This is a genomic window from Enterovibrio norvegicus DSM 15893 (assembly GCF_900115495.1).
Lineage (GTDB): Bacteria > Pseudomonadota > Gammaproteobacteria > Enterobacterales > Vibrionaceae > Enterovibrio > Enterovibrio norvegicus.
Genome location: NZ_FOWR01000007.1, coordinates 1 through 94,799, shown reverse-complemented (window position 1 = coordinate 94,799; position 94,799 = coordinate 1). Strand labels below are relative to the sequence as shown.

Here is a 94,799-nt window from a genome sequence, read left to right as displayed (position 1 = left end):
CTCCGGCTTGAGTCCCGGGCGAGCGCGCCCCCGGCCGTTCCGCCAACACAAGGAAGCCTCGATTGCTCATTCTAGAAAAGAGCGCGGGGCTTTTTTATATCTATTGAATTTGGATTTTGACTCTCACGAGCCTTCGGCTTGAGTCCCGGACGTGCGCGCCCCCGGCTCCGACAAGCCAACTTCAGCCTATTTGAAGTCTGTCTTCATAAATACGTGATCAATGCGTGAGTAGTGAAATCTCGCTGACCTGCGTTTCTGTCTGATCCTAGAATTACAGTAAACAGCATTTTCATCTTTATTGCTTAGAGGTTCATATGACACCTAACCATCTCAAGTTGCTAGCGGAAACCCTTGCGATGCAGGAAAGTTGGCAAGTCGGGAAGGTGCTGGACCGAAAATTCACGTTAACAAAAGCGCTGAGCTCAAAGCCCGTTCCGAATGCGTACTTGGCGACAGAGATTGAAACCGGTGACGCTGTGGTGTTGCGCAGGTGTTCACCTGGTTCTGAGAGGTCGAGTTTAGAGCGAGAATGGGAGGCTTTATCTGCATGCAAAGGTGAAGGTGTCCAACAGGCTCTTGCGCTTTATCCTGCAACAAGGTTTATCTCGGTGGAATACCATCCCGACATGGTCCCATTGATTGAACTGAGTCCGCATCAGGCTGAGACGTTTACCGTCTTGCTGCCAGCGTTACTGAAAGCGGTGCGACACTGTCATCAGGCCGGGTGGATACATGGAGACATTAAACCTTCGAATGTGCTTTGGGATCCGGCGGACAACCGAGTGTGTTTGATTGACTTTGGTGCGGCATTGCCGATTGGATTATCGCGCAAAAACCTGACGTCGTGGCACATGAGCAAAGGTTTTTCCCCAGATAGGCAGGCTAAAGGAGAAGGCACTGTACAAGCATCTGATGATTGGTTTGCGTTGATGCGTTGGTTAAGGCAAATGGACAAAGCAGCACTGTCCGATACAGGCCAGCAGCGAATTGATAAGACCATGGATTGGTTAAGGAAACAGCCATAACCTGTTTAGTGCAGAGATGTATACGTTGTTAAATATAAAGATTATCCGCACAACGTACTCTTCGCTTGAACTTTGAACTGTTTTCATTGCTAGCGCCCACATAAGGTGATCAATTTGGTTGTGGCATCGGTATGTATGTGAGAAGTGTTGAAAATCTACCCCGAGTGTTCACTTGGTAACTCTCTGATGTAAATCACTATCGATACCTGTCACAACGCGTATTTCGAGGAAAGGATCGAAAACTGTCGTTAAGGGGTAAATAGTCTGATTGAGATGCAAAAACGAGACTTTTAGAAATAACAGGTATTCACATTGCAAGAAGGTGGCAAGAGCGACGGTTTCTCTATAAGTTACGGCTATTGAACTGAAGGACATGAACCATGCTGAATGCGCTAAACTGCGGACATCTCACCATTGTTGAGAACTACATTCGAGCCAAGGACAAAAATGAACCTGCTTTGATGTCTACTGCGTTTGCAGAAGATGCGACGCTGGAGATGATCCTTAAAACCGAGAACATGTCGTTCCCTGCTATTACCGATGGACTCGATGCCATCACAGATATCCTTGTTCGTCACTTTAATGATGCGTATGAAAACGTTCATACGTTCTGCCTTGCAGACAAGTCAGATTCAACCGAATCTGAATTGTCGTGTAAGTGGATGGTGTGCATGACAGAACGTAAAAGCGGTGGCGTTCGTATGGGTACGGGCAATTATCGTTGGACGTTTGACCGAGAAACCGATTCCCGCGCCGTAAAACTGGTGATCACCATTGAACAAATTGCGATGTTGTCTTCCGATGTATCAGAAGAAATAGTGAGTTGGGCACAAGGGCTACCTTATCCTTGGTGTTACTCCGATACCATTCGTCAAACCATGCCTGATATCGAGCAGCTCAGCGCGCTGCGAAGAAGTATTGCCTAGGGGCTTTGCTACTTAGCTACTTAGTTACTTAGTTACTTAGTTACTTAGTTACTAGAGGTTTAGAGGCTTTTTATATTGCTTGCTGATTTTTTCAGCACATATCACGGTTCGGCTGTTTGGCGACGCTTGTCCAGCATTTGTACGATTAATCCACTCTGCACTTTCCCTTAATCTGTTTAAGATCACCTGAGTGAATGAAATGGAGAAATAGGAATAGTATGTGATCTTCCTTCACTGAAAGTCATAATTAAAAATGCTGGAATAAATTACTATTCACTATTCATGGCTTGCTCCTTTTATTACTATTTAAAATATATATTGCTGGCTAGGGTTATTTAACTCTCTGTCGGTTTTTACGTATTTAAAATAAATGAATAATTTTATTTTCCCTATTTTAATTTTTCTTTTAAGTGTGAGATCGTGATCTTGAAAGGGTAATAAAATATTTAAAATATCGTTTTGAGAGTTTCGTCAATTGAACATTATTAAAATGTGTTCATAGTGTCGCTCATTGAATAATGCATTCAAATGCATATTTAAAAACCTCACCAATGAACATGTAGTAAGGACTCTTAATGGTCACGAATAAATATAAAAAACTTGCGGTGCTCACGCTGGCTGCGCTAACTGCACCCACAGCCATTGCTGCAGAAAAAAATCAGCTCACTATCGTGTCTGATTTTTATCCAACGATGATACGTAACTTCAACCCGTACCTAGCGACAAACTTGCGTACAACGACGGATTTTATTTATGAGCCATTGGTGATCTTCAACCAAATGCACGGCAACAAGCCGGTGATGCGTTTGGCGAAGGACTACTACATGTCTGAAGACCTGACCCAAGTGACTTTCGTTATCCGCGAAGGTGTGAAATGGTCAGACGGCACGCCATTCACTGCGGAAGACGTGGTTTACTCGTTCAAACTGATTCATGAAAAACCTGAGCTTGACCCGAAAGGCATGGACCGTTGGATCAAGAGCATAGAGCGTGATGGTGACAAGGTTATCTTTAACCTGACAGAAGCAAACTCGAACCTGCCTTACGAAATTTCGACCATTCCAATCGTGCCAAAACACATTTGGGAAAAGGTTGAACAACCTGAAATGTTTACCAATGAAAACCCAGTGGGCTCGGGTCCGTTTACTGAAATTGATACCTTTACACCGCAACTCTATGTGCAGTGTCGTAACCCAAATTATTGGGACAATGACAACCTAGAAGTGGATTGTTTACGCGTTCCTCAAATCGCAAACAATGACCAACTGTTGGGTAAAATCATTAAATCTGAATTGGATTGGACGGCAGCGTTTATCCCAGACATCGATAGCACCTACGCTGCGCGTAACCCTAACCACAAATATTGGTATCCAGCAGCGAGTGCACAAGCATTCATGCTGAACTTCAAAACACCACACCCTGGTAACAATGAAGCCATCAACAACGTCGATTTCCGTCGTGCGTTCTCCATGTCGATTGACCGCCAAAAGATCATCGATATCGCGTTTTACGGTAACGGTGTGGTGAATGACTACGCATCTGGCCTAGGTAAAGTCTTTGAATTCTGGGCTGACAAAGACGTTTATAACAAATACAAAGGCTTCAACACATACAGTGTTGAGAATGCGAAAGCGATGTTGAAATCGGCGGGCTTCGTCGATATCGACGGTGACGGCTTTATTGAAACGCCAACCGGTAAAAAAATCGAGCTAGAGCTTCAATCACCAACAGGTTGGACTGACTTCAACAACACGGTTCAGTTGGGTGTTGAGCAGCTCCAAAACGTCGGCATCAACGCTAAAGCGCGCACTGCAGATTTCGCGGTATACAACAAAGCCATGGTAACGGGCACGTATGACGTGGCTTACACCAACTACTTCAACGGCGCGGATCCACATCGCTACTGGAACAGCGCGTACCACTCTCGTTATCAAGAGGGCGCGAGCATGCCACGCTTCGCGATGCATTTCTTCAAGAATGAAGAGCTAGATACGCTGCTTGATAGCTTCTACAAAACGGGCAATCAAGAAGAGCAAATGGTCATCGCGCATAAAATCCAGAAAATCATTGCTGAAAACCAAGTGACGATTCCTGTGATGTCCGGTGTTGATGTATACCAATTTAATGAAAGCCGCTTCACGGGTTGGTGGAGTGAAGAGAACCCGAAAGGTCGTCCTCTATCTTGGGCGGGTGTTCCTGAGCGTTTGTTACACGTATTGGATCTAAAACCAAAAGCGTAAATATACCCTGCGGCCAATCCTTGTATTGGCCGCTTTTTCCTTTTTCTGAATAATCTAATCCATTTCTGGGTTTAACATTTATTTAAAGAATTATTTTATTAGTGTTTAAGTAGGGCGGAACTATGGGTTTCTTCATGCGGCGCTTATCTTTTTATTTTGTCGCCTTGTTATTTGCAGCAACATTGAATTTTATATTGCCTCGTGCAATGCCGGGTGATCCTGTCACCATGATGTTTGCAAACGCAATGGCTCATGTGAGTCCTGAGCGTATTGCTGCGATGCAAAAACTGTTAGGTTTTGTTGATGCGCCTTTATATCAACAATACTTTACATATCTTGCCAATATATTCACTGGTAACTGGGGTATTTCAATTAAGTTCTACCCGCTGTCTGTTAATGAATTGTTGGGCGGCGCGGTTGGTTGGTCGTTATTTCTAACGGGTACCGCCGTTATTCTCTCTTTCTGTATTGGTTCAGTACTGGGTATCTTCGCCGCGTGGCGTCGTGGTAGCTATTACGATGCATTTATCTCTCCAAGTATGCTGGTCGTGCAAGCTGTCCCTTCCGTGGTTGTCGCCATGCTGGTGCTCTATACCTTTGCGATTGGCTTGGAGTGGTTCCCTTCAGGCAATGCATATACGTCAGGTACGTTGCCAGATTGGGGTAGCTGGGCGTTCTATAAAGACGTCGCATATCACGCAGCATTGCCGTTAGCCTGTGCGACCGTCAGCCAAATTGGTGGCTTCTTGATCAGCATGCGTAACAACATGATTAACCTGCTGAACGAAGACTTCATCACCATGGCACGCGCAAAAGGGTTGAGCGAAAACCGCGTTATCTTTAACTACGCAGCCCGTAACTCCATGCTACCAAGTGTGACTGCACTTTCTATGGCACTGGGTACCGCCATCAGTGGCCAGTTAATTGTTGAAATGATTTTCAACTATCCAGGCCTTGGCACCGTACTTTTGAACGCCATTCATGCGCGTGATTACCAAGTATTGCAGGGTCAGTTGCTTCTTATGACCATGTTTATGCTGTTTTTTAACTTTATGGCCGACCTTCTGATCGTGGTGCTCGACCCTCGCCTTCGTAAGGGAGAAAAATAATTATGAAGGGGTTATTTAAACTGCTTGCAGGCAACCTCAAGTCATTGGCTGGATTGTGTATTCTTGCCCTTTTTGTGTTGGCTGCAATTTTTGCTCCTCAAATCACAACGCATGACCCTGAGAAGGGAACGGGCAATCCTCACGAATATCCAGCGTTTGTTGTAAAAGCAGCGCAAAACAACCCAGATGGTTGGATTGCGACCACGCTCGCCACCAACAAACGTACATTGATGATGTCAGAAAAAGCGGAACACGTTTTAGGCACATCGCGTATGGGTCGTGATATTTGGTCACAGCTTGTTTACGGCGCACGCACTTCCATTTCAGTCGGCCTAGGTGCCGGTCTCATGGTGTGTTTCTTGGCGACCGCGATTGGTGTTTCTGCAGGTTACTTCGGTGGCAAAGTGGATGACTATTTGTCAGCGGCCATGAACATCATGCTGGTGGTGCCGCAGCTTCCGTTGCTCTTCATCATCGCCGCATTTATTGGTCAGGCAGGGCCAATGACGATCGCCATTGTGATTGCGATAACATCATGGGCATGGGGGGCGCGGGTAGTGCGAGCGCAAACCTTGTCGGTGCGTGAAAAAGAGTTTGTGCGTGCGGCTGAGGTATTGGGTGAATCGCCGTTCCGTATTATTGCGGTCGAAATCCTACCAAACTTGATGTCGATTCTAGGCGCAAGCTTCATTGGCTGTGTGATGTTGGCCATCATGACGGAAGCGAGTTTGTCCTTCCTTGGTTTGGGCGATCCAAACTCGATCAGTTGGGGCGTGATGCTTTACAACGTGCAGACGTCTTCGTCGATGTTGGTTGGCGCGTGGTGGGAAATTCTTCCTCCGTGTTTGGCTCTGACCTTTATTGCGATTGGCTTGTCACTGCTTAACTTCGCCGTGGATGAAATCGCGAACCCGCAATTGCGCTCTCACAAGGGTATGCGCCGCTGGACTGCGCGCAACAAAATGGCGAAAAGTGCTGCCGCTCAAGGAGAAACTGCACCTCAACACGTACTTGAAGAGGGGGCGAAATAATGACAAACCCTCAAATTTCCATTCGTAACCTGTGTGTTGATTACATCACGGATGCAGGTGATGTACGTGCGGTAAACAATGTCAGTTTTGACATTGGTAAAGGCGAAGTGTTCGGTCTTGCAGGCGAGTCTGGCTGTGGGAAGTCGACCGTTGCATTCTCGCTGATGCGTTTGCACAAACCACCTGCATTTATCTCTGGTGGTGAAGTCATCTTTGACGGTCATGGAGACATCTTTAAGAAGTCTGACAGTCAAATGTCGCACTTCCGTTGGAGCGAAATCTCTATGGTGTTCCAGAGTGCGATGAACGCCCTGAACCCAGTGCTTACGATGGAAGAACAGTTCTGTGACGTGATCATGCGTCACACCAACTTCACGCGCGAGCAAGCGGTTCGTCGTGCTGAAGGACTGCTAGAAATCGTGGATATTCACCCAAGTCGTTTGCGTGATTTTCCGCATCAGTTTTCAGGTGGCATGCGTCAGCGTCTAGTGATCGCCATTGTGCTCGCACTGAATCCGAAAATGATCATCATGGATGAGCCAACTACCGCTCTGGATGTGGTGGTTCAACGCGAAATCCTGCAAAAGATCTACGCACTAAAAGAAGAGTTTGGTTTTTCAATTCTGTTCATCACTCACGACATCTCCTTGATGGTCGAGTTTTCTGATCGCATTGGCATCATGTATTCCGGTGAGTTAATTGAGGTAGCGCCATCTAAGCAAATCCTCGAAAACCCGTTCCATCCTTATACCGAAGGGTTGGGGAGCTCATTTCCACCACTCACGGGCCCGAAAACACGATTGACGGGGATCCCTGGGAACCCGCTTAACTTGCTTGAAATCCCACAGGGCTGTCGCTTCCAAGCGCGTTGTAGCAAAACGCAACCATCGTGCTTTAGCCAGTCAACCACGCTGAGCGAGATTCAACCGGGTCGCCTATCTAACTGCCACCTATTTACGCAAAAGCTAGGTTAAGACGTGATTAATACCATACACCCTGATGGTTCAGGGTGTATGTAGGAGATGTTATGAGTAAGCCACTAGGAACACCGATCGTTGAAGGCAAAAACCTGATTAAAGACTTTGCCGTCAACAGTAATTCTTTGAAGAAATCGAAGATGCGTGCCATCAACGATGTGTCATTCAAAATGTATAAAAGCCGCGGCCTCGCTGTGGTGGGTGAATCAGGTTCTGGGAAGTCGACCACCGCTAAAATGATCGCCAAGATGTACCCGCCATCGGGCGGCAGCATTGAATACTACGGCCGAGATATTCAAACCATCACCAAAGGCGATGACTTGATGAAATACCGTCAAGGCGTGCAAATGGTATGGCAAGACCCGTTTGGCTCGTTGAACCCAACCCACACTATTTTTCACCACATCGCGCGTCCGTTGATCATTCATAACAAAGTGACGTCGAGCAATAAAAAAGAACTCGAGGAAACGGTTTACCACCTGCTTGAGCAAGTGGGGCTTACGCCTGCAAAAGAAACCGCGGCGAAATTCCCTCATCAGCTTTCTGGCGGACAACGCCAGCGTGTGAACTTAGCGCGAAACATCGCTGTGGGCGCTGAAGTAGTACTGGCGGATGAGCCAACTTCCATGCTGGATGTGTCTATCCGCGCCGGCGTGCTCAACTTGATGGAAGAGATGAAGTTTGAGCGTGAAATGGCGCTGCTGTACATCACTCATGACATTGCTACTGCACGATACATCGCCGAAGACATCGCCGTGATGTATGTCGGGCACATGGTGGAATGGGGGGATGTGGAAGAAATTATTCACGATCCGCAACACCCATATACGCAGCTTCTGGTCTCAGCAGTGCCGGATCCTCGCAAATCGATTCACGAGAAGCTGAAAGGCAACCGTGGTGAAATCCCATTGTGGACGCCAGACAGTGTGGGTTGCCCGTTCGCGGGTCGCTGCACGCATGCGACACCAAAGTGCCGTGAACAATTGCCAGCTGTGACACAACTGTCTGAGAACCACTTTGTGCGTTGTTATCTCTACGAGCAATAACCTCGCTCGCGAGTGTTGTGAGTGAATAACAAAACCCGATTATCTATCAAAGCAAACACTCATCACGAGATGAGGAGAAAAGGACAACGATGCTACAGATTGAATTTACCCGCATTGACGCAGAAAACTGCGACTCGGTAAGAACACTTCACATCAAAATGGGCGAGGGCAAATCACTTGAGCTTAACCAAGATGTAGAAGGCTTTAACGGCGAAATCAGCAAGAACACTTATAGCGTGGCAGATGCACAAGACATCGGCTTCATGCTGGCATCGACCTTTAAAAAAGCGCAAACCTTGCAACTTCACATCGACGCAGAAGCAGCGTCATTGTTTGCTGTCGAAGCATGGGTGAAGTGGGTGTCTTTCGGCATGGCGCTGTCGACATACAGCTACAAGCACACTGAGAGCCCGACGCTTCAACCTGTCATCAGCCAGTTTGAGCTGAACAGTGACCAAGCGTCGCTAAACACAGCGTTTGAACAAGGCCAAATCCTTGCAAAGAGCCAGTTGATCTCCCGTGAATTGATGAACAAGCCGGGTAATGTGATTTATCCCGTTTCCTTTGTTCAAGCGGTGCAAGAGTTGGCCATCGACAAGATTGCATTGTCGTACCTTGATGACAAAGCCATGTTGGATCTTGGCTTTGGCGGCTTGATGGGCATCGCACAGGGCAGTGATCGTGAAGCGCGTTTGTTGTGCATGGATTACCACCCAGAGCACGCTGAGAAAACAATCGTCTTGGTGGGTAAAGGCGTGACCTTCGATTCCGGCGGTATCAGCATTAAGCAGCCGCGTTTCATGAGCACCATGAAAGTTGACATGGGCGGTGCAGCAGCAGTCACAGGGGCAATGAATGCCATTGCAAACCTGAGCGTGCCAGTACGCGTTATCGGCCTGTGTGGTTTGGTGGAAAACATGCCGTCAGGCAGCGCGGTGAAGCCGGGTGATGTTGTCACCATGGCGTCGGGCAAAAGCGTTGAAATCATCACCACAGATGCCGAAGGCCGAATGGTATTGGCGGATGTGCTCCACTATGCACAGCAAACTTACAACCCAGATTACCTGATCGACATTGCTACCCTGACAGGCGCAACAGGCATTTCGTTGGGCAAAGCCTATGCATCGTTGATGGGTAACGACGAAAGCTTAATGACAAGCGCACAAGAAGCGGGTCTGGCATGTTCTGAGCCACTTTGGGCAATGCCAACGGGCCACGATTTGTTTGAAGCATCGCTGAAAAGTGATTTTGCAGATTTGCGTCATGGCAGTGAAGAGCCAGATGGCAGCGCATGTGTGGCAGCAACATTCCTGCGTCACTTTGTCTCGCCAGAACAAAAATGGATTCACATTGATTCTGCCGCCATGTCACTGGGCATGAACCATCGCAAAATTTATGGCAAAGCGGCGTCAGGTTACGGCGCATTGCTGTTAACCGAGCTGTGCCAACACCTTGTCTCTACAGAACAAAAGAATAAATAACGAGGAAACACCATGATCTTATTAGCAAACTCAGAAGCTTACCCAGGTATTGAAGAGTCGGCACGCCGACTACAAGAGGGTGAAGACGGTTTAACCTCGTTGATTGAAGGCATTAAATTGGTTGAGCTAGACCCGCGTGTACGTACTGTGGGTTACGGCGGTTGGCCAAATGTGTTGGGTGAAATGGAGCTTGATGGCTCAGTCATGGATGGTGATAGCCTACGCACGGGCGCGGTAGGCGCACTAAAAGGCTTCATGCACCCAGTGGACGTTGCACACCGCGTCATGACAGACCTCAACCACGAGATCCTTGTCGGTGAAGGCGCAGCAATTTTTGTCAAAGAAATTGGTGCTGTCGCGGGGAATAACCTGATTGAAGATTCCAAGCAAGTTTGGTGGGAAAAGCTTGAACAAGCGATGACACCAGAAGAACAAGCAGCCTTCCCGAACGTGCCTTTGGCGCCGTTATCAAACAACGCGACCGATCCAGAGCGCGTGCGTGATACCACGGTATTTTTGAGCAGCGATATCAACAAGAAAATCAGCGTTGCCACGTCTACATCCGGTTGGGCATGGAAATACCCAGGTCGTTTAGGCGATAGCCCAATCATTGGCGCAGGCTCATACGCGGATAGCCGCTACGGTGCGTGTGCGTGTACACACACAGGGGAAATGGCAATCCGTTGTTCAACCTCTCACGCTGTCGTGCTTTACATGAAAATGGGCATGAGCCTTGATGACGCAGTTTATGAAGCCATCAAAGATCTGGATTACCTCAAAGACGGCTACACCGAAGGCGTGACCATTCATGCAATTGACCGTTTTAATAACCACAAAGTGGTTAGCCTAAACTGTCCGGGTAACATTACGTACTGGTTCTGGGAAACGGGCATGGACAAGCCAGAAGAACGCCAAGCTGAAGTGATCATGACGAAGTAATTCGTTTCACGCTGAGTATTTTTTTATAAAGCCGAGCTGACAATGCTCGGCTTTTTCGTTTTCGAACACACTTTTAAAAGAGGTGCGGAGCATGTTAGAACGTATAAAGCACCTTATGATAAAGGAAGTTCAACGTGGTGAGAGAATGCTAGAAATCAGAACCGCACAAGAAAGCGATTTAGAACGCTTAACCGAGCTACACCGTCAAATCAGTCAGTTTCATTTTGAGCAAGCACCGAGAGTGTTTAATGCGCCCTCGGAGAAAGACAAAGCGTTTCTTCATCGGGTATTGAATGATGATCACCGTTGGTTCGCTGTAGCCGTTGAACACGATAAAGTGGTCGGTTTTATTACAGCTAAAATCGATATCAATGAAACCGTGTCTTTCATGAGCTTTGAGCCTATTTGCCGCATCAATACCGTGGTTGTGGATGAAGCACATCGGTCAAAAGGCATTGGTGGTGCATTGTTAAAAGCATGCCGCGAATGGTCGGAAGGGCAAGGTGCGGTGGAAACAAGACTTGAAGTCATGGCATTCAATCCCGCCGCGAAAAAGCTCTATGAGCGTCATGGCTTTCGCGTGCAATCGCATACCATGTCGTGTTTTCATGATAAGTAAGCGCGGAATTTATATATTTTCATGTTCTTATCGACCCTGTGTTTTTAAACGGATGGGCTGATCGTGGGTTTTCTTTTATTGTTGTCACTGGTGCTATTGGTTGATGACAGGCCTCTGTTTTTTATCATGCTTTTACTGTCGATATTGAGCATGGTTTCACTGATCTATCTTCTTACAGCAACGATTTTAGGAAGCGCTGGGTCAGTGCGAAAGCGGTTTGTTTATCTCTCGCATGTTGGATTGCTAGTAACTGCGTTTGGCTTTTTGATATTGCTCATTAACGGGAATGAATTTAAAAATCACATGTGACCATGAAGTAAGGATCTGCAGAGACAGACGCTACACTGTTGTTGGACGATACTTTATTAGCGTCTGTCCCTGCACAAATCTGCCTAAATGACACTTTGCCCGAACGCACTGAGTATCAACGAGACGGCACGTTCTGCTGAGATGTTTCCTTTGTCCAAGAACGGATTCAGCTCAACCAAGTCGAGTGATGTTATCAGATTTGTTTCGGCGCATTTCTCTAACAACAGGTGCGCCTCTCGGTAGGTCACACCACCTGGAACCAATGTGCCAGAGCCAGGGATGACTTCAGGATCGCAACCATCAACATCGAAACTGACATGAAAGCCCACGGTATCTTTCGTCACGATGTTGATGATTTCATCGCTGACTTTGTTCATGCCCATTTCATCGATGTCGCGCATGCTAAACAGATGGACGCCTGACTCTCGAATCAGTTCTTTTTCTTTATCATCAATATCTCTGACACCGACTAATGCCACGTTTTCTGGTTTTATCTTAGGGTTTGCACTCAAAATGCCGGTGAAATCTTTATCGCCATAACCCATCAAGTGTGAAAGCGGCATACCGTGAACATTTCCTGATGGGGAAATACCGGGAATATTCATGTCTGCATGGGCGTCAAACCAAACTAACCCAATGTTCTGGTTTTGTTGTTGGTAGTAGTCAGCAATGCCAGAAATTGACCCCATGGCAATGGAGTGATCACCACCAACAATCAAAGGAACATGCCCCTTGGTAAGGGCATCTCGAGTAACCAATGCCAAATCACGACATACCTGCAAAATTTCACTTCTAAATCGCATGGTGCTGCCTGTTTCTGTCGGTCTGGATTCCATTGATGGAACCGTGACATCAACTTCCTGAGATATGCGATACCCCATCTTTTTAAGTTGTTCACCTAAACCTGCAATACGCACAGCAGAAGGACCACCATCGGTTCCTCTTCGTGATGCCCCGAGGTCTAACGGCACGCCTATGATTTGAATGGATTTCGCTACGCCTTGTTGTTCCATTGGGTGACCCTCAAAAGTTTGCTTAACCAAGATGAGTCTTCCACAGTTTGTTTTTCAAAAACGTGCATCGGCAACATATTTTTAACATGCAGGTTGTGAAAAAGAAGGGGGGATCAAATATACGAAACTTGCGGAATCGGTGAGCGCCAAACGCACATGTTTGAAACGCACCGAAAGGAGGGGGTAAGCCTTAAGCCTTTATTGCCAATACAACACCACAAGTCGCTAGAATACCGCCGGAGACTTTGTTGATGCGTGCTTTGGCTTTTTGCCCATTGAAAACGCGGGTGGCTTTGTCACCAAGGATCGCATAGCCACTCAAAACACCGCCGACGGCCACAGTTGAAAGAATCAAAACGCCCAAAATCCCCGACGCTGACAGGGTTTGCACATTAATGAAGGCAGGGAAGAAGCCCATGTAAAACAAAATAGCTTTCGGGTTAGAAAGCGTGATCACCAAGCCCATGATAAAGCTGGAAGACCCTCTGGCTTTCGACGCTTTTTGAGTGGTGAGTTCGCTATTTGTCGTTGGTGATGTCCAACTTTTGTAAGCCAGCCAAATCAAGTAAACCGCGCCTGCGTATTTGAGAAAAATAGAAAACTCGCCCATGGCAGTTGCAACAGCTGACAAGCCAGAAAGCGCCAAACAGATGAAAATGTAATCAGCCACAACCACGCCGAAAGCAACCAATAAACCTTGTTTCATGCCAAAGGAAAGCGACCGCGAAACCACCGCCATCACGCTAGGCCCAGGAATAATGACGGATAAAAGCAGGGCGAGAAACAGCGCGGAGCCGGAAAATAACGACATGGTTCTTCCTTGATATCATGCAGTGGATGAATAGAAAGTGAGGGTACGGCTTAATCGGTGTTTCTGATTATGCGCACTGCTTAACCACCGATCAAGACGGTGGGTATTGTGCCTTTAATCGCAAGATTGTTTGCGGGACGGGTCAAACTCTTCTGCAACTTTCATGAGATAAAATTAACTTCCGCGGTTTAACGGGTTGTTTTTAAAAGAAACCGTGAGGAAGAGAAGGATATTTGACCGTCTTGTTGCGCAAATAAGAGCTTGTCAGGGCAAATATGATTTGGATACACTCCGCGCCCGGTTAGAGAGGCTACTTTTCATGAACGAAAAGTAGATTCAGCCAGCTTTCAATCGGCTGCAAAATGGATACTTGCCCCACGGAACTGGGCCCAGCGTAACTGTGAGCATTTACGGGCCTTATTATTCACCGTGATGGTAAAGCACACCACTTTGCATTCCTGCCAGTAGTGTTGTCTTCGCACGCGTGTGGATTTGAGCGCCCGCCTAAATCCAGATACTAAAGCAAGGTAACATAATGCAAATCATCTTCAGTTTGGCCGGTATATTGGCTCTCCTAGCGTGCGCGTGCTTATTGTCAGAAAGTCGTCGCGATATCAAATGGCGCACCGTTCTCGGTGCATTCGGCCTTCAAGCCGGTTTTGCTGCTCTCGTTTTATATATTCCTTTTGGGCAAACCGCTCTGGGTGCACTTAGCAACGGCGTTTCTTCCGTCCTTTCTTTTGCGGACCAAGGCATCGGTTTTGTTTTTGGTAGCCTCGCCAGTGGCGATTTCATCTTCGCAATCCGTGTTCTTCCTCTCATCATCTTCATCTCTGCGTTAGTCTCACTGCTTTACTACCTTGGCATCATGCAATGGTTGATCAATGTATTGGGCGGCGGTATTCACCGCTTATTGGGCACCAGCAAAATTGAGTCTGTCGCCGCCACGGGTAACATCTTCCTGTCGATGAGTGAAGCGTCGCTGGTGGTTCGCCCATTCTTAAAAACCATGACGCGCTCAGAATTGTTCGCTGTGATGGTTGGCGGCATGGCGTCAGTAGCTGGTTCTGTGCTTGGTGGTTACGCGGCGATGGGCGTTGAGCTTAAGCACTTGATTGCAGCCAGCTTTATGGCGGCACCAGGTGGCTTATTAATGGCGAAAATGTTAGTGCCAGAACGCCAACAAACTATTGATCAATCTGACTTTCAACTTGAAAAAAGTGAAGATGCTAACGCGATTGATGCATTGGCATCCGGTGCGATGAACGGCGTAAAAGTGGCGGTTGCCGTGGGTGCCATGCTAGTGGCGTTCATCAGTGTGATTGCTATGATCAACGCAGGCTTTGAAATCGTGGGCAACTGGTTTGGCTACGAAGGCGTTACATTGCAAAGTATTTTCGGCTTCTTGTTTGCACCCTTGGCACTGGTGATTGGTATTCCAATGAGTGAAGTGCTGACAGTGGGTTCGTTGATTGGTCAGAAAACCATCATGAACGAATTCGTTGCATTCCTTGATTTCGAAAGCGTTAAATCAGTGATTTCGTCACACAGCCAAGTGATTGTGACCTTTGCTTTGTGTGGCTTTGCCAACATTGGTTCGATTGCGATTCAGCTAGGCTCCATCGGTGCAATGGCACCTGAGCGCCGTCATGATGTGGCTACGCTGGGTTTCCGAGCTGTTGGTGCTGCAACGTTAGCTAACTTAATGAGTGCAGCATTGGCTGGCTTGTTTATATCGCTATAAGCGGCGATTAAGCAAAGACACATCATTTCCTTAAAAGGGCTGCGATATTCGCAGCCCTTTTTATTGGAGCGATTTTGCTATTCTTTTCTAGCTTCTAGCTTCTAGCTTCTAGCTTCTAGCTTCTAGCTTCTAGCTTCTAGCTTCTAGCTTCTAGTTTCTAGCTCACTGACCTCGGCCTGTTAACATCACCCAGATGGTTTTAAACATGATATAGCAGTCCATCTTAAACCATGTTTTTAGCGACGTGAGAGACAGCGCGTAAGAGTGGTCGAAGCCCACTTTAGAACGCACATCTGCAATGCACGTATCGTAACCTTGGTTGACTTGAGCAAGACCCGTGATGCCGGGTGTTACCCCGTAGGTGCGTTCTGCAAAGTACGGGATAGCTGTTTCAAGTTTTTGATAAAACCCTGGGCGCTCTGGGCGAGGGCCAATCAATGACATGTCACCTACCAATACATTGAAGAACTGTGGAATTTCATCCAAACGGGTTTTACGCAAAAAGCGACCAACACGGGTAATGCGGGGATCGCCATCCGTCGCCCACGTTGCGCCAGTTTTGCTTTCCGCATCAGTGCGCATGGTGCGGAATTTCACCATGTGGAAAATCAGACTGAGTTCTGGTGTTGAACGGCCAATACGCATTTGGCGGAAAAACACGGGTCCCGGGCTGTCGAGTTTGATCGCAATTGCAATCAAAGGAAACAGAGGGAGCGTTAATGTAAGGCCAATCAGAGTGAGAACAACATCAAACACACGCTTAGACCTTGCCGTGATTGGGTCAATATCACTGTGGTTATTCATAGTCACCATATTCATTCTTCTTCGCGTGTTAGATAAAAATGATGCGATGCTGCTTTCTGGCTTTGCCACTTGCGTCGTCATAGTTTTACCCTCAATAGATTCAGATTCGGTTAAACGCGCTGCCAGCGGCCCGATTCAAGACCGACAATATACCGAAGTGTGCCAATCATGTTGGCGGTGTGGCCTGACACCAGATAGCAAAGTGTCGCAAGCATTGGATTCTTTAGGGTGATCTTCAGGAATTTGATAAACGCGACGAGTGCGTAAACGGCAACCTGAGCGGCTGCACCCATCAAAAAGAATACGTGAAATTGTGCCAACCACAGCCAGCCAATCAGCGCGATGAGCATAAGGAAAGGCATCACCACGCGCAGTGCTTTGCCTGATGCAAAGGTGAATGCTACACCGCGATATTTTGGGTTTAGCAAGGCCGCCAAGCGTACCATTTGTTGGTAGTTACCGGCTCCAATGCGAAGACGGCGTTTGAAATCTTGGTCTGCATTTGTGGGCTCAAGCTCGACAGCGCAGATCGTGTCATCGACTGTGCCGCGATAGCCTTGTGCAACAATGCTCATTGGCAGCACAAAATCATCATTGATCGTATCTGCAGCGAGGGGGGTGAACAGCTCGCGACGCATTAAGTAGAGTGCGCCATGTGCGCCTAAGGTTGCGCCCATTTTGGCTTCACGATGCTGAAGCGTGGACTGGTAATCCCAGTATTTCTTCTCGCCTTCGGTAGGTTCAAGCAGGTGATAGCGGCTGTTTACGACACCAATTTTAGGGTCAGCGAAGTGCATGGCGGCAATCAATAATGCATCAATCGAAATGAGGGACGAGATATCGCTCATTGCCACAATGTCTTCGTCGATCAGCGCCATCGATTTATTGATGACCGCCACTTTCCCTTCATTCACTGCATATTCGATGACCGTCAAATCCAAGTGCTGACACGCGGTTTCGTTTAACGCTTCGCGAGCAATGTTGGCGGTGTCATCTGAGCAACCGTCACACGCGAGTACGATGCGCAATTTGTTGTTTGGATAATCTAAGGTCGCGAGATTACGAATTTTGTCTGCGATCCATTGTGCTTCATTAAATGCCGGCATCAGAATCGCCACAGTAGGTAACGCGTCATCGGCTTTTGAACTGTTGTAACCACGCGTCATCGGTGTTGATGACAGCGATGAAGGAATACAGCGCACCAGCACTTTTAGCAAGAGGGGGTAGCCGAGGTGATGGTAAAGCACCAAAAACGTACTGATGGCTGTAAGCCATACAATCCATGTACTCATAGCGATTTCCCCTCAGCCAATGCGTCGTAAGCACTTGCCATAGTACGTATGTCGGCGCTGTTTGTGACAAATTCACGAGGGCTAGCGATGAGGCGCTCATAAAGGAAAGGAAGCATTTTTTCCGCCATGTCTTTCGCGTCGCCTGCTTTCAAAATCACACCTGTTTGAGGACATAGCGTTTCGACAGCCCCACCGACATTGGTGACAGCGGCGGGAATACCGCAGGCTTGTGCTTCAAGAGGAGCCAGCGGGAAGCCTTCATTGAATGAAGGTAAGCAAAACAAATCGAGTGCTTGGTAAAAACGCGGCATGTCATCGACATACCCAAGAAAATGGACGCGTTCTTCTACATTGAGCGATTTTGCTAATTCACGAAGTTCGTTTTCTAGCGTACCGATCCCTGCAATGGTCAAGTGCGTGTTTTCTGGCAAGGTTGCCATCGCTTCAATCAATACTCGGTGACCTTTTACATCTTCCAGGCGGCCACTAGCACCAATCAGTTTTACATCTTTCGGAAGGTTGAAAAATTTACGCGCAAACTGCTTATTGCCAGGCGAGTATTTATCGACATCAATGCCGTTTTTAATGACTTGAACACCTGCCATGCCTGGCATGGTGTTCAGAGCTTTAGCGACGACATCAGCATCTGCGACCAAGGTGGGGTTCGCGACAAGACGTACGATTTTTTGAAGCAATTGATGGCGCTTATTGCTGTAGTGCCAAGCATCATGTTCGGTGTGAATCAGTGAAATGCCAGCAAGGCGTGATGCTATGCCTGCGTAGAAGTAAGGGCCAATATGATGAGTGTGAACCACGTCTGCATCCAACTCGATCAGCAAAAGCTTCAATTGCTGAATCAGCGTCAATGAAAAACCTTCTGGCTTGTTAAGAAAAATCAGTTGGTCTTTGCATGCTTCAAGGCGGGGCCAAGCTTTAATCGCTGATTCTTTATCGCCTTCCAAGCTAACAATCTTCATGCGTTTTCCGTGGCTGGAAAAACGCATAAATTCGAGCGCTATTACTTCCAGTCCGCCGGGTCTTAAATGCTGTACGACTTGAATGATTGTTTTCATGGTTGCCTCAGTTTTTTACATTTAGACACTTAAAGCGACTAATGCATGAGGTGTGCCAGAAAAAATATGTTGTAAAATCCTTATTATTCAATGACTCAATAATTCACACTGCATCAGGCTGCTCGAATTTTTTATTATGAGAATCGGTATGAGAAATTCGTCAGTGTTAGCGTGCTAATTCAGTAATTTGTTGCCGCCATGTGTTCAGTTGCTGCGGGGTAATGCCTGGCACATCTTCCCACTCATCAGGAATGGTGCGTTGTAGTGTCGAAAGTAACGCGCTGGCTTGTTTGTCGGTTTGTGCCTTCTGTTCTAGCCAAAGCATCCAACGGTAATCGACGATACCTTCCATGATTTCATAGAGATCACGGTGAATATCCGGCTCTTCGGGGCACGGGTTCTCTGTGGGGTATAAGAACTGCACATCAAACTCTCTGCCATCTGTTGGGTCAAAAGGGTCTGCCGTTGGCATGCGTCCATGCCATTTCAAAAAGCCATCTGCTTGGGTTTGCCAGAGATAAAAACCTGACGATGCACGGGGGTTTGGAAGGTTGTATAACCAGACTTCTCTTTCGTCTGCTTGAGCCTCTTCAATGTCCTCCTTGTCGGCACCAAAGCCATCGTTGATCAGCACCAAATCAAACATAGGAAGGTAGGCCTTATCTTTATCGTGATTAAGGTGACCTGCCAGTTTGGCGGTGGGGGCAAACATGGCGAAATGCCGTTGCATGTCTTCAAACAAATCAACATTGCCAGGGTTGCTGGGTTCATCGGCAATCGACCAAAAGGGCGAAGGCTGTAAGCGCTTTTTATACGAGGATTCAAGCTGCGCCACCACATTGGCGGCATTTCCCGTGCCGATGGCTTGGCTAAGGCGTTTAGCGGGGGTGTAGGCCATGGATGCGGTATATCCCATTTTATTCAGCGAGACAGACAGCTTTTCAAACGCCAGTTGTTCATCTTCGTTATAAGGAGTAGGAAAGGGTGGGGAAATGCCTGTTAATCCAAGGGTGCGCAGATAGGAGAGGTCACACATCATGGCCTGATCACCTAAATGCGCGATGTCTTTGAACCAGCCATAATGCACGGGCTTTTCGAGATAAATGCCCACTGGTTTGCTTAATGCGGGCAGCGACGCCTTTATCACACTGACGGTTAACGGCTGTTTAAGGGATTTACCCTGCATCATGACGTGCAGTTCACCAGAGTATTTGCCCGCAGGCGTGCCTTTGGGTACATCGATACGCAATACCAGTTTGCGTGGCATGGCGACGCCTTCATTAATGGGCATGAGCCCGTGGCGTAAGAAACTATCGTTGGCATTGAGTAATGTCGACGAAAGGTGTGTGCGGGTTAAGCTCCATTGGCTCCAATGCCAACTGACATTCAACGCCGTTTCGCCGAGCGTGGGTTTACTGATCATCACCATTGGCGCGCCGGGAACGTTGCCCTGTTCGAAGTTAAATTCAATCAATGCTGATGTATCAGGTGCTGCGTTCACGATGCTGCCAGTGTTATTGCTTGTGTCTTTTTGGGTTGGCTTTAAATGCGCACTGCCTGTTGGCCAAGCTTTCCAATCTGAAACAGGCCAGTTCTTCTCCCACCAAGCTTGTCGTTGTCGCGTGAGCATGTCCAAAATCATCGGATTGTCAGCAGGAACGGCCAGAATGCCGCTCACAAATTGCGCGTCAGTGGAGTCGCCATAAAGCCTAATGATGACAGGTTCGCCATTGCTGGTGACATTAAACGTGACGCGGTCACTTTCTCGTTTGCCGTAAAGATCCCAACTGTTGCTGTTGGGGGTAACGGCAATGTCGCGTCGTTTGAGATAAACCTGCTCAATCCATTCTCTCGGTGAACGGTTCTGGCGATACACAGTGTTTCCATTTACGCGGATTTCTCGCTGTAAAGGGTGGGGTAAATATTCCCATTCCCCTGCATCACGTAGCCAGAAGGTGATTTGCCATTTCCCTGCTGGCAGCGGCAACGCTGCAGTATCAATGCCACGAATACCGTCAATGGTTAAGCTGTCTGCAGCTTGCATGCGGGCGCTGCGGTCAATGGGGTTTAACCCTTGCCCCGATAAAAGCCCAGACTTAATCGTGAGCGGTTGGAATCCTGGCCAAATGGCACTGCCGACAGGGCCAAGATCCCATGCATACACGTTCTCACCCAATGGTTTAGGCGTTTCCACGTTGGCAGACATCAACGCAAAACCACGTTTTTTCTCGCCAGGGAAGATAATGATTTTTTCGAGGGCATTGAGGTTGAGTTGTCGACCTCCGGGGGTGCGCATGCTGGCGAAAGGTACTTGGAGTTCAAACTCGCCTTTGGTTAGCACACGTTCGATATTGGCACGGTCTGCATAGCCGGGGTTCACGGTATCATCAGCTCGGATCACCAAAATGACCTCACTGTCTGAGAGATTCATGCCCTTGATGATGAGCAAACTGGTTTCTGACACCGTGTGCAATGATGATTTTTCGATGCGAAGTTCTGCACTAACAGGTGCAGCAATTATCGCCAATAAATACAATAACCAAGCTTTCATACCAGAGAACCTTCCTTGTTGACTGAGTGTGTTGGCTTTGCAAGCGTGTCGTCTGACACGCTATTCGTTACTTTGATTCAATGACTTTGGCTTCACCCGCAATTAATTTACTCCCTTCTTTGGGGGGAATAATATCGTCGCTCAATTCAGGAATACGGGTTAGCACCGGTGCGCCGGTGATTTCTTCTAACATGGCGATGCGGCGAACGGAGGTATCGGTCAACTCCAGCAACACAGCCATACCACAACCAAGGAAAACGCCACCCACCATGCCTGCAATGGTGAAAACAAAGAAAGGAAGATTACTCGGCACGCCGGGAGAGTAGGGGCGGTCAATGATCTTGATACGTTTGTCCTGTTCGAACACACCCAGTGAGCTGGTTAAACGTGCCATTTCGTAGCGTTCTAGGAGCTCATGGAAAAGATCGCGCTTCACTTCGAGGTCGCGTTCGAGTTTTTTGATTTGCTGTTCTTTTTCCCCTGATTTGCTGGTTTTGATTTCAAGCTCGGTGATCATTGAGCGAAGACTTGATGTCTCTTCTTCCAGCATCTCTACTTTGCTGCGGGCGAGCTGCAGGTTTTCTAGTTGGGAGATCAGGAGAGGTTGAGAATCGCCGTCGGTTTCCATGTTTGCGCTACTGGCGATATCCCAGAGCTGGCTTGCATCCACGGTTTCAGAAGTGTTCGATAAAAGTTGGGTGCGTTGTTCTTCCAAGCGACGAAGGCTTCGTGTTGCCCCTTGAACCAGACTGTGTTGGTCGGTGTAGCGTGCTTTCAATAGCGCGAGTTCACTGCGAATTTTAACGATTTGGTCTTCAATCTTTCCGATGACGGGGTTGGTGCTTGATAGCTGTTGATCGAGCCCACCCAAGCCGCGTTGCGCACCCGCCATCTCCGCTTCTTTTTCGGAAAGCCGCTGCTTGAGTGCTTCAATGCGTGAAAGGTTTGCGAGCTGCAATGCCGGCAAGCCGTCAGAGTGTTCGGTTTTAAATTCTGTCAGGGCAGCTTCGGCTTTATCGAGTTCTTGGCGGCGAAACTTGATGTGCTCGGAGAGGAAGAAGCTGGAATCTTTCATTGAAGAACGCTCTGGTGCGAGCAGCTCTTCGATGACATGTTGACTCACGATTTCCAGTGTTTCTTTCATGCCATCGGGGTTGCCCGCGCGGTAATCGATGCGGATAACGTCTTTGCCTATGGTGGTCATCGACAAGCCGCCGGATAAGGTCGCAATGGTTTCATCGACAAGTGCCGGGTCAGAATCTTCTGTAATCAGCTCTTGTTCAATCGCCACCTTGCCAAGAATGTGTCGGCTGTGGAGCAAGGTTTGAAGTCCACTAAAGCGCTCTTTCATTTTTGCGGAAACCGCTAAGTCTTCAAGAAACGGGTTCATCTTTGAGGTTTCTTGAATCAACATGCTGGTGTGAGAGTTGTACTTTTTCGGACTCATTAACCCAATAGCAGTGCCCATGAGCGGCAAAATGATAATGGGCATCATGATGACGTAACGACGTCGCCATGCCCCATCAAGCAGAATCAGAAATTTGTACGTTAGCGTGTTCATAGCGCGTCCAACCATCTCTCAAGTTCTTCTGCGCGAGCCTCCCAAGTGTGAGGCTTCACTGCGGCCTGTTGCTGCTCATTTCTTAGCTGGAATTGCGCTTCTTCTAAGGCTCGAATCATCTCTTTGTCCGTCGTGACCACTGACACGTATGCCGAGTAGCTCGATAAAGCCGGAAACGGCGTACTTACAACCGGCGTGCCTGTGGCCAAATATTCGCGAAGCTTTAACGGGTTACAGGCATGGATTTGCGCATTGTCAGCAAATGGCAGCAAACTCGCTGTCCAGTGTTGGCTGTAGCATGGCAACAGGTGATGTGGGCGCGGGCCAAGTAATCTCACGTTGCTGTGTTTGCTGTGTTTGCTGTGTTTGCTGAGTGCTTGAGCGCGTTCACATGCCTGACCGATGAACACAAAGTCCCATTCGGGCAACGCAGAAATCACGGCATCTAACAAATCATAGTCAAGCCATTCAGACAATGAGCCATAAAACCCAGCAATGGGACGTCGGGTGTAAGGCATATCGTCAGCACGTGGCGCAGGCGTGGAAAATAATGAGTAATCAACACCATGTGGCAGGAATTGTGTGCGCTGCTCAGGAAAGCGATGCACCAAGGTCTCGCTAGAGGCGAGGATCAGATCAGCTTTGTTGATGAGTTCTTTTTCGCGCTCTGACACGGTGTCGTGATCGACACCTGCAAGGGAAGAGAAATCATCACCGCAGTAATACACCAGTGATTCAGCGCCAAGTTTGTCTGCGACGTCCACTGCGGTTGGCAGTGACGTCCACAAGATAGGGTCATGCAGGTTATGTTTTTTGATGATTGGAAGCAGCTGCTTCTTCAACCAATTGGCGGCAAGTTTGCGGCTAAATTCTGTACGTGGAGCCGGCAATGTAGTTGGGTTCACTATCGTGATGTTGTCAGGCGTTTCAATTGATATGGCTGCGGCACTGCCGACTTTCTTTGCCGTCAATTTTTTCCATGCGCGTCTCATGTCGTTCAGCGAGAGACGAGGCTGACGTAAACCAATGGAATTTACCCAAATCACTTTGCGTTGCAATGCAAGAAGACGAATGAGGTGCTGTGTACTGGATGGCAACCCGCCCCAGTCTTCGCCGAAAACGATCAAATCTCTGTTCATTTTTTCATCTCCTCAGCGGTGAGTGGACGAAGTACTTTTGCAGGCACACCTCCGGCAACAACAAATGGCGGTAAATCTGAGGTAACAACACTTCCTGCGGCAACAATGGTGCCTTCGCCAATGGTAACGCCAGCCATCACGGAAACCCCCGTGGCGAGCCAGACATCACGCTCTAATATGATGTCGCCGACTTGGCTATCTAGTTCGGGTAAGCCGGCAGCACGATCTTCTGCATTTATTGGATGGCCTGGGTATCCGGCTAAAAATGCGCGTCCTGCAATGCGTACGTTGTCGCTAATCACCACTTTGGTACCCACCGCAATCGTGGTTTGCCAGCCGATGTCTACATTGCTTCCAACGGTCAGTGACGGTGTTACGCTACCCACCGTTCGGCCTGAAAACGTGGTTTGGCCGGAAACGCGGCACTGGTTGCCGAAATCTAACGTGACTGGGCCGCTCACGAAGGGCATTCCACCGTATAGATAGAACCCTTTACCCACGCTCCGCGCTCGGCCCTTGAAGGTGGGCGTCCAACAAAACGTGCGGGTAAAATTTGCCCATAAGCTCATGATAGTTTTAGTGAAAAAATACAAGGGTGCAGAAATCAATTTTGGTGCGGGTACGCTCATTTGCATCATGGCTTTTAGCACGGTGAACAGACCACGAGCGACGGGGTTTGGGCTGTGTTTTATCCACTGACGTGTTGATTGCATGTTCATGGCGATCACTCCTCAGCCACTGATAGGGAGAAGTGACAAGACCGGCTAAGGTGGCCGCCATGTAAGCAAAAGCTGAAGATTGACGTCGAGGGTATTGAAGATTCAGATACTGCAGCAAACACCCAACACATAAACTTCTCCTTTTTATTATTCGTTCGAACGTTAGATTGTTCGTTGAATAAAGGAAAAGCACAAAGTAGGCCAACTTTAAATTAAATAAAAATCATAACGTTAAACGTGCTCGATGATTTAGTGCATGGCATTTTCTCATTCTGATTGTCAAAAAGACGAAATCAGACACAAGGAGATGATGTGTCTTTTTAAATTTGCAAAATTGCCTACTATTGCGGCAATGAAAGGCGAAGTTAGCTCGCCACCTTTCGTTTCGACAGTCGGATTCTTAGACGCCGCGCCTCAAAGCATGATGCTTCAAAAAAACACGCTTCAAAAAATCCGAGCCATCAAAACTGTCGGTGGCGGATCGTACCCTGACTGCGGTAGCGGGTTATGCTGCCAGCATGGGCTCATTAGATGGCGCAGACTTACGTCTAGCCATCACGATCAAGCCTGCAAACATCATGAGTCCAACAAGGCTTTGTGCCATTGGGGGCATAGGCGCTGTTGCTATGTTTGACCCACCAAATGCATCTGCTGGGTCACTGTAGACCATGAAAATTGCGTCATTGAAGTCTTCATCAGATCGAATCCCCCAATCGTTAGAACTGGGGTTCACACGATTAAGGTCTTCAAAGCCCATGATGACTTGTTCTTCGTTGCTGTCTGCAAACAACATAGCAACGTGACGAGACGACGGGCTTGCACTGTCCAATTCATAGGTAAGATCGGCCTCGGGATTGAGGAAATCTAGGCCATAGAAAGTTTGGTCAGCACCTGTCAATACGCCATCAGACACGGTATCGCCGTTGGTGTAAGCATTTTGCGAGAGGAAAAAGCTCACGTTCTTTCCTGCCGCGATGGTGGAATCTGTTACTTGTACCGTGTCACCCACGTTCAGACTACCGCCGCTGCCAGATTTCGAAAGGTTGGAATACAAAAATCCGTAGTCCACGCCTTCCACTGCGCCGAGTTCCGCGAGTGACACAACCCCTGAGCTGTCAGTGTCTATCGAGCTCTTGCTCAGACCGCTAAAGGTATTGTCATCAAACGTGAAGTAACCGAGGCTGTTTCTGTACCCTGCGCCTTCATCAAGAAAGCTGACGTATACATTACCTTCTTGGTTCATCGAGAGGTAAGGGCTGTAATCCGTGTTAAGAAACTCGGTATTTACAGCTCTCGCTTCTGGAAGCACAGTATCAGCAAGGTTCATCAATGATTCGTCGACAGGGTTGTTTACAATGTCGGGTGAATTGGCATCTAACGCATGTGCGGTCGATGCAGCGAGTATTGCGATCGTTCCTAGTAGTGTATTTATCGCGTGCTTCATAGGATACCCCCTTTGAGCGCGATGTGGTTGAACGGAAGTTGGTCTGCTCTTGCGCATCGTTCAGGGTGCGCGATAGCAAGGGCTGGACCCGGGTAGAACACGGTGTGTGCGCCAACTTTTCGAGCAACAGCATGCAGCGTTGTCTTGAGCCAGAACACGGTGCGAGGGAACTCGTTGTAAAGCGTCCCATCGAACAAAAATTGTGTGCGGTACTGGCTTTTTTCCGCCAGTGTTTGCCATAGCCCGGCAAATTCGTCGCCATCAGGCATCACCAACATGGCGAGATAGCCTTCACAGCTTGGTACGGACACTTGAAGACCCTTAATGCCAGCATCTTGCGTAAAGTGCACCGATTTCATGTCGAACAAGCCTTGAGATCGGAAAAACCGCACCAGTTGTTTTTCTGCCGACCCTTCCTGATAGAGGCTTTGGTTGTATCTCTGCTGACCTTGATGGCTATATGCAGCATTGGATACGTCGCTATTTAGTGTGTTTGACGCGATCACCGCATCTGTCCGCAAATAGACGCCACTGGCAACCATCGCCACCGCAAGGGACATGCTTACCCAATCAATGAGTGTGTTCCGTTTTTGCATAACGGATCCCCCAGAAAATGATTGAAAGCGTGAGTGCTGCGGAAAGGAAAAGATACGTATCCTCCCCAGTGGGTGAATGCCACCAGGTGTGCCATTCCATCGTAAGGCCCATGCTGAATAACCGCAGTACGTTGAGTAACAAGGCACTGACAAGCAGTAATGCAACAATGGTCACCTCACGGAACGAAAACACCACTTGATGCCAGCGCGCAATGGCGAACCAGCATGTGAGGGCGCTTATCATGGCTGGCAGAGAGGAGCAGTTTCTCAGCATCAATACCTGATGGTCTGAAGGGCCAAAGTAAACATTTCCGACCGCATAGCCCGTGCCTGTGACAAGCTGCAATACTGACGCGACCATGTTGGCATCCAGTGCAAGCACGGGCTCGGTAAACCATTTCAATGCGCACAACACAGTGAGCGCTTGAAGCGCACATACCATTAGGATGAGTGCGCTGTTTTTAATCGTTAGATGTTGGTTAGCCAGGGGTCTTGTCGAGGTTAGGCTGCTTTCATGTGATGCTTGGACAGAAGATAGAGCACGGATCCCAATCCAAAGACCAACAAAGAAAAGCACAATTAGCGCACCTTGGAAGCTTGGAATGGCGAGCAACAGCGCGAGAACAGTGGCAACAACATGGTCGCCTGTGCGTGGTGTTATCGCGGGACTTTGAACGAGCAAAATCAGCCCTAGGCCTAAACACAACATGGCGGGAATGGCATCGAACTCCGACACGGTGGGCGCGTTCACCGAGAAAAACGGCAGGGCGAGAGACACACAAATACCGAGCAATAAGACCACCACAAGACGCTGAACGCTGGGCGTAGAAGCCCAGCGCATTACTTTCACTGATACGGTGAGGGTGCTTGTGAGTCCTTGATTCATGCTACTTGCCCTCGCAATCTCTGTAACGAAAGGGGAGGGACGATGCCAAGTTTGTGCGCCAACATGAATACACTCATCGGCGCCAAGGCCGTTAAGACAATACGGGTGAACAATGACCATTCAAATTGGCTGATCGACAGCCAAACAAGGCTAAACGTGAGCATCACGAGTAATGAGAAAACAGGGTAGGGCAAATAGTAAAGGTGCTGACTGACGCAGAAGAACATTATCATGCGTAAGCCTTGGGTGAATGCGAGTGCTGCCAAAATACCGAAGACACCATATTCTGCGCCCCATAGCCACAGAGTCGCAAAGGCTACAACAGCAGATATGGCATTGATAGCGAGTTGCGCGTAAGAGGTTTCACCTGCATAGCTCCCCAAATTAATCAGTTCTGCGATTTCTTTAAATAATGCAGCGGCAATCAAGAGTGCCGTGAATTGGGCCGCCATCATGTAGCTTTCTGGCAATAGAAATTGAATTGCGACGGGAGCGGAGAAGGCGACGATAACCGCGATGATCATGCCGAGCGTAAGTCCATAGTTGGTAAAACGCGTGGCGTTTTCTCGGCCATTCTGACCGTACAAAATATCGAAGCGTTTTGGCATCCACCACATGCCAAAGGGTTGCAGCAACAGTACAACCGCCAAGGCGAACTTAGCCGCCACGCCAAATTGCGCGACATCTTCCAACGACGCGACGTCTGCCAATACCCAACGGTCGAGACCATTGAGAGAAAAAGCCATGAGGCCGCTCGCCATGATAGGCAGGCTATAAATAAGAGATTGTTTGGCGACATCTTTTGAGAAACCAAAACCTGTGTCTTTGAGTTGCAGAGCAGTAAGGATAATGGCTTGCATGACGGCAGCAATCACGCCAGCTTCAAGCACGCCATCAATGCCGCGTCCCATTAACAACATCACCACCGTGAGCCCTGCATGGAAAAGCGCGCGCCCAACGGCAACCGTGAAAAAGGCCGTCGCGCGGTTTTGCATTCGTAACCAGCCCAGTGGAACAGCAATGCAGCCTTCTAGAGCAAGCATCAGCAACACTAACCGCAATTGATACGTGCTTAGACCGCCCGGGACGTACGCATCTAACCACGCTGCAAGCATCCAACCAGCCGGCACCACAAATGCGCCAACAATCAGTGTGAGTGTGAAAATACGCGCGGCCATGCGTTTGCGCTCGTTAGCGTCGTTTTGCCCTCCGACAAAGCGATACAGAGCGTCTTCCAACCCCAATCCGACCAAGATGCTGCCGAGGGCCGCAATACTGCTGACAATCTCGAGTTTCCCGAATTCCGCTTGTGGCAAATGATGGGTGATGAAAGGCAGCATCAATAAAGAAATGCCTTTCATCAATGCAATGCTGCTTCCGTACAACAGTGTTTGCTTCATCATTGGCGTCATGGTTTTCATCCTTGCCATTACGTGTATGTGTTGTTTTATTGCTCTTTTGAAACCAGCTCTGGCATAACGTGGCGCGATTTACTCACCAGACTTTCGCAGATCGCAGCGAAGCAAAGGTCAGCGCGATATTGAAGAGCAATATTGCTGGCTGCTTGACCCATTCTCTTGACCTGTCGCATGTTTTGCTCCGCGGTTTGGATTGCTTCAATCAGGCTGTCTACATCGTCAGGTTGATACTTCAGGCAATTTTCATTGGCGGTTAACTGGCGATCCCAAAAGGCGTCGTCAGAGGGAATGATCACACACATGCCAGCAGCCATTGCCTCGAGAATCGACAGGCCAAAAGGCTCTTTGGTGCTGGTGGAAACAAAGATGTTTGCACTGGCACGGATCTCATCAAGGTTGTCCGGCGCATGGTGCCAGAAGACTTTGCTCAAGGTTTGTGGCGCTTCGCTGGTGGGCAAATTGTTTTGTTTCGGACGGATATAACAGACGTGTGATTCTGGACGCTCAGCGGGGCTCAATTGGCTCAACGCCGCCGTGAACGTATCAAGGCCTTTCCATTTCAATAGCGATGCTGCCCAGAACATGACGGCATAGTCATACTGGCATTGGCTCGGCCAGGACTGCTTAGGCAGGCCGTTTTTAAACGGTTGAATCTGAGGGTATGAAGCAATGTCTGGCGAGTGTCCCGCTGCTTCCAACGCCGTGGATAAGGAGGTTTGCGTGGCGTCGAGATAGAACACACTGTCGGCGGCGGCGAGACAGCGACCAATGGTGCGTGATTTCGCCACTGGGCCGTGAATCATTTGGATTAAACGGTAACCAAGCACCGCTTTTACCAAATACAGACCCAGATCAACCCCCGGGCCTGATGCGCCTAACGCTGTGTGTATTTGTCCCAAGAACAGACGAAGCCAGAGCAGTTGAATTGCGATCAGAATGTGACGTGCAAAGTAACCTAAGCCTTGTTCTGCTGTTTCTAAACGCTTAGGCATATGCAGCTTGGCGACATAGGCTTGTGATGATGCCCATGTCTCCTTGTCTGCGGTGAGAATGGTCACGCGCGCTTCTTGGCTCTCAAGCTGACTCAGCACATGCTTGGTAGAGACTTTCGATCCGCCAGCAAAGGCAATGGGATCAAGGATAACGATGTGCGTTAATCGGCTCATAGCGCCTCCTTCGCAAAAAGATCGTTGGCAGGTTGTGCCGTTGCTTTGCGATTTTTTACAAACTTCAATGACGCTTGAATCGGTGGAAGCATCTGCCAGTGGCTGTGCCATTTCAATGGCATGCCTGGGTCGGTTAGCAAGGTGTTGTAAAGCGCTTCGAACTTCGCGGTATGAGACGAAATCGTGAATTTTTCCATCACGCGTTTGTAGCCGTTTTGACCGAGCAACAAACGTTGTTCTTGGTTGATGTAAAGGTGGAACATGGCTTGCGCAATGGCATGTGCATCTTCTTCTGGCACCAAAATGCCTGTTTCGTGGTGCGACACAACGCTAGGAATGCCCCCCACATTGGGCGCGACAACCGGCAAACCGCTGAGGCCCGCCTCGGCGAGTGTCAGTCCGAATACTTCTTCTCGTGCGCCAGAAACGACCATGTCAGCCCCGCCGCGCAATAGGCCAACCACATTGTGTTGTTCCCCAATCAAATGCACGTAATCTTCAAGGCCAGCTTCATGAATTTGGTTTTCGAGGTTTTGGCGTTCTGCGCCTTCACCAATCACTACCAAATGAATGGGAAGGTACATTTCACGCAGTTGTTTGCAAGCTTCAATCAACAAATCAACACCTTTGCGGGTGATCAGTGAACAGATGCTAACGGCGATGAATGCATCGCTTGGCAATGACAGTTTCCTGCGAAGGTTGGTAACGGGCTGAGCAAGCAAGGCGTCGGTATCAATGCCATTTGGAATGACTTGGCAGCGTTCTTCTTTGCCACCGTCATTCAGCAATTGATCAACCACAGGTTGGCTCACGCCTACCGCCATGCTGGCGTGGTGAAGCCCAAGTGTGATGCGGTCTCGCAATGGGTAACGCGAATGAAGATGTAACACCAGAGGTAGCTTTCGAGCGCGAGAGACAACATTCAGCCATTGGCTTGGTGCACCGCTGTTTGCGTGGAGCAGGTCGATATTGTGGTTATCGACAATCTCGATGCCTTGACTGATGAGTTGTCTGTAGCCGCGGAAATTGCATTTCGGCGTGGTTTCGCCGAACAGGAGCGGAAATTCGCTAACGTACACGTCGATATTGAGCTTGCGCGCTTCATCAGCCAGTAATTCACTGTTACACCATAAAACTGGCGTAAATGCGTCCTTGTCGATGTGCGTGAGTAAATCAAGTAAGCAGCGTTCACTTCCACGAATCCAGTTATCACCGTAATGTACAAACAAGACATTGCGCGATGTTGAGAGAGTTTGAGTGGTTGAATACATACTCTCTTCCTCCAGTTAGCTCAGTGGCTCGTCACATCCTGTGCTTAACGTGTCTGTGGCGAGATAGTCATATTGACGATCGGCTTTCTTGTTGTACGACATTGCCAATGGTCATCCCTGTCATGTCTAAAATGTCTGCAAGGAGTAGGCCATATTTCTAACATGTTGAATGTAAAGAAAAACGCCGCGTGAGCCTGTAAGGAAAACAGAGTCGGCGCGACGCCAATTCGTCATTCTGATAAAGGAATTTGGTCATTTTGCGAAAGTGGCATAATCCGCAAGTAATTTTGGTACGACGGCTTCCGTTGAAAAGCGCTGTTTGACCGTGGCGATGGCTTCTTTGCTCCACTGCGCTTTTTGTACGCTATCTGACTGTCGCCAATCTTGAATGGCAGAGATCATGCCTTCCATATCCCCTTGTTTTACCAGCCAACCGTTTTCATTTGGCCTGACGAGTTGATCCAGTGAGCCAACATTAAACGCGACCACTGGAATGCCGCGCGCCATGGCTTCAAGCGCTGCCATCGGAAGGCCTTCTGCGCGTGAAGGGATCACCAACAAGCCAATACGTGGCCACACATCGTGCATTTCTTTTTGTACACCATGAAATTCAAGGTTATCTGGGGCTTTTTGTTCAAGTTCTGATCGTAATGGTCCATCGCCGTAAACATGGAAGTCGAGGTGTGGGAAGCGCTTTGACAGCACGCTAAAACGATCTGGCGCTTTCTCTTTACAGAGTCGACCTACAAACGCGATCTCTGTACCGAAAGATGGGGTGATTTTGCTGGTGTCTACGAAATTATCTGCCAATTTTGCAGAACACGGTAACGTAGACAGTATTGGGCTGCTCACGGCGTAAACATGGTTAGCGAGGAAAGCCGTATGACGATCAAACCAGTCATACCATTGGAGTTTGCCTTCTTTCTTTTCACCACTGTGAAAGGTGCTGGCACAAGGTACTTTCATTAATCGCGCGATAGGGCGCACCAAAATGCCGGCTTTGTAACCGTGGGTATGAATCACATCGGGTTTTTCTTTTTTTAGCGCTTGCCACAAAGAAGCAATGCGTCCATCAAGCATGATGCAATCTAATCCTGAGAACATGAGTCTGCGTTGAAGAGGGTGTTCGCCGTAATTTTGAAGAAACACGATGCTGACTTGATTGTTGGCGGCTTTCAGGCCAAGCGCGAGTTGTTCAACATGGGATTCAATGCCACCAAAGCCGCGGCTGTCTAAAACGATCCATATGTTATTTGTTCTCTTTTTCATGTCGCCCTCCACGTTTACCGTCAGCGCGAGCAAAAAGGTCTTTATTCGAAAAGGCTCGCGAGAACGATGTAAATTGCAAAGTTAATGCCAGTTCGGCATATGGAGAGAGTGAATATCGGTCAGCCGTTGTTCTCAGAAGACTTAGCGGTCTTTTGATGTCGAAAAGCCAGTCACATACACAATGGATGCGTATAGCTGCACCCGAAAATTCTCATTTTGATGAAAAGAGAGCGTCATTTTGCGAAAAACATGTTTTGTAGGCATTCAAACCGCAAGTCAGATTGAGCAAACAAAGGGTGAACCTTGTGAGCAACAGACGGTGATTCCGTGTTTTTTGTCTTCCAACGATGAACATTAAGAATTAAATGCATCTGAGTGCGTATGGCATAAAACCTAGGCCAAATGCTTTTGGACAATAAAAAATAATGGGGCATGAAGTAACTTGGCAAACACTTTGCATCGATCGAGTCAGCTCACTCTTTTTTTGCAGAGGCAGATATGGCAAGTTACCTAGTTACAGGCGGTTGCGGTTTTATTGGTTCACATTTGGTCGAATCTCTCCTCGCAGATGGTCACCACGTTCGCGTTGTCGACAACCTTTCCACGGGTTCCCGTGACAATGTACCCCGCCACTGTGAATTGCGGGTGGCCGACATTTCTGTTCCTGATGTACTCGATGATGCAATGGAAGGCGTTGATGGCTGTTTTCATTTGGCAGCGGTCTCGTCTGTTCAACGTTCTAATCAAGAGTGGATCGAGACTCACAATATCAATCTAACGAGTTCAATCCGCGTGTTTGATGCTGCCAGGGCGGCCAAGACCCCAGTTGTTTATGCATCGTCGGCTGCGGTTTATGGCGACAATGCAGAATTGCCCTTATCCGAGCGTTCGACAGTTCGCCCGCTCACAGCTTATGGGGCGGATAAACTAGGCTCTGAATTGCACGCAAGAGTGGCATCTTTAGTGCACGGCGTGCCGACGACGGGCATGCGCTTTTTCAACGTGTTCGGTCCGCGCCAAGACCCCAAATCCCCTTACTCCGGTGTCATTTCTATTTTTGCAGACAAAGTGTTGGATGGGCATTCACTCACCATTTTTGGTGACGGTGAACAGACGCGAGATTTTATTTACGTGGGTGATGTGGTGCGGTTCCTTCGTGCGGCAATGACAAATGTGTCTGTGTCTCCTGACGTTTTTAATGTCTGTCGCGGAGAGGCCATGTCAGTGAATCAATTAGCGACAATCCTTATGTCTATCACGGGCTCACGCGTGGCCATTGAACATATGCCGGCACTACGTGGTGATATTCGAACGTCTACCGGGAGTCCGTCACGCGCCACAAAGGAATTAGGGTTAGTGGCAAAAACCAGTGTGACGCAAGGTTTGAGACAGTTGCTGAATCATTTGACTGACAGCGATAAATCGAGATTATCTGTGGGGTAAATACTGTGGACTGTACAAACAAAAAACGCCGCGACAAATGAAGCGGCGTTTTTTTGTTTTGTGTAAAGCAGTTGTTGAAACATGTTTTGAACGATGTTCTCTAGTACTAGGCGTTATCTGTGTCGGTTTCCCAAGCTTGTTTCTTGCGATATAGCGTAGAGGGGCTGACTTTCAACAACACTGCAGCTTTCAGAACATTTCCGCCACAAAATTCGATGGCTTGTTGTATTGCTTCCCGTTCCACATCTTCCAATGGCCGAATGTCTGAGCTTTCCACGGGCGCGGCATGCGCGGTGGATTCAGACGCATCTGGCGTGGGTTCAACAAAGGTTGTGGGTGCCAAAGAACGGATTTCTTGATCGCTGAGCGTTTCATTCAGTGGTGGTGGCAGTTGCTTGATAGACACTGCATCACCGTCATGAAGAACAACCACATTCCGAATAACATTTTGCAACTGCCTTACGTTACCCGGCCAAGGGTAGTGACGAAGTACCACCTCTGCTTCCGGTGAAAATTGTGTGAAGGATTTTCCTTCTTCATTGGCATAGGTGCGTAAGAATTTCGTGGCGATGGTAAGAATGTCATCACCACGCTCTCTAAGCGGCGGCAAGGCAAGGGGAACGACATGCAATCGGTAGTACAAATCTTCTCTGAATTTACCCGCAGCCACTTCATGCAAGGGATCTTTGTTGGTGGCACAGAGAAAACGAATATCTACGCTTTCCTCTTTACTGCCCCCGACCTTTTGATAGCGCCCAGTTTGGATAAAACGCAGCAGTTTTTTTTGTAGGTCCAAATCCATTTCGCAGATTTCATCAAGGAGCAATGTGCCACCATCGGCTTGCGCGGCTGCCCCTTTTCGCTCGCTGCTTGCACCTGTAAATGCACCTTTAACGTGGCCGAAAATTTCGCTTTCCATGAGGTCGTGGGGAATAGCACCACAGTTGAGGGCGATGAACGGTGCTTTTGTGCGAGGGCTTTGGGCATGAATGGCTTCAGCGCAGACTTCTTTACCCGTGCCGCTTTCGCCGGTAATAAACACAGTCGCTTTGCTGGGAGCTGCGGCATCAATAATACGATACACGTTCTGCATAGGAAGACTTGCACCGATAAAACCTTGATACGTATTGCGTTCGAAGCTGGTTTTGATGTCGTCGACGAGATGCTGCAAACGTACGTGCTCTAGTTGGTTTTTCAACGTGGTTTTAAGGCGTTCAGCACTCACTGGTTTTTCTAAAAAATCATCCGCCCCTTGCTGCATCAGCTCTACAGCGGTGTTTACAGATCCGTGGCTTGTAACAACGATGACGGAGCAGGGAAGGGCTTGTTTTTTTATCCAACTAAGCACTTCCTGTCCGGACATGTCTGGCAATTTAAGATCAAGCATGATGAGGTGAGGCGTGGATTTTTCGAGGTAATCCAGAGCCTGTTGACCCGTCTCTAGGCAGACCAAATCGATAGGTTCACCCGATAAATACTGGATATACAGGTTAGCTAACGGCTTTGAATCTTCAATGAGTAGTACTCGGTATTTTGACTTCATGGTGCATGCGTCCCTTGAGATGTCTACCTACGCCGACCCCATTGCTCGAGGGTTAGGGTATTCTGTTTGATTAAATCATATGCAAGTAAGTGTACGACAGTTTGGTCAAAAACCAAGTGTGTCAGCATAAGAATCACGCTTTTAAATCAACTGGTTACTTCATCGTTAAACCGCGTTGTAATCGCTTATCCAGAGCGTCGAATGATGCATCCGCCGTGGCGGCAAGTTGTGTTGCTGTGTCGAGCGCCTTATCAAAGGATTGCTCTAGGCAAAAGGCTTCAATGCTTCGGCAAAGTTTGCACAAGGCAGCATTGCCATGCGCCGCAGCGCTGCTGCCCAAGGTGTGAGCCTCAAATTCTAGGGTGTAAAAATCTTCACTTTCTGCTGCTTCAACCAATTTGAGCACACGTATTTTTGCATCTTCTATATAAAAGGTGATCAGATTTGGGGCGGCTTCTGCGGATGTGTCAGACACCAATTGCTGTAACGTGGGCTCATCAACCAATTTATTCTGTGGAGGGCAGTCTGTTGCGCTGCCAGAACCATTATTAGTGTCACCCTGCCCACGAGCCGAAGAGGTTTGGTGTTTAATGATGTCTCGTTGATTGCCCGCTTTTGAAGCATGATCTTGCCAGCGCCCTAAACAATCGAGAATGGATTGGCGCGTGACGGGTTTTGACACAAAATCATCCATCCCTTGGTTTAAAAAGTGTTCTTTATCGCCACGAATAGCATGTGCGGTTAATGCGACGATGATGACGTCTTTGGTGGGTGAATCCATTTGTCGGATCCGTTGTGTGGCTTCAACGCCATCCATTTCGGGCATCGAAATGTCCATAAAAATGATGTCGTAAGGAATTTTGCTGACAGCGTCCACCGCCTCTTGTCCATTGCTGACAATATCAGCAGAAAGCCCGGAAAATTCGAGCATAGTGCGGAGCACCACTTGGTTGGCGGGGTTGTCTTCTGCCAATAATATTCGTATTGAACTGCTGATTTCTGCTGTGCTGCCAAGGGTGGGGTTTGATGTGCTAAGGGGGGCACAATCTTCTTTTTCAGCGAGTTTGAGTTCCAATGTAAGGGTAAACGTTGAGCCAACGTCTTTTTGGCTATCAACCTCGATTTTACCCTTCATGAGATTCACGAGTTGCTTACAGATCGCCAGTCCAAGACCGCTGCCTTCATGGCGTCTGTCATAGGTATTTTCCGCCATAGTGAACTCATCGAACAAGTCGGTAATGTGCCCTTGGTCAATGCCTTGCCCTGTGTCGGAAACATCAATTTGAAGCTGACAAGCATCGGTATACAAGCGTGCACATTTGATAGAGACAGTGATGCTGCCTTCTTGCGTGTATTTGATGGCATTCGACATTAAATTAAGCACGATTTGACGAATGCGGTCTCCGTCCCCAATGAGATACTGAGGCGTGTTATCAGCAAAAATAACATTCAGTTTTAAGTTTTTGTTCGCCGCTTGAGGGCGCAGAATGTCTAAGGTCTGTTGGAGTAATTCAACAATATCAAACGGGTTTTTCTCTAGCGTTAATTTACCTGCTTCCATCTTAGAGAAATCCAAGACATCGTTGATGATCGCAAGCAACAGCTCGCCGGATTCTCGTGCCGTTTGAACCAACCCCAACTGCTTGACGTTCAGCGGCGTTTCTTTCAATAACCCGAGCACACCCAACACACTGTTCATGGGGGTGCGAATTTCATGACTCATGGTAGCCAAGAAACGGCTTTTCGATTCGTTCGCGCTTTCCGCTTCATGCTGGGCGGTACGAAGAATACGTTCATTGTGCTTTTGTTCGGTTAAGTCGAAGAAGTGCGCCACATAGTGGGTGAGGGTGTCGTCTTCATCACGCACTGCAGTCATGCTCATTCGAACGGGAAGCTCGTTACCATCCCGGTGACGGAGCGAAATCTCACCGTTCCATCGTCCTGAGTCGATCAAGGTTCGCCAAATTTGCTTGTGGAACTGAATGTCTTCTGGATTGGCAGAAAGCGTGCGCGGCTTTTCCCCTTCGACTTCAGCACTTTCAAATCCCGTGATGGAGGTGAAAGCAGGGTTGGTGCGAATGATGTGTCCTTTTGCATCAGAAATGAACATGGCTTCTGACGATTCGAAGGCGTGTGCCGCGATTTTGAGCTCGGTTTGGTCTTTCAGTCGCTGCGTAATATCGCGCATATAAGAAACGAAAATAAACCCCTGCTTTGTTTTTGCTGGGGAGATTGACACTTCAATCGGGAATTCACGGCCACTTTTTCGAACGGCTGGTAACTCGATACGTTGATTGAGAACTGGGCCATCGCCTGATTCGAGGAAGTGCTGCATGCCTTTAATATGGGATTCACGCAGAGCAGGGGGAATGAGGGTGTCAGCAAGGCGTCGACCCACTATTTCGTCTCTGTCCCAACCGAACAGTTGCTCGGCAATAGCGTTGAACTCGATGATGATGTCTTGGTCGTTCGCCACCACAATCGCATCCAATGACGCGTTGTAGATCGCCACGTTCTTTTCTTCGATTTGCTGTGCTTCTACATAAGAATACTTTTGGTCTCGAATGGAATTCTGGAGCTGCTGGTAGCTCTTATCGAGCTTTTTCTGCATGGAACTTACCATGTCTACCGTGGCTTCAATTTCATCTTGGAAGAACATATTGAAAGACGAAGGATCGCTATCCTTTTGACTGAGTTTTTGCAGTTTTCTTAGTGGGCGCGTGACCGCGAGCATCATGATGTACATGGTAGCGATGGCAAGCAAACCGATGCCTGAAGAACTCCAAATCAAAAATTGGGCGATAGGCGACGCGACGGCATCAGAATGATGATTTCTGAATCCGATGATAACGTCACCAGACTTATCATCAGGTGACCCAATGGGGTATTTGGCAATCGTGACATCATTCATCTGCGTGTCAGAACGCTGAGTATGCGCGAGCACACGTCCATTTCGCTCGATGGTAAGGAATGCGAGGTCTGAATGCTGAATAAAGCGCTCAGCCTGTTGGTGTAGGGTATTGAGATCGTTTTCTTCCATCGGTACTTCGACGGCAAAGGCAACAAGTTCTGCCACTTCGTTCGAGCGATAAGCCAGCTCAGCTTCTCTTGCTTGTGACAAGTATTGAAATGCATAGCTGATGAACAAAACGAGCACCACAGTAAAAATGATCATCGTGGCAAAAACGGCTTTTAGCCTTATATTCAAATCACACCCACCTGGCAAAGTAAAAAAAATGAGACGAAAGCACCATAAATGAGAGCTTTTATGACTTTGAGTTTAGTACAGATATTTCGGTGAAGATGAATGACGCTATGATCTCGATCCGAGGTGTTTCGGGGATGTGATAAAAAACACATGGCACCCTATGTGCCATGGTGATTTCACGTTCTTTTATTGGTTGTCAGCACGTTGTAATAACACCAACGTTGTGTCGTCTTTGTTTTGTTCTCCTATGTCATCAAACACGCGCATCACTTCCTCCGCCGCTTCGTTTGACGGCAGTGAAAGCGTGTTGTACAACGCCTTAATAACCTTATTTTCTAGTATTTTACGTGCTTCATCATCTTCCGCAGATTCAAACAATCCGTCGGTATAGAGGGCAAGTCGTTCGGAGTGATGGAGGGTGATGGACACGGTGTCATAACTCGCGCCATATAACACACCCGGGAGAATACCTCCGACGCTGACTTCTTTCGTTCCAGTGGGCGAAATGAGAAATGGCGCAGGGTGCCCCGCAGAGGCGATATCAATTCTACCGCCGTTCGACATGGCAACGGAGCAGCAGGTTAAGATCACCTGAGACAATAAACCATCCTCAAGAGCGCTGTCTGACAAGCGGCTTAACAGCGTGGCACAAGGATCATCTTGGTCGTCGATGTGATACATCAAACCGCGCAGGTAACCGCCAAACGCATAAGAGAAAAACTTGGCCGCAACGTCATGGCCCATCACATCAACCATATTGAGCATGAGGTGTTTGTCGGTATCGCGGTGTAACACTAAATCACCGCCGCCAATGCCTGTATTACGGCTGACGACCGCCATTTCCCAGCCGTGTGCTTTGCGCGGTAATGATGGGGTTAACGCGTCAGTGATACGTTTGTTTACGCGGTCTGTTAGCTGGCGATAAATTTGGTCTGAGCGGTTGAGCACCCGTTTCACGCTTTGCATGAGTGAAGATTTGCTGACCGGTTTCACCATGTAGTCATCAATCCCTAAACCTAGTGCGCTTTCCCGCGTTTCAGGATTGTCGGCATAGGTGAGAAAAATAAAGGGTGTGAGTAGGGTGTTGGTTTGTTGGTGAAGGGCTCTTTTGAGGCTTAAACCATCCATGCCAGGCATGCGAATATCGGAAATGACGAGGTCAACATCCTGCTTCAACAGCATTTCGAGTGCCATTTCACCGCTTTCAGCTTCGATGACTTGGTAACTCTCGGACAAATAAGCGCTGTAGAGGCGACGCTGGCAGATATCATCATCCACGATCAAAATGCTGGGTTTGGATATCTTCTTCTCGATGTGCCATGTCAACGATAGGGTGTTGGTGTCAAACATCTCTCTGACTTTGTACGCCATGTCATCGGTCAAGCTATGAATGAGCGCGAGACCGCGACCACCCACTTTTTCTTCAAAGGTATCGAGCGTTTGTACGCGATTGACGAGAGTAGGGTTCCAACTTTGTCCGTCATCGCTTAAATGCAATTCCCACCCAGAATCAGTGCATTTCAACTCGACCAAGATAAAGGTGGGCTGCGGGCTGGTATGGTTGACGAGATTTGCTCCGGCTTCGGACAAACAAAGCTGTATCTTGTTTGACAGGTGGTCAGACACGCCGCGCTGTCTCAAGGTGTCAGCTACCAGCTTTCTTGCTTGGCTCACGGATTTCAGTGAGGCTGGACGGCATTCGTGGTGGACGACAGATACCATGCATTAAATCTCCAAAGACAAAAGGTGGCTACTTAACACCATTTTTCTGAGTTTTCCTGCGAGCTTGGGTAAGCGTTTTTTGAGGCGACCAATTTCGCGAAGAATTTCGACCTTCAATGAGGGATTGTTTTTATCATTGATCACGCTGCCTAGGATGTGTGCGCCTGCATCGTTGAGCTTTTTAACCGACTCGGCTGCCATCGCGGTGGTTGTTTGCCCTGCCATTACCACAAAGATTGTACCATCGGCCGCAGCCGCAACACGTTCTGGTGGAATGTTGTTGGCATTCAAACGCGACATCGGGGAAGTATCAAAAATGACGAGGTCATAGTCTTTATGCCATTCCTCCAAATAGGCTTCTAGCGAACCTGGGCGGCGTAATTCCATGATGGTCTCGCGTTTCGATGGTGCAATGATGCCGGTGAAGTAAGCGTGTTCACCTGCTACGCCGACTAACTCGGGATTGGGTAGCAAACCTCGCTCACTTTGTACGGTTGTCATCCCCTGACTTTCAAGGCTGGGGTGATAAAGGTTGAGGTCGACCACCAAGGTCGATTTTCCCGCAAGCAAAGAACGTTGAGCGATGGCTGTTGCGAGAGATGTGACGCCTTCCCTTGATTCTGTCGAAGCGAAAGCAAGGGTTTTATAGTCGTTACGGATAACCTGAAAATAGATGCGTTCGACTTCAAGGTTGAGCGGAGGAATATTCATTAGAGTATACCTACAAGTGCTGCGATACCTGCGATCTGGAAGATATCGGTGATCCCTTGGCGAATTTTCTCCGCCGTGCTTTCTTCTTTCGTTGGGACGTAAACTGTGTCGCCTACTCTCAGTACTGGAAGGTCTTGGAATCGCGCGGTACGGCTGAATTCTGACAAATCAAACGTGCGGGCTTGGTCACGACAGCAAGACATGTTCACGACCGTGATTTTCTCGATGTAGGCGTTGGCACTTGGGCCGCCAGCTTCTGCAAGCAAATCGAGGATCGTCATGTGGTCGTCAAAGGTGTAGCGCCCTGGTCGATTGATTGCGCCAAGGACACGGATGGTTTCTTCTTTTGGTCTATCGAGCCAGTTGCGGTTTTTCTCTGGAATATAAATGGTGTCACCCATTTTGACGTCAGGAAGCAAGGTGGAATCACCGGTTTCAAAGAACATAGCAAGATTAAGTCTGCTGACACGAGCGTGTTTGCCGTCTAAATGGGTCACACGGATATTGTGCAAGTCGGCATTCGCCGTAGGGCCGTCTGCAGCAGAAAGAATATCGAGAAAGTGCATTTCATTGGTGAAACGGTAACGTCCTGGGGCGCCCACTTGACCGAACACGTAAATGGAGCTTTCTGAGCTTTGGCGGATCCATTTGGATTTGTTATCGACAGGATCATCCGGTAAATCATGAACGCGCACGGTTGTGCCGGCCCTGACTGGCGGAAGGTCTGAGTCTGGGCGACCTTCTTTGAGGAATACATCAAGGTTGAACGTATAAGATTTCGATTTGTTTGCTGATACTGGGGTAACCACTTCAATCTGGCTGGTGTCAGCACGGCTTGTTGGGCCACCAACGTGCGCGAGCAAATCCAGCAATGACATTTCATCAGACCACTCTATACGGCTAGGGCGGAGCACTTCACCGATAATGCGCACCGCACGGTCAGGTTGGACTTTAAGCCAAGACTTTTCGTTCAAATCGAGTTTCTCAGGTACAAATATCGCATCACCGGGCTCAATGTTTGGTGGGCCACCCACCATCTTTCCTTCGGTGAAAAGATTCAGGTCAAAAGGGACTGTCGTTCCATCGGCTTTGATTACGCGAATTTGACGGCTTTCGGCAAAACGGGTTGGGCCCCCAGCATTCGCAAGAATATCGATAAAGGTAGCGTCATCTTTCCCTTCATAAGCACCGGGTTTGGCAACTTCCCCCATCACATAGACGGTGTTTGAGCCTGTTTTGATTTCTTCTTCTTGTTTGGGGACGAAGATGGTTGAGCCTTCAACGATGTTCGGTAACAAGGATTCATCACCGCTGTCGAGGTACTGCTTTAGGTTAAAGGTGCGTGGCTCGTTGGAAGAGATAACGCGGATTTGTTCAACCGAAGCATAGCGGGTCACACCGCCCGCGCGCATCAATAAATCCACAAGGTTGTTCTCTTCTTTGGCGGAGAAACTGCCGGGACGAATCACTTCACCAAAGACTTTAATGGCTTTTCTGTCTTCCGCAGCATCACCAGAATCAGCTAACGCCGCAGGGTCGAAGTTTTGCTCTACGTTCCCGATCATGGGGGAGGCTGGAATGAAAAGGGTATCTAGCGAGTTTAATGTTGGCAGTAAAGAGTCATCGCCAGTATCAAGGAATTTTTTGTAGTCGAAAGTGAGCACTTCACCATTTCTGCGCAACTGAAATCGGTCAAGTTGTGCGCCCGTACGAAGGCCGCCTGCAGCGTAAAGTGCCATTTGGATTGACGCATTTTGTTTTAAGGTGAATTCACCCGGATCTTCAACATAGCCTTGGATCGTCACAAGCAGCTGGCGCTTGCTGACAAACACCTGCAAAGAGGAAAGGTCGCGAAAGACAGTTGACAAGGTTTCTTTTACAGCCTCAGCCAGTTCTGGTTCGGTCTTTCCCAGTGCTTGTACCATACCGACCTCGGGGAGTGTTAAACGTCCCTGACGATCGATTTGGAATTCTTTGTTAAGGGTGACCTCGCCCGGCAACATGATGGCGATTTGATCGCCGATCTGTGCCCGATATTCATCGGCGCTCGCAGTGAGGGAAAAGCCCAATGCGTGTGTGACGAGGATGAGGAGTAAGATGATCTTTTTCATCATAGACCTCCAGCATGCATTTTTCTCTTAACGTCCGCTTCGACCAACTCGATGGAAACACGACGGTTGGTGAGACGGACTTCGGGTTGGTTGCCTTCAAAGAGTGGGTCTGTTGCGCCAACGGCGTCCACAGTCAGCCGCGAAGGTGCAATACCAAAAATCTGCAAATAACGCTTCACTTGATTTGCACGCGCTAGAGACAGGGCTTTATTTTGGGGGCCATTACCGACGGAATCCGCATGACCAGTAATGTGTAAATCGTATTGGGTAACATCGCGCAGTAGGGTAGCGGCTTCCGCTAAACGCCCCATGTATTTTGGGTTCACTTCAGAGGAGTTAAAGGAAAACTGATTGTCGGCATTAAGCAAACCGTATATCTGGGCGGCGAGTTCCGCTGCAGATTGGAAGCCAATAGACCCCGGTGGGATACAGGCTTTACTTCCGCGAACGGCATCAAGTTGCTTTTCGAGTCGTTCGAGAGTTGTTCGTTGAATAATGAGGTCATTGGCGGCGTCAAATTCTAGACCACCTTGAAGCTCACGAACAATGCGGTTTTGCATGCGTCTTGCTTGAACCACAGTGGCGGGAAAGCAAAGCTCTGCACCTTCTAAGATGAGGATGTCGAGATGTCGTGACGTGAGTTCCCATTCGAAACGCAGGCCGTGTTCTGGCCCTAAAGGTTCGTCTGCCATCACGGGGGTTAGTGATGAATAGTTGTGTTCTGCCATGCCACCTTGGCCATGGTCAGGAAATGCCGAGCAACCAGAAAGAACGACAATGGGCAGAATCAGAGAAAATAGCGTACGCATGCCTCGCCTCCTTCTTGCGTTGAAAAATCCGTCTATTTTCTGTTTGCTTTAAGGCAAGATAGAAGACGGGGACAACGAATTAGCTAACGGTTGAAGCCGGTTTAACTGAGATCGCGCTGTTGATGCGAAGCAGCTGGATAATTTCCATCGGCTGACCATGCACCTGTATGAGCGAAAGTGCTTTGCCTTTAGCTTTTAATCGTTTGAAGAGGAAAACAATGGCACCGATACCAGAACTGTCGAGAAAGTCGACATTGTGGAGGTCGAGTGTAATGTCTTTCGGGGTTTCATCGTTCACGAGTTGGTCTAGCTCTGGTTGGATTTCACTGCAACCTTGTGCATCCATGTCGCCACAAATAACGAGAGTGAGTGTGTCGTCGGGTTGTTGAATATGTTCAATTTGCATGATTTCCTACCTCCCCTGTATAGATATATGTCTTAAGCGAAAACTATGCCAAGAATTTCATATTGAATAAGATCAGAGGCTTATGGCTATGCATTGCATTGGGAGCTAGCAATTTTGCAATCTGACAACGATTTTGGGAAAGTGGAACTGACATCTTTATCGCCTTAATTTGTAGCCATTGGTTTTTTGTAAAACCGTTTTTATTGTTATCTTGTTCTTGCAGGGTCATGTGATCCTGCAAGAACGATAGCCTCGACTACAAACTGGGGCTCTTGAAGACCAGCATTTTATCTCTGGTCATTTCATGCATTGAATATTGAATGCCGCCTAGGCCAATGCCTGATGCATCGCGTCCACCAAATGGCATCCAATCGACGCGAAACGCTGTGTGGTCATTGACCATCACAGCAGTGGCATTTAATTGCTGCGTAAGCGATAGTGCATCTTCCAAATCATTCGTGAAAACGGATGCTTGGAATGCATAAGGGAGCGCATTTGCACGTCTTACCGCATCGCTTTTCTCGACATAGGAATACACACAGATCACAGGGCCAAAGATTTCGTTTTGTGAAACGCGGACATCGTCAGGCGGATTAAGCAGCACCGTTGGTGCGTAACAGCTGTCAGACAACCGTTTACCGCCACTGATCAACTCAGCACCCGCAGCGACCGCTTCATTCACCCATTCTTCGACGCGATCGACTTCTCGAGGCAGAATGAGGGGGCCAACTTCTGTTGAAGGGTCAAGCGGATCGCCCACCTTCATTTGATCCCCAACTGCTGCAATGCGCACGGCCAATTCACGGCAGAATCCCTGCTGCGCATACACGCGTTGTACTGACACACACACTTGGCCCGCATGGTAGAATCCGCCTTTGGCGAGGCTAGGTACAACCTCATCAAGATTGGCGCTGTTATCGACAATAACGGGCGCAGCGCCACCATGCTCTAGGGCGCAGCGTGTACCTGGTGCGAGCTGCGAGCGCAACATCCATCCGACATTGGCTGAGCCAATAAAGGAAAGGAAGTTAATGCGTGGGTCTGACACCAGTTGGCTGGCTGCGTCGTTGTCCGTGACTAACGCCTGACACCAACCTTTCGGTAACCCGGCTTCGTGCAAAATTTCCACAAGGCGTAGACACGACAGGGGCGTTGTCATCGCGGGTTTAATCAACACCGGACACCCAACCGCAATGGCTGGAATGACTTGGTGAATGATCAGATTAAGTGGATGGTTAAAGGCGCTAATGGAAGACACAACGCCAATAGGTTCACGTATCGTAAAGGCGAGGCGATTTACTGATGCGGCAGTTTGCCCCATCGGAATTTGCTCGCCTTTGATTTGCGCCATGTGTTCAATAGCAAGCTTGACACCGTTTATGGCGCGAAGTACTTCGACTTTTGAATCGATGTAAGGTTTCCCGCCTTCTTTGGCAGCTAAAAGTGTTAGCGCTTCAACCTGATCAGACATGATGCTGATGGTTTTTTCTAGAATATCGATACGCTGGTGGGCAGGCAACCAAGCCTGCCGATCCAAGAATAATGCATGAGCGTTGGCGATTGCCGTATCGACATCGCTGGCGCTTTGCATTGGGATGGTCTTTATCAGCCCGCTATCAAACGGGCGATAGACACTCAGTTCCGTCATGGTCATTTCCTTTCTATTTAATGCCCTCACTTTCCTTAATCAATACGTTAAGAATGGAGTGGTTAAGTGAGTAATCGACTGGGAGATCAATCAAGTGAACGCCTTTTGAATTCAGTGCATGTTTTAAGATGGACTGAAATTCATCATGGCTGTCAGGTCGATGACCGATTGCGCCAAAGCTATTGGCATATTTGACGAGGTCGGGGTTATTGAAGTCGAGGCCATAATCCTCAAAGTTCATGCCTTCTTGCTTCCACTTGATCATGCCGTAGGCACTGTCATTTAAAATGATAACCACCAAGTCCAGACCCATGCGCACAGCGGTTTCAAGTTCCTGCGAGTTCATCAAGAAGCCGCCATCACCGTTAACGGACACCACTTTTTTGGTTGGGTTGAGTTGTTTTGCTGCCATTGCTGACGGCAAACCCGCGCCCATAGTGGCGAGTGCGTTATCAAGAAGCAGGGTGTTGTTGGTGTAGCACTGATAATTGCGGGCGAACCAAATTTTGTAGACCCCGTTATCCAGCGTCACAATGTCTTCATCGTCGAGTTGGTCACGAAGAATTTTCACCAAACGCTGAGGCAACATAGGGAAGCGGCGATCTTCAAAATATTTGGTGGTGCGCTGATCGACATTCTCTTTTACGCGTTGGAAGAAGCTAAGGTCTTGGTTCAGTTTGCCCACTTTTTCCGTAAGGCGGTTCACTGAAGAACAGATATCACCCACGACATTCAATTGCGGGAAATACACTTCATCGGTTCTCGCCGCGAAGAAGTTCACATGAATGACTTTCGTGCCGCCTTTTTCCATAAAGAAAGGCGGTTTCTCGATCACATCGTGACCCACGTTGATGATGAGGTCTGCTTTTTCGATGGCGCAGTGCAAGAAATCGTGGCTTGAAAGCGCGGCAGTACCAATGAAGCGTTCATGGCGCTCATCCACAACCCCTTTGCCCATTTGCGTGTTAAAGAAGTAGATGCCGGTTTTATCGATGAAATCTTTGAGCGCTTGACTTGAACGTTTCCGGTTTGCACCTGCACCAATCAGTAGCAGCGGCATTGTGGCATTTTTGATCATATCCGCAGCTTGCTCGAGGCTTTGCATGTTCGCATCGGGGCGGCGATGGTGAACGGTATCAAAAATGGTCGCGGCTGAATCTTCGTCAGCAATGTCTTCAGGCAGTTCTAAATATCCTGCTCCTGGACGTTCTTCTGAACACAAGCGGAAACACTCGCGCACCATGGCGGGCACATTGTTTCCGTCCACGACTTGTTCGGAATATTTGGTGATGGGTTTCATTAGATTGACGACATCGACGATCTGGAATCGACCTTGCTTACTCTTGCGAATAGGCTTTTGGCCACCCAGCATCACCATGGGCATCGCGCCCAATTGCGCATACGCTGCAGCGGTGACAAAGTTCGTTGCGCCGGGGCCGAGGGTCGACAAACATACACCCGGCTTGCCCGTTAGCCTGCCGTAGGTGGCAGCCATAAAACCTGCGGCCTGTTCGTGCCGAGTGAGGATAAGTTCGATTGGGGAATCTTTCAGCGAGTTGAGAAAATCGAGGTTTTCTTCACCCGGGATACCATAGATGTATTCAACACCTTCATTTTCGAGCGCTTTTACAAACAAATCTGAAGTTTTCATTATGGTTCTCTCGTCGTCTCTCATTACAAACCCACGCTCACATCCATTCGGGGGTAATGCAAAGACTCGGTAAAACGCATTAAACGTTGCACCTTTGAGAATCTCATCCCTAATGAATTCAAAACGCAATTTACCTGTTAATAACACAAGGCTTTTTTCGAAAGTGTAGTATCTGAGACAGAAAAAGGAGCAATTAACGACTAGCTTGCGCCGGACGGAGCACAAAATGAGCGTGCTAGTGCAGTCGGATCGAGTTGGAGGGGCAGAATTGGTGTTAACTGTTCAAAAACTCCGCACTTAATGCATTTTGATGAAATTAACCCTTTACAGCACGCCATCAGCCCATTATTATGCGCACCACTTACGGAGAGATGGCTGAGTGGTTGAAAGCACCGGTCTTGAAAACCGGCGTGCGTTTATAGCGCACCTAGGGTTCAAATCCCTATCTCTCCGCCACATTCGAAATAGCCCGCCTGCTCTTAGAACAAAGAGCGCGCGGGCTTTTTCATTTCTGCTGCTTGTAAACAAGACGCAGCTGGCGACACGTTTCCAATCATTCGATTCAACGTAACATGAATACTAAAGAAGCTAAGTGCTTTGCGTATGTCATGTTTTTCGAAGTTGGAAATAGCAATGCTATCTCGCCAGAAATATTAGATATTTTACAGAGAATCGAATTTATGGGTTTCACCTCGTTAGGTCTATCTGCACCAATCCTCAAAGCCATTGAAGAACAGGGTTATGACACACCGTCGCCGATCCAAGCTCAAGCGATCCCTGCTGTTCTTGAAGGACAAGATGTAATGGCTGCAGCCCAAACGGGGACAGGGAAAACAGCTGGTTTTACGCTGCCAATTCTTGAGCGTTTAAGTGCTGGGCCGCGTGCTAAAAGCAACCACGTTCGTGCGCTTATTTTGACGCCGACTCGTGAGCTTGCCGCTCAGATTAATGACAACGTTGTTAAATACAGCCGTCACTTGAACGTGAGTTCTTACGTTGTGTTTGGTGGTGTGAAAATCAACCCTCAGCTTTTACGTCTTCGTAAAGGGTGCGACATTCTGGTGGCAACACCGGGTCGTTTGATTGATTTGTACAACCAAAACGCAGTGAAATTTTCACAGCTTGAAGTGCTTGTATTGGATGAAGCTGACCGCATGCTGGACATGGGTTTCATTCGCGACATCCGCAAAGTACTTGCTCTGTTGCCAAAACAACGCCAAAACCTGCTGTTCTCCGCGACATTCTCTGATGAGATCCGTGAGCTCGCGAAAGGGTTGGTGAACAATCCTGTTGAGATTTCAGTGACGCCACGTAACTCAACAGCGCAAACCGTTGAACAAAGCATTTATCCTGTCGACAAGCGCCAAAAAGCGCCAATGTTGGTTCGCCTGATCAAAGAAGGCGATTGGCGTCAGGTCTTGGTATTTAGTCGTACTAAGCACGGTGCAAACAAACTGGCACATTACCTGAACGATCAAGGCATTACTGCGGCACCGATTCACGGCAATAAAAGCCAAGGCGCACGCACTAAAGCACTGGCAGATTTCAAATCAGGCGAAGTACGCGTATTGGTAGCAACGGATATTGCAGCGCGTGGTATTGATATTCCACAGCTTCCTCAAGTGGTTAACTTTGACTTGCCAAATGTGGCTGAAGATTATGTTCACCGTATTGGTCGTACAGGCCGCGCAGGTGAAACAGGCAAAGCTATTTCGCTAGTATGTGCAGACGAAACGATTGATTTGTTTGGTATTGAGCGTTTAATTCAACAAGTATTGCCACGTGTTGAAATGGACGGCTTTAAACCTACCAATCCGATCCCTGAGTCTCGTTTGGATAGACGTCCAATGAAGAAACCGAAGAAGCCTAAGACGGGTCATTCTGACGGCCAACGCTCTGGTGAGAATGCACGTGGTCATAAACCATCAGGCAAGAACCCACGTCACTTCGGTGGACAAAACAAAGAGGGTGGCGCACAAGGCGAAGGCCAACGTCGTCGTCCTGCACAAGGTCAAAGCCAAGGGCAAGGTCAATCAGAAGGTGGCCAACCCGCGCGCGGTAACAGTAGTCACCGTAACAACGGTTCTAACCGAGCCAACAGTACAACGCGCAGTGGCGGCAATGGACGTTCAGGTGGTGGTAACGCGAAACCTGCACAGCGTCGTCAACAACGCCCAGCACCAACAGGCAATGCGTAATCGCTAACGCTTAAATGTGAAGAAAGCCGCGGTATTTCGTTCTTTGGAGCGGATTGCCGCGGCTTTTTTGTTTTTAGTGATCCGTGAGTTTAGCGAGCATAGCTTTTAGCGAGCATAGCACTTAGCGATCGTAGCTTTAGCGAACAAAGCAATAGCACTTAGCGATGAAACGTAGAGGGGGCTTTCTCAAGCAGAAAGTCTACCAAGGCACGGGTTTTAGCCGGGATAAACTCCCGTTCAGGGTAAACCACATAGGTCGGGAGGCCACCCACCGCCTGATACTCTTCAAGTAATGGCACGAGTTTTCCCTCTTCGATGGTGTTCCCTAACAAACCTCTGTCGAGCAACAGCACACCGATATGGTCCAATGCCGCTGAGACTAGCACGCCGGGGTCATTGACGGAAAAGGGCCCTGACACAGTGACGTCTTCTTCTCGGTTGTTCCCGATAAACGACCAGGTGTTCATGGTGACTTTCGTGCTGCGGTAATAGAGACAAGGATGATTGAGCAAGTCTGATGGTTTTTTTAACGGTGGTGCGGTTTCCAAATACGTTGGGCTGGCGCAAAGCACCCAAGACACATCCCCAAGCTTCCGCGCGATCAAAGTTGAATCTGGCAAATACCCCACACGAATCGACACATCGATGTTTTCGGCAACCATATCGACGAAACGGTCTTCTAACTGCAAGTTAATGGATACATCCGGATAACGTTTTAGGAACTCAGTCATCAACGGCGTAATGTGTATTCGTCCTTGTGCCGCAGGGCAAGAGACCTTCAGTTCCCCCGCCACCACAGACCGAGAGTCTTCGCTGATGTGCTCTATGCGCTGGAGCGCTAACTCGACATTGTGCGCTTCTTGCAGCACTTTTCGTCCGACGTCTGTGAGCATGATCTTGCGGGTCGTTCGGTTGAAGAGTCGCGAACCAATTTTCTTTTCTAGCGCCGCGAGCTGTTTACTGACCGATGACCGGCTGATCCCTAATAGTTGTGCTGCTGCCGATAAACTTCCCTGCCGGTTTATATGAGAAAAGAGAATCAATTCCTGCATATTTTCATTTTTTAATGCCATATTTGCACCAATTGTTTCCAATGTGTAAACAATATAGTGATGGTTTCGTGTCTAATCAAGCGGGTAAAGAAAGGATACGATTTGCTCACATTGATACTCAACAGCGCTTGGTTGTTTGGGTATGTAAACAAACCCAAAGGAGAAGCATGATGAGCAATGTAATGAAAGCAGTACAGATAAGTGATTTTGGCGGTCAGAACGTGCTTGCGTTAAACACGGTTGATATTCCAACACCCAAGGTCGACGAAGTGTTAATCAAAGTACGTGCTGCATCAGTAAACCCTGTTGATTGGAAAATCCGTGAAGGTTACTTACAACCATTGCTCAATCACTCACTGCCTTTAACCCTTGGCTGGGATGTGGCTGGTGAAGTGGTCGCGACGGGCAACAATGTAACAAGTCTTGCTATCGGTGATGCGGTTTATAGCCGCCCAGAGATCGCAAATAACGGCAGCTATGCAGAGTACATTGCTGTTTCTGCAGACGAGGTTGCCATCAAACCGGCGTCACTAAGCTGGCAAGAGGCTGCTGGTGTACCGCTTGCAGCGTTGACTGCATGGCAAGCTTTGAATGAATACGTGCAACTCAAACAGGGGGAGCGTGTACTCATCCATGGCGGTTCTGGAGCGGTAGGTCAGTTTGCTATTCAATTGGCCAAACTTCGCGGCGCAACGGTGTACACCACGACGTCTTCACGCAACACTGAACTTGTGTTGGGGCTTGGCGCTGACCATGTGATTGACTACCGTGAAAAAGATTTCTCAACACTTGAAGATTTGGATGTTGTGTTTGACACCATTGGCGGTGAAACGCAGGACAACAGCTTTAAAACGCTGAAAAAAGGCGGTCGCTTGGTCTCGATTGCGAAGACACCTGAAGAAGACAAAGCGGCGGCGTTCGGTGTGAATGCATCATTTTGCTTTGTTTTGCCGAACCGCGCACAGTTGGAAAAATTGGCAGTGCTTGCTGATGCAGGCCAGTTGACGGTCACTATCGATAGCGAATTTGCCTTAAACCAAGTTGCAGACGCCCACGCTCGCAGTGAGACAGGTCGAGCACAAGGTAAGATCATTATTAATGTTTCTGCATAAAGTTGAAGAGGGGATTTTGTTTCTCCGTTTAACGATGTGCTTATAAGGATATTTGGATATGTTGAAAAAGTTATTTGGCCTTGCCCCTAAGCGTGAATCTGATGGGTCTTACTCACCGTCGAAGCTTGCATTGAAACTTGCTACGTCTGATAAAACAGATTACGAGAGCGTGACGTATCGTCAGTACGAAGGCAATCGCTCAAAAGTGTTGGTGATTTTTACTGAACAAAAATACATGGAAATGCAAAATGGGAAACAATTCTCGACAGGAAATCATCCTGTAGAAGCTTTGCTGCCGATGCTGCACTTAACAAATGCGGGCTTTGATTTCGATATTGTCACACCGACGGGCAAGCCTGTGATATTCGAAATGTGGGCGTTTCCCAACAAAGATGACAAAGTCATCGCATTCTTTAACGAATACAAATCACGCTTTGAGCAACCAGGATCGCTCGGAGACTTCGTGAACACGTCGCTCAGTGAGAGCGATGCGTATGCGGCAGTTTTCATTCCGGGTGGGCATGGTGCCATGCTGGGCATTCCGGAAGACATTAACGTAGGTAAAGCACTGCGTTGGGCGAACGACAATGGCTTGTTCACTATCACGCTTTGTCATGGTCCGGCTGCATTGCTTGCAACGTCGTTAGAGGGAAATGAATTCCTTTATGCTGGTTACAAGATGGCCGTGTTCCCTGATTCCGTGGATGATGTCACGCCGAAAGTGGGTTACCTGCCAGGAAAAATGCCTTGGGGCTTGAGCAAAAAACTCGAAAGTCTTGGCGTTACGCTAATGAATACTAAGTCAGATAAGACGGTGTGTCTTGACCGACAGCTGATCACGGGTGCAAGCCCAATGGCGGCAGATGCACTAGGTAAATTAGCGGCAAATACCCTGCTGGATTCACTGAAGTAACGCGAGCCGATCCACTTTGCTCGCTCGGTGAGTTCACTCTATTTTGTCATTCGGCGAGTGTGTTCCATTGAAACACACTCGCGCCTCGTTTTACGCCTACATCGCCATTCCCATTCCAGCATTGGCTTTCTTACCCAAGCGATAAAACCAAATAGATAACGGTATAAAGATCAGATTCATGATTGTTGTGGTGTTCCAACCAAATCCATCTTGGATAAGAGGCCGCAAATTCTGAGATTGCGTAGCGATATCCAGCCCGTTAAAAACCGCGTCTACGCACAGACCAGTAAAGAGGATTGAAAGGAACAGCAAGCCGACAATCCATTTGGTGGGCCGTGTGCCGTAGTATTTTTGGTAGACGCGTATCATGGGGATTGTCAGCACATCCGCAAGAATAAAGCCAATGACCCCGCCGAAGGAGATGCCTCCATGCCACAGAGCTGCAGCCAACAACAGATTTCCGACTGAGCATACGTAGGCAATCATGGCGACGAAAATACCAATAACAACATCGAGCAATGAATGCAGCCAAGTGGGAAGTCCAACACTGTCGCTGATGAACAATAGGCGCCACCCCTCGAGGGGAACAAGGCTGATCAAGAGAGATGATACAAGGACGCCAATGGCGATCTCTTTGCCGATCATGGCAAGATCCATGTGGAAGAAACTGGCCGAAGACGTGATCTTCTTCATCGTGGCGGAAGGGAATATCTCTGCTGGGCCTTTTTCGTCGTTATGCTTCTTGGAAGACATATCCATGCCGCAATCGCTGTCTCCATGCTTCATAGAAGACATGTCCATGCCGCAGTCACTGTCTTCATGCTTTATGGAAGACATGTCCATGCCGCAGTCACTGTCTTCATGCTTTATTGATGACATGTCCATACCGCAGTCACGGTCTTCATGCTTCATGGAAGACATGTCCATGCCGCAGTCACTGTCTTCGTGCTTCATGGAAGACATGTCCATGCCGCAATCACTGTCTTTTACATTGTTCTGTGATTGTTCCGCATCGAGTTTGTCACGCAATGAGCGTTCGACATCTTTGGGGTAGAAGCGATGGAACATGATCGCCACCGTCATGATCAGAATAAGCCCTCCGAGTACCTCTCCCCATAAAAAGGTCCAGCCCAACAATGCGACGAGGACGATGAACATCTCAAGAATTAAATTGGTGCTCGAGACGAGAAAGGCGATGGCATTGGCAAGCGTCGCTTTTTTGGTCAACAGGGTGTGAGAAAGGGAAGCTGCAGCGTAAGAACATGATGAAGACATGACACCCAAGAGTGTGGCGAAGGTTAGGCTTTTAATATTGGTTTGGCCTAAGTGTTTTGCGACGGTGCTGACAGGCAACAAGTGCCGCACGAATGAAGACAGCATTAAACCAAATGCCAACGGCCAATAGATCTGCCATATCATATTGGCTAGAACATCAAAAAAGTGGAACAGGATATTCTCTTGTTCTTCTCTCATCGTCATACCTATCACGCCAATAAAACTGGAGTAAGCATCGTCGCCTCCAAGCCTTTAATTTTGCGGTATAGCATCTAGTTGTCTTCGTTGTCATAAATCAGAGAAAAGCCCGACAGGCACGGGCTTGGGTCAACAGTTATCTGGAGAACGACGATATTGCGGTAATAAAGTTAGATAAGAGGCAGTATTGCGTGCCCCATAAAGCGGAAATTACTCATCGTCTTCTTCGTCAGAGCCCATCACAATGGTAACGGGACCGTAGTAGTGATGATGATGGTGTGTTGTTCGATGATGGTGATGCGTACCTTTGTGTGAATTAACGCCACCATGTAGATGGTGTCCATGACTCGGTTCATGTTCGCGATATTCCAGGTGATCTTTATCGTGTTTGTGCTCGACGTCATCACCATATTTGTGCGTCATGGATTCATGGGTTGATACTTTGGTTTTTTGTGTTGCCATTGGTAGCCTCCTATCGTGAGTCCGAGTAATTGTAGTTATCTCCCCGAGAAACCCCTTCTCAATGTCTAAAAAAGCGTATTTATATTCAGTGTGGTCAACGTAAGTTCTAAATACCTGTTCTTATGTCTCATGTTGAGGCTAGGTGTGGGGGAGTATTTTACAGATGAGCATGAAGTAGGGCTTGTAGGCCATTTCTTGTTGGTCTTATAACGTTGTTATAGCTTTGCCATTCATGCCACATACCAAACACAGTGTGACTATATTTTTAGATCTTTTTGGTGTGTGTTGATTAATGCCTTCCTTCATTTTCAGATTGTTATCTTAGTATGGTGGCTCGGAGTGGCTTCAAATACGTAGTCGCTCCACTTAATAACTGATGTGCATTAACCTTGAAGTGTGACATTTGTTCCATTTATCGATCTACTGAAAATATTGATAAATAAAAATTAATAAAAGTATTAATTGGCGTGTACTTTTATTTCTGAGGCGATTTTAATTGTGGTTTTACTAATATCGTCTCACAAATAATAAAATATAAATCACTTTATTTTTTTGTCTTAAAAATGATGCGTGATTTTTCTTGAAATAAATATAAAGAGGTTGAGCTATGGATGGTTTATTTAAAGTTGCAGTTGTTTCTGTATTCACTTTTGGTGCTACAAACGTACTGGCTGTGAGTGATACGTTTAATGCGACGTTAGAAATAAAGCAGGCGATATCAATGACAAAAACAGCGGATCTAGACTTTGGTTTGATTACCTCAGATCAAGCGACAGATGTTGTTGTAGCCAAGTCAGATAGTGGTGCAGCTGCATTCACTATCAATGGTGGAACAGGTGCAGTTGTTGATGTTGCGATTTCAAACACCAATTTAGTTAATGGGGCAAATACGATTCCAGCAGAGTTCAGTTTCGATTCCAACCTGACATTAACAGGTGGAACCGCTGAATTAAAAATTGGTGGTACTGCAAAGACAGCCGGCGCAACATTAGTTGCGGGTACGTATTCGGCTAACGTGCCTGTTGATGTTACTTATCAATAGTGAATCAAGTGGCATATAGTATTTGATAACAATGGCGATATTACTTGAATATAAAATTTACAGTTTTAGGTTATATCGCCATATAAATGCTCTGTTCCTTAGAAGTGTTATTGTTTTTATTTTATCACTCATTTCCTTTCCCTGTTTTTCACTTTGTATTGTTCCCGAAAGAATGAAGCTTGAGTTCTCAGGCATGTATGTAACAGGGCTCAATCAAAAAGCAAAATCAACGCCGTTTTCTAATCGTGTTGATGTGGCGCGATTCTATGTTGAAGGAAAGCCTGGCGAACATGTTGTTGTTACCGTCCCTCACCGTCAATTCATTTACAAAGAGAGAGGAAGGGAGCGACTGAAAGTTAACCGGTTCATCTATGGGTGTGGATTGTCGAAAAGAGGAATCGTGAGGATCAGATCCAACGGAAGAACACCATTGTTGTGTATTGGTGCGGTCGTGAAAATCCACGCAAAAAATTCTGCGGGTAGGTATTCCAGTGCTATTCGCTTTGAGGTGAATTATAAATGAAGTGTGTCCTGCTGGCCTTGTTCAGTTTCATTGTCTCTTTTCCCGCAACGTGCCAATTGCTGATTGCACCCACGCGGTTTGTGTTAGATGCAGAACGTTCAGTCACTGAAAAGATCGTTGTTGAGAATACCTCAGATCAGCCGCTTCGATTGGACATTAAGGCAGTCTATCGGCCCATTACGTCTCAAGGCGTGCGCCGATTGCGTGATGATATTGAAAGGGAGGAAGATATTTCTGACTTTCTGCAAATTTCCCCGCCCATCATTCGGAAACTTAACCCCAATCAGCGACGCACCATAAGACTGCGCCTAAAAGCGTTACCGTCAGACAAAGCCAATGGAGAGTACCGTGCGTATATCCACTTTTCTCCGACGGCGAATGTGGCGTCGACAGAGGAAGGCAAAACCTCTTCTGCCTTCGCACTGAACTTCAAAGTTAACAGCTATATCCCTGTTTATGTTCAAAAAGGCCAACCCGATCAAGATGTTTCTGTTCTGTGTGATGCACATGGCATCCGTATTCAGAACAAAAGCAATTATCAATTCAACGCAATGTTGAAGTACGGGGATTGGACGCAAAATCTGGTTGTTGTGAGAAACGCTGAACTGAACAAACCCCTCCCGATCACCACGACGGAAGCGCAATTGATTCAACATGAGCAAGTCCTTCAGAGGTGTTCGTTCTAAACACGCAAATTTAAGGCAGAATGAAGTACAGCAGTATCTGTTTATTTTTATTATTTTCTCTCTTGTTGATTATTTCTGGCTATTTACATGCCTCAGATGAATTTGACGATGATCTGTTCGACGCTCACATTGAAGTGCATGTCGGGCAGGCGGGAGACAATTTCTATCGTGTGAGAATGGATGAGGATGAGCAGCCTTATCTTTCTTTTGATGAGGCGATCTTTTCACTTATCGATATGGCTAGCGAATGTTCAGCGGGTGTCTGTGAGGCTTATCTGCCGCAAGACATACGTCGAGAATCGCCACCTTTTGTGATTGATACAAACAACGCCCGATGCTATCGAGGCGATGCTGAGCAACAGAACGTGACACTGAGAGATCACAGCGGTGACGTACTCATCCATTGGAAAAGCATGGCGGCGTGTTTTCCTACTAAGGTCATGTGGTCCATTGATGACTATCGGTTAAACATTGAGCCTTTGTTTACCTCATCTGCCGAGCTTCGTAAGAAAGCGAAATTACTCAAAGAAACGACACGGCAAGAAGCCAAAGCGATAGCACTTCAAACACGAAAACCTGCAATCAATCCCGAAAACGGCGTTGGATTATCGAGCCGTTTTGCTATGACGTCTGCTTACCATTCACGTACCCATCAGGACGTTTTCGTTCTGTCCGACTCGCTCATCAGTACGCAACATTCCTATTCAAGGTTATCTATCGATTCACGTGCTGATGACCCCATCGTGTATTACAACGTTGAAGTTCATGACGATAAACACGAAACGTCTCTTCAATTGGGGCACGTATTGCTTGATGGCGGGATTTTCTCGAGACCTCAAACGCTAGACAACGGTGTTTACTACACAAATCGAAAACAGATAGTTGAGTTCGGCAATCTTCAGTTAGAGCGGACGACAGATCCGAACATCAACATTGATGTATTGGTAAATGGCATTTATCAAAACGCTTATCAATCCGACGATTTTGGACGTTTCGTTGTTGAAGAGAACAACATTGCCCCTGGTGATGTTTTAACGTTCCGTTACTACTTAGACAGCGGTAATTGGATGGATGAGCAAGTTGTTGTAGCAGGGCTAGACGAAGCCTTTCTAATGAAGAATCAATGGGGCGTTGACGTCGTCGCAAATGGTGGTGGTAACCATGAAACGGCGGCTGTTGTTGAATACGGTATTGACAGTTACTTGACCGCCGGAGGTACAGCGTTTACATCTGAAAACGAAGACATTTTCGCGCTGCAAATGCGTTACCTTCCTGCACATTGGCTTGCAGGGTATATAGGCTTTGTGCCGTCTACGCATCGCTTTCCCGTAGAGTTGGAAATACTGTTCGATACGCATCAATCATTGTCTATTGAGTGGAATAAATCCGATGTTTTTGAGTCCAGCGAAGACACTTACGATAGCGTTAAGTATTACTGGTCGCTCGACGGTGTGAGCGTTAATGCCAATTTGACGCGTGAGGAAGACTTTTACCGAGCGGTATCTCGCATCAATACAAAAGTGGCTAAGAGCCTATTTTTGGCTGTGGAGTCCGATTACACAGCGTCTCGATACACGCAGAGCCATACGTCCTTATTCAGTATTGAGTTAACGAAAAGCGGGTTTTCTGATGCATCATGGCGTGTGAAAACACAATGTGACGATCATGGTCAATTTCAGCAAACAGATGCGTCACTTCGGTACAGCTGCAAAGGTTGCCAATTGGGCGGTTTCCTTAAAACAGACACTGTAATTACAAACATCTCCTCCCGCTACCGCGACGATAACGTTGACGTGCACGGATCCATTGAAGCGCGGTTTAATTCCAACCTGTTGATCAAGCTTTATGGTTCGTCAGAAGATGTCGGTATTGAGGTGACGGCTCAATTTGGGGCTAAGACGTATGTTCATGGTCGTTCTATCGAAGAGGCCGACACCTTTCTCCCACCCATGGACATTGAATACACCGATTGGGACAAGTATGACGCAGCAAAGCTCAAAGGGAGGGTAATTGACGCGAATGGCAATGGCGTTGCCGATGTGGGGCTGAAGGTGATGAACCAACGCACAAAAACTGAGGAAGATGGTCAGTTTGAATTTCTTGATGTACCCGTACGAGATCACTTGCCCGTTTTTATTGATGAAGGCTCGTTGGATTTAAATCTCATGCCAGAACAAAACCCCGTCTATGTGAATACGCGGAGAGTTGCGGTGACAAAACCTACCATTTCTTTGGTGTCTTCGTTTGGTATCGATGGATACCTTCATGGTGATTTTCCGCCTGATGGGTATCTTCATTTCTTGCACATTGAAAGCCAGTTGGAGTATTCCAGTGAGATTGAAAGGGACGGATTTTTCATGGCCGAAGGGTTAACCGCGGGACGTTACATGGTGACATTAGACGTTGATGGTAAAGAGAAGGTTATGGAGACCTCATTTGATGGAGATTTCTGGATTGGAGGGCTTATCTATACGGTGTCTGATTTTCAATGATGATCTTCTTTATCCATGTGTCTGTTCTGGTCGCGAGGCCGCGCCTGAGACATTGATGTGAAATAATGCACAGTCTTTAGCTTATTGTTCAATAAACGGTTTATCGCTTGGTGAGAGGGGTTACACTCTTCTGACTGTAAATGAAACGGTGGCGACGCAAAGCGTTTTCGGCCACGAGCGATAAAGGACATCGTCTTGACTAAACCGAGTAAAACCAAAACCAGCTTCTATCGCCGATTATTAGTGGCATACCTCATTGACCAAGGGGTGAACACTGTTCCTTCGTTGATGCAAGAAACGGGGATGCCAAGACGCACGGCGCAAGACACCATTGATGCATTGTCTGAGTTGGATGTGCGCGTAGAGTTTGTTGGTGCAAACAAAAATGGCGGGTATGAAGTCAAAGAGTGGGGCGCGATCAACCGTACCTGGGTGAAAAAGCATGCTGCTGAATTACGTGAAGTCTTAGGCTATCCCAATAGCCAATAGCCAATAGCCAATAGCCAATAGCCAATAGCCAAATTAGGCTAAATCTCTCTCGAATAGACGAACAAAACGCAGATTGTATGGGTGATCAATCTGCGTATATGGGAAGGTATACGATTAAGGTCGTAACGCTTTTAATGCATCTAAACTGATTTCTGTTTGGTAATCCACGTCATCAAAACCAAAGCCATTGAGTTGCAAAAATTCTTGATACAACCCATCAAAATCCCCCAATTCACGAAAGTTATCCGGATTCAACAAAGGCAGAATGTCATTAACGGCATGTTGCACCTCGTCGCTTAACTCCCAATCATCAACGCGGATCAAACCATCTTCATCTCTGTCGTCAGTGTTTGGCCATTTTTGATAGAAAAGACGCACCATTTGCTCGATGCATTGCTCATGCAAACCTTGCGCTTTCATGGCTTTATAAAGCACTAACAAATACGGCGTTAAGCCGGGAATGAACACGCTGGCTTTCGTTACTAACGCTTTGCACACCGCAACATCTGCGTGGCCATTGAGTGGCGCGAGCAGCGTATTAATGGCCGCGCGTGTTTGATGGAGGTCAATCTTGGCTTTGCCTAAGGTGCCGTCATGATAAATGTCATGAGTGTGCTCTGGGCCAATATAAGAGTAAGACACTGTAGAACAGCCTTCCGCGAGCAAAGCGTTTTCAGACAAAAACGACATCCAATGCAGCCAGTCTTCACCGCCCATGACCTTGATGGTTTCATCCATGTCTTGCTCTGTTGCAGGAGGGAGTGTCATCAGCGAGAGTGATTGCTTTTCGAGGTCTATCGAATATCCGGATACCGTTTTGCCAATGGGTTTGATGGCAGACCGCCAGAACTCACCCGTTTTAGGGTTAGGTCTCACGCCCGTTGCCAGTGAATACACCACCATGTCGACCTTTCCGCCAAATTGACGATGAATGGTGTCGGTAACACGTTGGCGAACATCCTCTGAAAATGCATCGCCAATGATGTTGCTAGTGGTCAGGCCCGACGCGTCAGCTTCCTCTTTAACAAATACATTGTTGTACCAACCCGCGCTGCCAACTCCTTTTTCAGAAGGGCCACGTTCGAAAGACACACCAATGGTGGATGCCGCCGCAGGGCCAAACATCAACGCGATGCGAGATGCCAGCCCAAACCCAGACGATGCCCCCAATATAAGTACACGTTTGGGTGTGCTTTCTTTGGCGGCTAGCGCATTTGATTGAACGAGTGCACGTACGGTTTTAATGTGATCTTTTACCGCTGCCTGGCAGCCGTAAGGATGGCAATTACGTGCAACAACGCCCTGGATTTGAGGCTGGATGATCATCAGTGCAGACGCTCAGCGAGGTAGGCATCGTAGTCCGGGATTTCCGTATCCACCTCTTCGCTCATCATCGGCGAGCTAATCATGAAACGTGCTGATGCACGGTTGATGGCAACAGGAATGTTCCATACTGCCGCGATGCGGAGCAGAGCTTTGACATCAGGGTCGTGCGGAACGGCACTGAGTGGGTCCCAGAAGAACACCAACATGTCGATTTTCTTCTCACAAATCAGCGAACCGAGTTGCTGGTCACCGCCCATCGGGCCGCTCATTAAGGATGTTATGACTAACCCTGTTTCTTTAGAAATGATGTTTCCAGTGGTGCCAGTGGCATAAAGGATGTGCTGTGCGAGCATGTCTTTGTTTTCTTTAACCCAACGCAACAGCTCAGATTTACAGTGGTCGTGCGCAACGAGCGCGATGTGTTTTTGTTTTTTGACGCTACGAGTCGTTGACTTCATGTCTGTATTCTTTCTTCTAGTGTGTTATTGAACGGTATTGTGATCACTTTGACTGGTTTGAGCGACAGATGAATCTTCATTTCCTGACATTGATCGTCTATTAACAAGCTACATTATTAACTGTATGGCATGTTTTAACGATGAAGGCGGAAAAACGTGATGTGGGTGAATGATGAAACGCTATTCACCGTGATTCGCGTCTTTTTTACCGTAGCCAAGGTAACGTGCTTGATCGGTCGCCGTGTTGAGCCAGTGTTTAATAAAACCTGCAACCGCTTCGTGACTATTGATATCGATTTGTAGGATATCGTTTGAAACAGGAAGTGGGTATGCACTGTCAGTGGCTATCGCGATGATGTCGTCATCATGTTCACATAACAAGGGTTTTTCATGGCTTGGTCGATGAACTTCAATTTTTGTCAGGCTTGTATCACGAAACCCTTCGACTAAAACGATGTCCAATTTATTGAGATCAAGTTGGGCGAGGCATTCTTTTAGCTCTGGCTCGCGGTCATTGTTGTCATGGTATTCAAAGAACAGCATATGGCGAGAAGAGGTGGCAAGCAGTAGCTGGTCGGATCCAGCATACCGAAGGCGATAGCTGTCTTTCTTTGGCGAGTCTGGTTCGATGTTGTGGTGGCTGTGTTTTAACAGCCCAACGCGCAATCCAGATTGCTTGAGTAGAGGAATGACACCTTCTAGCAAGGTGGTTTTGCCTGAGCCGCTGTATCCGGCGAAGCCAATAACAGGTTTGAGTCCGTTGGTGTGCATGTTCTGTGTTGCCTTAAATGAAAGCGGTTATTCCAAAAAGTGATAAACGCCGAATTTATGGTGGCTCCTAACAAAGTTAAGACGGTCACCTTGGTAAAGAATCGCTACATTTAGCAGTAGTCGTACCGTTGTTGCATATGGTTATGCCTGAAAGAGGACAGGTGCGGACAACTTGAAGAGAACATGACAGGGCAGCTAACGGATGGTTTCCGTTGTCATTTCTTGGTTGGTTCCGCTGTAGCCTCAGGCGTCTCTTGAATACACTAGATTATCACGGAGCGATAATATGTGGGTTACTCTCGATTTTGAAGCGTCGGGATTGTCAGACGCTTCCTATCCGATAGAAGTGGGTTATTGCTTACCCGATGGAAACAGTATCAGTTTGATCATTAACCCGGATTCATCCCCTGAGGGATGGCAGTACTGGGATGAGTTTGCGGAAAAGGAAATCCACGGTATAAGCCGCCAGCAATTGGTCACGCAAGGCGTCTCGGTGTTAGATGTGTGCACGCATTTGAACAATGCATTGTGTTATTACGATGATGTGCTTTGCGACAGCCAATGGGATTTGTTTTGGCTTGGGCGGTTATACAAGGCCGCACATATGCGGCCTACCTTCACGTTAACAGAAGTGGGGCATTGGCTGCGTGATAAAGAAGGCGTTTGCCGGGAAGATTTCTTGTCAGCGTTGGACGCACTTGGGCCCGCGCCACACCGAGCGGAGCCTGATGCGCAATATATTCGTCGCGCGCTTTCTTCGATATTGAAGGAAAAAGTACACGTTTCTTCGTAGGCCATTGTCTGCTGAAGTATGATGCATGATGCTCGCTTGGCAGCAGGTCTTTGGCTGTAAGGTCATCGCCTCCAAGGTGATAGGGCAAATGACCATGAAAAGTGACAAGGAGACATGCCTTGTCCACAGTGAATACGCTACTATCAGCGTATTCACTCTTTTTGGTGGCTTTCATTTACATGTCTTCTTCAGATTCTTCTTTTCACACATTGCCTTCTGACGCTAAACCTAACGGCGCAACCTCTTGCCGCTTTGCAACGTTCAATGTTGCCATGTCTGCAGACAACGCGGGTGACATGTTTGAAGCGCTGAAAAGTGCAGATGACCCTCGCATTTCAGCGCGATTTAACAACCTCGCAGCCATCATTCAACGTGTTCGTCCTGACGTGCTTTTGTTGTGTGAATTTGACCACCTTGGTGAAGGTGGCGATGACGGCATGTTGGCGTACTTTCTTGAGCATTTCCTTGGTAAATCCCAGCAGGGCGAATCACCGCTACATTACCCCTATCGCTACTTACCCCCAACAAACACAGGGCTCGCTATTCAGCAAGGTACAGATGTGTCCATAGTGCCTCAAAAAGCACACGGTTTTGGGCGTCATCATGGGCAATATGGTTTCGTGGTGCTGAGTCGGTATCCGATTGATGCTGATAACATTCGGTGTTGGCAATCGCTGCGATGGGCTGACATGCCGAACCATCGCATGCCGAAAAACTTCTTCGACAAAGAGACGGAATCCGCCCTGCGTTTGTCTTCAAAGAACCATGTCGTTGTGCCTATTAACGTGGGCGAAAAAACGATCCATCTGATTGCCTGTCACCCGACACCACCGGTTTTCGATGGCAAAGAACGCCGAAACCTTCGCAGAAATGCGGATGAGCTTCGCTTGATCAGCGACATCATTGAAAATGCGGCATATTTGGTGGATGACGCGGGACAATCTGGCGGGCTTGGCGCGAACGATACTTTTGTTGTGATGGGGGATCTCAATGCGGACCCCACCAATGGCGACGGCGATAAGAAAGTGATTCAAGGTCTGCTTACCCACCCAAGAATTAAGCCTTCATCCATGCAGACCGCGTTACCTGAAAACAATCATTTACCGCGACACATTCCAACCAGTGACGGAGCGATTGAGTCGCTTTCCGGTTCACGAACCAAACACAAATCAAGAGCAACACACGCAAGAGGATTACGACTCGATTATGTGTTGCCATCGAACGATCTTAATGTGGTTGACGGTGGGGTGTTCTGGCCACGCTCATCATCCGAGGCATATGATTTCATTGCTGACGAAAGTGGGCGAGTCGTTTCCTCTGTATCTTCCGATCATCGGTTAGTTTGGCTGGATCTTGCTATAAATCGTGGTGAAACACGCTGATTTATAGCGATTTGCATACGGCAAATGCTTTGGGTGTGTGAATACGTTCAAGATTTCATCTATTGAGACGCGATATACAGTGCTCGAAATGTAACTTAAATGTTAATGTTAACAATTCGGTGAAATATTGGACCTCTTTTGACGGAGTAGCAAGGATGAAAGCAATCACCTCATTAGCCGCAGCAGTTGCGCTTGGCATCGTGTCAGCATCTGCACATGCAGCAGCATTTAAGCCCTCAGTCGTTTTTGACATGGGTGGCAAGTTCGATAAATCATTCAACCAAGCCGCGTATACTGGCGCAGAGGCCTTCAAAAAAGAAACGGGCGTCAGCTATGGCGAGTTTGAAATCACGAACGAAGCACAGCGCGAACAAGCAATGCTGCGTATGGCACAACGCGGTTTTAGCCCGATTGTTGCCGTGGGTTTCCAACAAGCGCCGATCGTAGAGAAAGTCGCGAAGCAATTCCCGAAAACGCAATTCGTCATCATTGATGCCGTGGTTGACCTGCCAAACGTACGTTCAGTGGTGTTTAAAGAGCATGAAGGGTCGTTCCTTGTCGGTGCGCTTGCTGTCATGAAAAGTGAATCTGACAAAGTCGGTTTCGTTGGCGGCATGGATATTCCTCTGATCCGCAAATTTGCATGTGGTTATGAGCAAGGTGCCAAATTCCAAAGTGCAGACGCTGATGTTGTACAGAACATGACAGGCTCAACACCTGCTGCATGGAACAACCCAACCAAAGGTGCAGAGCTGGCAAAATCTCAGTTCGATAAAGGCGTTGATGTGGTGTATGCCGCAGCGGGTGGTACAGGCGTCGGTGTTTACCAAGCTGCTGTTGATGAAAGCAAATATGCCATTGGTGTGGATTCAAACCAAAACTACCTGCATCCAGGCGTGATGCTGACGTCTATGGTTAAGCGCGTTGATGTTGCGGTTCAAGATGCGTTCAACGATGCGAAAGCTGGCGAGTTCACTCCGGGTCTTCAAGCGCTAGGTTTGAAAGAAGGCGGTGTTGATTGGGCGCTGGATGATTACAACAAATCACTCGTGACACCAGAAATGGAAGCGCGCGTGAAACAAATCCGAGATGACATCATCGCTGGTAAGATCGTGGTTCACGATTACTTCAGCACGGATTCTTGTGAGTATTAATCGCTAAAAGTTCGCCCCCTGAACATGCTTAATTGCTTGTCAGGGGGCGATTTGCTTTGTGCCGTTAACTCGGTGGGGCAATGCGCGAAATGCGTCGGATAAACCCGTGTTCGTGCTCACTATGGAAACGTATCGTTCTATTGCTTCGCCTTGATGTCCCATTTTAATGCCAAGGAGTAGGCATGACTCATCCCGCAATTCAACTGCGTGGAATCAACAAACGGTTTGGCGCGGTTCACGCAAATAAAGACATCGATTTATCGGTCATGCCCGGCACCATTCACGGCATTGTCGGGGAAAACGGTGCAGGGAAATCGACATTAATGTCGATCCTCTATGGTTTCTATCAAGCCGACACTGGCACCATCGAAGTCGATGGCGAAACCGTCAATATCCGCAATTCACAAGATGCAATTTCTCATGGTATAGGTATGGTGCATCAGCATTTCATGTTGGTGGAAACCTTCTCTGTATTAGAAAACGTGATGCTGGGTGCTGAAGGGCACAGCATGCTTAACGTGGCGACAAAAACCGCACGCTCTGCGTTGGAAAAAATCGAGGAAGATTATGGCCTAACGGTCGATCTCGATGCCATTGTGGGCGAGTTGGCGGTTGGCCTTCAACAACGGGTCGAAATTCTCAAAGCCTTCTATCGCGGTGCACGCATTCTTATTCTTGATGAACCTACAGGGGTTCTGACACCGCAAGAAACAGAACAATTCTTCGATATTCTTAACACCCTCAAAGCGCAGGGTGTCACCATCATTCTTATCACGCACAAATTAAAAGAAATCATGGCGATCACGGATTCTGTGTCCGTGATGCGTCAAGGCACCATGGTCGCGCACCGTGAAACGGCGAACACCAACGTGGATGAACTCGCTGAACTAATGGTGGGGCGCAAAGTGCTCTTAAGTGTGGATAAAAGCGAGGCCAAACCGGGCGATACGCGCTTATCTGTGCAAGATGTGTCATGGAAAGACAGCCGTGGTGTTGAGCGACTGAAATCCCTTCATTTTGAATTGCGAGCTGGCGAGATCTTGGGTGTTGCCGGTGTGTCTGGCAATGGTCAATCCGAACTCTTGTCGGTGCTTTCTGGTGTCATGACCCCGCAGCAAGGCGAGTTTTCTGTTTCGACCAGCAAAGGGAAAACGCTATTTACCTCAACGGTTAAACGTGATGCTGCAAACATGCGTGCACTGGGTGTGGGCCATATTCCGGAAGACCGAATTCGGCAGGGTATGGTGAAATCCATGCCTGCGTCTGAAAGTGCGATATTAGGGTTCCAGCACGATATTGCATACGGCAAAGGGTTATTTAACCCTGTTGCGATTGAAGATGCGACAAGGCACATGATGACGCAATACGATGTTCGCCCTGTGGATCCGCATTTGAAATCTGCCAACTTTTCCGGCGGCAACCAACAAAAACTCATCATCGCCCGTGAAATGCTGCGTGAACCTGACGTGCTTTTGGTGGGGCAACCGACACGCGGTGTGGACATTGGCGCCATTGAATTTATTCACCGTAACTTGATTGAAGCGAGAGACAAAGGCGCGGCAATTTTGCTGGTTTCTACCGAGTTGGAAGAAATCATGTCGCTGTCTGATCGCATCATTGTGCTGGTGGATGGTGAGATCACTGGCGACGTAATTGCGAAAAACATTGATGAACGAGACCTTGGTAAATTGATGGCGAATGCGGCACAGCAGGAGGGCGAGGAATGAGCCAACCACAAGAAGGTGCCCCAACGTGGGTGAAAATATTTTTAGTCCCACTGATTCAGCTTACTGTTGCACTCGTGATTTCCAGCTTAGTGGTGTTGCTGGTTAGGGAAAGCCCGACGGCAGCCTTTAGCGTGATGATCCAAGGGGCGACCAACCTTGAATACGGTGGCCTGAACAATACCTTATATTATGCCACCAATTTTGTGTTTACTGGCCTTGCTGTGGCCGTCGCTTTTCATGCCGGTTTGTTCAATATCGGTGGTGAAGGGCAGGCTTACATTGCAGGTTTAGGCATCGGCATTCTGATGCTGGTGTTGGATGATACGTTCTCTGTGTGGTTGATGGCACCCCTCGCGATCATTGTTTCTGCGGCATTTGGTGCGCTTTGGGGGGCGATACCGGGTTACTTGCAGGCTAAACGTGGCTCGCACATCGTGGTGACGACCATTATGTTTAACTTCATTGCATTCTCTGTCATGGGGTATGCATTGGTCGAGCACATTGCCAAATACGGCGGTAACTCAACAGATTCCCGTTATTTCAACCCAGAAGCGGTGTTTCCTAAGCTCTATGAACTGGCAAGCAGTTGGGGCTATGAACTGCCATTTTCTCTGCTGAACCCCTCCATTATTCTCGCGTTAATCGTCGCTTATCTTGTTTGGGTGATGCTGTTTAGAACCCGCCTTGGTTATGCCATTCGCGTGGTGGGTCAAAATGCTGATGCAGCGGAATATGCCGGTATCGACGCCAAGAAGATCATCATCATTGCGATGACGATTTCTGGTGCCTTAGCGGGCTTAATGGCCGTTAACGAAGTCTTTGGGGCGCAAAATCGCTTGATACTGAACTTCACAGGTGGCTTTGGCTTCATTGGTATTGCGGTGGCATTAATGGGGCGAAATCACCCTTTCGGCATCATCGTTGCTGCATTGCTTTTTGGTGCGCTTTACCAAGGGGGGACGGAACTGCAATTCGAGATGCCAAGTTTGAACCCAGAGCTGATCATGGTGATTCAAGGCCTTGTGATTTTCTTCACGGGCGCGTTGGACAGAATGATCCGTAAACCGGTAGAAGGCTTCTTCTCTCGCCGTCGTTCGAACGATAAGGAGGCAGCAAATGGAACTGTTTAACTGGCTACTTTCCTCTGCTGATTCCACGTTACGTCTCGCCGTACCGCTAATCTTTGCGGCAATGGCAGGGATCTTCTCTGAACGTGCTGGGGTCGTAGATATCGGTCTTGAAGGCAAGATGCTGTTTTCAGCGTTTGTCGCGGCGGCAGTGTCTTATGTCACAGGGAATCCTTGGCTTGGATTGTTCGCTGCCATCTTGGGGTCGATGTTACTGTCGTTGATTCATGGCTATGCGTCGATCACTCAAAAGGGCGACCAAATTATCTCCGGGCTGGCAGTTAATTTCTTTGCCTCTGGAATGACAATTACCCTTGGTCACGCGTGGTTTGAGCGCGGCGGTCAAACGCCATCGTTGCACAGTGACCAACGTTTTCTGCCCTCCGAATTGCCAGGTGCGGAATGGTTGGGTGAAACCGTGCCTTATTTAGGCCCTTTGTACCGTGATGTCATTTCAGGGCATAACGTTCTTGTCTATTTGGCGTTTGTTGCTGCAGTTGTAACCTGGTGGGTGCTGTTCCGTACGCGCTTTGGATTACGTTTACGTGCGGTGGGTGAAGAGCCAAATGCGATTGATACGGCAGGTATCTCTGTTGTTTGGCTGCGTTACCGTGCGGTACTGATTGCGGGTTTACTTTGTGGGCTTGCTGGGGCGTATTTATCAACCGCGCAAAACGCCGCGTTTGGTAAAGAGATGACCGCAGGGCAAGGTTACATTGCGTTGGCTGCGGTTATCTTTGGTAAGTGGCAGCCGCGTAACGCGTTGTTAGCATGTTTGCTATTTGGCTTCCTCTCTGCACTAGAAACACGGATGCAGGGCGTCGATATACCGCTGATTGGTGTGCTTCCAACACAAGTGTTCTCTGCATTGCCTTACGTGTTAACCGTGGTATTGCTGGCAGGCTTTATCGGTAAAGCCGTTGCTCCGAAAGCCATCGGGCGACCTTATGAGAAAGAACGTTAAATATCCTGAGTGGATAGCAGACATAAAAAAACGAGGGCAGATGCCCTCGTTTCTTTTTGGTGGTTTGTTAATGGTCGAGCTTTCTCGAAAACTTCTGACCAATGACAAAGCCACAGCCAAAAATGGCAGCAAAGACCAATACTGACAAAACATACGCCAGCATTTCTGGTACACCAAGGCCCCAAGCAAAGGTGAATGCGACACCCATAAAAGCATCATTCAACCATTCTGAGTAAGGTGCATTGTTGGTTTGACCCATCAAGGCGATAAACGCAAGTAGAAGAATTAACCCTACTTTAATGCCAACCAGTGTTGAAGTGCGCATACACAGCTCCGAATTTCATTTGGCAGCAGTATACGCCAGCGCAACATTGTTAGAGAAACAGCTTTTCAATTAATTGCGCGCGCTTTCGCTCGCTGAGTGCCTACTCGTTATGAAAGCCAAGGCGCGGCAATCTCATTGTCCTAAAGGTTGCGATCGTATTAGGTTACAAGCACTGCGCGAGCGCGCCTTTTTTAGTAGCGGCCATGACACACCCACGTGCGCTGTCGTCAGCTGCCTTACATTGGCTCATGAGTTCACCCGCACTTGGTGCCATGGCACCCAGCACTTTCTGTGCATGTTTCACTACCTCACCGCATTTACTCTCGGGCACGGGATCGTGACCGGAACATGCGATAAGGCCGAAAGAAAGGAGAGACGTACAAAGGATTTTCGTTGCGGTCTTAGCGAGTTGCATATCGTTTTCCTCGTTGGGTCGATTTCTACTAGCTAAGCGTAGGAGAGGAATTCCTTTGTTGCGACATCTGTGCTTTTTGAGAAACAAAAAAGAGGTGCTTAACGCACCTCTTTTGAAGGGAGGACACATTTTTGGCTAGTCGCCAATAAACCCACCCGTTTGATGCTGCCAGAGCTGGGCATAAATACCGCCACTGGCAATCAATTCTTGGTGTGTGCCTTCTTCAGCGATCTCGCCGTTATCAAGCACGATCAAACGGTCCATTGCTGCAATCGTCGATAAACGGTGCGCAATGGCAATCACGGTTTTGCCTTCCATGAGCTGATACAAGCTTTCTTGAATCGCGGCTTCCACTTCTGAATCTAACGCGGAGGTGGCTTCATCCAAGAGGAGAATTGGCGCATCTTTCAACAATACGCGAGAAATCGCTACACGTTGACGCTGACCGCCTGACAATTTCACGCCGCGCTCACCGACTTGAGAATCATAGCCGGTGTTGCCGTGTGGGTCAGACAAGGTTTCAATGAAGTCATGGGCCTGCGCACGTCGGCTGGCCTCATGCATTGCATCTTCGCCCGCATCGGGATTGCCATACAGAATGTTATCGCGGATTGAGCGGTGCAATAACGATGTATCTTGCGTCACCATGCCGATGTTGGCGCGCAGCGAGTCCTGAGTGACTTCTGAAATATTTTGGCCATCAATGCGAATCATGCCGCCTTCAACATCGTGAAAACGCATCAGCAGATTCACAAGGGTGGACTTACCTGCACCTGAACGGCCCACTAACCCCACTTTCTCGCCTGGCTTGATGTTGAGGTTGAGTTTCTCAATCACACCTTTGCCTTCGCCATAATGGAAGCGCACATTGTCAAACGAGATTTCGCCTTTGGGTACATTCAAGGCAGCTGCGTTGTCTTTGTCGCTTACTTCCACGGGGTTCGATAGTGTGGTCATGCCATCAACAACTGTGCCGATGTTTTCGAACAACGAGCCGATTTCCCACATGATCCATTTTGACATGCCGTTAATGCGGAGCGCCAAACTGACTGCAATAGCTATTGCGCCAACGCTGATGGCAGAATCTAGCCATAACCAGATTGAGATAGCAGCAATAGAGAACACCAAGGTGTAGTTGATGATTTCTACCGCGATGTTAAAGCCCGTTGCGAGTCGCATTTGGCGGTGCACGGTATCAAGGAAGGTATTCATGCCTTCTTCTGCGTATTCTGTTTCACGGTCAGTGTGCGAGAACAGCTTCACGGTAGCGATGTTGGTGTAGCTGTCGACAATACGTCCCGTCATGAGTGAGCGTGCGTCAGCTTGTTCTGTCGATACCGCTTTCAGGCGAGGAACGAAGTACATTTGGATGCAAATATAAGCAAGCAGCCAAATCAGGAGCGGGATCATTAACCGAATGTCAGCTTGTCCAACCATGATTAACATGGCCGTGAAGTAGACGCTGATGTACACCGCGACATCCAACAACTTCATGACGGTTTCGCGTATAGACAACGCGGTTTGCATTACCTTGGTGGCAATGCGTCCTGCAAAATCGTTTTGGTAGAAGCTAATGCTTTGCTTGAGCAAATAGCGGTGCGCTAACCAACGAATTGACATGGGATAGTTGCCAAGCAGCGATTGGTGCAACACAAGAGAATGCACGGTGACAAGCAATGGCATACCGACAAGAACCAATAAACCCATGCCGATCAGCGTTGAGCCTTCTTGCTCTAGAAAGGTGTCTGGGTTTTGGCTGGTTAGCCAATCAACCATTTGCCCCATAAAACCGAACAGAGACACTTCCGCCACTGCAATCAATGCAGTAAGGATCGACATCGCGATGAGTGGACGTTCAAACCCTTTTGTGTAGTGACGACAAAACGCCAGCAAACTGTTGGGTGGTTGTTCCGTTTGAGATTGAGGGAACGCGGCGGTGACCCGTTCAAAAAGTTTATAAATCATGGAACCTTCATGAAAAGAAGAAAGAAGAAACAACATGTTGTTGCTAGTAGATCTGTGCCTATGATACGACGCAACGGAACAAAAGAGCAGCGCGTTTGTATGAAAAATCTTACTGCATAGGATCAATATCCCTAAAGTGTTTTCGGGTGTCAGGATATTTAATGACAGTGTATTAAGTACTGCTAATTGCTAGAAATCAGAAGCCTTCTTTTCTGCGGATCAACTAGGGTAACGACACAATGTGAGGCAGATGAACTGAATCACAGTAACCGTGAGGAAGTGACCTATGTATGCGAGTTGTCACAAATGCGGGGGAGAGCCAGCGTTGACGAACGGCTTTTCTCTTGCCTCTCGAGGTGCCCGAAGCGCGATGTTAGAAAGACAGCGTCACGCCCTTGGTCCTCTGCACGCTGCTGTTCCTCAGCACACTAATGTTCCTCTGAATAAACAGCATGAAAGCGACTTACCAACCGCTGCGTGTTCTCAGTCGGTGTTGGGCCGGCGGGAAATTGAAACGTCGCCGATTCGTATTCAAATGATCAGTAAAGAGACGTTCAATTCGGAGAGTGCAGAACGGGAAGCAGACTCCGTGGCGGAGCAAGTCATACGTTCGCCAGCGGCACCCCCTTGCCTTGTTTGTCAGAAGAAGCTCATTGACGCTTCGCCTTCTCGACATACAGTTCGCTTGTCGAGGCCGCAAATCCCGAGAAACCTTCAAAGCATTATCCCCAGTGGCGGGACGCCCTTAGATGCGCCCCTTAAACAAGACATGGAACAACGCTTTGGTTATGACTTCTCGCATGTTCGTCTTCATACCGACTCTCGAGCCGCGAGCAAGGCGTCTGGTTTAAATGCAAGAGCGTACACCGTGGGAAGCAACATTGTGTTTAATCGCGGGGAATTCCAGCCAGATCATGCTTCGGGACGCAAGACACTGGCGCATGAACTCACGCATGTGGTGCAACAATCACAAGCGGGGCGCTCTACAACGCAGTTTTTAAGTGAAGCGGACTGCTCACAAAACTGCTCAATAAAAGACGGCAATACCACGGAAACAGGCAAATTTTCTATCACGGCGTTTGCTGATAAAGAAGGGCCATTTCTGCTGTTACCCGCCACACAAAAGGTGGGTCATGCGTGGGTAAGGTTACAAGATGACAAAGGCAACTTGTGGACCTATGGTTTTTGGCCAAAAGAGGGATACTACGCGAATGACATGAAAGCCGATGTGGACGGCTGTGTGCATCATCCAGACATCACAAGTCACAATAAAAACAACCCCGCGAGACAAACGTTTGAGCTAACAGCTGAGCAGTTTAATGCTGCATTCAAGTTCGCTGTAACCACGTGTAAAAATCGTCCTAAATACAACCTGTTTGGGCTGCAATGTACAGAGTTTGTGAAACAGATGCTTGATGCCTCAGGTCAAGGCAGTGCGGGTGGGTTTGGGCTGATATGGGAAAGCCCAAATGCGTTGGCGTCATGGATAAAGACCAATGCGTTGGTGCTCGGTATGAATACAACAGGCACAACCTCTGCCGACGATCAAGCTGGCCAAGGGTCGGTGGGTTTCGATTTACGCTACCGTCATCAGTTCTATTCGTTGTTAGGCAATAAATTACGGTTGTATGGCATGGGACGTGCCGAAATCAGTAAACCTGTTAAAGCAGGCGCTGCGGGGTTTGGCTTAGAACTCAACACGCAAAAAGTATGGCTTCCCGAGCTGTACTTAGAAACGGGTGCGACCATTGGGGATTTGAATCCGACAGCAGGGAAAAACGCGTTGGGTGCTGGGATAATGGGCAGTGCGGGATTGCGTTATAGCATCGATGAGTTGGCGTTTGTTGGTATTGAATACAATGTTGTAAAAGACATTGTGAATAAAGATCCTGAACTGCACCGTTTGATGTTTAGCATCGGTTTGCGCCTGTTCTAACGAAAAAAGCCAACTCATGAAGAGTTGGCTTTGATTTACTTTTTCTAGCTTCTAGCTTCTAGCTTCTAGCTTCTAGCTTCTAGCTTCTAGCTTCTAGCTTCTAGCTTCTAGCTTCTAGCTTCTAGCTTCTAGCTTCTAGCTTCTGTTAGCCACACACGACAGACCAGCTGCCATCGCTTCCTGGAACAGACGATGTCCACCAGTTCGCTTTGTACACTTTGCCTTCATGAACGATTTGGTCACCTGTACCCGCGTGGGTAGGGGTGCCTTGCCAATCGGCTTGTGGCCAGTTTGGATATACATTCAAGCCAGTGGTGTCACAGGTACCTGGGTTTGGATTGTCAGGGTTACCTGGATCTGTCGGTGTTGACAGGTCAGCCAGTGGCAAATCGCTGTACTCAAACGCGAACGCATAATCTACGCCGTTAATGTTAACTGTGTAGTTCGCTGGGCCTGAGATTGGGAGGTAGTAAACCATATCCAATTCATAGCTTTCGCCTGCTGGTAGTGATTTCCAAGCCGGTAGCGAGAAAGCTGCACGGTGCATAACACCTTCCAAGCCGCCGATGTTGTCAGCTCTCGTGTGACCAGAAGCAATCACTTTCAAGCCACCACCACTTTGGTCCTTCGCGTTATCTGGTGCTGAGGTTGGAATATCGAATTGGAATTCCGTGCCACCAGGTAAGTCAGTACCTGTGTTGTTAGTGAAGATGACTTTCGGGTTGATTGGGTAGTTTTGGTCACCCACTTTGAAGCCACCAACGCTAACGGCAATGTCTACTGCTTGTTCAGGCATTGCTGTTTCAGATAGCTTGTTACCATATGGCGCTGCCGCGGCGAACTTCTCGTAGATCGCGTTGGTCATGCTGTTACCCATGTGGAACTCACCGTTACCGGTTTGACAAGCCACTTCGGTTTTATCAATGGTGGTTGAACGGTTGCCGTTTGCATCAAACACATAACAGTTGTAGTCGCCCGCAAGCTCCCAGAACATGATGCCGCCGATGCCTTTATCGACAATATAGTCAGATTTAACAGAAACAGAGTCGACATCTTCTGTAGACAGGAAGACTTTCTTCTCTGCGTTCCACAACCAAGGAGCGACTGCCACTGCGTCGTAGTTGCGGGCATAAGAACCTGTCAGTGCGTCAGATGGGTCGTTCGCTGGATCTAGCTGATAAGCCGTTGCATACGAACCGAAGACACCGTTTTCAAGGTTCTTCGCGTGCCACATTGGGTTAGAACCTGCACCCATCTCTTCGCCGAGTGAGTTCTTGTCGTGCCACATGTTATCGATACCGATAGCACCGTTACCACAGTTGTTCTTCTCACCTTCGCCTGTACCAGCAGCACATTCAGCTTGGTTAGGCAGTGCAGCTTTACCCCACAGACCGTTTTCACCGCCTGTTACGCCTTGCCAACCGCGGGTGTAGTAAGGAACACCAATGTTGATACGGCCTGCTGGCATAGAGCCACGGAAGTAATGGTAAGCCCAGTCAGTGTTGAGGTAGCCCATGCCGCCATATTGGCTAGTGCCATAAACGTTCCATGCTGCTAGCTCGGAGTCTTTACCTGTATCGAACAACGCAGCGTTATGACCAACGTGGTCATTCCACGCACCATGTAAGTCGTAAGACATGATGTTGACGTAATCAAGGTACTTAGTGACATCGAACGTTTCCATACCACGGAGTAAGTAGCCCGAAGATGGTGACGCGATGGTCAGCATGTAGTGAATACCGTCTTGTTCAGACGCAATGTCGATCTTCTCTCGAAGTACGCGCATCAGTTCTTGGTAAGACGCCCATAGGTATGGACGAAGCGGTTCCATTACTGCTTTGTCATCTGGGTTACCCGCGCCTGCCATCGAGGTTGGGTATTCGTAGTCGATGTCGATACCGTCAAACTTGTAGGTACGAATCATTTCAACGGCAGAGGCCGCGAATTTCTCGATACCCGCATGGTTGATTGAACCGTCAGAGTTTGTGGTCATCGAGTAGAAGCCACCATCGGCGATACGGTCGCCGTTTTCAGCAAAGTGACCACCTGTTTCCGCCCAGCCACCGATAGAAATCAGTGTCTTAACGTCATGTTTTTGCTTGTACGTCGCAAGTGCACCGAAGTGACCTTTGAAGCCTAATGCAGGATCAACCTCAACGCCTGGCCATTCTTTGCCCGTTGCTGCGTTGTTTGGATCGTTAACGTTACCCACGTTCACTTTACCGTCAGAGCCAATGCTCACGAAGGCGTAGTTAATGTGTGTGAGTTGTTCCCAAGGAATGTCATCAACAAGGTACTGGGCTTGCGGGTCATCACCTGAACGCCAGCTTGTGAAGTAACCGATGATACGGCGAGGGTGGTCTGCACCCATGTCTTCACGGCCTTCCGCATCGTAAATCGTACAGTAAGGCACGTTTACGCCAGGTGTTTGGTAAAGACCTTCTGGGCGACAGTTAGAGACGGTTGGTGTACCAGTGACTGTGACAGAAACTGTGCTTGAATCGGTTGATGCGCCTTTGTCATCTGTTGCTTTTGCATACAGTGCGATAGTGCCCGCTTTGTTAGCAACCCAATCCAAAGTAAACGGTGCAGCGTTTGCAGAACCAATCAACTGACCAGCGGCGTAAAAATCAACGCTTGCTACAGAACCGTCAGAGTCAGCAGCATCGGCGCTTAGCGTAACAGTTGCACCTTGGTCTACAGCACTAGAAGAGACGGCCAATGAAACGGTTGGCGCCACGTTTCCAGGGTCAATAACGCCCTTTTCAACAACCAGAGATACTGGGGCCGTTTGAGCGACAGCACCTTCATTGTCTACCACTTTGGCAACGATAGCGACCGTACCCTCTTGGGTTGGGGTGTATGTAGCGCTGTAAGGAGAAGACGTATCTTTGCCAACGGACATGCCATCAACAAAGAACTCAACACTCGCGACTGATCCATCAGCATCGGCAGCAGAGGCGGTCAGTGTGACGACGTCATCGACTTTCACGACGTCAGCGTCGGTCGGCGAGTCTAAAGAAACGGTTGGGACAAGGTTATCGACTGGCGTGTCGGTTTCACAGACATCGATATTTTTCCATTCTTTGTAATCGCCTGAGTGCGTTTCAGGGCTATTGCCCATGCTCCACCAGCCCGATTTATACACCTTGTCATTTTGCTGCACAGTTGAACCGCCAGCATAAGCTTTATCAGCTTTCCATACTTCAATATTCGTACAGTCGGTTGCAGCCTGCGCGTTGAAAGCAAACATACACGCGACGGCAACTGCCGATAGCGTGAGCTCTTTGCTCTTGCGTGATACATCCATTGTTCTATCCCTCGAAAAATTAAACTACTTATTGATTAGTATTTAAAAAGCGCCACTTAAATCGCGCTTCTAATAAAGTAGAGAAGTTTCAAGAATGAGACATGTAAAAAATGACCGGATTTAGATCTCTACTCGGTATCTGGAGGGAAAAGCTTCACTGTCTTGGTAGCGATTCACAGTTTCACTTGCTGTTTGAAAGAAGAATTCATCAATTATGTGCGTTCAAATAACGCGCGAATGTTAATGCGATGTAGACTAATGTCTAACGATGTTGTCGACAATATTGTTTGTAAATCCGTAAATATCGATCAATAATTGCTCTATGTCGCCATATTGTCGACAAAATGCATTTCAATGCGACGCAGTGTTAACAAAACGTGTCGACATGAAGAGGGTTGCAGATTGAAAGATGTCACCAAGTCAGAAGGGATAACGGAGTGGCTCATCGAAGCCATCGTGCTCGGCAAATTCGCGTCTGGAATGAAAATTTCGGAACCTGAATTATCTCGCGAGTTGGGCGTTAGCCGTGGTCCCTTACGTGAAGCCATGATGCGACTGGAAAGCATGGGGTTGGTTGAACGTGTGCCGCATGTTGGTGCACGGGTTGTCACCATCAGTGCTGCTCAACTTGCGGAAATCTATGCGGTACGAGAAGCGTTAGAAGGTATGGCAATTCGCCAAGCGTGCGCCAACATCACGCAAACTGAGATTGAATCACTTCGACAGTTGCTTAAACGACACGAACAGCATATCGACCATGTTGATGGGGCAACGTATTTTCATCAGCAAGGTGACTTTGATTTCCATTACCTCATTATCCAAGCGAGTCGTAACAGCAAACTGATTGGTTTGTTATGTGATGAGCTTTATCACCTTGTGCGCATGTATCGCACGCAATCTACGCGCACTGCGTCTCGTCCTGAGAACGCGTTAAACGAGCACCTTCAGATCTTAGATGCGTTAGAAGAGCGTGATGCGGAGCTGGCAGAAATGCTGATGCGACGCCACATCCGTCGCAGTGGGCAGCTTGCTGCCAAACATCTTGAAGCTGAACAAATTCATCGTCGACAACAATAATCGACACTCATTCATGCCACGAAAGGGAAAGCATCATGAGCTCAGGGAAAAAGTTTCGTGATGCGGTTGTATCTAATCAACCGCTTCAAGTTATGGGAACCATCAATGCTTACTGTGCGATGTTGGCAGAGCAGGTTGGGCATCAAGCCATTTACCTTTCTGGCGGCGGCGTCGCCAATGCCTCATTTGGTTTGCCCGATCTGGGTGTGACCACGCTAAACGATGTGCTTGAAGATGCCAGACGCATTACTGATGCCTCTTCACTGCCGCTGCTGGTGGACATCGATACGGGGTTTGGGGGCGCATTTAGTATTGCGCGTACCATTCGAGAAATGGAACGCGCAGGCGTGGCGGCGGTTCATATTGAAGATCAGGTGGCACAAAAACGCTGCGGTCATCGCCCTAACAAAGCCATTGTGAGCCAGCAAGAAATGGTCGATCGCGTGAAGGCGGCTGTTGATGCGAGACACGATGAAAACTTTGTCGTGATGGCGCGCACCGATGCACTTGCTGTTGATGGCATGGAAGCTGCGCTTGAAAGGGCACAGGCGTTTGTTGAAGCAGGCGCAGACATGATCTTCCCCGAAGCGGTTAACACGCTTGAACAGTACCAGTGCTTTACGGAAGCGTTAAACGTGCCTGTGCTTGCCAATATCACCGAATTTGGCCAAACCCCGCTGTTTTCAAAACAAGAGCTTGCCGACGTGGGCGTGGAATTGGTGCTTTACCCGCTCTCGGCTTTTCGCGCCATGAACCAAGCTGCGCTCAATGTGTATCAACATGTTTTGGCTGATGGTCATCAACGTAATGTTGTCGATGTCATGCAAACACGCGAAGCGCTCTATGACTATTTGGGATATCACGACTACGAGCAGAAACTCGATACGTTGTTCTCAAGCAAACAAACACGCTAGATCGATGCAATAAGCGCGAGGCGCTCATTTAGACATTAGTAACGAGCATAAATGGAAAGGCAGTGACGTAGACAAACACTAACGACAAGGAGAGGACAATGGTGGACAAAAATAAACCGTTGGGTGGTGAAGGACTGCGAGGTCAAAGTGCCGGGATGACGGCCTTGTGCACCGTTGGAAAAACGGGCACAGGATTAACGTATCGCGGCTATGACATCAGCGATCTGGCTAAACACGCTGAATTCGAAGAAGTGGCGTATTTGCTGCTGAAAGGTAAGTTGCCGAATGCCCAAGAACTCCGTGGTTATAAAAACGCACTCAATGCCATGCGCGGTTTACCTGCACCTCTCTGCCGTGTGCTTGAACAGATCCCGGCAGATGCACACCCTATGGATGTAATGCGCACGGGGTGCTCCATGCTTGGTAACCTCGATATGGAAACGGATTTTTCACAACAAAGTGAAAAAGCGGACACCATTTTGGCGCACCTTCCCGCCATCATTTGTTACTGGTATCGCTTCCACCAGGATGGGACGCGCATTGACACAGCATCCAGCACCCAAGAAAGCTTGGGCGGGTATTTTCTGGAAATGCTGACGGGAAAAGCGCCTTCCGAATTGCACACACAAGTGATGCACTGTTCTTTGGTGCTTTACGCCGAGCATGAATTCAATGCATCCACTTTCGCTGCCCGCGTGTGTGCGTCAACGCTTTCAGATCTTCACTCTTGTGTGACGGCAGCCATTGGTACGCTCCGAGGGCCACTACACGGTGGCGCAAACGAAGCGGCGATGGCAATGATCGAGGATTGGCAAACCCCAGACGACGCTGAATCTCAATTGATGCAGATGCTAGCAAAAAAAGAGAAAGTCATGGGATTTGGTCATGCCATCTATCGTGAATCTGATCCCCGCAATGCGCTGATTAAGTCATGGTCGAAGGAATTGTCGGCATCAGCATCAGACGCGAAACTCTATGACATTTCAGAGCGTGTTGAGCAGGTAATGAAGCGAGAGAAAGATTTGTTCGCCAATGCGGATTTCTTTCACGCGTCGGCTTATCACTTCATGGGCATTCCCACCGAATTGTTTACCCCAATTTTTGTTATGAGTCGAGTGACGGGCTGGTGTGCACATGTCTTTGAACAGCGTGACCACAACCGAATTATTCGTCCTAGTGCGGACTATGTTGGCCCTGATCATCAAGACTGGTTACCTATCGAACAACGCTAATTTTTCTATCCAACTTCATAAGGAAGGAACCTAATTCATGTCACAGAATGTTGATATTAACCAACGTCCAGAGCCGGATGCATTGCTCCAAACCATCGCAGACTATGTGTGTGAGACCGATATTGATTCTGCTGAAGCGTATAACACAGCCAGAAACTGCCTGATGGATACGCTGGGTTGTGGACTTCTGGCATTGCGTTTTCCTGAATGTACCAAACACATGGGGCCTTTAGTGCCTGGCACAACGGTTCGACACGGTGCACGTGTGCCGGGCACATCCCATGAACTTGACCCGATCACCGCTGCGTTCAACATCGGTTGCATGATCCGTTGGCTTGATTTCAATGACACTTGGCTTGCCGCTGAGTGGGGACACCCGTCAGACAACTTGGGCGGTATTTTGGCGACGGCTGATTATCTCAGTCGCGTTGCAATCGCGGAAGGGAATGCGCCGCTGACCATGCGTGATGTGTTGACCGCCATGATCAAAGCACATGAAATCCAAGGTGTCATGGCGTTGGAAAACAGCTACAACCGCGTCGGGTTAGACCATGTGTTATTAGTGCGCGTGGCATCAACCGCGGTAGTGACGCGCATGTTGGGCGGTAATCGTGACCAAGTGATCGATGCGCTTTCGCAAGCATGGGTTGATGGTTGCTCATTGCGCACGTATCGCCACGCGCCGAATGCAGGTTCACGCAAGTCATGGGCGGCGGGCGATGCAACATCACGTGCTGTTCGTCTGGCAATGATCACCATGAAAGGGGAGATGGGGTTACCGTCTGTGCTGACGGCGGACAAGTGGGGCTTCTATGATGTGTTGTTCAAAGGCGAAGCCTTCCGTGTGAATCAGCCGTTCAACAGTTACGTGATGGAGAACGTGCTGTTTAAGATTTCGTTTCCTGCAGAATTTCATGCGCAAACGGCGGTGGAGTGTGCCGTTACCTTGCACCCGCAAATCAAAGATCGATTGGATGAGATTGACCGCATTGAAGTCACCACGCATGAATCTGCGATTCGTATTATTTCTAAAGTGGGCGACTTGGCGAACCCTGCTGACCGCGATCACTGCCTGCAATACATGCTGGCTGTGCCGCTGATTCATGGTGATTTGATTGCAGAGCACTATGAAGATGATTTCCACCGCAATGACCCGCGTATCGATGCCCTTCGCGACAAGATGGTGATCCAAGAAGATACCCGCTACAGCGAGGAGTATCTTGACCCAGAAAAACGTTCCATTGCGAACGCAGTTCAGGTGTTTTTCACTGACGGCTCTTCAACCGAACGTGTAGAAGTGGAATACCCTATTGGTCACCGCCGTCGCCGTGAAGAAGGGATCCCAGTGTTGGAAGCCAAATTCAAACGCAACCTTCAAACGCGCTTCCCTTCAGCGCAAACCGAAAAAATCTACGCGCTGTGCTGTGATCAGGACACTTTGATGACAACACCAGTGACTACCTTTATGGAAATGTTCTCTATCAACTGATACGTATCTCGCTAGCCAATGTGTTAGCGACGTGGCGGTGACTTAGCGGTAAGACGTGACATTATCTTGCCGCTAAGGTGATTTCCTCATGGTCATCGTGGGGGAGTAAACCCGCGTTCACCTAGAGGCAAGAAACATGACGACGTCCGCCTATCAACACGCTTTTCAGCAAGCCACTGACACTCCTGACTCTTTTTGGCTGCAACAAGCCAAACAAATCCACTGGTTTAAACCGCCAAACGTTGCGTTTGAAAAAGATGCCAACGGCATTGAGCGATGGTTTCCTGACGGTGAACTGAACACGGCGTATTTGGCGTTGGATTATCATGTTGAGAATGGGCGCGGCGATCAAACTGCACTGATTTATGATTCGCCCGTTACAGGAAAGAAAGCTCAATACAGCTATTCGGTTTTGCGCGATCAAGTCGCGAAGTGTGCAGGCATGTTGGCTGCGCTTGGGGTAGAAAAGGGCGATCGTGTGGTCATTTATATGCCGATGATCCCCCAAGCGGCGATAGCGATGTTGGCGTGTGCACGTTTAGGGGCAATTCACTCCGTCGTTTTTGGTGGTTTTGCGCCTAATGAATTGGCCGTGCGCCTTGAAGATGCTGAACCTAAAGTGCTTCTGACCGCATCGTGCGGGATTGAAGTTAGCAACGTGATTCCTTACAAACCTTTGGTTGATCGCGCTGTGATGGATAGCCGCTGGAAACCTGAACATGTGGTGGTGTTCCAGCGACAAGAATTCCCCGCGAATTTGGATAACGCGCGCGATGCTGACTGGTCAACCTTGATTGAAAAGGCGGCACCTCATGACTGTGTGCCAGTGAATGCCACCGACCCGCTTTATATCCTCTACACATCAGGCACCACAGGGAAGCCGAAAGGCGTGGTGCGTGATAACGGCGGTCATGCTGTCGCCATGAAATACAGCATGTCTGCCATCTATGATGTAAAGCCCGGTGAAACGTATTGGGCGGCGTCGGACGTTGGCTGGGTTGTCGGTCATTCCTACATTGTGTACGCGCCTTTGATTCATGGCTGTACAACTATCATGTTCGAAGGGAAGCCTGTGAGAACGCCGGACCCCGGTGCATTTTGGCGAGTGTGCGATGATTACAATGTCGCTGTGCTGTTTTCTGCACCGACAGCATTTCGTGCCATCAAGAAAGAAGACCCTGATGGTGTTCATGTTCCGCAGTATCCGATGTCTGCATTGCGCCATATTTTTATGGCGGGTGAGCGTCTGGATCCGCCCACGCTTGAATGGGTGGAAGAAAAAACAGGGCGCCCTGTGGTTGACCACTGGTGGCAAACTGAAACGGGCTGGGCGATAAGCGCTAACCCGATCGGGCTGGAAACCTTTGCGATTAAGCCTGGTTCGTCCACTAAACCGACACCGGGTTTTCATGTCGAGATTTTGGATGAGTCAGGCCAACGTCAATCCGTCAATACGCAAGGTTTTATCGCGATTAAACGCCCCTTACCGCCAAGTTGTTTGAGCACGGTCTGGCGAAACCATGATCGGTTTGAATCTGGCTATTTGCAGCAATTTCCCGGCTATTACGTGTCCGGTGACGGTGGCTACATGGACGAAGAAGGCTATCTTTTCGTGATGGGTCGAATCGATGATGTGATCAACGTGTCGGGTCACCGTTTATCGACAGGGGAAATGGAAGAAATCGTTGGGGCACATGAAGCCGTTGCCGAGTGTGCCGTGGTGGGCGTGTATGACGACTTAAAAGGGCAGGTTCCATTAGGTTTAGTGGTGCTAAAAGACGGTTATGTGTCAGTCAGTGGTGATATTGAAGCCGCGCTGGTAGCAAAGGTGCGAAATGAAATTGGACCTGTGGCTTGTTTCCAACGTGCGATTGTTGTCGACAGGCTACCAAAAACACGCTCGGGTAAAATCCTCCGACGCATCATTCGACAAATTGCCGACGGCGAGAGTTACACTGTCCCATCGACCATTGATGATCCTGCAAGTCTCGAAGATATTCGTCAGTTTTTGAGTTAGCGGGCTAAGTTTTGTATTCAAATTCATGTGGTGGGTTGTTGGTTCCTCTCGCCAACACCCCCTTCTAGACTTGTCCTTGGAAGGGGGATGAGTAAAGGCCCGTCGCGGACGATGTTGAAACTAGATAGAGCAGTGCTTAATCATCAATAAATCGATAATCACTTCGCCCTCAAACTCTGTTGAAACGGCACCCTCTGCAAACGCAAAACCTTGTTTTGTATAAAACCTTATCGCTGCGTCATTATTGTCTAAGACATAGAGTGTTATCTGATGAACATGATGGGATGCCACTTCCTTTTCCAAATAGTTCATCAGCAAACTGCCAACGCCTTTTCCATAAGCGCTAGGACAAAGGTATAGCTTGCTCAGTTCGATGGCATTCTCATGTGTTTGGCTGATCTTGAAAGAGAGGAAACCTATCACTCTGCCGCCAGACTCCGCGACAACCACGGTTTCTGCATTATTCGTAAGTAATTGATGCCATTCGGTCACTCGGCGTGGCAGGGTATAACTCTCGATATAGTTGTGGGGCATACGGCCCGTAAATGCTGCCTTCCACGAGTCAACATGTATTGAAGCGATCTCATCAACATCGTCTCGTTGTGCTTTTCGGAGTGTAACGGCCACTTTGTCGTCCTTGAGCTCGAATGCCTTTGGCAGTGCAGGCGTGATGGAAATACAAGGGATAATGCCATAGCTGAGTGAAGGAATGGTTAACGGTTTCTTTAGGTGAGAGTGAGGTCGAAGCGGGGAATGTCAGTGTTATTGCTAGGTCGTGTGTAGTGGCCTAGGTTGGGTGATTTTACACGGTGAGTTTTTGAGTTGCTTATTTCCTTGGTGACTAAATATAAAACCTAAGTAAGAGGCCAAAACCTCTTACTTAGATTGAGTGATTATGTATTCTAAGCGCTCTTTGCCACGTCGCATGTTAATGACTCGAGTGCCACTGGCGGCGATATGTATCCAAAGTAGCCATCAATGTTGGTGTTAGATAAATGGTTAAGTTGTTGTTTATATTCAACCGCAGAGGCGATGACCTCGATACCAAGACTGGATGCCATTTTTATCATTGGTGTTAGCAACAAGTGGTTATTGTCTTCCTCTCCATTTTGTAGAAAAGAGTGGTCTAGTTTTACGAAGGTTGGTTTCAAGGCTCTGAGATAGGACACAGAGGAGAGATGTTGTCCAAATCGGTCAATACCGAATTTTATACCTGCCTCTCTAAAGCGCTGGCAGGTTACTTCGCAATCCTCTGGGCTGAGGCAAACCACGGCTTCAGCAAACTCAAAAAGCAAACGCTCTTGGAGCTGGTTCTTTTTCACTGTTTTGATGAGCCATTTTACAAACTCAGGATTTTTGACGCTATTTGCCGTGATGTTTACGGAGACAGGTTTAAACGTCATATCGCTTTTCAGAACATCAATAATTTGATTGACAACCGATTGATCAAACTTGTTGGACAATGAAAGCCTAGAGAGGTCTGAAACAAGGTTTTTTGCGGGCACAAACTCGTTATCCATTGGGATTTGCGCATAAGCCTCATAGTGCTGTATCTCGTGAGACTGTTTCGAGAGGATTGGCTGCAGTTTGAACCCAAACGTGTTGGCGTTGATAGCTGACTCTAAGCCGCTGTCGATTTGCGTTGAAGACAATTCTTCACCAGCACTCGCAAACAAAAAGACTTTCTGGGACTCTTCTGCCTCCTGTAATGCAGTATTTGCACGAGAAAGAAGCGTTGCAACTGTGTCGTCATTTTTTTTCTCTGCAATCCCAATAGTAAATGCGTTCGCTGAAGAGAGGCCACTCATGATGACTTCATTGCTAAACGTTCTGATAAGGGCGCTTAAAAGGGTGCGCGCTTGTTTCTCATGAACACTCGGAACAAATATGGCGAGCTCTGATTTACCGACTCTGGCAGCAAATGCATCGTTAGAGTGAGGCAACACCTTTTCCAGTGATTTTCTTAACGCGGCTAAGCTGTCATTGAGGCTTTTATTGCCCTCATTGGGTTTCACATCTTCTAGCCACTTTAAGTTTGCGAACATGAGAACACCACAGTCGCCCTCTGAGAGCCAACTTTCGAGTTGCCGCATCAAGAAACTCCTATTTGGGAAACCTGATGCCTGATCGAACAAGTATTTTTGTCTTAGTGCATTCATCTCTTCATTTAGTGTGTCGAACAGATTTTGGATCTGTGATGACATGTCATTGAAAGAATGGGTGAGTTCACGTAAATCCGTGTCTTTTGGCGTAGGTATTTTGGCTGAGAAGTCCAATTGGGCAATACGCTTGGCTTCTTTTGTCATGGCAACGACAGGAGAGAGCGCGCGTTTTAATGCCACTCTCACGAGAATGGTGGCAACAACAATCACTGCGATAGCAAAAATCGTGAAAGGTACTGACAGTTCCCAAAGCGCTAAATAGGCATAATCGGACGTGACGGTGATGGATAAAGTGCCAAGATCTGTCCAGCCGTTGTTAATTGTTGATGTTAATGAGATCGGTTCTACAAACCCCAAAGACATGAACCATTCAGGCACTTTTTGGTTTATGCCTGTCTGATGCGACCAATTCTGAAACTCATCATCAAACATCCACTTAAGCGTCGCCTCATTCAGCCTTGTTCCTTCTGACATCACTGTCGAAAAAAACAGTTCACTTTTCTCTTTATCACCCGTCTCCAATATCGGGATTAAAGCAATGCTAAGGTTTTGCATCGCGCTTTGAGCTTGGAGCTGCATTTCTTGCTGAAGAAAGGCTAAGTTGATAGAAAACTCAGCAACAGCAAGGACTGAACATAGGAGCAGAAGTATTCCAATCACAACAAGCGTAATTTTGTTAGTTATCGTCATGCTTAGTTCCATCTGTAATTTAGTTTTCCAATTGTGTGTATATGGTCCACTTTAATGGTGTTCTTTTATCGCTTCCGCGCATATCTGCAACCACACGTCGATTACGCTTGTCTGCTTCTGGTGTATTTGCAGTATCCAATAATTGATCTTCTCCATACCCAATCGACTGTATTCTGGCTCGCTCTATCCCATATCTCGATAATAGCAATGCTTTAATTGATTGTGCGCGTTCAAGGGATAATCTTTTGTTGATATCTGCTGGGCCTGTCGCGCTAGCATGACCTTCTATGATGACATCGGTGTAGGGATGTCTTTTTATGAAGTCAGCCACTTTTGCCACTTCTGGATAATAGTTAGGGTGGATGTAGGACGAACCATTCGCAAAAAGTATGTTTAAGGTAAAGCGCTCATTGACCGTCTTTACGCCTGAGCAACCATCATTGTTGACGATGGCTCCCTTTATTGTGTCGTCGCATTTTTCTCTGTCTTCGATGACGCCATCAAGATCGAGATCCCTCAAATCACTGGGTTGTGCAAAGTTTTCTGGGAATGTCTCTATCTCTTTTCCTGCACATCCAGAAAGGAGGGCTGCAAACAGTGTGAACAGTAAAATCTTCATCGTGTGTCAGCCTTATTGATGGTCTGATTGAGAATCGACAGGATGCTGGACTCGCAAAGATGAAAGCAGTTGCCCTGTAGAATGAAGAATACGATATTCAGCAATGAGGTAATCATATTCGGCGGCGAGATAGTCTTTCCTCGACTCAAACAATTCGTTTTCTGAATCCAACAAATCAATGAGTGTTCGCTGACCTAATCCAAATTGGAGTTTGTACGCGCTCTGCGTTTCCCTTGCTGCAATGACATGCTCTTTCAAGAACAGCATCTGTTGATTCAGTGAAATGTGTGCATTCCACGCTAACGTTGTGCCCTCTATAACGTCTCTGGCTGCCTTCTCGTTTATTTCTTTTGATTCCCCAATCCGATAAGCCATTTCTCTTTCAAATGCCTCGTCACGACCGCCGTTATAGAGGTTATAGCTTATGCGCAGCATCGCTTGAACATCATTGTCATGTCCTAATGTGCCGCCTATGTCGTTATTCCAATTTCCGTTGAGCTCTAAGCTCACTTGCGGGTAGTAGGAAGATTTGGAAGCTTCTCGTTGATACTGAGCGGCTGAAATATCTGAGTTAGACAGTTTGAGGGTAGGGTGCTCTTTTTGCGCTGCAGAGATGGCAAATTCCAAGTTAGATGGAACAAGACTGGCATCCGGTTTTGGTGTGCTGAGACTTTTAGGTGCATGATTAACAACTTTTACAAAGTTACTTTTTGCATCCATCAGGTTGTTTTTTGCTGCGATCAAGTTCGAGTTGGCGCGCGCCAATCTACCCGTGATTTGAGATAAGTCAGCGGATGAGCCGAGTCCTGAATCTGTTTTTTCTTTGATTTGGCCGAAAATGATCTTGTGGCTGTCTAAATTGTCTTCTGAAAGGGCGACGACTTCTTTTGCCTGAATATACTTGATGTAGACTTTCACTGCTTCTAGGGACAGGTCTTCAGACGTAGCAATAAGATTCCAGTAACCTGAACTGGCTTCTGCTTTAGAACGATTAACTTCATTCTGGGTTTGGTAACCGCTGAACAATGCTTGTCGTATGCTGATTCCTGCTTCACCGGGGTTAAGTTCATCGTTTTTTCTACCCGCAGCACGTGTAGAAGGGCTGTTACTTTGCTCCCATCCATAACCCGCAGTAAGATCTACCGTGGGTAAATATCCTGCAAAAGCTTGGCCTATTTGCTCCTGTTGTGCTTTGTAGGCATTGAATGCGCGTCTTACTTCGGGGCTAGAGTTCAGCGACTTTGCGACAACTTGCTCCAATGTTTCTGAATGACTTGTTGTCGGCAGAAATACGACAAAAGAACAAGTGAGTAGTTCGATGAAGCGTTTGATACTTTTATACTTAAGCATTGTTATAGGCTCCTGTGGAAATTCTCTATTAATGTTCACGAAGCGCCGACTCCCTGGCGCGTAAAATTGGATTAAGGATGTAATCTAGTATTGTTCGTTTCCCTGTAACGATGTCGACACTTGTTAGCATGCCTGGAATGATAGGCAGTGAGGTGCCGTCATTTTTTGATAGGTTTGAAACATCAGTTCTTACTCTGACGAGATAATAGCTGTTACCTTTTTCATCTTGCGTCGTGTCTGCGCTAATATGCTCCAGTTTCCCTTTCAAACCGCCATAACGTGTAAAGTCATAGGCTGTGACTTTTACAACAGCAGGCAAACCTGAGTGAAGAAATGCAATGTCTTTGGGGAGAATTTTCGCTTCAATAAGCAATTGATCTTCAGTCGGTACGATTTCAAGAATGTCGTCTCCCGACCTGATAACACCACCTAGCGTATTGATATGAATGGTTTTTATAGTGCCGTTGACGGGGGAGGTAATAATGGCCTTGTTGACTTTATCTTGAGAGCCTACTTTTGCTTGTTGAAGGCGAGATAGCTTTGCCTCGAGTTCGCTAATTTGCGTGCGATTGTCATTTTGAAATGAAAGTACTGCTTCACGCCGTTTAAATATGGCCTCGTCCTGCTGTGCTTTAAGCTTTGGTTGAAGTTGATATAAGGCAGCAATTTCGCCACGCATATCATTCACTTGCCGTTGTAGCTTGAGCAGTTCAATTTCAGGGACGATCTTTTTCTTTGCGAGGGGTTTTGTGAGCTCATACTCTTTCGCCACCAATTTGGCACTGCTTTCCAATGTTTTTATCTTGGTTCTTAACTCTCTAATCTCTTGGTGTTTTTGAAGAACCTGACGGGACAGTATTTCGATTTTATTTTTGATATCATCCAAATGCCCTTTATATTCAAGAGCCTGACGTTTAAGCAGTTCCGGTTCTTGCTCAATAAGTAGATCAGGGAATGTTAAGATAGCGGGACTAATGCGAATTTGATCCTGCCAGTTTACGTCTAATCCTTTTAGCTCGATGCTATTTAACTCTTGTTGTAACCGAATAATGTTGGCATTAAGGCTTGCATCTTCTTCTTCTTGTTGTGCAACGTCTGAGCGAAACCGGGTGTCATCAATATGTACCAGAGGCATGCCTTTTTTTACCGTCATGCCTTCTTTAACAAACATTTCTTGTAACACACCGCCATCAAGGCTTTGAATCAATTGCACCTGTGAGGAGGGGATGACTTTTCCTTCACCCCGAGTGACTTGATCGAGTGATGAAATCGACGCCCATACGATGAAAGAAGCAACCATTATGATGAGCACCCACACAACAACGCGGTACCGACGAGGCACATCCATCATCATTGCGCCATAAATATCATCAGCCATGTCTAGGTGTTCACGATCATCTTTACTTTTCATTATTAGCCTGCCTTCTCGAGTCGTTACCAACGTTTGGGCCTTTCGACAGTTTCTCTAGTACAACTTCCCTTGGGCCGTCGAGGAAAACGCGCCCTTTGTCGACAACCACGACACGATCGACGATCTCGAGTAATGACATTTTGTGGGTGATAAGGACAAGCGTTCTTTCCTTACTGACTTGGTGCATGGCACGAAGGAATTGTTTTTCTGCAAAAGCATCCATGGAGGATGTGGGTTCGTCCATAAGGAGAATTGAGGGGTCGTTAAGAATAGAGCGTGCCAACGCGACAGCTTGACGTTGTCCTCTTGAGAGTGCATCGCCTCTTTCGCCAACTTGCTTGTCTAAGCCTTTAGAATCCAATGACGTAAATTGACTGACACCAGAGAGTTGTACCGCACGAATAAGTTGATGTTCAGTGACTTGACGCGTGCCAAAGAGAATGTTGTCGCGAATAGTGCCATGGAATAACGTAATGTCTTGTGGCATATAGCCTACATTTCTACGAAGATCCGCAGGATGGATCTGCCCCGAATCCACGCCATCGAATCTCAGGCTGCCTTGAGTGGGTTGGTAAAGCCCCGCGAACATTTTAAGTAGTGTGGTTTTGCCGGAGCCGTTTTTTCCAATAATGGCGACGCTTTCGCCTTCTTCTATTACCAAGGACGTAGGGTAAAGAACAGGCTCCTCTGTTTCTTCATAGGTAAAACTGACGGCCGAACATTCGATTCGTCCTTTTAGTTGGCGTCGACTTATCAAATGGCCTTTATTTTCGAACTCGTCGCTCTGTTCCATTAACGCATCAAGTTGGCGTAGCGAGCTCATTGTTTGGTTAGAACGGGTGAGGAGGTTGGCCAATTGTGCCATCGGGGAGACGACCCGGCTGGAGAGCATAACTGCAGCTATGATTCCACCCATTGAAATATCACCCTGAGAGACCCGGTAAACACCGAAAATAACAACGACGACGGCCGTCATTTGAGTAACGAAGGTGGCAAGGTATGACACGGATTGTGATATTTTCTTGACCTTTAATCCCCACGTTGCCGAGTGGGCGATCATTTGTTGCCAAGTTTTTTGTACGATCCCTTCAGCTAAGTTCGCTTTAATGGTTTCCATCGCCGAGAGACTTTCTATTAAATGCCCATTTTTCAAGCCTGCAAACTTGCTGCTTTCCTCTATGGCATCTCGAAGTTTTGGCTGAATCGCGAATGCGTATCCAATGATGATAATGCCCGACATTAAAGGTACAGCGGCTAAATCACCTGCGAAGATGTAGATGATAAAAAGGAAAAAAATGGCAAACGGCAGATCGACCAACGCTGTAATTGTTGTGGAGGTCAACATTTCTCTTACACTGTCAAACTCACTGATTTGCTTTGCCATACCGCCGACACTGGGGCCGCGCTTCTCAAGGGGTATGCCTATGGATTTGGCAAATAATCGCGAAGAAACGACGATATCAATTTTCTTTCCTGCATTGTCGATGAGCATACTTCTTACGTAGCGAAGTATGTAATCAAACGAAAATACCAAAGCAGCGCCACTTGCAAGTACCCATAAGGATTCGAATGCTTGATTCGGTAATATTTTGTCATACACATTCATCATGAATAGGGGAGAGACAAGCGCAAAAATGTTCACAACGACAGACGCAAGTAGCGCCTCTCTGTAGATGGGGGCGGCTTCTCTCAACATAGAAAAAAGCCAGTGTCCTTTCTTAGTATGTTGATGAATGTCGACGCTTTCATCACCGCGAAATTGTTTCTTAATCAGTATGGTATAGCCAACATACTGGGACTCTAGATCCTCGAAACTGATCTCACTTTCACCGCCAGTATCAGGCAGCTGGATGAGTGCAGTACCCGTTTCGCTGTCTAATGATCGTAAAATACAGGCTTTTTGGTCCGCTAGAAGCAAAACACAAGGAGTGAGCATTTCACCGATAGTGTTAAGCGGCTTTCTCACTATTTTTGATACCAGCCCTGCTCTTGATGATGCTTGTGGAAATATGTCTGGTGTCAGGCGAGCATCCCTCATAGGTAAACTCGCTACTAGCGCTTCTCGGGAGCACGGCGAACCGTAGTACTCTGTGAGAATGACCAAGCAATCTAACAATGGGTCTTCAGTGGTTTGGACGGATCCGGGAATACTCCACTGAGCTTTTACATTATCTGCTAATCGCACGATAAACCGCCTTTAGTTAGTGGTGATCGATAGTTGGGTCATCTAGGTGAGTAGACGTATTTTCAACGACATCTGTTGCAGCAGCTTTCTGGAAAAGCTCTTTCACGTTGTCATCACTAAACACGCCATTCTTTATTACACCGTTTTCGTCGACAATATCCTGCAGTGACACATCCTGAAGGATAATTTCTTGATTCCATGTATGATCTCCATCTGTGTCGACTCGGAGCACTAATGAGCCGTCTTGCTCGAACATGTCTACATCTGATTCAGTCAGCAGGTGGTCTTCTTTGTCGTGGACTAAATCTGAGAGATCAAGATGAGTCTGTTCAACGTTAAAATCTGTGACAGTGTCAGACCAAGGGTGATCCGCGACGTCTTCGCTATGCCAAACGAGCTCGCTACTGTCCAGCCCACTGATGCTGTGCTCCTCAATCAATCCGGTAAGGTTTGTTTCTTCTTCGGCGTTTTGTTGAGTCGCAAACCAAACATCAGCAGCGGTACGTTCTTCGCCATCTGTGGTTGTGTAAGTGGATGTTTTTCCGATGATATTATTGTTTTGCTCGTCATCCGTGGTTTGTGCATCTAGGTTGATTGACGCGACGCCAGCATCTTCCATACTCAGGAGTTCACCTTCATCGGTTTCTCCATCTTGGTCCTTGTCTACCCAGACGTTTAGGTCAGCGTAGACAGCGTCGTTTTCATCAATGACACCGTCAGCATTCGCATCATGTTGCGCTAGCGCCTCATAGCCGTCAGCAGCAGTGGTGCCGTCTTGAAGAAGAGTGTTTGAGCCAAAAAGTTCTGAACCGTCGTTGATCTGGCCGTCTTTGTTAATGTCATGAACCAGTAAGCCATCTCCACCAGAAGCCCAACCTGTATTTATCTTTTCGCCATCGCCGTCATAGTCGAAACTGACAGGCGCTTCTGTAACATCACTGGTTTCAATACCGTCACCGTCCAAGTCCAGGACGATAGGAGTGATATTTGGAGTAATGTAATCAGTGGAGTCGCCACTCTCTCTGCCACGAGCTGTCAGCGTACCTGTTGCGGTATATAAGTTATCCCCACTAAGGTGGAAGTTACCGAAATTATCGGCATAAACGACCGTTTTGGATCCATCAGGGCCAAAAAGCGTCACTTTTTCGTTTGGACGCCAACCATTCCCCACTAAGTGTTGAGCACCACCGCCATCAATGTGCCAGTGAACATGGCCAGAATTGGAGTTGCTGGTGTCCTGGTATCCTTTGTCGACGACAAGCACTGAACCTTGTACTTCGCCGCTATGAATATGAGTCTCTTCACCAATAGGTTTAGCTTTAATAATCAGTGTTTCGTTGCCATCAGCTTTATTGTCATCGACAGGTTTGACCCGTATCTGAAGCTCGGTTTGGAAGGCCGCTATAGTCAGTTTGCTGCCACTCTTGAAGTTTGCCCAGGCTGAGCCTGTCCAATACTCGTACCCACCTAAATCCTTGTTTGTAATGCCGGGCTCAGCACCGGTGAAGACGTTCACTTTTACCTTGGTTACTTGGTCCACGGGATTGCTGAGTTTGATACTAAATGTGGCCCAATTGGACTCGTTGACTTTGTTACCTGTATTCGTGTTTATGACGGAGAGTGTAGGTTTGTCTGCCTCATCGGTGATGGTTGAGGCCTGAGATTGCACCCAACCTTGTTGGCCGATCACCGCGCCTTGGATCTTGATGCTTTCGTTACCTTCGTAGACATTGTCATTGAGCGTGTCGGCGTAGATCCTTACACCATTTTGACCTGCGGGGATGTTGATATTGGCTTTGTAGCCATTGGAGGCGTTCAGCACGACTTCCTGTAGGAAGGTGCCGGAC

74 protein-coding genes and 1 tRNA gene are annotated in these 94,799 nt (G+C 48.0%); 33 read left to right on the top strand and 42 right to left on the bottom strand.

Annotation, left to right across the window (positions count from 1 at the left end; all coding sequences use genetic code 11):
- The first annotated feature begins 314 nt into the window (after positions 1–314).
- The 10 genes from BM082_RS06110 (at position 315) to BM082_RS06065 (ending at position 11,393) form a co-directional block, all read left to right on the top strand.
- Positions 315–1,025: a protein kinase domain-containing protein gene (locus tag BM082_RS06110; protein ID WP_074925853.1), complete on the top strand. Its 711-nt coding sequence runs from the start codon at positions 315–317 to the stop codon at positions 1,023–1,025.
- Between the two features lie 380 nt (positions 1,026–1,405).
- Positions 1,406–1,951, top strand: a complete 546-nt coding sequence (locus BM082_RS06105) for a nuclear transport factor 2 family protein (protein ID WP_074925849.1) — start codon at positions 1,406–1,408, stop codon at positions 1,949–1,951.
- 575 nt (positions 1,952–2,526) lie between these two features.
- The gene (locus tag BM082_RS06100) at positions 2,527–4,191 is read left to right on the top strand and encodes an ABC transporter substrate-binding protein (protein WP_074925844.1); all 1,665 of its coding nucleotides are present in this window, start codon (positions 2,527–2,529) and stop codon (positions 4,189–4,191) included.
- Positions 4,192–4,313: 122 nt separating this feature from the next.
- On the top strand, positions 4,314–5,300 hold the full coding sequence (locus BM082_RS06095) for an ABC transporter permease (protein ID WP_017011753.1): 987 nt from the start codon (positions 4,314–4,316) through the stop codon (positions 5,298–5,300).
- 2 nt (positions 5,301–5,302) lie between these two features.
- The gene (locus BM082_RS06090) at positions 5,303–6,331 is read left to right on the top strand and encodes an ABC transporter permease (protein WP_017018003.1); all 1,029 of its coding nucleotides are present in this window, start codon (positions 5,303–5,305) and stop codon (positions 6,329–6,331) included.
- Entirely contained in the window at positions 6,331–7,305 is a 975-nt protein-coding gene (locus BM082_RS06085; protein ID WP_074925839.1) for an ABC transporter ATP-binding protein, read from the top strand. The genes BM082_RS06090 and BM082_RS06085 overlap by 1 nt, the downstream gene beginning before the upstream one ends.
- Positions 7,306–7,358: 53 nt before the next feature.
- Complete coding sequence (locus tag BM082_RS06080) at positions 7,359–8,354, top strand: ABC transporter ATP-binding protein (protein ID WP_017018001.1); 996 nt, start codon at positions 7,359–7,361, stop codon at positions 8,352–8,354.
- Positions 8,355–8,443: 89 nt separating this feature from the next.
- A complete protein-coding gene (locus tag BM082_RS06075) occupies positions 8,444–9,835 on the top strand; it encodes a M17 family metallopeptidase (RefSeq protein WP_074925834.1) in 1,392 nt (463 codons plus the stop codon).
- 12 nt (positions 9,836–9,847) lie between these two features.
- Entirely contained in the window at positions 9,848–10,774 is a 927-nt protein-coding gene (locus BM082_RS06070) for a glycosylasparaginase (protein ID WP_074925829.1), read from the top strand.
- 91 nt (positions 10,775–10,865) lie between these two features.
- A complete protein-coding gene (locus tag BM082_RS06065; protein WP_241810416.1) occupies positions 10,866–11,393 on the top strand; it encodes a GNAT family N-acetyltransferase in 528 nt (175 codons plus the stop codon).
- Between the two features lie 392 nt (positions 11,394–11,785).
- Here BM082_RS06065 and rocF read toward each other — a convergent pair whose 3' ends face one another.
- Both rocF and BM082_RS06055 read right to left on the bottom strand, forming a co-directional pair.
- On the bottom strand, positions 11,786–12,715 hold the full coding sequence (gene rocF, locus BM082_RS06060; RefSeq protein ID WP_017016181.1) for an arginase: 930 nt from the start codon (positions 12,713–12,715) through the stop codon (positions 11,786–11,788).
- Between the two features lie 190 nt (positions 12,716–12,905).
- Positions 12,906–13,526 carry a LysE family translocator gene (locus BM082_RS06055; RefSeq protein WP_017016180.1) on the bottom strand — a complete coding sequence of 207 codons (621 nt, stop codon included), beginning with the start codon at positions 13,524–13,526 and terminating at the stop codon, positions 12,906–12,908.
- A gap of 535 nt (positions 13,527–14,061) precedes the next feature.
- On the opposite strand from BM082_RS06055, the gene BM082_RS06050 reads away from it, so the two are divergent.
- Complete coding sequence (locus BM082_RS06050; protein WP_074925825.1) at positions 14,062–15,270, top strand: NupC/NupG family nucleoside CNT transporter; 1,209 nt, start codon at positions 14,062–14,064, stop codon at positions 15,268–15,270.
- Positions 15,271–15,432: 162 nt separating this feature from the next.
- Here BM082_RS06050 and BM082_RS06045 read toward each other — a convergent pair whose 3' ends face one another.
- From BM082_RS06045 to BM082_RS05980, 14 genes are all read right to left on the bottom strand, one after another.
- Entirely contained in the window at positions 15,433–16,074 is a 642-nt protein-coding gene (locus tag BM082_RS06045; protein WP_371734849.1) for a sugar transferase, read from the bottom strand.
- A 110-nt stretch (positions 16,075–16,184) separates the two neighbouring features.
- Positions 16,185–17,366: a glycosyltransferase family 2 protein gene (locus BM082_RS06040; RefSeq protein WP_017016153.1), complete on the bottom strand. Its 1,182-nt coding sequence runs from the start codon at positions 17,364–17,366 to the stop codon at positions 16,185–16,187.
- Complete coding sequence (locus tag BM082_RS06035; RefSeq protein WP_026024675.1) at positions 17,363–18,439, bottom strand: glycosyltransferase; 1,077 nt, start codon at positions 18,437–18,439, stop codon at positions 17,363–17,365. The genes BM082_RS06040 and BM082_RS06035 overlap by 4 nt, the downstream gene beginning before the upstream one ends.
- A gap of 166 nt (positions 18,440–18,605) precedes the next feature.
- The gene (locus tag BM082_RS06030) at positions 18,606–20,990 is read right to left on the bottom strand and encodes a hypothetical protein (protein WP_017016154.1); all 2,385 of its coding nucleotides are present in this window, start codon (positions 20,988–20,990) and stop codon (positions 18,606–18,608) included.
- Between the two features lie 67 nt (positions 20,991–21,057).
- Entirely contained in the window at positions 21,058–22,551 is a 1,494-nt protein-coding gene (locus BM082_RS06025) for a GumC family protein (protein WP_017012947.1), read from the bottom strand.
- Entirely contained in the window at positions 22,548–23,690 is a 1,143-nt protein-coding gene (locus BM082_RS06020) for a glycosyltransferase (RefSeq protein WP_074925821.1), read from the bottom strand. Before BM082_RS06020 ends, BM082_RS06025 begins: the two co-directional genes overlap by 4 nt.
- Positions 23,687–24,409, bottom strand: a complete 723-nt coding sequence (locus tag BM082_RS06015; RefSeq protein WP_017016156.1) for an acyltransferase — start codon at positions 24,407–24,409, stop codon at positions 23,687–23,689. Before BM082_RS06015 ends, BM082_RS06020 begins: the two co-directional genes overlap by 4 nt.
- A 505-nt stretch (positions 24,410–24,914) precedes the next feature.
- The gene (locus BM082_RS06010; RefSeq protein WP_074925817.1) at positions 24,915–25,853 is read right to left on the bottom strand and encodes a DUF4114 domain-containing protein; all 939 of its coding nucleotides are present in this window, start codon (positions 25,851–25,853) and stop codon (positions 24,915–24,917) included.
- Positions 25,850–26,449: a hypothetical protein gene (locus BM082_RS06005; protein ID WP_074925814.1), complete on the bottom strand. Its 600-nt coding sequence runs from the start codon at positions 26,447–26,449 to the stop codon at positions 25,850–25,852. The genes BM082_RS06010 and BM082_RS06005 overlap by 4 nt, the downstream gene beginning before the upstream one ends.
- Positions 26,424–27,335 carry a hypothetical protein gene (locus BM082_RS06000; protein ID WP_074925811.1) on the bottom strand — a complete coding sequence of 304 codons (912 nt, stop codon included), beginning with the start codon at positions 27,333–27,335 and terminating at the stop codon, positions 26,424–26,426. The genes BM082_RS06005 and BM082_RS06000 overlap by 26 nt, the downstream gene beginning before the upstream one ends.
- Positions 27,332–28,747 carry a lipopolysaccharide biosynthesis protein gene (locus tag BM082_RS05995; RefSeq protein ID WP_083417912.1) on the bottom strand — a complete coding sequence of 472 codons (1,416 nt, stop codon included), beginning with the start codon at positions 28,745–28,747 and terminating at the stop codon, positions 27,332–27,334. The genes BM082_RS06000 and BM082_RS05995 overlap by 4 nt, the downstream gene beginning before the upstream one ends.
- Positions 28,748–28,782: 35 nt before the next feature.
- Positions 28,783–29,919, bottom strand: coding sequence for a glycosyltransferase family 4 protein (locus BM082_RS05990; protein WP_074925803.1), 1,137 nt, complete (start codon positions 29,917–29,919; stop codon positions 28,783–28,785).
- Positions 29,916–31,190, bottom strand: a complete 1,275-nt coding sequence (locus BM082_RS05985; RefSeq protein WP_074925800.1) for a glycosyltransferase family 4 protein — start codon at positions 31,188–31,190, stop codon at positions 29,916–29,918. The genes BM082_RS05990 and BM082_RS05985 overlap by 4 nt, the downstream gene beginning before the upstream one ends.
- Before the next feature lie 252 nt (positions 31,191–31,442).
- Positions 31,443–32,459 (bottom strand): glycosyltransferase family 4 protein, encoded by a 1,017-nt coding sequence (locus BM082_RS05980; protein WP_017012952.1) that lies wholly within the window; start codon positions 32,457–32,459, stop codon positions 31,443–31,445.
- A 498-nt stretch (positions 32,460–32,957) separates the two neighbouring features.
- Between BM082_RS05980 and BM082_RS05975 the strand changes: the two genes are divergently transcribed.
- Positions 32,958–33,902 carry an NAD-dependent epimerase/dehydratase family protein gene (locus BM082_RS05975; RefSeq protein ID WP_017012953.1) on the top strand — a complete coding sequence of 315 codons (945 nt, stop codon included), beginning with the start codon at positions 32,958–32,960 and terminating at the stop codon, positions 33,900–33,902.
- A gap of 106 nt (positions 33,903–34,008) precedes the next feature.
- On the opposite strand, the gene BM082_RS05970 is transcribed toward BM082_RS05975, so the two are convergent.
- The 9 genes from BM082_RS05970 to BM082_RS05925 all read right to left on the bottom strand — a co-directional run bounded on the left by BM082_RS05970 (position 34,009) and on the right by BM082_RS05925 (position 47,711).
- The gene (locus tag BM082_RS05970) at positions 34,009–35,445 is read right to left on the bottom strand and encodes a sigma-54-dependent transcriptional regulator (RefSeq protein WP_074925796.1); all 1,437 of its coding nucleotides are present in this window, start codon (positions 35,443–35,445) and stop codon (positions 34,009–34,011) included.
- A gap of 154 nt (positions 35,446–35,599) precedes the next feature.
- On the bottom strand, positions 35,600–38,653 hold the full coding sequence (locus tag BM082_RS05965; protein WP_244275948.1) for a PAS domain S-box protein: 3,054 nt from the start codon (positions 38,651–38,653) through the stop codon (positions 35,600–35,602).
- A gap of 186 nt (positions 38,654–38,839) precedes the next feature.
- Entirely contained in the window at positions 38,840–40,375 is a 1,536-nt protein-coding gene (locus BM082_RS05960) for a SpoIIE family protein phosphatase (protein WP_074925788.1), read from the bottom strand.
- Between the two features lie 3 nt (positions 40,376–40,378).
- A complete protein-coding gene (locus BM082_RS05955) occupies positions 40,379–41,086 on the bottom strand; it encodes a P-loop NTPase family protein (protein ID WP_017011175.1) in 708 nt (235 codons plus the stop codon).
- The gene (locus BM082_RS05950) at positions 41,086–43,197 is read right to left on the bottom strand and encodes an SLBB domain-containing protein (RefSeq protein ID WP_017011174.1); all 2,112 of its coding nucleotides are present in this window, start codon (positions 43,195–43,197) and stop codon (positions 41,086–41,088) included. Before BM082_RS05950 ends, BM082_RS05955 begins: the two co-directional genes overlap by 1 nt.
- A complete protein-coding gene (locus BM082_RS05945) occupies positions 43,197–44,006 on the bottom strand; it encodes an OmpA family protein (protein ID WP_017011173.1) in 810 nt (269 codons plus the stop codon). The genes BM082_RS05950 and BM082_RS05945 overlap by 1 nt, the downstream gene beginning before the upstream one ends.
- A 79-nt stretch (positions 44,007–44,085) precedes the next feature.
- Positions 44,086–44,412 carry an STAS domain-containing protein gene (locus tag BM082_RS05940; RefSeq protein ID WP_017011172.1) on the bottom strand — a complete coding sequence of 109 codons (327 nt, stop codon included), beginning with the start codon at positions 44,410–44,412 and terminating at the stop codon, positions 44,086–44,088.
- A gap of 256 nt (positions 44,413–44,668) precedes the next feature.
- Positions 44,669–46,060: an aldehyde dehydrogenase family protein gene (locus tag BM082_RS05930; protein WP_074925784.1), complete on the bottom strand. Its 1,392-nt coding sequence runs from the start codon at positions 46,058–46,060 to the stop codon at positions 44,669–44,671.
- A 13-nt stretch (positions 46,061–46,073) separates the two neighbouring features.
- A complete protein-coding gene (locus BM082_RS05925; RefSeq protein WP_074925780.1) occupies positions 46,074–47,711 on the bottom strand; it encodes an acetolactate synthase large subunit in 1,638 nt (545 codons plus the stop codon).
- A gap of 365 nt (positions 47,712–48,076) precedes the next feature.
- On the opposite strand from BM082_RS05925, the gene BM082_RS05920 reads away from it, so the two are divergent.
- Together BM082_RS05920 and BM082_RS05915 are read left to right on the top strand one after the other, a co-directional pair.
- Positions 48,077–48,167, top strand: a tRNA-Ser gene (locus BM082_RS05920).
- A gap of 224 nt (positions 48,168–48,391) precedes the next feature.
- Positions 48,392–49,909 (top strand): DEAD/DEAH box helicase, encoded by a 1,518-nt coding sequence (locus tag BM082_RS05915; protein WP_017011168.1) that lies wholly within the window; start codon positions 48,392–48,394, stop codon positions 49,907–49,909.
- Between the two features lie 158 nt (positions 49,910–50,067).
- Here BM082_RS05915 and BM082_RS05910 read toward each other — a convergent pair whose 3' ends face one another.
- Positions 50,068–50,982, bottom strand: coding sequence for a LysR family transcriptional regulator (locus BM082_RS05910; protein WP_017011167.1), 915 nt, complete (start codon positions 50,980–50,982; stop codon positions 50,068–50,070).
- Positions 50,983–51,131: 149 nt separating this feature from the next.
- On the opposite strand from BM082_RS05910, the gene BM082_RS05905 reads away from it, so the two are divergent.
- Positions 51,132–52,073, top strand: a complete 942-nt coding sequence (locus tag BM082_RS05905; protein ID WP_074925775.1) for an NADP-dependent oxidoreductase — start codon at positions 51,132–51,134, stop codon at positions 52,071–52,073.
- Positions 52,074–52,131: 58 nt separating this feature from the next.
- A complete protein-coding gene (hchA, locus tag BM082_RS05900; RefSeq protein WP_074925771.1) occupies positions 52,132–52,986 on the top strand; it encodes a glyoxalase III HchA in 855 nt (284 codons plus the stop codon).
- Positions 52,987–53,082: 96 nt separating this feature from the next.
- Here the strand turns inward: hchA and BM082_RS05895 are convergent, their stop codons facing one another.
- Both BM082_RS05895 and BM082_RS05890 read right to left on the bottom strand, forming a co-directional pair.
- Positions 53,083–54,459, bottom strand: a complete 1,377-nt coding sequence (locus BM082_RS05895) for a permease (RefSeq protein ID WP_074925767.1) — start codon at positions 54,457–54,459, stop codon at positions 53,083–53,085.
- A 210-nt stretch (positions 54,460–54,669) separates the two neighbouring features.
- Positions 54,670–54,921, bottom strand: coding sequence for a hypothetical protein (locus BM082_RS05890; RefSeq protein ID WP_017012964.1), 252 nt, complete (start codon positions 54,919–54,921; stop codon positions 54,670–54,672).
- 607 nt (positions 54,922–55,528) lie between these two features.
- Between BM082_RS05890 and BM082_RS05885 the strand changes: the two genes are divergently transcribed.
- From BM082_RS05885 to BM082_RS05865, 5 genes are all read left to right on the top strand, one after another.
- Positions 55,529–55,963 carry a DUF4402 domain-containing protein gene (locus BM082_RS05885; protein WP_017017346.1) on the top strand — a complete coding sequence of 145 codons (435 nt, stop codon included), beginning with the start codon at positions 55,529–55,531 and terminating at the stop codon, positions 55,961–55,963.
- A gap of 31 nt (positions 55,964–55,994) precedes the next feature.
- Positions 55,995–56,486 carry a DUF4402 domain-containing protein gene (locus tag BM082_RS05880; protein WP_244275946.1) on the top strand — a complete coding sequence of 164 codons (492 nt, stop codon included), beginning with the start codon at positions 55,995–55,997 and terminating at the stop codon, positions 56,484–56,486.
- Complete coding sequence (locus BM082_RS05875) at positions 56,483–57,172, top strand: fimbrial biogenesis chaperone (RefSeq protein WP_074925761.1); 690 nt, start codon at positions 56,483–56,485, stop codon at positions 57,170–57,172. Before BM082_RS05880 ends, BM082_RS05875 begins: the two co-directional genes overlap by 4 nt.
- Positions 57,173–57,192: 20 nt before the next feature.
- Entirely contained in the window at positions 57,193–59,664 is a 2,472-nt protein-coding gene (locus BM082_RS05870) for a carboxypeptidase-like regulatory domain-containing protein (protein ID WP_074925757.1), read from the top strand.
- 195 nt (positions 59,665–59,859) lie between these two features.
- Positions 59,860–60,153 carry a winged helix-turn-helix domain-containing protein gene (locus BM082_RS05865; protein ID WP_017011159.1) on the top strand — a complete coding sequence of 98 codons (294 nt, stop codon included), beginning with the start codon at positions 59,860–59,862 and terminating at the stop codon, positions 60,151–60,153.
- Positions 60,154–60,267: 114 nt separating this feature from the next.
- On the opposite strand, the gene fabV is transcribed toward BM082_RS05865, so the two are convergent.
- The 3 genes from fabV to mobB form a co-directional block, all read right to left on the bottom strand.
- Entirely contained in the window at positions 60,268–61,479 is a 1,212-nt protein-coding gene (gene fabV / locus BM082_RS05860) for an enoyl-ACP reductase FabV (RefSeq protein WP_074925753.1), read from the bottom strand.
- The gene (locus tag BM082_RS05855) at positions 61,479–61,937 is read right to left on the bottom strand and encodes a methylglyoxal synthase (protein ID WP_017011157.1); all 459 of its coding nucleotides are present in this window, start codon (positions 61,935–61,937) and stop codon (positions 61,479–61,481) included. Before BM082_RS05855 ends, fabV begins: the two co-directional genes overlap by 1 nt.
- Positions 61,938–62,117: 180 nt before the next feature.
- A complete protein-coding gene (gene mobB / locus BM082_RS05850; RefSeq protein ID WP_074925749.1) occupies positions 62,118–62,708 on the bottom strand; it encodes a molybdopterin-guanine dinucleotide biosynthesis protein B in 591 nt (196 codons plus the stop codon).
- A 286-nt stretch (positions 62,709–62,994) separates the two neighbouring features.
- Here mobB and BM082_RS05845 point away from each other — a divergent pair, with 286 nt between their 5' ends.
- From BM082_RS05845 to BM082_RS05820, 6 genes are all read left to right on the top strand, one after another.
- Complete coding sequence (locus tag BM082_RS05845) at positions 62,995–63,501, top strand: hypothetical protein (protein WP_017011155.1); 507 nt, start codon at positions 62,995–62,997, stop codon at positions 63,499–63,501.
- Between the two features lie 119 nt (positions 63,502–63,620).
- Complete coding sequence (locus BM082_RS05840; protein ID WP_074925745.1) at positions 63,621–64,883, top strand: endonuclease/exonuclease/phosphatase family protein; 1,263 nt, start codon at positions 63,621–63,623, stop codon at positions 64,881–64,883.
- A 155-nt stretch (positions 64,884–65,038) separates the two neighbouring features.
- The gene (locus BM082_RS05835) at positions 65,039–66,037 is read left to right on the top strand and encodes a BMP family lipoprotein (protein WP_017011153.1); all 999 of its coding nucleotides are present in this window, start codon (positions 65,039–65,041) and stop codon (positions 66,035–66,037) included.
- A 182-nt stretch (positions 66,038–66,219) separates the two neighbouring features.
- Complete coding sequence (locus BM082_RS05830; RefSeq protein WP_074925741.1) at positions 66,220–67,764, top strand: ABC transporter ATP-binding protein; 1,545 nt, start codon at positions 66,220–66,222, stop codon at positions 67,762–67,764.
- Positions 67,761–68,894: an ABC transporter permease gene (locus tag BM082_RS05825; RefSeq protein ID WP_074925737.1), complete on the top strand. Its 1,134-nt coding sequence runs from the start codon at positions 67,761–67,763 to the stop codon at positions 68,892–68,894. The genes BM082_RS05830 and BM082_RS05825 overlap by 4 nt, the downstream gene beginning before the upstream one ends.
- Positions 68,881–69,855: an ABC transporter permease gene (locus BM082_RS05820; protein ID WP_017012973.1), complete on the top strand. Its 975-nt coding sequence runs from the start codon at positions 68,881–68,883 to the stop codon at positions 69,853–69,855. The genes BM082_RS05825 and BM082_RS05820 overlap by 14 nt, the downstream gene beginning before the upstream one ends.
- Positions 69,856–69,922: 67 nt before the next feature.
- On the opposite strand, the gene BM082_RS05815 is transcribed toward BM082_RS05820, so the two are convergent.
- From BM082_RS05815 to BM082_RS05805, 3 genes are all read right to left on the bottom strand, one after another.
- The gene (locus BM082_RS05815; protein ID WP_017012974.1) at positions 69,923–70,180 is read right to left on the bottom strand and encodes a hypothetical protein; all 258 of its coding nucleotides are present in this window, start codon (positions 70,178–70,180) and stop codon (positions 69,923–69,925) included.
- A 163-nt stretch (positions 70,181–70,343) separates the two neighbouring features.
- The gene (locus tag BM082_RS05810) at positions 70,344–70,595 is read right to left on the bottom strand and encodes a hypothetical protein (RefSeq protein ID WP_017011148.1); all 252 of its coding nucleotides are present in this window, start codon (positions 70,593–70,595) and stop codon (positions 70,344–70,346) included.
- Positions 70,596–70,730: 135 nt separating this feature from the next.
- Positions 70,731–72,596: an ABC transporter ATP-binding protein gene (locus tag BM082_RS05805; protein ID WP_371738761.1), complete on the bottom strand. Its 1,866-nt coding sequence runs from the start codon at positions 72,594–72,596 to the stop codon at positions 70,731–70,733.
- A gap of 334 nt (positions 72,597–72,930) precedes the next feature.
- Between BM082_RS05805 and BM082_RS05800 the strand changes: the two genes are divergently transcribed.
- On the top strand, positions 72,931–74,496 hold the full coding sequence (locus tag BM082_RS05800; protein WP_244275944.1) for an eCIS core domain-containing protein: 1,566 nt from the start codon (positions 72,931–72,933) through the stop codon (positions 74,494–74,496).
- A gap of 145 nt (positions 74,497–74,641) precedes the next feature.
- Here the strand turns inward: BM082_RS05800 and BM082_RS05795 are convergent, their stop codons facing one another.
- Positions 74,642–77,806 (bottom strand): chitinase C-terminal domain-containing protein, encoded by a 3,165-nt coding sequence (locus BM082_RS05795; protein WP_074925729.1) that lies wholly within the window; start codon positions 77,804–77,806, stop codon positions 74,642–74,644.
- A 354-nt stretch (positions 77,807–78,160) separates the two neighbouring features.
- Between BM082_RS05795 and BM082_RS05790 the strand changes: the two genes are divergently transcribed.
- The 5 genes from BM082_RS05790 (at position 78,161) to BM082_RS05770 (ending at position 84,535) form a co-directional block, all read left to right on the top strand.
- Positions 78,161–78,883, top strand: a complete 723-nt coding sequence (locus tag BM082_RS05790; protein ID WP_017012980.1) for a GntR family transcriptional regulator — start codon at positions 78,161–78,163, stop codon at positions 78,881–78,883.
- Positions 78,884–78,918: 35 nt separating this feature from the next.
- Positions 78,919–79,797, top strand: a complete 879-nt coding sequence (prpB, locus tag BM082_RS05785; RefSeq protein ID WP_074925726.1) for a methylisocitrate lyase — start codon at positions 78,919–78,921, stop codon at positions 79,795–79,797.
- 98 nt (positions 79,798–79,895) lie between these two features.
- The gene (gene prpC, locus BM082_RS05780) at positions 79,896–81,029 is read left to right on the top strand and encodes a bifunctional 2-methylcitrate synthase/citrate synthase (RefSeq protein ID WP_074925722.1); all 1,134 of its coding nucleotides are present in this window, start codon (positions 79,896–79,898) and stop codon (positions 81,027–81,029) included.
- A gap of 37 nt (positions 81,030–81,066) precedes the next feature.
- Entirely contained in the window at positions 81,067–82,518 is a 1,452-nt protein-coding gene (locus BM082_RS05775; protein WP_074925717.1) for a bifunctional 2-methylcitrate dehydratase/aconitate hydratase, read from the top strand.
- Positions 82,519–82,654: 136 nt separating this feature from the next.
- Positions 82,655–84,535, top strand: coding sequence for a propionyl-CoA synthetase (locus BM082_RS05770; protein ID WP_074925714.1), 1,881 nt, complete (start codon positions 82,655–82,657; stop codon positions 84,533–84,535).
- A gap of 120 nt (positions 84,536–84,655) precedes the next feature.
- On the opposite strand, the gene BM082_RS05765 is transcribed toward BM082_RS05770, so the two are convergent.
- From BM082_RS05765 to BM082_RS05735, 7 genes are all read right to left on the bottom strand, one after another.
- Positions 84,656–85,162 (bottom strand): GNAT family N-acetyltransferase, encoded by a 507-nt coding sequence (locus BM082_RS05765; RefSeq protein WP_017011139.1) that lies wholly within the window; start codon positions 85,160–85,162, stop codon positions 84,656–84,658.
- A 275-nt stretch (positions 85,163–85,437) separates the two neighbouring features.
- Positions 85,438–87,387 (bottom strand): bifunctional diguanylate cyclase/phosphodiesterase, encoded by a 1,950-nt coding sequence (locus tag BM082_RS05760; protein WP_074925709.1) that lies wholly within the window; start codon positions 87,385–87,387, stop codon positions 85,438–85,440.
- Positions 87,388–87,406: 19 nt separating this feature from the next.
- On the bottom strand, positions 87,407–88,006 hold the full coding sequence (locus BM082_RS05755) for an OmpA family protein (RefSeq protein ID WP_074925706.1): 600 nt from the start codon (positions 88,004–88,006) through the stop codon (positions 87,407–87,409).
- Between the two features lie 12 nt (positions 88,007–88,018).
- The gene (locus BM082_RS05750) at positions 88,019–89,356 is read right to left on the bottom strand and encodes a TolC family outer membrane protein (RefSeq protein WP_074925702.1); all 1,338 of its coding nucleotides are present in this window, start codon (positions 89,354–89,356) and stop codon (positions 88,019–88,021) included.
- A 28-nt stretch (positions 89,357–89,384) separates the two neighbouring features.
- Complete coding sequence (locus tag BM082_RS05745) at positions 89,385–90,767, bottom strand: HlyD family type I secretion periplasmic adaptor subunit (protein WP_074925698.1); 1,383 nt, start codon at positions 90,765–90,767, stop codon at positions 89,385–89,387.
- Entirely contained in the window at positions 90,757–92,952 is a 2,196-nt protein-coding gene (locus BM082_RS05740; RefSeq protein WP_244275942.1) for a type I secretion system permease/ATPase, read from the bottom strand. The genes BM082_RS05745 and BM082_RS05740 overlap by 11 nt, the downstream gene beginning before the upstream one ends.
- 16 nt (positions 92,953–92,968) lie before the next feature.
- Positions 92,969–94,799, bottom strand: a 1,831-nt coding sequence (locus tag BM082_RS05735; protein ID WP_074925695.1) for a calcium-binding protein, incomplete at its 5' end; no start/stop codon positions are given.

Bases quoted from the DNA above. Each gene is read 5' to 3' on its own strand.
- BM082_RS06015 (WP_017016156.1), bottom strand. From the start codon at position 24,409: ATGAACATGCAATCAACACGTCAGTGGATAAAACACAGCCCAAACCCC.
- BM082_RS06065 (WP_241810416.1), top strand. From the start codon at position 10,866: ATGTTAGAACGTATAAAGCACCTTATGATAAAGGAAGTTCAACGTGGT.
- BM082_RS06020 (WP_074925821.1), bottom strand. From the start codon at position 23,690: ATGAACAGAGATTTGATCGTTTTCGGCGAAGACTGGGGCGGGTTGCCA.
- BM082_RS06045 (WP_371734849.1), bottom strand. From the start codon at position 16,074: ATGAATAACCACAGTGATATTGACCCAATCACGGCAAGGTCTAAGCGT.
- BM082_RS06070 (WP_074925829.1), top strand. From the start codon at position 9,848: ATGATCTTATTAGCAAACTCAGAAGCTTACCCAGGTATTGAAGAGTCG.
- BM082_RS05750 (WP_074925702.1), bottom strand. From the start codon at position 89,356: ATGCTTAAGTATAAAAGTATCAAACGCTTCATCGAACTACTCACTTGT.
- BM082_RS06005 (WP_074925814.1), bottom strand. From the start codon at position 26,449: ATGCAAAAACGGAACACACTCATTGATTGGGTAAGCATGTCCCTTGCG.
- BM082_RS06075 (WP_074925834.1), top strand. From the start codon at position 8,444: ATGCTACAGATTGAATTTACCCGCATTGACGCAGAAAACTGCGACTCG.
- BM082_RS05955 (WP_017011175.1), bottom strand. From the start codon at position 41,086: ATGAATATTCCTCCGCTCAACCTTGAAGTCGAACGCATCTATTTTCAG.
- BM082_RS05755 (WP_074925706.1), bottom strand. From the start codon at position 88,006: ATGAAGATTTTACTGTTCACACTGTTTGCAGCCCTCCTTTCTGGATGT.
- BM082_RS05835 (WP_017011153.1), top strand. From the start codon at position 65,039: ATGAAAGCAATCACCTCATTAGCCGCAGCAGTTGCGCTTGGCATCGTG.
- hchA (WP_074925771.1), top strand. From the start codon at position 52,132: ATGTTGAAAAAGTTATTTGGCCTTGCCCCTAAGCGTGAATCTGATGGG.
- BM082_RS05795 (WP_074925729.1), bottom strand. From the start codon at position 77,806: ATGGATGTATCACGCAAGAGCAAAGAGCTCACGCTATCGGCAGTTGCC.
- BM082_RS06010 (WP_074925817.1), bottom strand. From the start codon at position 25,853: ATGAAGCACGCGATAAATACACTACTAGGAACGATCGCAATACTCGCT.
- BM082_RS05905 (WP_074925775.1), top strand. From the start codon at position 51,132: ATGAGCAATGTAATGAAAGCAGTACAGATAAGTGATTTTGGCGGTCAG.
- BM082_RS06090 (WP_017018003.1), top strand. From the start codon at position 5,303: ATGAAGGGGTTATTTAAACTGCTTGCAGGCAACCTCAAGTCATTGGCT.
- BM082_RS05930 (WP_074925784.1), bottom strand. From the start codon at position 46,060: ATGACGGAACTGAGTGTCTATCGCCCGTTTGATAGCGGGCTGATAAAG.
- BM082_RS05845 (WP_017011155.1), top strand. From the start codon at position 62,995: ATGTGGGTTACTCTCGATTTTGAAGCGTCGGGATTGTCAGACGCTTCC.
- BM082_RS05875 (WP_074925761.1), top strand. From the start codon at position 56,483: ATGAAGTGTGTCCTGCTGGCCTTGTTCAGTTTCATTGTCTCTTTTCCC.
- BM082_RS06105 (WP_074925849.1), top strand. From the start codon at position 1,406: ATGCTGAATGCGCTAAACTGCGGACATCTCACCATTGTTGAGAACTAC.
- BM082_RS05805 (WP_371738761.1), bottom strand. From the start codon at position 72,596: ATGTTGTTTCTTCTTTCTTCTTTTCATGAAGGTTCCATGATTTATAAA.
- BM082_RS05980 (WP_017012952.1), bottom strand. From the start codon at position 32,459: ATGAAAAAGAGAACAAATAACATATGGATCGTTTTAGACAGCCGCGGC.
- BM082_RS05885 (WP_017017346.1), top strand. From the start codon at position 55,529: ATGGATGGTTTATTTAAAGTTGCAGTTGTTTCTGTATTCACTTTTGGT.
- BM082_RS06025 (WP_017012947.1), bottom strand. From the start codon at position 22,551: ATGAACACGCTAACGTACAAATTTCTGATTCTGCTTGATGGGGCATGG.
- BM082_RS05775 (WP_074925717.1), top strand. From the start codon at position 81,067: ATGTCACAGAATGTTGATATTAACCAACGTCCAGAGCCGGATGCATTG.
- rocF (WP_017016181.1), bottom strand. From the start codon at position 12,715: ATGGAACAACAAGGCGTAGCGAAATCCATTCAAATCATAGGCGTGCCG.
- BM082_RS06050 (WP_074925825.1), top strand. From the start codon at position 14,062: ATGCAAATCATCTTCAGTTTGGCCGGTATATTGGCTCTCCTAGCGTGC.
- BM082_RS05810 (WP_017011148.1), bottom strand. From the start codon at position 70,595: ATGCAACTCGCTAAGACCGCAACGAAAATCCTTTGTACGTCTCTCCTT.
- BM082_RS05800 (WP_244275944.1), top strand. From the start codon at position 72,931: ATGTTAGAAAGACAGCGTCACGCCCTTGGTCCTCTGCACGCTGCTGTT.
- BM082_RS06100 (WP_074925844.1), top strand. From the start codon at position 2,527: ATGGTCACGAATAAATATAAAAAACTTGCGGTGCTCACGCTGGCTGCG.
- BM082_RS05830 (WP_074925741.1), top strand. From the start codon at position 66,220: ATGACTCATCCCGCAATTCAACTGCGTGGAATCAACAAACGGTTTGGC.
- BM082_RS05790 (WP_017012980.1), top strand. From the start codon at position 78,161: ATGCGACGCAGTGTTAACAAAACGTGTCGACATGAAGAGGGTTGCAGA.
- BM082_RS05820 (WP_017012973.1), top strand. From the start codon at position 68,881: ATGGAACTGTTTAACTGGCTACTTTCCTCTGCTGATTCCACGTTACGT.
- prpC (WP_074925722.1), top strand. From the start codon at position 79,896: ATGGTGGACAAAAATAAACCGTTGGGTGGTGAAGGACTGCGAGGTCAA.
- mobB (WP_074925749.1), bottom strand. From the start codon at position 62,708: ATGCACACCAACGGACTCAAACCTGTTATTGGCTTCGCCGGATACAGC.
- BM082_RS05950 (WP_017011174.1), bottom strand. From the start codon at position 43,197: ATGAAAAAGATCATCTTACTCCTCATCCTCGTCACACACGCATTGGGC.
- BM082_RS05995 (WP_083417912.1), bottom strand. From the start codon at position 28,747: ATGACGCCAATGATGAAGCAAACACTGTTGTACGGAAGCAGCATTGCA.
- BM082_RS05910 (WP_017011167.1), bottom strand. From the start codon at position 50,982: ATGGCATTAAAAAATGAAAATATGCAGGAATTGATTCTCTTTTCTCAT.
- BM082_RS05760 (WP_074925709.1), bottom strand. From the start codon at position 87,387: ATGACGATAACTAACAAAATTACGCTTGTTGTGATTGGAATACTTCTG.
- BM082_RS05895 (WP_074925767.1), bottom strand. From the start codon at position 54,459: ATGAGAGAAGAACAAGAGAATATCCTGTTCCACTTTTTTGATGTTCTA.
- fabV (WP_074925753.1), bottom strand. From the start codon at position 61,479: ATGATCATCCAGCCTCAAATCCAGGGCGTTGTTGCACGTAATTGCCAT.
- BM082_RS06040 (WP_017016153.1), bottom strand. From the start codon at position 17,366: ATGAGTACATGGATTGTATGGCTTACAGCCATCAGTACGTTTTTGGTG.
- BM082_RS05745 (WP_074925698.1), bottom strand. From the start codon at position 90,767: ATGAAAAGTAAAGATGATCGTGAACACCTAGACATGGCTGATGATATT.
- BM082_RS05925 (WP_074925780.1), bottom strand. From the start codon at position 47,711: ATGAAAACTTCAGATTTGTTTGTAAAAGCGCTCGAAAATGAAGGTGTT.
- BM082_RS06055 (WP_017016180.1), bottom strand. From the start codon at position 13,526: ATGTCGTTATTTTCCGGCTCCGCGCTGTTTCTCGCCCTGCTTTTATCC.
- BM082_RS06095 (WP_017011753.1), top strand. From the start codon at position 4,314: ATGGGTTTCTTCATGCGGCGCTTATCTTTTTATTTTGTCGCCTTGTTA.
- BM082_RS05880 (WP_244275946.1), top strand. From the start codon at position 55,995: ATGGCGATATTACTTGAATATAAAATTTACAGTTTTAGGTTATATCGC.
- BM082_RS06035 (WP_026024675.1), bottom strand. From the start codon at position 18,439: ATGAAAACAATCATTCAAGTCGTACAGCATTTAAGACCCGGCGGACTG.
- BM082_RS05985 (WP_074925800.1), bottom strand. From the start codon at position 31,190: ATGTATTCAACCACTCAAACTCTCTCAACATCGCGCAATGTCTTGTTT.
- BM082_RS05870 (WP_074925757.1), top strand. From the start codon at position 57,193: ATGAAGTACAGCAGTATCTGTTTATTTTTATTATTTTCTCTCTTGTTG.
- BM082_RS06085 (WP_074925839.1), top strand. From the start codon at position 6,331: ATGACAAACCCTCAAATTTCCATTCGTAACCTGTGTGTTGATTACATC.
- BM082_RS05940 (WP_017011172.1), bottom strand. From the start codon at position 44,412: ATGCAAATTGAACATATTCAACAACCCGACGACACACTCACTCTCGTT.
- BM082_RS06080 (WP_017018001.1), top strand. From the start codon at position 7,359: ATGAGTAAGCCACTAGGAACACCGATCGTTGAAGGCAAAAACCTGATT.
- BM082_RS05970 (WP_074925796.1), bottom strand. From the start codon at position 35,445: ATGAAGTCAAAATACCGAGTACTACTCATTGAAGATTCAAAGCCGTTA.
- prpB (WP_074925726.1), top strand. From the start codon at position 78,919: ATGAGCTCAGGGAAAAAGTTTCGTGATGCGGTTGTATCTAATCAACCG.
- BM082_RS06110 (WP_074925853.1), top strand. From the start codon at position 315: ATGACACCTAACCATCTCAAGTTGCTAGCGGAAACCCTTGCGATGCAG.
- BM082_RS05770 (WP_074925714.1), top strand. From the start codon at position 82,655: ATGACGACGTCCGCCTATCAACACGCTTTTCAGCAAGCCACTGACACT.
- BM082_RS05815 (WP_017012974.1), bottom strand. From the start codon at position 70,180: ATGCGCACTTCAACACTGGTTGGCATTAAAGTAGGGTTAATTCTTCTA.
- BM082_RS05825 (WP_074925737.1), top strand. From the start codon at position 67,761: ATGAGCCAACCACAAGAAGGTGCCCCAACGTGGGTGAAAATATTTTTA.
- BM082_RS05890 (WP_017012964.1), bottom strand. From the start codon at position 54,921: ATGGCAACACAAAAAACCAAAGTATCAACCCATGAATCCATGACGCAC.
- BM082_RS06000 (WP_074925811.1), bottom strand. From the start codon at position 27,335: ATGAATCAAGGACTCACAAGCACCCTCACCGTATCAGTGAAAGTAATG.
- BM082_RS05990 (WP_074925803.1), bottom strand. From the start codon at position 29,919: ATGAGCCGATTAACGCACATCGTTATCCTTGATCCCATTGCCTTTGCT.
- BM082_RS05855 (WP_017011157.1), bottom strand. From the start codon at position 61,937: ATGAAGTCAACGACTCGTAGCGTCAAAAAACAAAAACACATCGCGCTC.
- BM082_RS05915 (WP_017011168.1), top strand. From the start codon at position 48,392: ATGGGTTTCACCTCGTTAGGTCTATCTGCACCAATCCTCAAAGCCATT.
- BM082_RS05945 (WP_017011173.1), bottom strand. From the start codon at position 44,006: ATGCGTACGCTATTTTCTCTGATTCTGCCCATTGTCGTTCTTTCTGGT.
- BM082_RS05975 (WP_017012953.1), top strand. From the start codon at position 32,958: ATGGCAAGTTACCTAGTTACAGGCGGTTGCGGTTTTATTGGTTCACAT.
- BM082_RS05960 (WP_074925788.1), bottom strand. From the start codon at position 40,375: ATGGTATCTGTCGTCCACCACGAATGCCGTCCAGCCTCACTGAAATCC.
- BM082_RS06030 (WP_017016154.1), bottom strand. From the start codon at position 20,990: ATGAAAGCTTGGTTATTGTATTTATTGGCGATAATTGCTGCACCTGTT.